Annotated in this window: 99 protein-coding genes, 1 tRNA gene and 5 pseudogenes; 52 read left to right on the plus strand and 53 right to left on the minus strand. The window is 69.4% G+C overall.

The annotated features are described in order from the left end of the window. The 16 genes and pseudogenes from JJ683_RS04375 to gcvP form a co-directional block, all read left to right on the plus strand. On the plus strand, positions 1-1,059 hold a 1,059-nt coding region (locus tag JJ683_RS04375), incomplete at its 5' end, for a pseudouridine synthase (protein WP_242474404.1). A gap of 35 nt (positions 1,060-1,094) precedes the next feature. Further along, positions 1,095-1,766 (plus strand): (d)CMP kinase, encoded by a 672-nt coding sequence (cmk, locus tag JJ683_RS04380; RefSeq protein WP_200171764.1) that lies wholly within the window; start codon positions 1,095-1,097, stop codon positions 1,764-1,766. Positions 1,767-1,861: 95 nt separating this feature from the next. Beyond that, positions 1,862-3,265 (plus strand): ribosome biogenesis GTPase Der, encoded by a 1,404-nt coding sequence (der, locus tag JJ683_RS04385; RefSeq protein WP_200171766.1) that lies wholly within the window; start codon positions 1,862-1,864, stop codon positions 3,263-3,265. A gap of 110 nt (positions 3,266-3,375) precedes the next feature. Continuing rightward, a tRNA-Pro gene (locus JJ683_RS04390) sits at positions 3,376-3,449 on the plus strand. A gap of 258 nt (positions 3,450-3,707) precedes the next feature. Continuing rightward, positions 3,708-4,400 (plus strand): NUDIX hydrolase, encoded by a 693-nt coding sequence (locus JJ683_RS04395; RefSeq protein ID WP_200171769.1) that lies wholly within the window; start codon positions 3,708-3,710, stop codon positions 4,398-4,400. A gap of 140 nt (positions 4,401-4,540) precedes the next feature. After that, a complete protein-coding gene (gdhA, locus tag JJ683_RS04400; RefSeq protein ID WP_200171596.1) occupies positions 4,541-5,884 on the plus strand; it encodes an NADP-specific glutamate dehydrogenase in 1,344 nt (447 codons plus the stop codon). A 44-nt stretch (positions 5,885-5,928) separates the two neighbouring features. After that, entirely contained in the window at positions 5,929-6,549 is a 621-nt protein-coding gene (locus JJ683_RS04405; RefSeq protein ID WP_200171770.1) for a CDP-alcohol phosphatidyltransferase family protein, read from the plus strand. Between the two features lie 6 nt (positions 6,550-6,555). After that, positions 6,556-7,398: a DUF881 domain-containing protein gene (locus tag JJ683_RS04410; RefSeq protein WP_242474405.1), complete on the plus strand. Its 843-nt coding sequence runs from the start codon at positions 6,556-6,558 to the stop codon at positions 7,396-7,398. Further along, complete coding sequence (locus JJ683_RS04415; protein ID WP_200171599.1) at positions 7,395-7,727, plus strand: small basic family protein; 333 nt, start codon at positions 7,395-7,397, stop codon at positions 7,725-7,727. Before JJ683_RS04410 ends, JJ683_RS04415 begins: the two co-directional genes overlap by 4 nt. Continuing rightward, entirely contained in the window at positions 7,720-8,589 is an 870-nt protein-coding gene (locus JJ683_RS04420; RefSeq protein WP_372435236.1) for a DUF881 domain-containing protein, read from the plus strand. Before JJ683_RS04415 ends, JJ683_RS04420 begins: the two co-directional genes overlap by 8 nt. A gap of 210 nt (positions 8,590-8,799) precedes the next feature. Continuing rightward, the gene (gene gcvH, locus JJ683_RS04425) at positions 8,800-9,177 is read left to right on the plus strand and encodes a glycine cleavage system protein GcvH (protein WP_200171776.1); all 378 of its coding nucleotides are present in this window, start codon (positions 8,800-8,802) and stop codon (positions 9,175-9,177) included. A 133-nt stretch (positions 9,178-9,310) separates the two neighbouring features. Continuing rightward, positions 9,311-9,793: an oxoglutarate dehydrogenase inhibitor Odhl gene (gene odhI / locus JJ683_RS04430; RefSeq protein ID WP_200171601.1), complete on the plus strand. Its 483-nt coding sequence runs from the start codon at positions 9,311-9,313 to the stop codon at positions 9,791-9,793. Positions 9,794-9,825: 32 nt separating this feature from the next. Then, the gene (gene ftsR / locus JJ683_RS04435) at positions 9,826-10,518 is read left to right on the plus strand and encodes a transcriptional regulator FtsR (protein ID WP_200171778.1); all 693 of its coding nucleotides are present in this window, start codon (positions 9,826-9,828) and stop codon (positions 10,516-10,518) included. 195 nt (positions 10,519-10,713) lie between these two features. After that, positions 10,714-11,202 (plus strand): bifunctional nuclease family protein, encoded by a 489-nt coding sequence (locus tag JJ683_RS04440; protein WP_200171603.1) that lies wholly within the window; start codon positions 10,714-10,716, stop codon positions 11,200-11,202. 318 nt (positions 11,203-11,520) lie between these two features. Then, positions 11,521-12,069: pseudogene (locus tag JJ683_RS04445) on the plus strand (MerR family transcriptional regulator); the annotation flags it as partial. 24 nt (positions 12,070-12,093) lie between these two features. Then, a complete protein-coding gene (gcvP, locus tag JJ683_RS04450; protein WP_200171606.1) occupies positions 12,094-15,015 on the plus strand; it encodes an aminomethyl-transferring glycine dehydrogenase in 2,922 nt (973 codons plus the stop codon). Positions 15,016-15,059: 44 nt separating this feature from the next. Here gcvP and JJ683_RS19405 read toward each other — a convergent pair whose 3' ends face one another. The 7 genes from JJ683_RS19405 to JJ683_RS04485 form a co-directional block, all read right to left on the minus strand. After that, on the minus strand, positions 15,060-16,871 hold the full coding sequence (locus JJ683_RS19405; protein WP_200171608.1) for a substrate-binding domain-containing protein: 1,812 nt from the start codon (positions 16,869-16,871) through the stop codon (positions 15,060-15,062). A 146-nt stretch (positions 16,872-17,017) separates the two neighbouring features. Then, positions 17,018-18,118, minus strand: a complete 1,101-nt coding sequence (locus JJ683_RS04460; protein WP_200171610.1) for a hemolysin family protein — start codon at positions 18,116-18,118, stop codon at positions 17,018-17,020. Next, positions 18,115-19,608: a hemolysin family protein gene (locus tag JJ683_RS04465; protein ID WP_200171612.1), complete on the minus strand. Its 1,494-nt coding sequence runs from the start codon at positions 19,606-19,608 to the stop codon at positions 18,115-18,117. Before JJ683_RS04465 ends, JJ683_RS04460 begins: the two co-directional genes overlap by 4 nt. 355 nt (positions 19,609-19,963) lie before the next feature. Further along, positions 19,964-21,379, minus strand: a complete 1,416-nt coding sequence (locus JJ683_RS04470) for a GuaB1 family IMP dehydrogenase-related protein (protein WP_372435239.1) — start codon at positions 21,377-21,379, stop codon at positions 19,964-19,966. Between the two features lie 104 nt (positions 21,380-21,483). Then, positions 21,484-22,986, minus strand: coding sequence for an NADP-dependent phosphogluconate dehydrogenase (gene gnd, locus JJ683_RS04475; RefSeq protein WP_200171616.1), 1,503 nt, complete (start codon positions 22,984-22,986; stop codon positions 21,484-21,486). A gap of 182 nt (positions 22,987-23,168) precedes the next feature. Further along, positions 23,169-24,131 (minus strand): M56 family metallopeptidase, encoded by a 963-nt coding sequence (locus JJ683_RS04480; protein WP_200171618.1) that lies wholly within the window; start codon positions 24,129-24,131, stop codon positions 23,169-23,171. A 23-nt stretch (positions 24,132-24,154) separates the two neighbouring features. Beyond that, positions 24,155-24,547 carry a BlaI/MecI/CopY family transcriptional regulator gene (locus JJ683_RS04485; protein WP_200171620.1) on the minus strand — a complete coding sequence of 131 codons (393 nt, stop codon included), beginning with the start codon at positions 24,545-24,547 and terminating at the stop codon, positions 24,155-24,157. Positions 24,548-24,820: 273 nt separating this feature from the next. Here JJ683_RS04485 and JJ683_RS04490 point away from each other — a divergent pair, with 273 nt between their 5' ends. Next, the gene (locus tag JJ683_RS04490) at positions 24,821-25,213 is read left to right on the plus strand and encodes a PaaI family thioesterase (RefSeq protein WP_200171782.1); all 393 of its coding nucleotides are present in this window, start codon (positions 24,821-24,823) and stop codon (positions 25,211-25,213) included. Positions 25,214-25,252: 39 nt separating this feature from the next. On the opposite strand, the gene JJ683_RS04495 is transcribed toward JJ683_RS04490, so the two are convergent. The 7 genes from JJ683_RS04495 to JJ683_RS04525 form a co-directional block, all read right to left on the minus strand. Continuing rightward, positions 25,253-26,758 carry an NAD(P)/FAD-dependent oxidoreductase gene (locus JJ683_RS04495; protein ID WP_200171622.1) on the minus strand — a complete coding sequence of 502 codons (1,506 nt, stop codon included), beginning with the start codon at positions 26,756-26,758 and terminating at the stop codon, positions 25,253-25,255. A gap of 181 nt (positions 26,759-26,939) precedes the next feature. Further along, entirely contained in the window at positions 26,940-27,491 is a 552-nt protein-coding gene (locus JJ683_RS04500) for a Clp protease N-terminal domain-containing protein (protein WP_200171624.1), read from the minus strand. Between the two features lie 62 nt (positions 27,492-27,553). After that, complete coding sequence (locus JJ683_RS04505) at positions 27,554-29,089, minus strand: polyamine aminopropyltransferase (protein WP_200171784.1); 1,536 nt, start codon at positions 29,087-29,089, stop codon at positions 27,554-27,556. Positions 29,090-29,192: 103 nt separating this feature from the next. Beyond that, positions 29,193-29,648, minus strand: a complete 456-nt coding sequence (locus tag JJ683_RS04510; RefSeq protein WP_200171626.1) for a DUF350 domain-containing protein — start codon at positions 29,646-29,648, stop codon at positions 29,193-29,195. Positions 29,649-29,718: 70 nt separating this feature from the next. Next, on the minus strand, positions 29,719-30,147 hold the full coding sequence (locus tag JJ683_RS04515) for a DUF4247 domain-containing protein (RefSeq protein WP_200171628.1): 429 nt from the start codon (positions 30,145-30,147) through the stop codon (positions 29,719-29,721). Beyond that, the gene (locus tag JJ683_RS04520) at positions 30,144-30,647 is read right to left on the minus strand and encodes a DUF2617 family protein (RefSeq protein ID WP_200171630.1); all 504 of its coding nucleotides are present in this window, start codon (positions 30,645-30,647) and stop codon (positions 30,144-30,146) included. The genes JJ683_RS04515 and JJ683_RS04520 overlap by 4 nt, the downstream gene beginning before the upstream one ends. A 9-nt stretch (positions 30,648-30,656) precedes the next feature. Beyond that, the gene (locus JJ683_RS04525; protein ID WP_200171632.1) at positions 30,657-31,283 is read right to left on the minus strand and encodes a DUF4178 domain-containing protein; all 627 of its coding nucleotides are present in this window, start codon (positions 31,281-31,283) and stop codon (positions 30,657-30,659) included. 1,094 nt (positions 31,284-32,377) lie between these two features. Here JJ683_RS04525 and JJ683_RS04530 point away from each other — a divergent pair. Together JJ683_RS04530 and JJ683_RS04535 are read left to right on the plus strand one after the other, a co-directional pair. Then, on the plus strand, positions 32,378-33,433 hold the full coding sequence (locus JJ683_RS04530) for an STAS domain-containing protein (RefSeq protein WP_200171634.1): 1,056 nt from the start codon (positions 32,378-32,380) through the stop codon (positions 33,431-33,433). A 49-nt stretch (positions 33,434-33,482) separates the two neighbouring features. Then, positions 33,483-33,710 (plus strand): DUF2795 domain-containing protein, encoded by a 228-nt coding sequence (locus JJ683_RS04535; protein ID WP_200171636.1) that lies wholly within the window; start codon positions 33,483-33,485, stop codon positions 33,708-33,710. Positions 33,711-33,768: 58 nt separating this feature from the next. Here the strand turns inward: JJ683_RS04535 and JJ683_RS04540 are convergent, their stop codons facing one another. After that, positions 33,769-34,764, minus strand: a complete 996-nt coding sequence (locus tag JJ683_RS04540; protein WP_200171639.1) for an alpha/beta hydrolase — start codon at positions 34,762-34,764, stop codon at positions 33,769-33,771. A gap of 112 nt (positions 34,765-34,876) precedes the next feature. Between JJ683_RS04540 and JJ683_RS04545 the strand changes: the two genes are divergently transcribed. The 4 genes and pseudogenes from JJ683_RS04545 to JJ683_RS04560 form a co-directional block, all read left to right on the plus strand. Then, positions 34,877-36,016, plus strand: coding sequence for an enolase C-terminal domain-like protein (locus tag JJ683_RS04545; RefSeq protein ID WP_200171641.1), 1,140 nt, complete (start codon positions 34,877-34,879; stop codon positions 36,014-36,016). 148 nt (positions 36,017-36,164) lie between these two features. Further along, the gene (locus JJ683_RS04550; protein ID WP_200171643.1) at positions 36,165-36,749 is read left to right on the plus strand and encodes a phage holin family protein; all 585 of its coding nucleotides are present in this window, start codon (positions 36,165-36,167) and stop codon (positions 36,747-36,749) included. Next, complete coding sequence (locus tag JJ683_RS04555; protein ID WP_200171645.1) at positions 36,746-37,099, plus strand: DUF3618 domain-containing protein; 354 nt, start codon at positions 36,746-36,748, stop codon at positions 37,097-37,099. Before JJ683_RS04550 ends, JJ683_RS04555 begins: the two co-directional genes overlap by 4 nt. 184 nt (positions 37,100-37,283) lie before the next feature. Next, positions 37,284-37,448 (plus strand): annotated as a pseudogene (locus tag JJ683_RS04560) (DUF1360 domain-containing protein); the annotation flags it as partial. Here the strand turns inward: JJ683_RS04560 and JJ683_RS04565 are convergent. Next, positions 37,427-39,250 carry an alpha/beta fold hydrolase gene (locus JJ683_RS04565; RefSeq protein WP_200171647.1) on the minus strand — a complete coding sequence of 608 codons (1,824 nt, stop codon included), beginning with the start codon at positions 39,248-39,250 and terminating at the stop codon, positions 37,427-37,429. The pseudogene JJ683_RS04560 and the gene JJ683_RS04565 sit on opposite strands and share 22 nt — an antisense overlap. A 270-nt stretch (positions 39,251-39,520) precedes the next feature. Here JJ683_RS04565 and JJ683_RS04570 point away from each other — a divergent pair, with 270 nt between their 5' ends. After that, the gene (locus JJ683_RS04570) at positions 39,521-40,603 is read left to right on the plus strand and encodes a YncE family protein (RefSeq protein ID WP_200171649.1); all 1,083 of its coding nucleotides are present in this window, start codon (positions 39,521-39,523) and stop codon (positions 40,601-40,603) included. Between the two features lie 16 nt (positions 40,604-40,619). Continuing rightward, complete coding sequence (locus JJ683_RS04575) at positions 40,620-40,940, plus strand: hypothetical protein (protein WP_200171651.1); 321 nt, start codon at positions 40,620-40,622, stop codon at positions 40,938-40,940. Between the two features lie 71 nt (positions 40,941-41,011). On the opposite strand, the gene JJ683_RS04580 is transcribed toward JJ683_RS04575, so the two are convergent. The 3 genes from JJ683_RS04580 to JJ683_RS18900 form a co-directional block, all read right to left on the minus strand. Then, positions 41,012-41,329 carry a hypothetical protein gene (locus JJ683_RS04580; protein ID WP_242474406.1) on the minus strand — a complete coding sequence of 106 codons (318 nt, stop codon included), beginning with the start codon at positions 41,327-41,329 and terminating at the stop codon, positions 41,012-41,014. A 91-nt stretch (positions 41,330-41,420) separates the two neighbouring features. Next, complete coding sequence (locus tag JJ683_RS04585) at positions 41,421-42,911, minus strand: molybdopterin-dependent oxidoreductase (protein WP_200171654.1); 1,491 nt, start codon at positions 42,909-42,911, stop codon at positions 41,421-41,423. A 92-nt stretch (positions 42,912-43,003) separates the two neighbouring features. Beyond that, a complete protein-coding gene (locus JJ683_RS18900) occupies positions 43,004-43,480 on the minus strand; it encodes an oxidoreductase (protein ID WP_200171656.1) in 477 nt (158 codons plus the stop codon). Between the two features lie 286 nt (positions 43,481-43,766). Here JJ683_RS18900 and JJ683_RS04595 point away from each other — a divergent pair, with 286 nt between their 5' ends. Beyond that, positions 43,767-45,596: a thiamine pyrophosphate-requiring protein gene (locus JJ683_RS04595; RefSeq protein WP_200171789.1), complete on the plus strand. Its 1,830-nt coding sequence runs from the start codon at positions 43,767-43,769 to the stop codon at positions 45,594-45,596. Continuing rightward, positions 45,593-48,748 carry an FAD-binding and (Fe-S)-binding domain-containing protein gene (locus JJ683_RS04600; RefSeq protein WP_200171658.1) on the plus strand — a complete coding sequence of 1,052 codons (3,156 nt, stop codon included), beginning with the start codon at positions 45,593-45,595 and terminating at the stop codon, positions 48,746-48,748. The genes JJ683_RS04595 and JJ683_RS04600 overlap by 4 nt, the downstream gene beginning before the upstream one ends. 50 nt (positions 48,749-48,798) lie before the next feature. Here JJ683_RS04600 and JJ683_RS04605 read toward each other — a convergent pair whose 3' ends face one another. Continuing rightward, on the minus strand, positions 48,799-49,098 hold the full coding sequence (locus tag JJ683_RS04605) for a hypothetical protein (protein ID WP_242474407.1): 300 nt from the start codon (positions 49,096-49,098) through the stop codon (positions 48,799-48,801). Between the two features lie 30 nt (positions 49,099-49,128). On the opposite strand from JJ683_RS04605, the pseudogene JJ683_RS04610 reads away from it, so the two are divergent. Both JJ683_RS04610 and JJ683_RS04615 read left to right on the plus strand, forming a co-directional pair. Beyond that, positions 49,129-50,607: pseudogene (locus JJ683_RS04610) on the plus strand (MFS transporter); the annotation flags it as partial. A 476-nt stretch (positions 50,608-51,083) separates the two neighbouring features. Beyond that, positions 51,084-52,865: a glycoside hydrolase family 15 protein gene (locus JJ683_RS04615; RefSeq protein ID WP_200171662.1), complete on the plus strand. Its 1,782-nt coding sequence runs from the start codon at positions 51,084-51,086 to the stop codon at positions 52,863-52,865. Positions 52,866-52,925: 60 nt separating this feature from the next. Here the strand turns inward: JJ683_RS04615 and JJ683_RS04620 are convergent, their stop codons facing one another. Next, positions 52,926-53,975, minus strand: coding sequence for an SDR family oxidoreductase (locus tag JJ683_RS04620; RefSeq protein WP_200171664.1), 1,050 nt, complete (start codon positions 53,973-53,975; stop codon positions 52,926-52,928). Between the two features lie 6 nt (positions 53,976-53,981). Next, positions 53,982-54,263, minus strand: a complete 282-nt coding sequence (locus JJ683_RS04625; protein WP_200171666.1) for a DUF7218 family protein — start codon at positions 54,261-54,263, stop codon at positions 53,982-53,984. 181 nt (positions 54,264-54,444) lie between these two features. On the opposite strand from JJ683_RS04625, the pseudogene JJ683_RS04630 reads away from it, so the two are divergent. Then, positions 54,445-55,366: pseudogene (locus tag JJ683_RS04630) on the plus strand (alcohol dehydrogenase catalytic domain-containing protein). On the opposite strand, the gene JJ683_RS04635 reads toward JJ683_RS04630, so the two are convergent. Further along, positions 55,356-56,537, minus strand: coding sequence for an FUSC family protein (locus JJ683_RS04635; protein ID WP_200171668.1), 1,182 nt, complete (start codon positions 56,535-56,537; stop codon positions 55,356-55,358). The pseudogene JJ683_RS04630 and the gene JJ683_RS04635 overlap by 11 nt on opposite strands. Before the next feature lie 181 nt (positions 56,538-56,718). On the opposite strand from JJ683_RS04635, the gene JJ683_RS04640 reads away from it, so the two are divergent. Next, positions 56,719-57,003 (plus strand): hypothetical protein, encoded by a 285-nt coding sequence (locus JJ683_RS04640; protein WP_200171670.1) that lies wholly within the window; start codon positions 56,719-56,721, stop codon positions 57,001-57,003. A gap of 63 nt (positions 57,004-57,066) precedes the next feature. Here the strand turns inward: JJ683_RS04640 and mbp1 are convergent, their stop codons facing one another. Beyond that, positions 57,067-57,303, minus strand: a complete 237-nt coding sequence (gene mbp1, locus JJ683_RS04645; protein ID WP_200171672.1) for a microaggregate-binding protein 1 — start codon at positions 57,301-57,303, stop codon at positions 57,067-57,069. Positions 57,304-57,354: 51 nt separating this feature from the next. On the opposite strand from mbp1, the gene JJ683_RS04650 reads away from it, so the two are divergent. From JJ683_RS04650 to JJ683_RS19410, 3 genes are read left to right on the plus strand one after another with little or no spacing between them, the layout of a single operon-like run. Next, the gene (locus JJ683_RS04650; protein WP_200171674.1) at positions 57,355-57,603 is read left to right on the plus strand and encodes a hypothetical protein; all 249 of its coding nucleotides are present in this window, start codon (positions 57,355-57,357) and stop codon (positions 57,601-57,603) included. Then, positions 57,564-57,953: a DJ-1/PfpI family protein gene (locus tag JJ683_RS04655; RefSeq protein WP_200171676.1), complete on the plus strand. Its 390-nt coding sequence runs from the start codon at positions 57,564-57,566 to the stop codon at positions 57,951-57,953. The genes JJ683_RS04650 and JJ683_RS04655 overlap by 40 nt, the downstream gene beginning before the upstream one ends. Further along, a complete protein-coding gene (locus tag JJ683_RS19410) occupies positions 57,919-58,050 on the plus strand; it encodes a hypothetical protein (protein ID WP_277952073.1) in 132 nt (43 codons plus the stop codon). The genes JJ683_RS04655 and JJ683_RS19410 overlap by 35 nt, the downstream gene beginning before the upstream one ends. A 144-nt stretch (positions 58,051-58,194) precedes the next feature. Here JJ683_RS19410 and JJ683_RS04660 read toward each other — a convergent pair whose 3' ends face one another. Further along, positions 58,195-58,728 (minus strand): ferritin-like fold-containing protein, encoded by a 534-nt coding sequence (locus tag JJ683_RS04660; protein ID WP_200171678.1) that lies wholly within the window; start codon positions 58,726-58,728, stop codon positions 58,195-58,197. A gap of 336 nt (positions 58,729-59,064) precedes the next feature. On the opposite strand from JJ683_RS04660, the gene JJ683_RS04665 reads away from it, so the two are divergent. The 3 genes from JJ683_RS04665 to thpD all read left to right on the plus strand — a co-directional run bounded on the left by JJ683_RS04665 (position 59,065) and on the right by thpD (position 61,536). Then, positions 59,065-59,526, plus strand: a complete 462-nt coding sequence (locus JJ683_RS04665; RefSeq protein WP_200171680.1) for a hemerythrin domain-containing protein — start codon at positions 59,065-59,067, stop codon at positions 59,524-59,526. Positions 59,527-59,623: 97 nt separating this feature from the next. Further along, the gene (locus JJ683_RS04670; RefSeq protein ID WP_372435237.1) at positions 59,624-60,475 is read left to right on the plus strand and encodes an SDR family oxidoreductase; all 852 of its coding nucleotides are present in this window, start codon (positions 59,624-59,626) and stop codon (positions 60,473-60,475) included. Positions 60,476-60,561: 86 nt separating this feature from the next. After that, complete coding sequence (thpD, locus tag JJ683_RS04675) at positions 60,562-61,536, plus strand: ectoine hydroxylase (protein ID WP_307810681.1); 975 nt, start codon at positions 60,562-60,564, stop codon at positions 61,534-61,536. A 203-nt stretch (positions 61,537-61,739) separates the two neighbouring features. Here the strand turns inward: thpD and JJ683_RS04680 are convergent, their stop codons facing one another. Beyond that, complete coding sequence (locus tag JJ683_RS04680) at positions 61,740-62,096, minus strand: hypothetical protein (protein WP_200171687.1); 357 nt, start codon at positions 62,094-62,096, stop codon at positions 61,740-61,742. A 217-nt stretch (positions 62,097-62,313) separates the two neighbouring features. Here JJ683_RS04680 and JJ683_RS04685 point away from each other — a divergent pair, with 217 nt between their 5' ends. Continuing rightward, positions 62,314-62,568, plus strand: a complete 255-nt coding sequence (locus JJ683_RS04685; protein WP_242474408.1) for a hypothetical protein — start codon at positions 62,314-62,316, stop codon at positions 62,566-62,568. Positions 62,569-63,249: 681 nt separating this feature from the next. Further along, complete coding sequence (locus JJ683_RS18905) at positions 63,250-63,699, plus strand: STAS domain-containing protein (RefSeq protein WP_242474415.1); 450 nt, start codon at positions 63,250-63,252, stop codon at positions 63,697-63,699. Positions 63,700-63,740: 41 nt separating this feature from the next. Here JJ683_RS18905 and JJ683_RS04695 read toward each other — a convergent pair whose 3' ends face one another. Both JJ683_RS04695 and JJ683_RS04700 read right to left on the minus strand, forming a co-directional pair. Next, entirely contained in the window at positions 63,741-64,523 is a 783-nt protein-coding gene (locus JJ683_RS04695) for a SigB/SigF/SigG family RNA polymerase sigma factor (protein WP_372435238.1), read from the minus strand. Further along, entirely contained in the window at positions 64,520-64,948 is a 429-nt protein-coding gene (locus JJ683_RS04700) for an ATP-binding protein (protein WP_200171691.1), read from the minus strand. Before JJ683_RS04700 ends, JJ683_RS04695 begins: the two co-directional genes overlap by 4 nt. A 294-nt stretch (positions 64,949-65,242) precedes the next feature. Here JJ683_RS04700 and JJ683_RS04705 point away from each other — a divergent pair, with 294 nt between their 5' ends. Beyond that, positions 65,243-65,509, plus strand: coding sequence for a hypothetical protein (locus tag JJ683_RS04705; protein ID WP_200171693.1), 267 nt, complete (start codon positions 65,243-65,245; stop codon positions 65,507-65,509). Between the two features lie 74 nt (positions 65,510-65,583). Here JJ683_RS04705 and JJ683_RS04710 read toward each other — a convergent pair whose 3' ends face one another. The 5 genes from JJ683_RS04710 to JJ683_RS18910 all read right to left on the minus strand — a co-directional run bounded on the left by JJ683_RS04710 (position 65,584) and on the right by JJ683_RS18910 (position 71,244). Then, positions 65,584-67,002, minus strand: a complete 1,419-nt coding sequence (locus tag JJ683_RS04710; protein ID WP_200171695.1) for an NAD-dependent succinate-semialdehyde dehydrogenase — start codon at positions 67,000-67,002, stop codon at positions 65,584-65,586. 170 nt (positions 67,003-67,172) lie between these two features. Continuing rightward, complete coding sequence (locus JJ683_RS04715) at positions 67,173-67,673, minus strand: flavin reductase family protein (RefSeq protein WP_200171697.1); 501 nt, start codon at positions 67,671-67,673, stop codon at positions 67,173-67,175. 26 nt (positions 67,674-67,699) lie between these two features. After that, positions 67,700-70,105 carry a phosphoketolase family protein gene (locus tag JJ683_RS04720; RefSeq protein ID WP_200171699.1) on the minus strand — a complete coding sequence of 802 codons (2,406 nt, stop codon included), beginning with the start codon at positions 70,103-70,105 and terminating at the stop codon, positions 67,700-67,702. A gap of 3 nt (positions 70,106-70,108) precedes the next feature. Next, a complete protein-coding gene (locus JJ683_RS04725; protein ID WP_200171701.1) occupies positions 70,109-70,690 on the minus strand; it encodes a type 1 glutamine amidotransferase domain-containing protein in 582 nt (193 codons plus the stop codon). Then, complete coding sequence (locus tag JJ683_RS18910) at positions 70,687-71,244, minus strand: hypothetical protein (RefSeq protein WP_242474409.1); 558 nt, start codon at positions 71,242-71,244, stop codon at positions 70,687-70,689. The genes JJ683_RS04725 and JJ683_RS18910 overlap by 4 nt, the downstream gene beginning before the upstream one ends. 250 nt (positions 71,245-71,494) lie before the next feature. Here JJ683_RS18910 and JJ683_RS04735 point away from each other — a divergent pair, with 250 nt between their 5' ends. Further along, a complete protein-coding gene (locus JJ683_RS04735; protein WP_200171703.1) occupies positions 71,495-71,803 on the plus strand; it encodes a hypothetical protein in 309 nt (102 codons plus the stop codon). Positions 71,804-71,822: 19 nt separating this feature from the next. On the opposite strand, the gene JJ683_RS04740 is transcribed toward JJ683_RS04735, so the two are convergent. Further along, a complete protein-coding gene (locus tag JJ683_RS04740; RefSeq protein WP_200171706.1) occupies positions 71,823-72,146 on the minus strand; it encodes a hypothetical protein in 324 nt (107 codons plus the stop codon). A 209-nt stretch (positions 72,147-72,355) separates the two neighbouring features. Between JJ683_RS04740 and JJ683_RS04745 the strand changes: the two genes are divergently transcribed. Both JJ683_RS04745 and JJ683_RS04750 read left to right on the plus strand, forming a co-directional pair. Continuing rightward, positions 72,356-72,700, plus strand: a complete 345-nt coding sequence (locus JJ683_RS04745; protein WP_200171707.1) for an RNA polymerase-binding protein RbpA — start codon at positions 72,356-72,358, stop codon at positions 72,698-72,700. Between the two features lie 207 nt (positions 72,701-72,907). After that, positions 72,908-73,978 (plus strand): iron-containing redox enzyme family protein, encoded by a 1,071-nt coding sequence (locus JJ683_RS04750; RefSeq protein ID WP_242474410.1) that lies wholly within the window; start codon positions 72,908-72,910, stop codon positions 73,976-73,978. Positions 73,979-74,169: 191 nt separating this feature from the next. On the opposite strand, the gene JJ683_RS04755 is transcribed toward JJ683_RS04750, so the two are convergent. Continuing rightward, positions 74,170-74,433, minus strand: a complete 264-nt coding sequence (locus tag JJ683_RS04755) for a CDGSH iron-sulfur domain-containing protein (protein ID WP_200171709.1) — start codon at positions 74,431-74,433, stop codon at positions 74,170-74,172. A gap of 157 nt (positions 74,434-74,590) precedes the next feature. On the opposite strand from JJ683_RS04755, the gene JJ683_RS04760 reads away from it, so the two are divergent. Next, positions 74,591-75,385, plus strand: coding sequence for a HemK2/MTQ2 family protein methyltransferase (locus JJ683_RS04760; protein ID WP_200171711.1), 795 nt, complete (start codon positions 74,591-74,593; stop codon positions 75,383-75,385). 96 nt (positions 75,386-75,481) lie between these two features. Here the strand turns inward: JJ683_RS04760 and JJ683_RS04765 are convergent, their stop codons facing one another. The 3 genes and pseudogenes from JJ683_RS04765 to JJ683_RS04775 form a co-directional block, all read right to left on the minus strand. Next, positions 75,482-75,667, minus strand: a complete 186-nt coding sequence (locus tag JJ683_RS04765; RefSeq protein WP_200171714.1) for a hypothetical protein — start codon at positions 75,665-75,667, stop codon at positions 75,482-75,484. 75 nt (positions 75,668-75,742) lie between these two features. Continuing rightward, positions 75,743-76,597, minus strand: a complete 855-nt coding sequence (locus JJ683_RS04770; protein WP_200171716.1) for a Rieske (2Fe-2S) protein — start codon at positions 76,595-76,597, stop codon at positions 75,743-75,745. 77 nt (positions 76,598-76,674) lie between these two features. Further along, positions 76,675-76,830 (minus strand): annotated as a pseudogene (locus JJ683_RS04775) (LLM class flavin-dependent oxidoreductase); the annotation flags it as partial. Between the two features lie 314 nt (positions 76,831-77,144). Between JJ683_RS04775 and mdlC the strand changes: the two are divergent. From mdlC to JJ683_RS04790, 3 genes are all read left to right on the plus strand, one after another. Next, on the plus strand, positions 77,145-78,767 hold the full coding sequence (gene mdlC / locus JJ683_RS04780) for a benzoylformate decarboxylase (protein WP_200171718.1): 1,623 nt from the start codon (positions 77,145-77,147) through the stop codon (positions 78,765-78,767). 87 nt (positions 78,768-78,854) lie between these two features. Then, entirely contained in the window at positions 78,855-80,507 is a 1,653-nt protein-coding gene (locus tag JJ683_RS04785; protein WP_200171720.1) for an FMN-binding glutamate synthase family protein, read from the plus strand. A gap of 121 nt (positions 80,508-80,628) precedes the next feature. Beyond that, positions 80,629-82,437: a molybdopterin-dependent oxidoreductase gene (locus JJ683_RS04790; RefSeq protein ID WP_200171722.1), complete on the plus strand. Its 1,809-nt coding sequence runs from the start codon at positions 80,629-80,631 to the stop codon at positions 82,435-82,437. Positions 82,438-82,495: 58 nt separating this feature from the next. Here the strand turns inward: JJ683_RS04790 and JJ683_RS04795 are convergent, their stop codons facing one another. The 5 genes from JJ683_RS04795 to mgtE all read right to left on the minus strand — a co-directional run bounded on the left by JJ683_RS04795 (position 82,496) and on the right by mgtE (position 88,299). After that, positions 82,496-82,693, minus strand: coding sequence for a hypothetical protein (locus JJ683_RS04795; protein WP_200171724.1), 198 nt, complete (start codon positions 82,691-82,693; stop codon positions 82,496-82,498). Positions 82,694-82,829: 136 nt separating this feature from the next. Continuing rightward, a complete protein-coding gene (gene lnt / locus JJ683_RS04800) occupies positions 82,830-84,488 on the minus strand; it encodes an apolipoprotein N-acyltransferase (RefSeq protein ID WP_200171726.1) in 1,659 nt (552 codons plus the stop codon). Between the two features lie 3 nt (positions 84,489-84,491). Further along, entirely contained in the window at positions 84,492-86,099 is a 1,608-nt protein-coding gene (locus JJ683_RS04805) for an amidohydrolase (protein ID WP_307810682.1), read from the minus strand. A 75-nt stretch (positions 86,100-86,174) separates the two neighbouring features. After that, on the minus strand, positions 86,175-86,774 hold the full coding sequence (locus JJ683_RS04810) for an FxsA family protein (RefSeq protein ID WP_200171728.1): 600 nt from the start codon (positions 86,772-86,774) through the stop codon (positions 86,175-86,177). Positions 86,775-86,940: 166 nt separating this feature from the next. Further along, complete coding sequence (mgtE, locus tag JJ683_RS04815) at positions 86,941-88,299, minus strand: magnesium transporter (RefSeq protein WP_307810683.1); 1,359 nt, start codon at positions 88,297-88,299, stop codon at positions 86,941-86,943. Positions 88,300-88,400: 101 nt separating this feature from the next. Between mgtE and JJ683_RS04820 the strand changes: the two genes are divergently transcribed. Next, positions 88,401-89,435: a hypothetical protein gene (locus JJ683_RS04820; RefSeq protein ID WP_200171730.1), complete on the plus strand. Its 1,035-nt coding sequence runs from the start codon at positions 88,401-88,403 to the stop codon at positions 89,433-89,435. On the opposite strand, the gene JJ683_RS04825 is transcribed toward JJ683_RS04820, so the two are convergent. From JJ683_RS04825 to JJ683_RS04835, 3 genes are all read right to left on the minus strand, one after another. Then, positions 89,386-90,264 (minus strand): universal stress protein, encoded by an 879-nt coding sequence (locus tag JJ683_RS04825; RefSeq protein WP_200171732.1) that lies wholly within the window; start codon positions 90,262-90,264, stop codon positions 89,386-89,388. The genes JJ683_RS04820 and JJ683_RS04825 overlap by 50 nt on opposite strands. Positions 90,265-90,483: 219 nt before the next feature. Then, positions 90,484-91,506: an LLM class flavin-dependent oxidoreductase gene (locus JJ683_RS04830; RefSeq protein WP_200171734.1), complete on the minus strand. Its 1,023-nt coding sequence runs from the start codon at positions 91,504-91,506 to the stop codon at positions 90,484-90,486. Between the two features lie 136 nt (positions 91,507-91,642). After that, positions 91,643-92,431, minus strand: a complete 789-nt coding sequence (locus JJ683_RS04835) for an SDR family NAD(P)-dependent oxidoreductase (RefSeq protein WP_307810685.1) — start codon at positions 92,429-92,431, stop codon at positions 91,643-91,645. A 450-nt stretch (positions 92,432-92,881) separates the two neighbouring features. Here JJ683_RS04835 and JJ683_RS04840 point away from each other — a divergent pair, with 450 nt between their 5' ends. Both JJ683_RS04840 and JJ683_RS04845 read left to right on the plus strand, forming a co-directional pair. Beyond that, positions 92,882-93,028: a hypothetical protein gene (locus JJ683_RS04840; RefSeq protein ID WP_200171738.1), complete on the plus strand. Its 147-nt coding sequence runs from the start codon at positions 92,882-92,884 to the stop codon at positions 93,026-93,028. A gap of 37 nt (positions 93,029-93,065) precedes the next feature. Next, positions 93,066-93,473 (plus strand): TIGR03618 family F420-dependent PPOX class oxidoreductase, encoded by a 408-nt coding sequence (locus JJ683_RS04845; protein WP_200171740.1) that lies wholly within the window; start codon positions 93,066-93,068, stop codon positions 93,471-93,473. A gap of 18 nt (positions 93,474-93,491) precedes the next feature. Here JJ683_RS04845 and JJ683_RS04850 read toward each other — a convergent pair whose 3' ends face one another. Next, positions 93,492-94,670 (minus strand): M24 family metallopeptidase, encoded by a 1,179-nt coding sequence (locus JJ683_RS04850; protein WP_200171743.1) that lies wholly within the window; start codon positions 94,668-94,670, stop codon positions 93,492-93,494. 42 nt (positions 94,671-94,712) lie between these two features. On the opposite strand from JJ683_RS04850, the gene JJ683_RS04855 reads away from it, so the two are divergent. After that, on the plus strand, positions 94,713-95,654 hold the full coding sequence (locus tag JJ683_RS04855; RefSeq protein WP_200171745.1) for a 5'-3' exonuclease: 942 nt from the start codon (positions 94,713-94,715) through the stop codon (positions 95,652-95,654). A gap of 33 nt (positions 95,655-95,687) precedes the next feature. On the opposite strand, the gene JJ683_RS04860 is transcribed toward JJ683_RS04855, so the two are convergent. From JJ683_RS04860 to JJ683_RS04885, 6 genes are all read right to left on the minus strand, one after another. Next, positions 95,688-96,389: a DUF4333 domain-containing protein gene (locus tag JJ683_RS04860; protein WP_200171747.1), complete on the minus strand. Its 702-nt coding sequence runs from the start codon at positions 96,387-96,389 to the stop codon at positions 95,688-95,690. A gap of 299 nt (positions 96,390-96,688) precedes the next feature. Then, entirely contained in the window at positions 96,689-99,490 is a 2,802-nt protein-coding gene (locus tag JJ683_RS04865; protein ID WP_200171749.1) for a DEAD/DEAH box helicase, read from the minus strand. A gap of 5 nt (positions 99,491-99,495) precedes the next feature. Beyond that, on the minus strand, positions 99,496-100,479 hold the full coding sequence (gene tatC, locus JJ683_RS04870) for a twin-arginine translocase subunit TatC (RefSeq protein WP_200171752.1): 984 nt from the start codon (positions 100,477-100,479) through the stop codon (positions 99,496-99,498). Between the two features lie 70 nt (positions 100,480-100,549). Then, a complete protein-coding gene (gene tatA, locus JJ683_RS04875) occupies positions 100,550-100,879 on the minus strand; it encodes a Sec-independent protein translocase subunit TatA (protein WP_200171754.1) in 330 nt (109 codons plus the stop codon). A 93-nt stretch (positions 100,880-100,972) separates the two neighbouring features. Beyond that, complete coding sequence (locus JJ683_RS04880) at positions 100,973-101,992, minus strand: helix-turn-helix transcriptional regulator (protein ID WP_200171756.1); 1,020 nt, start codon at positions 101,990-101,992, stop codon at positions 100,973-100,975. Next, positions 101,989-103,014, minus strand: a complete 1,026-nt coding sequence (locus tag JJ683_RS04885; protein ID WP_200171758.1) for a helix-turn-helix transcriptional regulator — start codon at positions 103,012-103,014, stop codon at positions 101,989-101,991. The genes JJ683_RS04880 and JJ683_RS04885 overlap by 4 nt, the downstream gene beginning before the upstream one ends. Positions 103,015-103,220: 206 nt before the next feature. Between JJ683_RS04885 and JJ683_RS04890 the strand changes: the two genes are divergently transcribed. Continuing rightward, on the plus strand, positions 103,221-103,730 hold a 510-nt coding region (locus JJ683_RS04890), incomplete at its 3' end, for a helix-turn-helix domain-containing protein (RefSeq protein ID WP_200171760.1).

A 103,730-nucleotide genomic window follows, 5' to 3' on the forward strand; every position in this document is an offset into this window, starting at 1 on the left:
GGCGAGGGCGGCCGGCCCGGCAGGGCGGCCGACGCCCCGCAACACGGCGGGCGCCCCGCGCGGAAAGCTGCGCGCCCCGGCAAGCCCGGGGCGGCGGGCAAGGGCGCCGCGCACAAGGGGAGCGCGGGCAGGAACAGCGCAGCCAAGAACAACACGGCCCGGGGCGCGGCGGCCAAGGGTGGGGCATCCAAGGGTGGGGCGCCGCGCAAGCCGAAGCCCACGCGGGCCAAGCGCGAACCGGCGATGCTGAGCTTCGCGCGCCCGGCGCGCAACCAGTCCGACGGGCCCGCCGCCACCTCGTTCGACGGAAGCTCCGGCAGCTCCAACGAAGGCGTGCGGCTGCAGAAGGTGCTGGCGCAGGCCGGCGTGGCGTCGCGCAGGGCGGCGGAGATCCTCATCGACCGCGGGCGCGTGGAGGTCGACGGCCAGATCGTCACCCGGCAGGGGATGCGCATCGACCCCTCCGAGTCGGTCGTGCGTGTCGACGGGGTCCGGATCGTGATCGACCAGGACATGGTGTACCTGGCGCTGAACAAGCCGCGCGGCTGGCAGTCGACGATGTCCGACGACCTGGGTCGGCCGTGCATCGGCGACATCGTCGCCGAGCGGGTCATGGCGGGCCAGCGGATCTTCCACGTCGGCCGGCTCGACGCGGAGACCGAGGGGCTCATCCTGCTCACCAACGACGGCGAGCTGGCCCACCGACTCATGCATCCGTCGTACGAGATCCTCAAGACCTACCTGGCCACCCTCGACGGCCGGATCCCCCGCAACCTGGGCCGGATCCTGGCGGAAGGCGTGGAGCTGGAAGACGGGCCGGTGCACGTCGACAAGTTCTCCATGGTGGACCTCGGCGAGACGCGCACCATGGTGCGCGTGGTGCTGCACGAGGGGCGCAAGCACATCGTGCGCCGGCTGTTCGCGGAGGTCGGCCACCCCGTGCTGGAGTTGGTGCGCACCGACGTGGGCCCCGTCTCCCTCGGCGACCAGCGCCCGGGCACGCTGCGCGTTCTGCGTGGCGCCGAGGTGGCCGAGCTCTACGCCAAGGTGGGGATGTGAGCGCGACGGCGCCGTCGGCGGCGCACCCGTTCGTGATGGCCATCGACGGTCCTTCGGGCACCGGCAAGTCGAGTGTGTCCCGCCAGGTGGCGCACCGGATCGGCGCCGGATACCTCGACACCGGCGCGATGTACCGCGTGGCGACGCTGCGCGTGCTCCGCGGCGCGGTGGACATCACCGACCCGGTGGCCGTCGCCGACTCCGTGCGCGGGCTGCCTGTGTCGGTCGGATCCGACGCGCTCGTCGAGGAGATCCTGCTGAGCGGGGAGGACGTCTCCGCGGAGATCCGAGGCGATGCCGTGACGGCGGCCGTGTCGGCAGTGTCGGCGGTGCCGGACGTGCGTTCGGCGCTGGTCGAGGTGCAGCGCGCCCTCGGTACGGCGCGGGAACGAATGGTGGTCGAGGGGCGCGATATCGGCTCAGTCGTGCTGCCCGACGCCGACGTGAAGGTCTTCCTCACCGCCACGGCCGAGGCCCGCGCGCACCGGCGCAACCGGCAGAACATCGCAGCGGCCGGCGGCGCGGACGACTACGCCGCGGTGCTGGAATCGGTCCGCCGGCGCGACCACCTGGACTCGACGCGTGCCGTATCGCCGCTACGACCGGCCGACGACGCGCGCGTGGTGGACACCAGCGACATGGGATTCGATGATGTCGTGCAACTCCTCACCGAGCTTGCGCGCGAGAACATGGGAGCAGCCCTATGAGCGACGATGCGGGCCGCGGCGGCGGCACCACCAGTACCGGCGACATCTACGCGCAGGGCACCGGCCGTCCGGGTTCCGTGGACGGCGGGGTGGCCATGGACGGCATTTGGAGCGACGAATCCGATTGGACGGCGCTCGACGCCGAGCTGGCCGAGGAGGCGGAGGACGACACCGTTCCGCTCCCGGTGCTGGCGATCGTGGGCCGGCCGAACGTGGGCAAGTCCACACTGGTCAACCGGCTGATCGGTCGGCGCGAGGCCGTCGTGGAGGACGTGCCCGGTGTGACGCGCGACAGGGTGGCCTACGCCGCGGAATGGTCGGGTCGCGGGTTCATGGTGCAGGACACCGGCGGTTGGGAGCCTGACGCGGTGGGGCTGCAGAAGGCCGTGGCACGGCAGGCCGAGACTGCCATGGCCGAGGCCGACGCGATCCTGCTCGTCGTGGACGCGACCGTGGGCGCCACCGCCACCGACGAGGCCTTCGCCCGGATCCTGCGGCGTTCCAAAACCCCGGTGCTGTTGGTGGCGAACAAGGTGGACTCGAGCCGCGTCGAGGCGGACGCGGCCGCCCTGTGGTCGCTGGGACTGGGCGAGCCGCACACGGTCAGCGCCATCCACGGTCGGCGCACGGGCGACCTGCTCGACCTGATCCTCGACACGCTGCCGGAGACGCCGCGCGACACGGCTGCCCCCGTCGGCGGGCCGCGGCGCGTTGCGCTCGTCGGCAAGCCCAACGTCGGCAAGTCGAGCCTGCTCAACAAGCTCTCCGGCGGCGAGATCTCTGTGGTGCACGACGTCGCGGGCACCACCGTGGATCCCGTCGACACGCTCGTGGAGCTCGGCGGCAGCGTCTGGCGGTTCGTCGACACGGCGGGGCTGCGGCGCAAGGTGCGGCAGGCCAGCGGCACCGAGTTCTACGCGTCGCTGCGGACTCGGTCCGCCATCGACGCGGCCGAGCTGGCGATCCTGCTCATCGACGCCTCGCAGCCGATCACCGAGCAGGACCTGCGCGTGCTGTCGATGGTGGCGGACGCGGGCCGCGCGCTCGTCGTCGTCTACAACAAGTGGGACCTGGTGGACGAGGACCGGCGCTATGAGCTCGACCGCGAGATCGACCGCGAGATGCACCGGGTGCCGTGGGCGCAGCGGGTGAACGTCTCGGCGCTCACCGGGCGGGCCGTGCAGAAGCTGGTGCCCGCCATGGAGACCGCGCTGGAGTCCTGGGACACGCGCGTGCCGACGGGCCGGCTGAACAACTGGCTCAAGGAGGTCGTCGCCGCTACTCCGCCTCCGATGCGCGGGGGAAGGCTGCCCCGCATCATGTTCGCCACCCAGGCGGGCACGCGGCCGCCGACGTTCGTGCTGTTCACGACGGGCTTCCTCGAGGCCGGGTACCGGCGGTTCCTGGAGCGGCGGCTTCGCGAGGAGTTCGGCTTCGCCGGCAGCCCCGTGCGGATCTCCGTGCGCATGCGGGAGAAGCGCGACCGGCGCAAGAAGTAGCGGAATCGCCGATCGGGAACGCCGCAGGTCGGGGGCCGATTAGCGGGTTGGGCCCCGCCTGCGGTACTGTTCTTCCTGGTGCTGCGGAGGGCTCGTTCCCCGCGGCGTCACGGGCTGTGGCGCAGCTTGGTAGCGCACCTGACTGGGGGTCAGGGGGTCGTGGGTTCGAATCCCGCCAGCCCGACGTTGTGCAGTGCCGGGACATCGCAGACGCGGTGTCCCGGCACTTTTCTGCATGCGATCCCGGGTGCATGTCCGGCCGCGCCGTTTCGCGCACCGGGTGCGCTGACCGAGCCGCGATCCCCCTGAAGCCTGTGCAAACTGCGCTGGGACCGGTCGAGGGTACGCAGGCCGTCCGCGGAGATCGGGCTACGCTCGGGCCATGGACCAGCGCGACACTGACAGCGGGGCATCAGGCCGCGGTGCGGCAGACCGGGATGACATGGACGGGCACGATTTCATCCCCGCGTCGCCGCGGCCCGCCGCCGGTGCCGGCAACGATGGTGCCGGTGTCCAGTTCGGCCCCGGCTCGGTCACCGAGGACGACGTCCGGCGCGCGGTATCCGCATTCGCGCGTCAAGAAGCGCGCCGCCCTGGCGAGCAGAGCTCCGTCGGATCGGCTGTTGCGCTGGCGGTGTCGACGCGCGACGGGGTGCCGGGCATCTGGTTGACGCGCCGCTCGCCGGCGCTGCGCAAGCACCCCGGCCAGTTCGCGCTGCCCGGCGGACGGATGGATCCTGGGGAGGATGCGCCCACTGCCGCGCGTCGCGAGCTCACCGAGGAGCTCGGTGTGGCGTTGCCCGACTGTGCCGTGCTGGGGCTGCTCGACGACTACCCGACCCGATCGGGCTACACGATGACCCCCGTGGTGTTGTGGGCTGGGGCGGACCGGGTCACCACCGCGAACCCGGGCGAGGTGGCGGAGGTGTTCTTCGTCCCGTTCGACGAGCTCGATGTGGAACCCCTGTTCGATCGGATTCCGGAGTCGCAGCGCCCGGTGATAAAGTTGCCGTGGCGCGGTGGATATCTTCATGCACCCACCGCGGCCGTGATCTACCAGTTCCGCGAGGTCGTACTGCACGGTGAGCACACCCGTGTGGCGGACTTCGAGCAGCCGGTCTTCGCCTGGCGCTGAAGGTCCGCGCGGCCTCGGCCAGGCCGGCGGCGCTCGGCGCCGGTTTCCGGCGACGGCCTCGTCCAGGATAGATTGATCGCTTGGTGCTTTTCGGAGCAATTCGAGTACAGATCGATAAGTGTGCTGAAAGAAGGTGACGTGTGACCGGTAATGGTCAGGTGAGCAGGATCTATGACGAGGTGGTCAAGCGGAACGCGGGCGAGCCGTTGTTCCACCAGGCCGTAGCGGAGGTCTTCGAATCACTGTCGGTGGTCCTCGAGCGCTACCCGCACTATGCGGACGCGGGCCTGATCGAGCGGCTGTGCGAACCGGAGCGTCAGATCATCTTCCGGGTGCCATGGCAGGACGATGAGGGCAACGTCATCGTCAATCGCGGTTTCCGCGTCCAGTACAACAGCGTCCTCGGGCCCTACAAGGGCGGCCTGCGCTTCCACCCCAGCGTGAACCTGGGCATGGTCAAGTTCCTCGGCTTCGAGCAGATCTTCAAGAACTCCCTGAGCGGCCTGCCCATCGGCGGCGGCAAGGGCGGCTCCGACTTCGACCCCAAGGGCCGTAGCAACTCGGAGATCATGCGCTTCTGCCAGTCGTTCATGACCGAGCTGCACCGGCACCTGGGCGAGTACACCGACGTCCCGGCAGGCGACATCGGCGTGGGCGGCCGCGAGATCGGCTACCTGTTCGGCCAGTACAAGCGGATGACCAACTCGTACGAGTCCGGCGTGCTCACCGGCAAGGGCCTGACGTGGGGCGGATCGCAGGTGCGCAGGGAGGCGACCGGGTACGGCGCCACTTACTTCGTCGCCAGCATGCTCGAGGCCAAGGGCACCGACCTCGCGGGCAAGAAGGTCGTCATCTCCGGCTCCGGCAACGTGGCCATCTACGCCATCGAGAAGGTGCACCAGCTCGGTGGCACGGCGATCGCCTGCTCGGACTCCTCGGGGTACATAGTGGACGAGCAGGGCGTCGACCTGGAACTGCTCAAGGAGATCAAGGAGATCAAGCGCGGGCGCATCAGCGAGTATGCGGAGCAGCGTTCCACCGCGCACTTCGTCGAGGGCGGATCCATCTGGGACGTCCCCTGCGATGTGGCGCTGCCGTGCGCCACGCAGAACGAGCTCAGCGGCGACGACGCCGCCACGCTGATCAAGAACGGCGTCCTGGCCGTCGCCGAGGGCGCCAACATGCCTACCACTCCGGAAGCTCTCAAGGCCTTCCGGGAGGCCGGTGTGGCGTTCGCCCCCGGCAAGGCCGCGAACGCGGGAGGCGTGGCCACCTCGGCGTTGGAGATGCAGCAGAACGCCTCGCGCGATTCCTGGCATTTCGAGTACACCGACGAGCGGCTCGCGGCGATCATGCGCGACGTGCACGAGCGATGCAGCGAGACCGCGCGCGAGTACGGTAAGCCCGGCGACTACGTGCTGGGCGCCAACATCGCCGGCTTCGTCAAGGTGGCCGACGCGATGTTCGCACTCGGCGTCATCTGACCGGTACGGTGACACCGCCCGGAGACGAGGCGGTGGGGGTGGAAATGTCGACGACGCAGGACGGTCGGAGGGCGGACAGTGGCCCTCTGACCGTCCCGAACCTCATCAGCGGGCTCCGCATCCTGGGAGTGCCGCTGTTCCTGTATCTGGTAGTGGGCGCGCACGCCGACGGGTGGGCCTTGGCGGTGCTGCTGGTCAGCGGCGCCTCGGACTGGGTGGACGGCAAGCTGGCGCGGCTGCTGGACCAGTACAGCCGGCTCGGCGAGCTCCTGGACCCGGTGGCCGACCGCCTGTACATGGCGGCCGTGCCCATCGCGTTCGCCGTGCGCGGCATCCTCCCATGGTGGGTGGTCGGCGTGCTCATCGCACGCGAACTCGTGCTTGCGGCCACGCTCCCGCTGTACCGCAGCCGCGGTCTGGGCCCGCCGGAGGTGCACTATCTCGGCAAGGCCGCCACCTTCACGCTCATGATCGCCATGCCTGTGCTGCTGGCGGGGTTCGGCGATTCGGCGGTGGCGACGACTCTGCACCCGTGGGGCTGGGCGCTGCTGATCTGGGGCCTCGGGCTCTACGTGTGGACGGGGCTGATGTACGTGGCGCAAGCGTGGTTGACAGCGCGCACGCTGCCGCGCGTGCACCGCGCGGCCGGCAGCGGGGCGCAGTGATCCGCGATGACCCTGCGCCGCAATCCGGAGCCGTCGCTACTGCGTTCGCTGCTGCATGACCACCTGGACCCCGGCTACGCCGAATCGGCGGCCGCGGGGCGCAACCGTCGTCGTGCCGGCGGGGTCTGGCTTGCGGGCGGCTGCCTTGTAATGGGCCTCGTGCTGGGTACCGCCGGCGCCCAGCAGCTGGACGAAGGCCGCGGCGCATCATCCGACGGACAGGCGGCGATCGTGGACCAAGTGCGGGAACAACAGTCCGCGGTGGACCGGCTGGTCCGCGAGCGCGACGCGGCGTCCGACAGCGCGGATGCAGAGCGGCAACGGGTGCTCGCAGGCGACTCGGCAGGCAAGGAGGTGCTCGACTCCCTCGCGCGTCTCAGCGCCGGTGCGGCGACCGTCGCGGTGCACGGCCCCGGGCTGGCGGTGCGCATCACCGAACCGGACGCGGGGGGCGACCTCAGCGACTCCGAGCGTCCGCGGCCCCGGCACGGACAGGTGGTGTTCGACCGTGATCTGCGCGCCGTCGTCAACGCGTTGTGGGCTGCGGGTGCGGAAGCGATGGGCATCGACGGGGTGCGCATCGGGCCGGGCACGGCGATACGGCAGGCCGGGGGCGCGATCCTGGTCGACAACCAGCCGGTGTCGCCGCCGTATGAGATCGACGCGATCGGGGCGCCGGACGCGCTCAGCGTGGACTTCGTGGACTCGGCCGCGTATCTGCGCATGCAGTCGCTGACCCAGCTCTACGGTGTGGAAGTCGCGTTCGAGGCCCGGTCGGACCTGCGTCTGCCGCGTGCTCCGGCGGTGGAACTACGGTATGCACGAGGCGACGAGGAAGGACCCCGATGATCGGCTTCATCGCACTGGTCGTGGGCATCGTGCTGGGCATAGTTTTCAGCCCGCAGGTGCCCGAGGCGTTGCAGCCCTACCTTCCCATCGCCATCGTCGCCGCCATGGACGCCGTGTTCGGGGGGCTGCGGGCCTATCTGGACAGGATCTTCGACCCCAAGGTCTTCGTCGTCTCTTTCGTGTTCAACGTACTGGTGGCGGCGTTGTTGGTGCTGTTGGGCGACCATCTCGGCGTGGGCACGCAGTTGTCGACGGCGGTGATCGTGGTCCTCGGCATCCGGATCTTCGGAAACGCCGCAGCACTGCGCAGGAGGCTTTTCGGTGCCTGAGAGATCCGACCGGCACGCGGAGCCGCAGGGCCCGGCGGAACACGCGGGGGACGGGGCCGTCCCGGACGGGCCGGAGGGGCGCCACGAGTCGGAGGGTCGTCACGAGTCGGAAGGTCGCCACGAGGCGCCCGCGCCGCGGGCGCGGGGCATGCTCGGGTGGCCGGGCCGGTCATCGCGTGTGTCCGCCGTGCTCGTCGCCTTGCTGTGCATGCTGCTCGGCGTGGCCATCGCCACCCAGGTGCGCGATACGGGTTCGGGTGACTGGCTCGATTCGGCGCGCCCCGCCGATCTGCTCGTGGTGCTCGACAACCTGCACGGCAAGGAGGCGTCGCTGCGTCAGGAGATCTCGACGCTGGAACAGTCGATGCAGTCGATGCAGTCGGTGGGCACGGACTCCCGCGAGGCGCTGGCGCAGTCCCGGCAGCAGCTCGACGCGCTCCGGATACTCGTCGGCGTCGCCCCCGCGGAAGGGCCGGGGGTGGTCGTCGCGGTGACGGATCCGCGCGGGGGCGTCGACCCGTCGGTGCTGCTGGACCTGCTCCAGGAGCTGCGCGCCGCGGGCGCGGAGGTCATCGCATTCTCCGGGGCCGACGAGGGCGACGACGTGCGGGTGGGCGTCGATACGGCGGTGACGGGCACGGCGGGGAGGATCGCGGTGGACGGCGTGCCGCTGACGGCCCCGTACACGGTGACGGCCATCGGCGACGGGCCGACGATGGCAGCGGCGCTCAACATCCCGGGCGGGGTGCAGGACACCGTCCGGCGGGCGTCGGGGGAGGTCACGGTGACCACCGAGGATCTCGTACGGGTCACCGCGGTCCGGAAGCCCGAACAGCCGCAGTACGCGCAGCCTGACGATTAGGGTCGAGGTGACGCGGGGCCCCGGCCCGTTGCGGATCGATGTGGAAGGGGAAGGCGCATGGTTTCGGGCGACAAAGACGGTGTACCGGGGGACGGTGTACCGGGGGACGGTGTACCGGGGGTCGGTGTACCGGGGGTCGGTGTACCGGGGGTCGGTACTTCCGGGGACGGCGCAGGAGGCGGGGCGGGCGGCGACGCGGGCGCGCCGGCCCTGCGGTATACCGCTGACCACGAGTGGGTGCGTCCGCTGGGGGAGGATCTCGTCCGGGTGGGGGTCACCGGTTACGCCGCCGGGCAGCTGGGCGACGTCGTCTTCGCCGACCTGCCCGCGGAGGGGGCCGAGGTCACTGCGGGCCGGGCTATGGCGGAGGTGGAGTCCACCAAGAGCGTGTCGGAGGTTTTCGCCCCGGTGTCGGGCCGGATCGCGGCGGTGAACGGCGCGTTGGACGCGGAACCGCAGCGCGTGAACTCCGACCCGTACGGCGAGGGTTGGCTGGTGGAGATCCGCGTGGCCGATTCGTCGGTTCTCCGCGCGGCGTTGGCGGGCATGATGGAGGTCGCCGCCTACGAGGCGTCGACGGGGACGTGAGTGTGATTGTTTCGTTTCGCCTGCGGCGCACCGGTCCGCGCGTCCACGATGTACCGTCGACACAGACGAGACCGATCGTGCGAGAGCGACTGCCGAGCAGGTGCGAGGTCCGGAGACGGACGAAGGAGATGCGGTGAGCGAGAACGACAAGAACGCGGCCTATGAGGCTCCGGCCGAGACCACTTCGGTGTTCCGTTCGGACTTCCTCAGCGAGGTCGACGGGTCGGGGCAGGCCACGGAGGCCCCGGTCAGCGGCGTCGAGGGTTTGCCGCAGGGGGCGGCGCTGCTGGTCGTCAAGCGCGGCCCCAACGCCGGCTCGCGGTTTCTGCTGGACCAGGACGCCACCTCGGCGGGCAGGCACCCGTCGAGCGACATCTTCCTCGACGACGTCACGGTGAGCCGCCGGCACGCGGAGTTCCGCAAGCACGGCGACGGGTACCAGGTAGTGGACGTGGGCAGCCTCAACGGCACGTACGTCAACCGCGAACCTGTGGACAGCGCCGCCCTGGCCAACGGCGATGAGGTGCAGATCGGCAAGTTCCGCCTGGTGTACCTGACCGGGCCGCGGGGCGGCGACGCGCAGGTCGAGGGTGCCGCGGGCGCGGAGGGCCGGTGACGGCAGCCGGCCGATCCACGGCACCGTCCGGGATGTCGATCGGCGCCGTGCTCGAGCAATTGCGCGGTGATTTCCCCGATGTGACCATCTCGAAGATCCGGTTCCTCGAATCGGAGGGGTTGGTCACCCCGGCGCGAACTGCGTCGGGGTACCGGCGTTTCTCGGTGGCGGACTGCGAGCGGTTGCGCTTCGTGCTCACCGCGCAACGCGACCACTACCTGCCGCTCAAGGTGATCAAGGAGCAGCTGGAAAGCATCGATGCGGGAGGCTCGGCGGTGGCGACGTTGCACCCGCCGCGCGCGTTGTCCATCGCGCCCGGGCTGGTGTCGCCGGAGGCGTTCCGGACGGGCCGGGAGGTCAGGGTCACGCGCGCGGATCTGTGCGAGCGCGTCGGCGTGGAGGACGCCTTCGTCACCCAACTGATCCGCGCAGGTCTCATCGTGCCCGGCTCGTCCGGGTTTTTCGACGAGGACGCGGTCACCGTCGCCACAACGGTGCGTGATATGGCCGGATTCGGCTTGGAGGTGCGCCACCTGCGCGCGTTCAGGGCGGCGGCCGACCGTGAGGCCGGGTTGGTGGCGCAGATCGCTTCGCCGGTGGCCCGTGGACGCGACGCCGGCGCACGGGATCGCGCCGAGGAGATCGTCCGCGAGCTCGCGGCGCTGTCGGTGACCCTGCACAGCTGCCTCGTCAAGGGCGCAGTCCGCGACAGCCTCGACGGCTGAGCCCGTGCGGCGCGGGTGCTGCTGACCGGCCTCCGGGTGGCCTAGACTTCAACTGCGGGCGCCGGTCGCAGAAGCCTCCCGCGGACGGCCATCACCCGAGTGTCGCGAGTACCGGCGGCGTCCTCGACCGGGGGCCGAGCACCTCGGGCGTCAGTGGCCTCGGACCGGTTTCGAGCAGCGAGAAAGGCGGGCGCAATGAGCGAGATGCAGCTTGTGGGCATTCGTGTGGAACAGCCCCAGAACCAGCCCGTGCTCCTGCTGCGAGAGTCGGAGGGGGAACGGTTCCTGCCTATCTGGATCGGCCAGAACGAGGCGGCGGCGATCGCGCTGGAGCAGCAGGGGATCGCGCCCGCGCGGCCGCTCACACACGATCTGATCAAGGACGTCATCGACGCGCTCGGCCGCACGCTGCTGGAGGTGCGCATCGTAGACCTGCGTGAGGGTACGTTCTACGCGGAGCTCGTCTTCGACGGTGACGTTTCGGTGTCGGCGCGGCCGTCGGACGCTGTGGCGTTGGCGATCCGGGTGGGAGTGCCGATCCTCTCGGACGAGGCGGTCCTCGAGGAGGCGGGTCTGGTGATCCCCGATGAGCGCGAGGACGAAGTCGAGAAGTTCAAGGAGTTCCTCGACTCCGTGTCGCCCGAGGATTTCAACCCCGGTGAGTCCGGCGGCCAGGAGGGCTGAGTGCGCAGAATGGCGGTCCGAACATCACGATTCGGCAACAGGTTCAATCTCAAGTAGAGGTTTAGGGTGTGTCGCGTTGAATCGGCCCTGCGATCCCCATAGCGTTCACTACGTCGATCCACAGCGAAGTGGTTCCGGTCAGGCGTAAGCTGTATGCGCTTGAGGTATCGGCGCGAGTGCGTTGCCGCAGGCGGTGGCGAGAGGGAGTGTCCAGTGGGCCAGAATCCTGAGAACCCTGCAGAGCAGAACCCCCATCGGGGCCTCCCCGGTGCGGATGTCGTCCCGCAGCAGACTGCTTCGCAGGATGCGGCGCCAACGGTGTCGCCGGGTGCGGAAGCGGCCCTGCCCCAATCCGAGATCGCGGACGAATTGGTCGGCTACCGCGGTCCCACTGCATGCCAGATCGCCGGCATAACCTACCGGCAACTCGACTACTGGGCGCGCACCTCACTCGTCGTCCCCTCGATCCGCAGTGCGGCAGGGTCCGGCAGTCAGCGCCTGTACTCGTTCAAAGACATCCTCGTTCTCAAGATCGTGAAGCGGCTGCTCGACACCGGGATTTCACTGCAGAACATCCGCGTGGCCGTCGACCACCTGCGCGGCCGCGGCGTCGATGACCTCGCGGAGATCACGCTGTTCTCGGACGGCGTGTCGGTGTATGAATGCACGTCCGCGGAGGAGGTCGTCGACTTGCTCCAGGGCGGTCAGGGCGTTTTCGGCATCGCGGTCAGCGGCGCGATGAAGGAGCTGTCCGGTTCCATCGCGGACTTCCCCGCGGAGACGGCTGTCGACGGCCACGCGATCGACACCCCGGAGGACGAATTGGCGGGACGCCGGAAGGCCCGGGCGAAACGGCGCATCGGCTAGCCTGCCCGCCCTACGATGCGGGGTATGGAGCAGGAGTTCATCGGACAGAATGCAGCCGTCGGCTCCGCGGACCTTCCGTGGGACTTCGCGCGGCGGCACATCGGCGCCGATGCCGGGGAGACTGCGCACATGCTCACCCGCCTCGGATTCGACGACGCCGATGCGCTGATCGCGAAGGCACTGCCACGCCCGGTGCGGGAGGCTCCGGGGGACGCCGGGGAGCAGCAGTTGCCTGCGGGCTGCGGCGAGGGCGAGATGCTCGACGAGTTGCGGGATATCGCCGCGCTGAACACGTCGCACGTTTCTATGATCGGCCTCGGCTACTACGGCACTGTCACCCCGGCGGTGCTGCGTCGCGGGATCCTGGAGAACCCGGCCTGGTACACCGCGTACACCCCCTACCAGCCGGAGATCAGCCAGGGGCGTCTCGAGGCGCTGCTGAATTTCCAGACGATGGTCGCGGAGCTGACCGGCATGGACATCGCGGGGGCGTCCATGCTCGACGAGGCGACGGCCGCCGCCGAGGCGATGACGCTCATGGTCCGCGCGCGCCGCGGGGGACACGGCACGGTGATCGTCGCCGACACGGACCTGTTCCCCCAGACTGCTGCGGTGCTCGTCACGCGCGCCGCGCCGCTGGGCATCGACATCGTGCGCGCGGACCTGCGCCGCGACGGCGTCCCCGACTGCGCACCGGCGGGCGTCATAGTGCAGACCCCGGGCGCCTCCGGGGTGCTCACGGACCTGGCGCCGCTCGTCGACGCGGCGCACGCGCGCGGCGCGCTGGTGGCGGTGGGGGCGGATCTGCTGGCCATGACGATGGTGCGGCCGCCGGGCGAGGATGGTGTGGACGTGTGCTTCGGCACCACTCAGCGCTTCGGCGTGCCGATGGGTTTCGGCGGCCCGCACGCCGGCTACATCGCCGTGCGCAAGGAGCACGTGCGCCGGCTGCCCGGCCGCCTGGTGGGCGTCTCGCACGACGTGGACGGGACGCCTGCGTACCGGCTGGCGCTGCAGACGCGCGAGCAGCACATCCGCCGCGAGAAGGCCACGAGCAACATCTGCACGGCCCAGGTGCTGCCGGCGGTGCTGGCGTCGATGTTCGCCTGCTATCACGGGGCCGAGGGACTCACAGCGATCGCGGAGCGGATCGCGGAGCGTGCCGAGGCGCTCGCGGCCGGTCTACGGCGACTGGGGGTGGAGGTGGTGCACAGGCACTTCTTCGACACCGTGCTCGCCCGCGTGCCCGGCGAAGCGCAACGCATCGTGGACCGGGCGCGCGACGGGGCAGGCCTCAACCTGTGCCTCGTCGACGCCGACCACGTCGCTGTCAGTTGCGACGAGACCACTACCGAAGGGCAGGTGGGCGCCGTCCTCGCATCGTTCGCGGGCGGTGACGCGCACCTGTACTTCAGTCTCAACGGTGCGCCGCTGGCCGGGGTGCCGTCGCGGACAAGTCGATTCCTGCAACACGAGGCGTTCACCCGGTACCGCACGGAGACCGCGATGATGCGGTACCTGCGGCAGCTCGCGGACAAGGACATCGCGCTGGACCGGAGCATGATCCCGCTGGGGTCGTGCACGATGAAGCTCAACGCCGCGGCGGAGATGGAGCCGATCACCTGGCCGCAGTTTTCCGGCACGCACCCGTTCGCACCGCAGGATCAGGCTCGCGGCACCCTCCGGCTGATCGCCGACCTCGAGCGATGGCTCGCTGCGATCACGGGGTATGCCGCGGTGAGCGTGCAACCCAACGCCGGCAGCCAGGGAGAGCTTGCAGGTCTGCTCGCCATCGCCGCCTACCACCGCGACAACGGGCAGGCGCAGAGGACGGTCTGCCTCATCCCGTCCAGCGCACACGGCACCAACGCGGCATCCGCGGTGCTGGCCGGACTGCGGGTGATCGTGGTGGCATGCGACGAGGCCGGCAACATCGACCTGGCGGACTTGAAGAGCCTGCTCGCCGAACACGGCGAGACCGTGGCGGCGCTCATGCTCACCTATCCGTCCACCCACGGCGTCTACGAGCAGTCGGTGGGCGAGGTGTGCGCCGCGGTGCACGACGCCGGCGGGCAGGTGTACATCGACGGGGCCAACCTCAACGCGCTGGTGGGGTTGGCCCGGCCGGGCCGTTTCGGCGGCGACGTCGGCCACGTCAACCTGCACAAGACGTTCTGCATCCCGCACGGCGGGGGCGGCCCGGGGGTGGGGCCGATCGGCGTGCGTGAGCACCTGGCGGAGCACCTGCCAGGACATCCGGTGGCGCCGCGGGCGCCGGGACTGCGCGGCGGCCCGGCGGTGTCCGCCGCGCCGTACGGGTCCGCGTCGATCCTGCCGATCAGCTGGGCTTACATCCGGATGCTCGGCGCAGAGGGCCTCCGGCGGGCCACGATGGCGGCGGTGGTCGCCGCCAACTACGTCGCCGCGCGGCTGCGCGAGCACTACCCGGTGCTGTACACGGGGGCGGGCGGGCTCGTCGCCCACGAGTGCGTGCTGGACCTGCGCGCGATCACCCGGGAGTCGGGCGTGACCGTGGAGGACGTGGCCAAACGGCTGGCCGACTACGGGCTGCACGCGCCCACCATGAGTTTTCCGGTGCCCGGCACGCTCATGGTGGAGCCCACGGAGAGTGAGAACCTCGAGGCGCTCGACGAGTTCTGCGACGCGATGATCGGGATCCGGCGCGAGGTGGACCGCGTCTCGGCGGGGGAGTGGCCGGCGGACGACAACCCGCTACGCGGCGCCCCGCACACGGCCGAATGCCTGGTGCGCGAGTGGACGCACCCGTACACCCGGGCCGAGGCGGTGTTCCCGTGGGGGACGGCGTCGCGGCGGCCCAAAATCTGGCCCGCGGTCCGCCGCATCGACTCCGCCTACGGCGACCGCAACCTCGCCTGCGCATGCCCACCTATGGAGGACATCGCGGAGTCACGCGACGGTGCGTGAACTGATCGATCCGGTCACGGCCGGGCGTCAGCGCTGCAGGGCAATCATCGCAGCAGGGTGTCGACGGCGCCGCCGAAAGCGGGCCCGGCGGACGACTGCACCTCGGTGACGGTGCCACCGGTGGCCGTCGCCACCGACCGCAGCGAGTCGATGTCCTCGTTGGGGCCGATGACGATGACGTCGATGCGCACCGGCCGAGCCGGGTCGCTTGCCTGGGCGACCGCGTCGAGCAGTGCCTGCGTGCTCTTGAACGACTGGTCGTCGTTGGGGCCGTCAGTGATGAGCAGCACCGAGTTGACCGCGCCGTCGACGTAGCCTTGCACGGCCGACGAATAGGCCGCCTGCAGGGATCGGTAGGTGTGCGTCGCGGCGCGCGGCCTGGCGGCGTCGAACCCGGTGATGAGCGCCTGGCGTCGCGGCGCGCCGCCGACCTCGTCGCTCAGCGTTCCCGTGGGCACGATCACTTGGTAGGGGCCGGATTCGCCGAGATCCGAACTATAGGCCCACAGGCCCACGCGGTCGGAGTCCGGAAGCGCGCCCAGCCGCTCGTCGAGGGCGCCGGTGACGTTGGACAGGCGGGATGCGCCGCCCTCGGCCACCCCCATGGACCCGGAGACATCCAACAGGATGGTGGTTGCACCGCCCGACGAGGCTGCGGCGGCGGCGGGTTCGGCGGGGGCGCCGACCGCGGCGCGGAGCGCCGCCAACGCCTCGTCCGCGGGCCCCGGGAGCACCTGCGCCGGGGGGACGCCGGTGAGGACGCCGTCGCTGTCGGCGGGGGCGTCGGCATCCGGGGCGCCGGGGACGAGGAAACCGTTCTGAACGAAGCGCGAGGCCTGCTCAGGCCGGGCGAGGAAATTGAGGAAGTCCGATGCCGCGGCGGCGACGGCCCGCTCGTCGACGACCTGTTCGCCGTCAGCCTGGCCGGTTCCTCCGGAGGGTGCCGCATCGGTGCCGGGGGCGGGGCGCAGCAGCACCGCGGGGTAGTCGACGACGGGGGTGGGGCCGACGGGTCGTACCGCGCTCAGTGGCGCCCCGGCCGAGCCCGAGTTGAACCGGTAGAGCTGCTCGGCGGTGGTGGGCACCGCCCGCACGCCCTGCGGCGCGTCGCCCTGCTGGAGCCCCTCGAGCACGTCGGCCGCGGTGGCGGCACGGTCGCCCGGGGCGCCGCCGACGAGCGCCGCGACCGCGGCCTGCCCTTGCGGCCCGGTGACCGCCTGTCCGGTGAGCGCGGTGCCGGTGGCATCGGGGCCCGCGTCGGCGATGGCCGCGGCGAGGGCCAGCTCGGTAGTGGCCGCGGCATCGGAGCCGGTGGGCATCGCGAGGCCGAGCGTCCCCGCGGACTGGCGGGCAGGCAGATCCTTCCAGGAGAGCCCCTGCAGCGTCGCCGCGGTGGCCTGCGGGGCCGCGAGCACGACGGGCGAGGCGGCCAGCGAGACCGGGCTGCCGTCGATCCGTTCCGGCGACGCGGAGCGCAGTGCGGCGACGTCGGCCGCGGACTGCGGCACCCACAGCGCCGGACCATCGCCGGGGGCGGCGATGGCCCGGCGTGCCGCGGATCCGTCCGCCTCGTGGATCCGCACCGACACGCAGTGGTCGCGGACGACGGGGTGCGCCGCGGAGTACGACTGCGCGAGGTCCGTGAGTACGGGGATGATCGACGGGGCCGCCGCGACCGGCACCGTGACGTCGCCGTTGACGCACGAGGCGGCGGCACGGTCGTCCGCGTCGCCGGCGTGGTCGCGCAGCGCCAGCCATCCGATCACCACCGCGACGACGACGATGACCGCGACGACGGCGAAGATCAGTCCTCGGCTGACACTGCGGTGGCCGGAAGCGCTGCGATGTCGACCCACGTGACTCCTGATCGTTCCTTGTGCCCCCGTCGGTTCTCCCCGCATGCCGAGTCTAAGGCGCGGGCCCCGGCGGGGCGTGGCGGCGCACCGGTACGGGCCCGGACCGGTGCGCCGCCGGCGCCGACACCCGCGGCGGCGTGGGGCGGTTACGCCGGATTCTCTGGCAGCGGCGGCTCGTACCGGTGCGTGGCGTCGCGGACGGTGCCGACGAACTCCTCGGCGAGGTCCTCCATCGCCACGATCCCCACCATCCGCGCCGGGCCCGTGTCGCCTACCCGGCGTGTGACCGCACCCAGGTGGCTGTGCGTGCGCCGCAGCAGGGTCAGCGCCTGATCGAGCGGCAGGTCATGCGGAACCCGCGGGAGCGGGCGCACCTCGGAGACCGGAATATGCGTGGACGGCGTCGTCGTCGGATCCAGCATCAGGTCAAGGATGTCCTTGACGTGCAGGTATCCGGCCAGCCTGCCGCCGGCGGCCCGCACGGGATAGCGCGAGAACCCCGTTGCGGTGACCGCGTCCTCCACCGATCCGAGCGTGGGTCCGCCCGGCGCCATCGGCACCGTGCGCACCTGTGCGGCGGGGATCATCACCTGGCCGACGGTCTTGTCGATGGTCGTCAGCGCGCGGGTCAGTCGACGGTGCTCCTCGGCGTCGAGGAGGCCCTCCATGCGGGATTCGCCGATGATCTCCGAGAGCTCCATCATCGACACGGTCGCGTCGAGCTCGTCCTTGGGATGCACCCCGAACACGCGCAGCACCAGGTTCGCCGAGAGGTTGTAGAACCTGATAAGCGGGCTCATCACCTTCATGAACGCGAGGTGCGCGGGCACGAGGATCATGGCCATCCGCTCGGGTCCCGCGATGGCGATGTTCTTGGGGACCATCTCGCCGAACAGGATGTGCAGGAACGCGACGATGAGCAGGGCGATCACGAACGCGATCGGATGCTGGACGTCGGCAGGGACCCCCATCGAATCCATGGGGCGTTCGAGGATGTGCGCCACGGCGGGCTCGGCGATCCGGCCGAGCAGGATCGAGCAGATCGTGATGCCCAGCTGCGCGCCGGCCAACATCATCGACAGGTGCTCGCTTGCGTGGATGACGGTCTTCGCACGCCGACGTCCCTGGGAGGCCAGGGACTCGAGCCGGTCGCGCCGGGCAGAGATGATGGAGAACTCGGCGCCGACGAAGAACGCGTTGCCGGCGAGCAGCACGAGCATCAAAAGAAGAGACCACAGATCGGTCATCGGTCGTCCTTCCCGCCGCGTGCCGCCCCGCCCGCGGTGCCGCCGGAATCGCGACCGGTGCCGCCCGTGGCAGCATCGCGGGTGCCGGCCATGTGATCGGCGTCATCCGTGCCGTCGGACTCGTCGGCCGGCAGCTCAGTGCTCAGCGCGACCCTGTCGATGCGGCGTCCGTCCATGCGTACCACCCGTGCGCGCCACACCTCGTGGTGCGCGCCCAGCTGGTCGCCCAGCGTCGGCTGCTCGTCGTCGAGCGTGGCGGCGATGGGCACGGTGATCTCCTCGCCCTCGGCCGGGATATGCCCGAACTCCGTGAGTAGCAGCCCCGCCAGAGTTTCGTAGTCTCCTTCCGGCAGGGGGAGCCCGATGGCCGCGGACACCTCGTCGATGCGCAGCAGCCCGGAGCACAGCCAGCCGTCCGCCGTGGGCTGCACGTCGGCGAGCGTCGCGTCATGCTCGTCGCGGACGTCGCCGAGGATCTCCTCGACGAGGTCCTCCATCGAGATCATCCCGGCGGTGCCGCCGTACTCGTCCACCACCAATGCGACCTGCATCCCGTGGGCGCGGACCCGCTCCATGACGGCGTCGCCGTCCAGACTGGCGGGCACGCTCGGCACAGTGCGCGCGATATCGCCCACGCTGGTGGTCGCGCGCGCATTCGCCGTCAAACCGAAGGCCTGCTTGATGTGGACGACGCCGATGGTCGCGTCCAGGTCGCCGTCCGTCACCGGAAAGCGCGAGTAGCCTGTCCGAGCGGCGAGTTCGACCAGGTCGGTGACGGTGTCGGTACGGTCGAGCGACTCGATCCGCACGCGCGGTGTCATGAGCTCGTCCGCGGTGCGTTCACCGAAGTTCAGAGACCTGTCGACGAGCAACGCCGTGCCCGGTGTGAGGGAGCCCTGCTTGGCGGAGTTGCGCACCAGCGAGCCGAGCTCGTCGGGGGAGCGGGCCGACCGGAGCTCGTCGGCGGGTTCGATCCCCAACCGCCGCACCATGGCGTTGGCCGTTCCGTTGAGGGCGTTGAGCGCCCACTTTCCGGTCAGGGAGAACCCCGCCTGCAGCGGCGCCGCGGCACGCGCGACCGCCAGCGGATGCGCGATCGCGAGGTTCTTCGGCACCAGCTCGCCGAGGATCATCGACAGGGACGTGGCGATGATCAGCGCCAGTGCGAGCGCGATCCAGTCGGCCGTCGAAGTGGACAGGCCCGCGGACACGAGGGGGCCGTGGAACAACGACGAGAACACCGGCTCGGCGATGAAGCCGGTGAGCAGGGTGGTGACGGTGATGCCCAGCTGGGCCCCGGACAACTGGAACGAGAGTGTGCGGTGGGCGTGCTGGACGATCCGTGCGCGACGGTCGCCGTCGCGGGCCTGGGAATCGACGGTGCTCTTCTCGAGCGCCGTCAAAGAGAATTCGGCGGCGACGAAGACCGCGGTGCCGAGCGTCAGCGCGAAGAAGCCGACGAGGCTGAGGACGGTGATGGCGATGTTCATCAGGCAAGCCGCCCCGGCATCTCACCCGTTGCGGGCCGGTGCCGTCCCGCAACGCGCTGTGTCGCGGCGACGGTGGTCCTGTCCCGTAGGCGATGGTGGCGACGAGGCGGCCACGGAGAAGGCGGATGTTCGTAGGGTCTGTGCGGGGGTGCCGTGGGCACCGTTACCTCGCTTTCGGCAGGGAGCCGGGGACCGCGTGGCCGGTCCGGACGGTTCCATGATGGCGGGCGCCGTCGGCAACTGTGCTGCTCGACGGCGGCGGACGGGCGTCCGGCCCGTTCCGTGCTTTGCAGTTTACCGGCTGGAGGCGGCGTCGGTCGTGAGTGGCGTCACCGGTCCGCCGCGTCGGCGTGTCTCACCAGCCGGAGTCGAGCGGCCGGCCCTCGGCGAATCCGGCCGCGGACTGGATGCCGAGCACGGCCTTGTCGTGCAACTCGGCCGGCGACCGGGCACCGGAATAGGTGCAGGTGCTCCGCACGCCGGCGCAGATGTGGTCGACCAGGTCCTCCACGCCGGGCCGCTGCGGGTCCAGCCGCATGTGCGAGGTGGAGATGCCCTCCTCGAACTGCGCCTTGAGCGCACGGTCGAATGCGTCGCGGCTGCGCGTGCGGGCCTCGACGGCCCTCTTGGAAGCCATGCCGAAGCTCTCCTTGTACGGCGTGCCGTCGGCCTCGTAGCGCAGGTCGCCCGGCGACTCGTGGGTGCCCGCGAACCACGAGCCGATCATCACGTTCGACGCGCCCGCCGCGAGCGCCAGCGCCACGTCGCGGGGATGGCGGATGCCACCGTCCGCCCACACGTGCCCACCCGCGTTGCGCGCGGCCGCCGCGCATTCGAGCACAGCCGAGAACTGCGGCCGGCCAACGCCGGTCATCATCCGCGTCGTGCACATCGCACCCGGGCCGACGCCCACCTTGACGATGTCGGCCCCCGCGGCGAGCAGGTCGCGGGTGGCCGCGGCGGTCACCACGTTGCCGGCCACCACCGGCACGCCCGGGGCGGCGGCACGGACCGCGCGGACGGCGTCGATCATCTTGTCCTGGTGCCCGTGCGCGGTATCGACCACGAGGACGTCCACCTCCGCGTCTGCTAGTGCCCGTGCCGTGGCGGACGCGTCGCCGTTGACGCCGATCGCCGCGGCGACGCGCAGGCGCCCGCGCCCGTCGAGCGCGGGCGTGTAGAGCTCGGATCGCACGGCGCCGGAGCGCGTCAGCACCCCGGCGAGCAGCCCCTCGCCGTCGACGAGCACGGCGAGCTCCTCGCGGGCGGCGGTGAGCCTGTCGAAGACGTCCCTCGGCGGCGTTCCCGCGGGCGCGGTGACGAAGTCCGCGGACGTCACGGCGCCGACCCGGCTGAAGCGGTCGACGTCCACGCAGTCGGCGGCGGTGACGGTGCCGACAGGCCGGCCCTGTTCGATCACGACCGCAGCACCGTGCGCGCGCTTGGGGATGAGCACGACCGCGTCGGCGACCGAGTCATCCGGTGAAAGGGTCACCGGCGTCTCGTGTACGGGGTGGCGGGACTTGACATCCCGCACGGTGGCGCGGAGGGCGTCGACCGGCAGGTCCTGTGGCAGCACGACCAGCCCGCCGCGGCGCGCGAGCGTCTCCGCCATCCGCCGGCCGGACACGGCCGTCATGTTCGCGGCGACGAGCGGGATGGTCGTGCCGGACCCGTCCTCGCAGGCCAGGTCCACGTCGAAACGCGAGGTCACGCCGGACCGCGCGGGAACCAGGAACACGTCGTCGTAGGTCAGTTCATACGGCGGCATCACGTCGGGGAAGCGCACGTGGCTCACCTTACGCACGGCGGCGGCCCCGCGCCGAGGCATAGTCCTCGGCGGCGGGGCCGCCGGAGAGGTCCGAGCCGGTGCCGTCAGGCTTCCACCTCGGCGCCGCCCTCGCTCCACAGGATGTGAAACTTCTTGCCTTCCGACGCGTCGACGCGCTCGTAGGTGTGGGCTCCGAAGTAGTCGCGCTGCCCCTGGGTGAGGGCGGCGGGAAGACGCTCGGCGCGCAGCCCGTCGTAGTACGCGAGCGAAGAGGAGAACCCCGGAGCGGGCACCCCCAGCCGCACTGCGGTCGCGACGACGCGCCGCCAGCTGTCGAGACCCTCCTCGATGGCGCTGCGGAAGAACGGGTCCAGGACCAGGCTGGGCAGGTCGGGATCGGAGGTGTAGGCCTCGCGGATGCGATCCAGGAACCGGGCGCGGATGATGCACCCGCCGCGCCAGATCGTGGCCAGATCGACGGGCTTGACACCCCAGCCGTGTTCGTCGCTGCCGGCCTTGATCTCGTCGAAGCCCTGCGCGTAGGCGATCACCTTGGAGGCGTACAGCGCGCGGCGGATGTCCTCGATGAACTCCGCCTCGCCGCGACCGGCCAGGGCCTCCGCCACGGTGGGCAGGGTGCCGCCGGCGAGACCCTTGGTCGCTGCGCGCTGGGCGCGGGCGCCGGAAAGTGCGCGGGCGAACACCGCCTCGGCGATGCCCGTGACCGGCACACCCAGGTCGAGCGCGGCCTTGACCGTCCAGCGGCCGGTGCCCTTCTGCTCGGCCGCGTCGACGATGACGTCCACCAGCGGTGCGCCCGTCTGCGGGTCGGCCTTGTCGAGCACCTCGGCGGTGATCTCCACCAGGTAGCTTTCCAGTTCGGTGTCGTTCCAGTCGCGGAACACCTGCGCTATACGGCCGGCGTCGAACCCGAGCACCCGGCGCATGAGATCGTAGGCCTCGCCGATGAGTTGCATGTCCGAGTACTCGATGCCGTTGTGCACCATCTTGACGAAGTGGCCCGAGCCGTCGGGGCCGATATGGGTGCAGCACGGGGTCCCGTCGACCTGCGCCGCGATCGACTCGAGCAGCGGGCCCAGCGACTTGTACGACTCGACCGAGCCGCCGGGCATGATCGACGGGCCCTCGAGTGCGCCCACCTCGCCGCCGGACACGCCCGCCCCGACGAAGTGCAGTCCGCGTTCGCGCAGCGCGTGCTCGCGGCGGATCGTATCGGTGAACAGCGCGTTGCCGCCGTCGATGATGATGTCGCCCGGCTCCATCGCCGCGGCCAGCTGCTCGATCACCTGGTCGGTGGGCTCACCGGCCTTCACCATGATCAGCGCGCGGCGCGGCTTCTGCAGGGCGGCGACGAACTCTTCGATCGACTCGGTGCGGACGAAGTCGCCCTCGGCGCCGTGCTCGGCGATCAGGCGGTCGGTCTTGTCCGCGTGCCGGTTGTGCAGTGCGACGGTGTGGCCGTGCCGCGCGAGGTTGCGGGCCAGGTTGGAGCCCATCACCGCGAGGCCGGTCACGCCGATCTGGGCGCGGCCGACGCCGGCCTGGTTTGTGGAGTCTGCCGGAGAATTCGCCGTAGAAGAGGTCATGGATGCCAGTTTTCCTTGTCACCGTCGGGAGTCCAAGCACGATCCCGAAGATTCGACGCGGGCGCGGCGGCGAATGCACTAGACAGGGAACGTGACGCGGGGCCAACGCTACTCCGCCGGGACCCGGTCAGGTGGTCTCGGCGTAAGGGAGTGACGGGAAGAGGTCCTTGTTGCAGGGGTTCTCAATTCAAGGGCGAAAGCGGGCCCATGAGCTTGTGCAGCTCGGTGAGCCAGGGGATCGCCACAGCCAGGGTGGGCACAACCAGCACCGCTGCGGCGGTGAAATACACGAGCGCGGCGAGGCGACGATCGTTCCCGCGGTGCAGCCGGGTGACCCGGACCAGCGTGCCGGGCCCGCCGAGCGCCAATGCGCCGGCGGGTGCCTCCGCTCCTGCGCAGGCGACCAAGGCGCGTGCGAGAGGCGTGGGGCCGGCGGTGCGGCGCGCCGAATCGTCGGCGAGCATCTCGACGAGCAGCTGGACCGAATCGAGTGCGGAGCCGCTGCGCACGAAGCGGGGGAACGCCGCGTAGACGGCGGTGAACGCCTCCAGCACCAGGTCGTGCCGGGCGCGCAGGTGCGCGCGCTCGTGGGTGAGGACCGCGCGGATTTCGGCGTCGTCCAAGGTGTCCAGCACGCCTTCCGACATGACGATGCGCCGCCGGAGACCGGGAAGGCAGTACGCCAAAGGCCGGGGACTGCTGAGCACGCGCAGCGCCGCGGAGGATGGCCGGTGCGCCAGGTCCGGCGAGCAGTCGAGCAGGTCGACGAGCATCCGGTGGCGCGCGCGTCGTCGCCGGGTGTGGAAGCCCACGCGGGTGACGGCGAAGATCAGCCGGGCACCGATGATGAGCGTCGCGGCGAGCACGCCGACGTACAACGCCCACAGTGGCCAGCCGAGGACGTCGATCTCGTCGAGAGGTGCCGTGGTGGGGCGGCCGTCGGGTCCCGGCACCAGCAGGCGGCTGGCGATGGCGATGCCCGCGCTGAACGCGGACAGCACGGCGGCGAGTGCCACCGCCTGCCAGAGCACCAGCGCGGCGCGCGGCGCGCGGTGCGTCCATGTGGCCCTGCTCAGCAGGGCGGGAATCGGGCCGGCCAGGGCGAGGGCCAGGATCCCGAAAATCAGCGCGGACACGGGGTTCATAGTGCCTCAGCAGGCAGCCGGGCTCAAGGGCGCGTCCGGTTGCGGTCCTCGGCGTTCTCGAGCGCGTCGAGGGCTTCACGCAGCGCGTGCGCCTCGTCGGGCGTCACCTGCTGGACGAAATGCACGAGCGCGCCCACCCGCTCGCCGGACTCTGTGCCGTTGGACAGCGCGTCGACCATGAGCCCGGCGACCAGTTCGTCACGGCTGTGCACCGGCGCGTACCGATGCGCGCGGTCGCTACGGTGCTGGGTGACGAGGCCCTTCTTGGCCAGGCGCTGCAGCACGGTCATCACCGTGGTGTACGCGAGGTCGCGGCGGGATGCGAGGGCCGCGTGCACCTGGCGGACGGTCTGCGGTGCGTCCGTGGCCCACAGGTGATCCATCACTGCCTTTTCAAGCTCTCCGAGTCCGGCCATGGTGAGAGTCTAGCCGGGTGTCCGACGTGGTGTGGTACTACCCGGCGTCGTTTGGGGGTGGGGCTCGCGCGCTGCGGGGAGTCGGCGGTTTCGCGCGAGGCCGTGTGGAAGGATTGGGCGCGGCCGGAATCCCGGCCGCGCCGGGGCGCGGGCACATGACCGCGCAATCGATCACGAGCGGATGGAGCGGCTGTGTCCTACGGAACCTCGACGGAAGCGGAGTCGGCCGCAGCGGCGGAACACCGCGGGCCGCCCCTCGAAGAAGTGCAGGCCATGGCGGGCGTCGGGTTCCACAAGGCGTTCGGTCTGCGCTTCCTGGAGGCCTCGGGCGACCGTATCCGCGTGGAGTGGGACGCCGCACCGGAACTGCACCAGCCGTACGGAATCGTCCACGGAGGCGTCTATTGCTCCGTGATCGAATCGGTCGCCAGCCTCGGCGCTGCGCTGTGGCTGGGTGAGCGCGGCAACGTGGTCGGTGTGAACAACAACACGAATTTTCTGCGCGCGGTGCGCACCGGTCGGCTCGAGGCGGTGGCCGAACCGCAGCACCGGGGGCGGCTGCAGCAGCTCTGGCGGGTGGCGATCACCGACGAGGACGGCCGGTTGGTGGCCGAGGGCCAGGTTCGGCTGCAGAACGTCGAGAACGCCGAGCGCCTGGCCAACTGAGCGCCATCCGGACGGCGCTGTCGTCTGAGGCCGGCCCGCTCAGCCGGCGGCCTCGGCGGGGCCCTCCTCGGCGTCGGCGCCAGAGCCTTCGTCCGTAAAGCCCCCGTCGGCGTGGTGACGGGTCCCGTTGTGGGAGCGTTCGAGCGCGAGCACCCGCTCCGCTTCCTCCTGTGCGAGCTTCTTCGCCGCGTCCACGTCGAGGACCGCATACTTGCCGTTGCCCAGTTGTCCCAGGGCGGAGCGCGCGAGCACCTGTTGCACGGTGATGGTCATCTGGCCTCGGCCGCGGCCGAAGAACGTGGTCGCCCACGACATCAGCGTCGTCAACCGGCTCTTGAAGCCAACCAGATACATCAGGTGGATGACGAGCCAGATGATCCACGCGATGAACCCGGTGAGCTCGAGCCGGCCCACCTTGGCGACGGCGCTGAACCGCGAGATCGTCGCCATGCTTCCCTTGTCCCAGTATTTGAACGGCTTGCGCTCGTGGTGCGGGCGGCCGCCGGCCTCCTCCGCGATGTTCTTGGCCACGTAGGTGCCGCCCTGCATGGCCACCTGCGCGAGGCCGGGCAGGTTGTCGAGCGCCATCATGTCACCGACGACAAAGACGTTCGGGTGCCCTGGAAGGCTCAGATCCGGGTTGACGTGTACACGGCCCGCCCGGTCGAGCTCGGCATGCGATTGCTCGGCGAGGATCCCGCCGAGCTTGCTCGCCTGCACGCCCGCCGACCACACCTTGCACTGGCAGCGGATGAGCTTCTCGCTTCCGTCCTTCTTCTTGATGGTGATGCCGTCGCGGTCGACGTCGGTGACCATGGCGCCGGTGTGGATCTCGACGCCCATCTTGGTCAGCCGCTTGGCCGCGCTGGCGCTGAGTTTGCCGCCGTACACAGGAAGAACGTCGTCCGCCCCGTCGAGGAGGATGATGCGGGCGTTGCGCGAATCGATGTTGCGGAAGCTGCCGTGGAGCGTGCGGTGGGCGAGCTCGGCGATCTGGCCGACCAGCTCGACACCTGTGGGGCCCGCGCCGACGACGACGAACGTCATCAGCCGTTCGCGCTCGTAATCGTCTGTGCAGATTTCCGCCTGTTCGAAGGAGCCGAGGATCCTGCCGCGCAGCTCCAGGGCGTCGTCGATGGTCTTCATACCCGGCGCGTATTCGGCGAAGTGGTCGTTGCCGAAGTACGACTGCTTGGCGCCTGCGGCGACGATGAGGCTGTCGAACGGCGTGACCCGCGTGATGGCCATGGCCTCCGAGGTGACCGTCCTGGCGTCGAGGTCGATGTCCGTCACGGAGCCCAGCAGGATCTCGGCGTTGTGCTGCTTGCGCAGCACCAGGCGGGTGGACGGGGCGATCTCGCCCTCGGAGAGGATCCCGGTGGCCACCTGGTATAGCAGCGGCTGGAACAGGTGGTGGGTGGTCTTGGCGATCAAGGTGACGTCGACGTCGGCACGTTTGAGAGCCTGCGTGCTGAACAGTCCGCCGAAGCCGGATCCGATGACCACCACCCGGTGGCGCTGTGGTGTTCCGGTCTCGCTGGTCATGACGCACTCCTCATGCGGATCCGCAGATCCGTGGACGGCAGGACACCGTCAACCCTAGTGATCCGGCGGGGCGCCCGTCGCGACGAGCCTGGAATCCGGCCGGAAACCGGGCGTCGCCGACCCTGGCCGTGGCCCGCGCGACGCGGGAGGACGGTTCCACTGCGGGGAGAAGATCGGCGGCTCATGCGAACTCGGGTCCGGTGTCGCGCTGCCGCGGAGGCGTGGCGGCGTAGGTTGCGCATACGAACCGGACTGCAGCGGGCAGGTCCATTCCGAGGCCGGTGAGGTCGTCCGCCAGGGCGCGCGGTGCGGTCAGCGCGATGAGCAGGTGGCCGGTGCCCACTGCAGGGTGCCGGCGGCGCGCGGCGTCGGAGCGGGCCTCTGCGAGGATCACGTCGATGGCGGGCATGGCCACTCTCGCGTGCTCGGTGTCGTCCGGGGGCGGCAGTGTGAGCGCGGCGACGCGCACGCGGGCACGGCCGAGCCGGATCCCCTGGTCGGTGAAGGCCCGGGTGGCTGTGGAGCCGGTCTCCGCGAGGATGGCGAGCAGCAGGTGCGCCGCGGTGACGGACGCATGGCGATCGACGTCCGCGTGGCCGTGCTGCACAGAGGGGCGGGACACTGCTTGAGCGGCGACGAGGGCGTCGTGGGTGCCCTGGGTGTACGGCATCGCGGGACCCGGGCCCGCCGGGCGGGCGGACCGGTCGATGAGCGGCGGCCGGTTGTCGGTCACGACCTCAGCCTATCCGCGTCGCCGCGCTCATGCGCATCTGAGTGCGGCGACGTGTCACCGGTTCAGCGGTAGCCATGGCGCATGTCCTCGACGACGCGGGGATGGGCCAGCGTGGACGGCTCCAGATTGCGAGGCCCCATGTCGTCGGGGAAGACCACCGCGGCGTCGAGCACCTGCTGGTCGAGGAACCGGAGGTCGGGAAGCCGCGGGGGCAGCGTCGCGGCGGGCGGAGTGTCGCCGTGGGAGGCGAGGGTGAACCCCCAGCCGCCGAAGGTGGGGACGTAGACGTGGTAGGGAGTGACCGCGAGTCCGGCCGCACTGACCGACGAAACCGTACGCCAGTAGGCGTCGGTGGTGAAGTACGGGCTTCCGGATTGGACCACCATGCGGCCGTCCGGGGCCAGCACGCGGGCGGCAAGGCCGTAGAACTCCGTCGAATAGAGCCGTCCCAGCTGTGGGGTGTCGGGGTCGGGCAGGTCGATGAGCACCGCGTCGAAGCCGTCGTCTGGGATCGCCGGATGGTCCTGGCGCAGCCACGACATCGCGTCGTCCACGATCACCTGCACGCGCGGATCCGCAAGGGAGTCGTCGTTGATGCCGCTGAGCGTCGTGCGCGCGAGTTCGAGCACCTCCGGGTCCAGCTCCACCTGGACGATGTGCTCCACGGAGGGCACCCGCAGAAGCTCGCGCGCCGCCAGGCCGTCGCCGCCGCCTAGTATCAGCACGGAGCGGGTGTCCGCCTGCAGCGCCGGGTACACCAGACTCTCTGTGTAGCGGTACTCGTCACGGGTGGAGAATTGCAGCCCGCCGTCCAGGTATAGGCGGGTGTCGTTCCCGCGCTGCGTCACCACGATCTCCTGGTAGTCGGAGCGCTCATAGGCGATGATCGGGTCGGCGTAGAGCGCTTGGCGCGCGGTGGTCTCGATGTGGCGGGAGCCCACCAGCAGAGTGATGAGCACGGCGGCGGCCGCGGCGAGCAGCAGCAACGACAGCATCAACGCGCGCCGGGAAAGCAGGTGCCGCAGCAGGAAAAGCGCGAGCACGGCCGCGGCGACGAGGTTGACCATTCCTGTGACCGCTGCGCCGCGGATCATGCCGAGCGCCGGCAGGAGGATGAACGGCCAGGCGAGCCCGCCGAGCAGTGCGCCAAGATAGTCCGCGGCGTTGAGGTTGGCCAGGATTCGGCCGGAGTCGGTCGCCTCCGCGGTACGTCCCTGCTGGAGCAGGGTCATCAGCAGGGGGACCTCGGCGCCGACGAGCGACCCGATGAGCGCTGTCGCGAACACCAGCACCCACAGCGACGAGTCGAAGTAGGCGAACGTCAGGTACAGGGCGGTGGCGGAGAGTCCGCCGACGAGCGCCAGCAGGGTCTCGACGGTGACGAAGGTGATGGCTGCACGGTGCAGGAGCGGCTTGACCAGCAGCGCCCCGGCGCCGAGCGCGGCGACGTAGCCGGCGACGATCAGCGAGGTGGCGACGATGCCGCCGCCCGCGAGACTGGTCGACAGCGTGAGCAGGGCGAGCTCGTAGATCAGCCCGCAGGCCGCGCACGCCGCCACCGAGGCGAGCAGCAGGGCCCGCCACCGGCGCTGGAGCACGAACGGTGGTCCGGCGCCCTCGTCGTCGTCGGCAGGGTGCCCCGGAGCGGGGGAGTCGCCGTTGGCGGCGTCGGTGGTCGTGCTCACTCGGTGTGGGCCCGGATCACGAGATGGCGGCGGCGTTGACGATGCCCACCGCGAACAGGGTTACCGCGACGGCCACGGCCGACGGGTGGAGGGTCGGTGACTTGATGAGGTCACGGGAACGGCCCGGGGCGGCGACCTCCAGTACGATCAGCGTCGCCACCTGCAGCAGGACCCCGATCACGCCGTAGACGATGGTGTCCACGAGTCCCTGGGCGAGCCCCAGTGAGCTGGCGAAGATGCTGGAGGCGACGACGATGGCCAGCGCGAGGTGCATGCCCACGGCGACCGCGACGGCATTGGGCCTGTGCTCCTGGAACACCTGTTTGCGCAGGTTGCCGGGAGTCAGCACGTCGACCAGGACGAAGCCGAGTCCCATGATCGCGACGCCGACGGCGAAGTACAGCACGATCGCCACGGCGTTCTGCGCGAGGCTGCTGCCGTGGAGCGTTCCGAATTCGACGGCCAGATTCATGAGGTGCTCCTCGCGGTGGTCGTGACGATGGTCTTGGGCGTCCTGCGCGGCGATGTGCGCGGCGATCGTGTCATTTGGTCCCCCCCGGTCCGCCGCCGCTCCCTCCGGCTCCGCCGGCCGGTGCGCCGGGGTAGAAGCCGGGGCCGAGGAAGATGAACGCGCCGCCACGGTAACCCGCATTGAGGCCTTCGAGGTGGACCACGCAGGGCTCCCCGCCGAGCGGGCCGACGGTCACGATGTCGTCGTCGTATCGCAGGTATTCGGTGCCGCGGTCCGCCTGGCGTGCCTGCGGGGCCTTGTATGCCGCCAGGTCGTCGGCGACCTGTGCGGGGTCGCCGGCGCAGCGGTAATTCTTGCCGCCCGTGGCGAGCTGCACCCGCTGATAGGTCTCGTCGATGTGCGATTCGATGTTCTTGGCGACGGCGACCGCCAGCAGCAGGCACACGACAGCGCCGAATGCGAGCAGGCCTGCGATGAGGTAGTGGCGCCGGGTACTCATGGCGTCCACCGGCTTTCGGTGCGGACCACGGTGCCGCGGCGGGCGCCGGGGTAGAGGTGCCATGTGCGCCAGCTCCAGCCGTGGCGCTCCGGCTGTGCTGCGAGGCTGGTCAGAGCGGAGTCGTCACCGGGGAAGCGTCCGGTGATCCAGCGGGAGTCGCCCTCCGAGCGTGCCTGCAGCAGGCTTGCGAGCCGCGCGATGCCGGCGTGGCTCACTTCCCGGGTGAGAACCTCGAGTCGATAGCCCCGGTCCTCGAAGCTGCGGGGGAGGGGAGTGCGGTGCGGGGCCGTGTTGCATGAGATCTCTTCGGTGAACGGCTGTGCACCCGAGTCGATCGTGACGACGTGCGAGGCGCCGAGCACGCCGAGGGTCAGAGTGCCTCCGCACGGGTGTGCTATTCCGAGTTCGGCGAGAGCAGGGGGCGCGGGGCGGCCCAGGATCAGATTCAGCTCACCTGCGTCCACATCGGTGGCCGGAACAGTGAGAACGTGGAACGTCACCGGCTGGGCTCAGGATCCCGCGGGCGGAGCAGGATACACCGTGAGTTCGCCGGGTAGAAGGGTCCTGCCGACGGATACCTCCCACACCTGGCCGGGCGCCCAGCGCTCGAAGCCCAGGAGGCTGTTGCCGTCGGCGGAAACGAAGTCGACGTAGTCCATCTCGCCGCCGGAGGGGAGCCCGGTGTTGCCCTCGGTGGTGTAGGAGGCGCGCCCGCGTTCATCCTCGGTGTAGTCGATGCCCTCGACCTGGACAGTGCCCTGCGGTGCGGACGACGGACCGGGCCGCTTGTGCCAGAGGGCCAATTCCAGTGTGCCGTCGTCCTCTTCGACGCTGAGCCATTTCGGCTCGCCTTCGCTGGCGAGCAGGTGTTCCCACCAGACGAAGGGCCCCTCGCGCAGGGTGAGCGTGCCACGGACGACATAGTCGACGCCGAAGTAGGAGACGATGGCGCCTGGGCCGAGGGAACGCGGGCCGAAGGACGACGTGGAGGACGTCGCCGAACCGAGGGGATCAGTGCGCTGCGCCGGGGGGCGGTTCGCCGCCTCGGCCTGGCGCTTGGCGCGGAATCCCAGGTACGCGATCACGCCCGCTGCGATGATCAGGATGATCGCGATGAAGATGAGGAATGAGGACAAGTGGTGCCTCTCGTCGCCAGGACAGGGAGCCGTTGCGACGACTGTAGCAAGGCGGGCTGGCGTGCCGCAGTGCTGGTGCGGTCGTTCGCGAGGAGATGGGTGTCGTCCGGCGGCCTCGTCAGAAGCACTGGCGGACGAAATGACATAATGTAGATTATCGGCGTTACCGCGATCCGGTTGGATGCGCGGGATGGGGTCGCGCTGAAGGCTGTGACGAGACACGGTTCGATGACCTGCCTGCATTCCACGTGCGGCGCAGCCGCATCCCGATACGCGCCGTGTCGCGGCGTGACGCCGCCCGTGCATGTGCAACCCGGCTATCCGGGCGCGCAGCGTGCCCGGCGCCGACTCGCCGGCATCGGCGGGTGCTCACAAGCCGGCGATGTGCGCATGGCGAGCTCCGTGTCGTTCGCGGCCGTTCGTATGCGCCCGCCCCCCCCGTGGAACCTCATTCCGTCACTGTGACGGAATGAGGTGTATATCCTTGAGAACGCGCATGGAGATCTGCGCAAGTATGCGATCGCGTCGCGTCCGATCCGATTCCGAGTACATCTGAGACCGAAGCAGCTCCTTCTGGACCCGGAACTCGTTATGTTGCGCCGGCGCGGCATAGCAGGCACGGGGCTCGACCGCGCACAGCATGACTGCCCAACGCGGGGGGCCTCGAAGCCCGGCACGTATCGCCGGCGGGTGCCACGTGACGTCGATGAGAAGCGGCCCGGCCCCGCCGGCGCCGCTGCGCAGCTCGGCGCCCATCGCTGTGCGCACCCACGCCACTCCCGCGTCATCGCCGTCCGCGCTTGACGACGTCACCATGAGCGCTCCCGTCCTGTCCCGTCCCGGGGCTACACCACCGACAGCGTCCAACCCCGGCGCCAGCAGCATGCCGGGCGGTCGCAGCTGCTCTAATCGACTGCCGTCATCCCAGGTCGGGCGTCGTGCCAGGGCATATGCGTCCCGCCCGATTACGGTTGCCGCACAACCGGATACATATACCGCATGACACTGCATGCTCAAGCGGGCATACTGGTGAGCAGCTACCCCAGAACCCCGGTGGTCGGCCTGTTCGGCACTCTCGACCGGGAAGGCACATCATGCCATCACTTACCCAAATTCATCCTCCCCACGCGCCCGCCGGAGGCGACAATCTCGACGCCGCGTTGGAGCAGAGCACCCATGCCGCTGTCGCGGCGATTCCCGCCGCGGCCCAGGCGGGAATCACCTGCCCTGCCTGCTCCGGCTCCGTCAGCAGCTACGGGGCGACCGACCCCGCGGTCGACACGCTCGCCCGGTCGCAGAATGCGCGTCGCCGCGGCCCGTGGCTGCCCACCGCGCGCGGCCTGCGCACCGTGTCCATCGTCGATACCGCCGCGGACCGGCGCTGGCCCGAGTTCGCCTTCGCCGCACGTCAGTGCGGGTTCGGCTCCATCCTCGCAGTCGGACTGTCCGCCGACGACCCCACCCTCGGAACGCTGACCCTGTATGCCACCGACGTGGACGCATTCAGCGGCGATGACGAGACGATCGCCGCCGTGTTCGCCGGCCACGCAGCCACACAACTGCGCAAGCACACCGGCCACACCAGCGAAGGAGATGCGGGGCCAGCGGCAGGTGATCACGCGATCATCGGGCACGCCGAAGGCGTTCTGATGGAAACGCACCACGTCAACGCCCATGAGGCCCGTGCCATGCTCCGCCGCACCGCAGACCAGGCCAACCTCACAACGACCGGCGCCGCATACTGGCTGATCACCGACGCCACCGGTCGCGGCCGGACCGGCCGTCCGGCCACAAGTGGCAACGAGCCGGTAACTTTCGAGATCGGCGGCGACATCGACGCCGCCAACGCCGCCACGCTGGCACGGCGACTCGCGCACCTTCCCCGCCGCGACACCACTATCGACCTGACCAGGCTGGGCTTCTGCAGCGCACGCGGCCTCGAACTGCTGTTCGAGCACAGCAGGCGGCTCGCCGATAACGGCGCCGTCCTGCGCCTTGGCGGCTGCCCGCCGCCGCTGCGCGCCGTGATCGACCGCCTCGGACTCGACGACGCCCTCCCGGCCGCGAACACGATCACAAACAGCACCGGCGTCGGCGCCGTGTCCGATACGGCCCCGGCTGCGGCCGGTGCTGCGGGAGGACCACTCTGACGGCATCTGCGCCGGCGGTGTCGCCGCGACGGGTAGGTAAGGAGGACCGATGACCACACGCGATGACCTGCGCGCGGCAAAGGCGCTGCAGGGTTTGAGCTATCCCGCCGATCGTGCGCGTGCACTGGACTACGCGCGCACCCGCGGCGCCGACCGCAAGACCCTCGAGGCGTTGGAAGCGCTGCCCGATCGTACATTCACTACGCACGACGACCTCGTGGACGCCGTACCGCAACAGCCTGAAGGCACCGACCAGCCCGGCGGCAGCGCACGCTGACCCCTCGCCTGGCGACCACGGTTCCGGCGTGGCAGCCGGTGGGTGCCAGGGCGCTCCGTCATGCCGCAGCGCTCCCGGCAGTGTGCCTCGATACGAACCGGGAGATCTCTTCGAGCGCGGCGTCCCCCTCCGGGGTGAGAGTCGTCGTCAGCGGGAAATCGTGCATCTGGCCTTCCCATACGTGCAATTCGCACGGTCGGCCGGCCTCGCCGACGAGGTCGGCCATCATCTCGCCCTCGGTGCGCAACAGATCACGCCCGCCCACGTGGATGCTGACCGGCGGCAGCGTGCTGAGGTCCTCGCGCAGCGGGGAGACGAGGTCGACGGGCTTACCGTCGATGGCGATGCGCCGGTGGCAACGGCGCAGATAGCGCACCATTGCCCGCAGTGCCGAACGAGGAAGCATCGGGCAGCCGTCCCAGTCCGGTCGGTGCAGAGTGGTGGACGCATCGGTCAACGGCGACACCGTGGCGATAGCCGCCGGGGTCGGGAGGCCGGCCGCGGTCAGGGAGAGCACGGACGTGAAAGCGAGGTACCCGCCGGCCGAGTCGCCGACCACGGCGATCTCGTCGGGCTCGTAGCCGCACTCCAGTAGCCAGCGGTAGCCGTCCACGGCATCCTCCACTGCGTCCGGAACGGCATTGTGCGGCAGCATGCGGTAGTCCACGTTGAGTACGGCCGCGTCCGAGCGGCTCGACAACACGGACGCCATGGCGCGGTGGGTGTTGAGCCCGCACATCACGAATCCCCCGCCGTGCAGGTACAGCACTGCACGCTTGGCCCGCCGCGTCTTGGTGCGGAGCCACTCGGCACTGCAGTGCGGCAGCCGCACGGGCTGGGCGGCGGTATTCGATGGCGACGGCAGCAGTCCCGCGGCCTTGTCGACGAGCCCGGTGGGCCACCCCAATGCTGGGTCGAGCGCCCATCCGCGCATCACCTGCTTGACCGTCAGCCTCACCGTGTCCGCCACCAGGCGTGACCGGACGCTGGGGCCGGAATGCCGGTACCGGGCGACAGGCCGACGCGGGACGCCCGAACTCGCAATCGATGTCATCGCCGTCACCTCCCGACGCTGCGCGGAGCGCCGCAGTGTCGGGATACCCGATGCGGCGCAGAAAAAACCGCGCCGCTCCTTTGCCGCAGCGGTGAAGCGGGTAGTCGGCAGCATGGACACTTCGCAATTCGGCACGATCGCCGCCCACCGTCCTGCCCCCGACTACTCCGTCGAGGGCATCGAGGCGTCGGCGTTCACGATTCCGACCGACGCCCCCGAGTCCGACGGCACCCTCGCGTGGGACTCGACCACCGTCGTCATCGTCTCCGCGCGCTGCGGACCGTACATCGGCACCGGCTACACCTATGCGGGTCCGGCCGCCGCGACGGTGATCACGGGCACCCTCGCAGGCGTCGTCGAGGGCGCCGACGCGATGACGCCGCAGCGATCGTGGATGCAGATGCAGCATGCGGTGCGCAACCTGGGTAAACCTGGTCTGGCGGCCGAGGCGATCTCGGCCGTCGACATCGCGCTGTGGGACTTGTTCGCCACACTGCTGGGGCAGCCGCTTTCGGTGGCGCTGGGTGCCGTGCACGAGGCCACTCCGGTGTACGGAAGCGGCGGATTCACCTCCTACGACGAAGCGCAACTCGTCGATCAGCTCACCGGCTGGGCGTGCATGGGCATGCGGCGGTTCAAGATCAAGGTGGGACGCGATCCCGAACGTGACGAGCACCGGCTGAAGGTGGCGCGTGGGGCTGTGGGCCCGGACGCCGAACTGTTCGTCGACGCGAACGGCGCATACCAGCGCAAAGAAGCGCTGCTGTGGGCCGCCAGGTTCGCGGTACACGAGGTGCGCTGGTTCGAGGAGCCCGTCAGCTCGGACGACCTCGACGGGCTGCGTCTGGTCCGCGACCGTGCCCCCGTCGGCATGGACATCGCAGCGGGCGAGTACGGCTACCACCTCCCCTACTTCCACCACATGCTCGACGCAGGCGCGGTGGACTGCCTGCAGGCCGACGTGACGCGCGCGCTGGGCGTCAGCGGCACGTTACGCGTGTCCGCATTGTGCGACGCCCGCAGCATGGAACTGTCTTTGCATTGCGCCCCGCAGATCAGTGCGCACGTGGGCACCGCGGTGTGGCATCTGCGTCATCTCGAGTACTTCCACGATCACATCCGGATCGAAGCAATGGCGTTCGACGGGGTGCTCACACCCCAGCCGCCGGGCGAGCTGAGGCCGGACAGGTCCCGCCCGGGCTTGGGCGTAGAAGTGCGTTGGACGGACATAGAGCAGTACCGGGTGCAATGAGCAATAGAGCCGTGGGCGATCCCCCGGCTCCGACGCGATTACCTCCGGACGCTTACGGGTACCCGAACCGCGAGGACGACGGAAGCTCCGAACTCCCACGGAAACAGCGAGCACCGCCGAACGTCGACCACACAGCAGGAGGCACCCGATGGAGCCGTCCGGAAGTCGGGAAACGCAAGTGCCCCAGCCGGACACGAGCCCGAACGCACAGGACGACGGTGCGGCAGACGAACTCCGGCATAGAGATAAGACCCGAAGCCTCGCGGAGCAGGCGCGTGGGGACGCCGCCGACGATGGCAACGCTGCATCCCAGGACGAGACGGCATCCGGCGGTGTCGCGGCCCACGAACCGAACCGGCCAACCTCGGAGGTGCTCGGCGACCTGTCGCACCAGATCACGCACTTGGTGCGCGATGAGGTCCGGCTGGCGTTAGCCGAATCCCGTACCAAAGGCAAGCGTTTGGGACTCGTTGCGGGCATGGGCGGAGTCGCAGCCGTGCTGGGGCTCCTGGGCGCGATGGCGTTGACCGCGACGGTGATCGCCGCGATCGCCATGGTGCTGGCGACGTGGCTTTCAGCGCTGATCGTCGGAACCGCTCTCGTCCTGGCGGCGCTCGCTGCGCTGGGAGGGGTGGCGCTGGAGGTCCGTCGTGCGCGTCCGACCATGCCGGAGGAGACCATCGGCTGTGTGCGGGAAGACATCGAAACCGTGAAAGGACACACGAGCTCATGAGCGCGTCCAAACACAGCGCATCGCAGAAGGACCTGAGCGCCGCAACGCCCGACGCGCGTGACGAGATTGAGGCGGACATCCGCAAGACGCGCGCGGAACTGGGATCCACCGTCGATGAGCTCGCCCGAAAGCTCGATGTGAGAGCACAGGCGGAGCACGCCGCCGTTGCCGCACGCATGAGAGCCGTGCAGACCGCGCGGTTGGCCACCGCCAAGCTTGAGGAGCCGGCGATGCGTAGGTTGGGCCCTCCCACAGCGGGTGTCGCGCTGCTCATCGGTTTCTTGCTCACCGTGCGCCGTCGGCGCGCGCGTCGACGTGCACATAGGCGATCAGGGGTCGGCTTCAGCTGATCACGAGCTCACCGCATCGCTGTCCGGAACCGAGGGTCTGGAGGGTCGACCACGGCAGTCACGGCAGCCACCGAGGCCGCGGATGCTGCGCGGCGGCAGGCCGACGAATACAAGGGCGAGGCGGCAAGGGCGCTGGGAGGACACCTGACGGTGATGGCGGAGCAGGGCACCTCCGCAGGTCAACGAGACACCGCGGAAGCCCTCGGGCATACGGCACAGCATCGGCGAGCCCATCACCTGCCCGTTTTGCTTGGACAAGTGGGTTGTCACAGGATTCGTCATCGATTTGGTCGACGCGCCGCGGGGCACTATGCGCGGGCCGGGCGCTTACTGGCCGGGCAGCCTGTAGGCGTCCAGGGGCACTGCGCAGATGTCGCCGTCGTGGGCGAATGACGCGTCCGGAAGATCGTCGCCGACAGGCCAGGCATTGTTGACGGAGACGGCGAGTGCAGGCGCTTCCCATGCGGCCGCCGCGCGCTGCGTCAGCCGGAATGCCGTGTCTGGCGGTGAGCCCACGTCTTCGCCGCGCAGGAATGCCGCGATGCGGGTATCGATGCCCTTCTCCCCAAGCAGCGTGGCGTGCAGTCCCGGCATCACCCGGATGGGGATGCGCGACGCGGTGTCGGGCGGCACCACCGCCCCCGCCACGTTGGGCATGAAGACTATCGAACGGACGCCTGGCGACGGGCACAGCATTGTATTCCGGAAGAACGGCCCGTGGTCGACGATCGAACGCACGAACGGCTCGTCGGCATGGCTGATGATGTCGCTTCCCGCCCAACGTGCCACGGTGAGCATCCCGCGCAGCACCCACCCTGCCGCGATCCCCCAGCCGGACTCGGCCCCGGCCGGTGGAAAGTACACGCGGCCGGGCCGGACCAGCGGGCTGAGCAGCACCACGTCGGACACGTGCAGGTGCGGGTACAGGGCCAGATAGGTATGCACGATTAATGTGCCCTCACTCTGCGCTACAACCGCTACCGGTCTGCCTGTGCGGCGGGCGGCGTCCTGTACTTGAAGGTGGAGCAATGCGGCAGCGGTCGCGATCGACTGATGCGTCGCGCCGCGGTTGTACCCCAACGGCTCCCCGTCCGGCGCAAGACCACGGTACGAGTACCGCACAGGAACCGAGAGTCTCGCGCCGGGAGCCCAGCTCTCCGCCGTGACCGCTGTTGAAGGGCTAGGGTCCGGCGTGTCCGGTGGGCGGTAGGTGGAACCGTATCCGGCGACGAACATGACTGTCTTTCCCGGCACTGCAGCTTGCACGCGCGCGATGGCTTGCTGTTGTCCGCCGCCGAGCCGGAAGCCGCCGCCGGTGCTTGCGGCATGGGTCAAATACAGCAGCGCAACTGCGCCCACCAAGAACGCGGCCGGCACCGACGGGAACCACCGCCACCGGACCGGGGCGGATACCACGCTGCGCACCAGTCCCTTCCACAGCCACGCGTTCACGGCGCCGGCGACTCCGGCGATCAGGATCGTCCAGAGTCCGGGCGCAGACGTGATCGCCAGCGCACTTGCGGTCATCGCAAGGAACCCGAGGAACGACCACAGCAACGCCCCGGGAGTGGGCAGTCCCCGCCACCACTGCCGCACGATGCCGCCGCGGCAGAGAACCAGAACGAGGAACAGCACCGGCACTACTTCGCCGAGGACGAACCACGACAGCGAAGTCGCCGATGCCGCCATCGCAACGATCGCCCACGGGGTCAACACGACCATCGTGGCCATTGTGAAGGTGGCCATGTACCGGAAAGTGTCTCGCAGCGGGGGCCGCCCTGTACCGTCGGGCCACATCACACGCGCCACCGCCACGACGAACGCGGAACGCAGCAGTACCGCAGCCAGTGCCTCGGCTACGAATGTCGGCCAGGAGTCGTGGTAAACGAACAGCCAGCGCAGATCGTGGAACACGCCCAGCACTGGCGTGGCGCTCGCCGCCGGGGCAAGGCCCGCGGCCGACGTGAAGCCGAACGCCTGGACTATCGACTCCTCAACCACCGGCGGCGCCACGCACAACAGCACCAGCAGCATTCCGCCGTCCGGGCGACGCGGCAGCCCCGCGGCGATCGACGGCAGTACGGCGAGCATCTTTCCAGAGCGGTGGAACACAGCCTGAAGGCGTGATGACGCCATGGATGGCTGCATCACGCGCGCTTCCCTTCGCCGTGCCGGTCAGGCTCCTGCACTGCGGAGGTTCCCAGCGCTCCCTCGGCGCAAACCGCCGGAAGGCCAAGCGCGCCCAGTTCCGGCATCCACGTGCCGAGTCCAGCGCCTGTCCACGCCGCACGATGGCGACCGGCCGCTGCAGTCGTGATTGAACTGCACTATCCGGGGTATCGCGCCGAGAGTGGCCCGACCGACCCTGCATTCCGAAGGATGCACCGGGACGGAACGCGCCCGGTGAGGAAGGTGCCCGTGATGCGACATGGTCCACGTCGTCGGTGGTCGGCGGTGCCGACCGCGGCGGCTGCGGCATTGGTGGTCGCGGCGTCCGGCCTGCTGGGCGGGTGCTCCGGATCCGGGAGGGCACCGATGTCCGGGCGGGTGACGTTGGTGCACACCGCTATGCCGCTGCGCGAGCCGATCTGGTCGACCCACGTCGGCAGGCTTCTGGGAGTGACTTCGGACGGGAGGATCGCCTCAGTCGCGGTCAACGGCGACAGACCGGGGAACACGGTTCTTTCCGCTCCGTTGGGCGATGGCGGCGAGCAGGCCGTCGGCGAGAACCTCGCGATCAATCCGCTCGACGACAGCACAGTGTTCATCGCACAGCCACGGCAGGACCGCATAGCAGAACTGCGCATCGACGGGCTCCGGCCGATCGGGTCGCTGCCCGGCGGTCCGGCCCCCGACAGACTCGGCCTCGAGGCGGGTGCCGGGATCCTGCTCGCCATGCCGGATAACGGTGCAAGCGTGGCCGTGATCGACTTGCATCGTCGTCGACTCCTGGGGGTGCAGCCCGTCGAGGCCGGACCTGATGGCGGGTTGGAGGGTGCCGGCCGCGGGCACACCATCGACTTCCACGTCGTCGGCGCGGGTCACGTCGCCCACTACAAAGGCCACACGATGCCTGCTGACGAGACGGGCGCGGTGCCTGTTGCGGCGCAGGCGATCGCCGGGGACAGGGCGAAGTCCAGCAAGGTCTATGTGGCCACGCGGGACTCGGACCGATTGCTTGCCCTCGATACGAAGCGGGCCCTCAAGGGGATGGAGGTCGTCGGCCGTGCCGAACTCGGCGCGCCGGCCCGGTACATCGGCACTGACAACACGCGTGTGTATGCCGCCACGGAGGATTCGCTGGTGGTGTTGCAGGCCAACTCCTTCGAGGGGTACCCGCCGGACGGCGCCATTCCTGTTGTGCGCACTATTGATTTCCGACGAAAACTCGAGCGCGCGGCCCGACAAGCTCCGCTCAGTGGTCTCGCAGTGGGGCCTGAGAAAATCTTCCTGACCCTCAAGGGGGTGCCCGGTGTCGTCTCGATCACCAAGCCGAACATATGAGGAGCCGCCCGAGGGAGTGCCGGGCATCGACGTCGACCTCGACATGCTCGAGACGGCGGTGGACGGCCTCCGGAGGTTGGCCGGCTCCCACGGCTCGGACGAAGAGCGCGGCGGTCGGGGGGACGAGGCCGCGATCTATTCGTTCTCCATCCGCTGGGGCACGCTGATCTTCGGCCGGCTCGAAAGGCTTGAGCACTACAACAGAGCAGGCCGGCTCGGGGCGGCCGGGCTACAGCGCTACTTCGCGCTCCGATGCGCTCTGCGCGAGCTGGAGCCGTCGATGCGGGCTCTCGGCATCGCCGTGCCCGCGATTGCGACGACCGACGCCGCGACCTGAGTCCCCGCTCCTCCCCCCGTATATAGCAGCCGGGCTCACCGGTGAACGTCAACGTCACGCAGCGGTGAAGGTCACGCAGCGAGGAACTCACCGCCACGCAATGCGATGCCGGTGCGGGGGCGCGGACACCGCGGGTCGGCGCACGTCAATCCCACCATGTAGTCGTCCTGCTCGGAATGCAAGAACAGAAACCCCAAATACAGCGCGTCCCCGACCGTGAAGGCATGGCCCCCGCACGCGTCGCATCGCGCTTCACGCAAGCGCAATTGTTCGAGCACGCGATGTCGTTCCGCCTGCCCCAGTGGCGTCAGTTCGGGCCGAACGTCCGGGGTCTGCGCCCGTGATCGCTTTCCCGTCAGCGCGTCCGAGGCGGGTGCGACTTCCGCCATGGCATTAGTCCCTTCTCTCTGAGCCCGTTCGCGGCTCCCAGCCCTGGGCCGGTCGATAGTGCCCGTGCCTCGGTTCTCCACCCGCCGCCGCCTATACCTCGACGTCCTTGTCGAAGTACACGTTGTCCTCGCGCCAGCCGCCCATCCCCTCCCCTATCCGATCGTAGGCGGAGACGAACTCGATGTGCTCGATCCACTTGGCCATCTTGAATCCCACTTGCGTTTCCACTCGCAGGCGAAGAGGAGCGCCGTGTTTGATGGGCAGCGGGCCGCCGTTCATCCCGTACGCCAATAGCGTCTGGGGGTCCGTCGCCAGTTCCAGGTCGATGATCTCGTAGAACTGGCCGCCTCCTTCCGCGCTCGGTTCGTCGCGCCCGGAATCCTGGGCGGTGAGAAAGCAGATGAATCTGGCCTCCGGCAGCGGCCGGACGGCCGCCACAAGATCACGCAAGGGCAGGCCACTCCACTCGGCGATCCCCGACCAGCCTTGGACGCAGTTGTGCAATGTCCGCTGGTCTTGTGTGTCGGCCATCCCTCGGATGGCAGCCATGTCCAGAGTCATCGGGTTCTCAACGAGTCCTCCGACATGCACCTTCCAGTCCACGAATCCGTGCACGGCCAACACCTGATACGCGCGGCTGTTCGGCGGCTTCCCGTTGACCCGGTGCTCCGTGGACAGCTCGCGTGTCGAGTAGTCCTGACGTGAGCGCATCGGCCGCAGCACACCGAGACGCGCATGCAGGATGATCCAACCGAGCACCTTCTGCACTGATCGCGGACTGTTGAGACTCCACACGGTCGCCGCCCAGTGCAGTACGAGGATCGCCACAATGATCCCCATGGAGGCGCCGATGGCCCAGGAGACGTCACGGACATCGCCGAATATCATCAGTGCATTCAGCTGGCCCCAGCCCCACAACGAAACCATCAGCAGGTGCACCACGATGAACGCTGCGAACGCGGCCAGCCCCAGCAGGTGCAGCGAGCGCGCGGACTGGCGCCCGCCCCATAGCCGCACGTACCAGGGAAAGCGGGCCTCGACGGCGGGCGATTGCGCGGCGCCGGTGAGGATCTGGAACGGGGCGAGAAGGAAAATCACCCCGAAGTAGCTGAGCTTTTGCACCGCATCCAGCGGCTGGCCTGGCAGCGGTGGTGGCAATCGGAAGCTCATGTAGGTGACGATGTCGTCCCACGCGTGCGGGAAGATCTCCCACGAATAGGGCACATACCGGTGGTATTGGCCGGTGGCGAAAAGAAGCGCCCAGTAGCTGGCGCCCAGGAGAATCCAACCGATCACGGTCACGAAGTGCCAATGCCGGCCCATGCCGAGGTTCCTGTGGCCCGGCAGCGCGATCAGCGAAGAGTAGGAGACTTCGTCGTCGAGCGTGTCGTGCAGCTTGTCGGGCGGGTGCTTCCGCCGAGTGAAGCGGGCCCATTCCGTGCCGGGCAGCGAGTGGTTGCGCCAGTACATCTTGGGGAACCCGGCGAGGATCTCGATTCCGCTGCGGATGAGGAAGGTCAGGAACAGCACGTTGAGCCAGTGCTCGATGCGCAGCCACGCCGGGTAGTCCAGTTGTGTCACGTTGCGTCTCCTTTGTTCCGCACTGTGACGGTGCCACCACGACCGCGGCAGGTGGCCGCTACGGCCGCTGCCATGGACGGCGAACCGCGGGTTCAGTCGCGCCACGTCCGCTGCTGTGGTCGTGCGATGAGGACGCCGAGGGCGATAAGCGTGTGCACGCCCAGGAATCCGACGGTGAACGCCATCGCGAAAGTTCCGGCGGTGAAGTCCCACCAACCCGCCACGTAGGACAGGCCCGGAAGCCCCATCGACCTGCCGACCAGATAAACGATCAGGAACAGTACGCAGAAGGCGTCGCCTAGGATCCACGCCGTCTGCGTGCTGGCCACGCGTTTGCCGGCGAACATCCCGAAACAGGCGATCGTCCACCCCGCGCACAGCACCGCGTAGTAGGCGAGCCAGCCCGCGGGCCACGAATACTCGCCGAACAGCAGATAGAGGTGCATCGCGATCGCCCCGGTGAGCAGGCCGATGCCGATCCCCGTGGTGGTGCGCGGCAGGTTGAACTGCACCCATCTCGCGGCGCGCAGCACCCGTGCCGCGCCCGTGTCCGCGAGAACGACGCTCATTGTTCACTCCCATGCGACCGCGATCCGCTTCCGTGCTCCGGCTACCCCGACGGCCCCGTGGCAAACGCCGCTCGCGCAGTCGAGTGCGTTCCGCTGCCGCGCGGTGCAGCCCGTAATCCCGATACAGCGGCGTCGGCCCTCAGTTCGAGAGGACGCCGGGACGCGGCCCGCCGTGTTCGTACTCCGCGATTTCCATGCCGCGATTTCCATGCCACGCGTTTCGCGTGAGCGATTCCGGGCTACGCCGTAGTCGGTGACCGACTCTCGCAACCGGATGGGGGCTGCCATGCAGACGACCGCGCAATTCATCCTCGGACGACTCCGCCAGTGGGGAATCCACCGGATATTCGGCTACCCGGGCGACGGTATCCTGGCGATGCTCGATGCGCTCAACCAGGCAGACGGGGACCCGGAGTTGATCCAGACCCGCCACGAGGAGATGGCCGCGTTCATGGCGACCGGGCATGCCAAATTCACCGGCACAATCGGGTGCTGCCTGGCGACATCCGGAGGCGGGGCGATACATCTGCTCAACGGGCTTTATGACGCCAAGCTCGACCACCAGCCCGTGGTCGCGCTGATCGGCCAGCAGAAGCGGATGTCGCTTGGCGCGGCCTTCCAGCAGGAGATAGACCCCAACACGCTGTACAAGGATGTGTCGTCCGACTTCGTGCAGACGTGCATGGAGCCTACGCAGGCCCGCCACCTCGTGGACCGTGCGTGCAAGGTGGCGCTGACCAACCGCACGGTCGCGACGATCATCCTGCCTGAGGACGTGGGCGAGTCGGAAGCGGTGCCGTCGCCGCCGCGCGTGCACGGCGCCGTGTTCAGCGGTGTCGGGTGGACGCGGCCCCGCATGATCCCGCCGGTTTCGGAACTGGACAAGGCCGCCGAGATTCTCAACTCCGGCAGCAAGGTCGCCATGCTCGTCGGCCACGGGGCGGCCGAGGCTGCGGGCCAGGTGGTGGAGGCGGCAGAGCTTTTGGGCGCCGGCGTGGCGAAGACGTCGCTCGGCCGGGCCACGCTTCCGGACGACCTGCCGTACGTGACCGGCCCTATCGGGCTGCTCGGATCCACCGCCAGCGATGCCATGATGCGCGGCGCGGACACACTGTTCTTCATCGGTACCGCGTTTCCCTACGCCGAGTGGCTGCCCAAAGAAGATCAGTGCCGCGGCGTGGAGATCAATGCCGACGGGCGCATGATCGGTACGCGTTATCCGATGGAGGCGAACCTCGTCGGTGATTCCGTGAGCACGCTGGACGAGTTGCTGCCGAAGCTCAGGCGCAAGCAGGACCGCTCCTGGCGCGAGCACATCGAGGCGCAGGTGGACGAATGGTGGAAGGTCCTCGACGACCGCGCCCATGACAAGGCCGATCCGCTCAACCCGGAGCTGGTCGCCCATGAGCTGTCCAAGCGCCTGCCGGACGAGTCCGTCATCACCGCCGATGCGGGTTCGGTGGCCAACTGGTGGGCCCGGCATCTGCGCATGCGCCCGGGAATGGGCGCCTCGCTGGCCGGCAACCTCGCGACAATGGGGCCGGGCACGCCGTACGCCATCGCCACCAAGCTCGCCTATCCGACGCGCCCCGTGATCGCGATGGTCGGCGACGGCGTCTTCCAGATGAACGGCATGGCCGAAATGATCACGATCAAGCGCTATATGGACCGGTTCACCCGGGGCGGCCCCCTGGTGTTCTGCGTGTTCAACAACCAGGACCTCAACCAGGTGACGTTCGAGCAGCGCGCGCAGGGCGCCGACCCGAAGTTCGAGGGCTCCCAGCACATCCCGGATGTCCCCTACGCGGAGTTCGCGGAGATGCTGGGTCTGACCGGCATTCGCTGCGACAGCCCGGACGATATCGGCGCCGCGTGGGACCGTGCGCTGGCCACGGATGGCCCGGTGGTCCTCGAGGTGATCGTGGATCCGGAGATCCCGCCGGTGCCGCCGCACATGAAGACGGAGATGGCAAAGAAGACCGCCAAGGCCATGGTGAGCGACCCCGAGCGGGTGGGAATCGCGACCAAGGGCACGAAGCAGAAGCTGCACGAGTTCACCGAATCGGCCAAGCAGTATCTCCCCGGCGATTCGGGCGACCGGGGGGAGGGCCGGTGAACATCGCGCACGGAACGAGGACCATCCCCGCCCACGCGGACACGCGCTTCGCGTCCGGTATGAGTTCTGCCGAGACCATCAACGTGATCGGGCTCGAGCGGCACCTGCAGCGGCACGTCGACGGCGAGGTGCGGTTCGACGACGGCAGTCTTGCCATGTATGCCAACGACGCGTCGAACTATCGCCAGGTGCCCATCGGCGTGGTGATCCCCAAGACGCTCGACGCCGTCGTGGAAACCATGCGCGCGTGCCACGCCTACCATACGCCGGTGGTGTGCCGGGGCGGCGGTACGAGCCTGTCCGGGGAGACGGTCAACGTGGCCGTCGTGATCGACTTCTCCAAATATCTCACCGACGTGGGGCCAGTGGATCTTGACCGCCATACGGTTGTCGCCGAAACCGGCGTGATCAACGAGGAGCTCAACAAGGCCATCGGCCATACCGGATACATCTTCGGCCCCGATCCGTCCTCGCACTCGCGGTGCACGATCGGCGGGAACATCGGCAACAACTCGTGCGGTGTCCATTCGGTGCAGTCGCACCTGTACGGCCCCGGACCGCGCACCTCCGACAACACCGAGAGTTTGGAGGTGGTCACCTATGACGGCGACCGGTTCTGGGTGGGGGTGAACGAGGAGGAGCAGCTGGATCGGATCATCGCGGCCGGCGGCCGTAAGGGCCAGATCTATACCCAACTGCGTGACCTGCGCGACCGGTACGCAGAGGACATCCGCGCAGGGTTCCCCAGCGTTGAACACATGCCGAGGCGCGTCTCCGGATACAACCTGGACGAGCTGTTGCCGGAGAACGGGTTCAACGTGGCCCGCGCGCTGGTGGGCACGGAGAGCACGTGCGCGGTGGCGTTGCACGCCGAGCTCGGTCTCACTCCGGCCCTGCTGCACCGCACGCTCGTCGTCGTCCAATATCCGTCGATTTCCGCCGCGGGCGAGCATGTTCTCGAGATTCTGGACTGGAAACCCATCGGGCTCGAATCCGTCGACGACCTGCTGGTGCACGACCAGCAGGTGGTGGGCAAGAACGTCGAGGGCCTCCGCGCACTGCCGCGTCGCGACGACGGCGGGGCATGGCTTTTCGTGCAGTTCGGCGCCGACGACGCCGCGGAGTCCTATGACACCGCACGCCGGTTCATCGTATGGCTGAAGGAGGACAAGCACTACGACGCCGACCGCATGGTGCTCTCCCGCAGCGTCCAGGACGGCGGCGACAGCGAGACACTCTGGGCGATTCGAGAGGCGGGCCTGGGCTCCACCGCCTTCCCTCCGGATGGCAGCGACCACTGGCCCGGCTGGGAAGACTCCGCGGTTCCACCGTCGCGCGTCGGAGATTACGTCCGCGACCTGCAGGACCTCTATGCGAAGCACGGACTGCGGGGCGCGATGTACGGGCACTTCGCGGAGGGATGCATCCACTCGCGGATAGGCTTCGATCTTCGGCATGCGGACGGCCTGCGGAACTATCGCGCATTCATAGAGGAGGCCGGCAACCTCGTGACCTCGTACGGCGGATCGATATCCGGCGAGCACGGTGACGGCCAGCAGCGTGCCGAGCTTCTTGACAAGCAGTACGGTCCGCGGCTGATGCAGGCGATGCGCGAATTCAAGGCAATATGGGATCCCGACTGGAAGCTCAACCCCGGCAAGGTGATCGACCCATATCGGATCGACGAGAACCTCAAGCTGGGCACCGACTACAACCCGCCGCGTCCCGACGTGGTCTTCGCATACCCGGACGACGACGGCGACTTCGCGCACGCCAACCTCCGATGCGTCGGGATCGGGGAATGCCGTGTGCCCGAGGCGAGTTCCACGATGTGCCCCAGCTATCAGGTGACCAGGGAGGAGAAGCATTCGACCCGCGGGCGCGCGCGCCTGCTGTTCGAGATGCTGCGGGGCGAGACCATCACGGACGGTTGGCAATCGCGCGAGGTGGCCGAAGCGCTGGACCTGTGCCTTTCGTGCAAGGGCTGCACCAGCGACTGCCCCGTTTCCGTGGACATGCCCACCTACAAGGCCGAGTTCCGCTACCACCATTTCAAATCGATGCGGCGGTGGCGGCCGCGGTCCGCCTACGCGTTCGGCTTCATCGATCAGGCTGCGCGCCTGGCGGTGCGGGTTCCCGAACTGGCGAACTTCGTCACCCAGACGCCCGGCCTGAGCCGGCTGACCAAATGGATGGGCGGCATCGACCAGCACCGCGACCTGCCGACCTTTGCGCCGATGACGTTGCAGCAATGGTTCTCCCGCCGCGGCGGCACCGCGAATCCCAACGGCACCCGTGTGCTGCTTTTCCCCGACACGTTCACGAACCACCTGCACACCGACGTCGGCAGAGCCTGTGTAGAGGCCATCGAGGCGGCCGGCTACCAGGTGGTGATGCCAGACGGGCACCTGTGCTGCGGGCGCCCGCTGTACGACTTCGGCTTCCTTGACGCGGCGAAGAAGTATCTGCATCACGTGCTCGACGAGATCCGCGACGACGTGCGCGCGGGAACTCCGATCATCGGGATGGAGCCCAGCTGCGTCGCGGTGTTCAAGGAGGAGCTGCCCAACATCCTGCCGCACGACGACGACGCGGAAAGGCTGCGCCGCAGCGTCTACCACTTCCCCGAGTTCTTCGCCGAGTTCGATGTGGACCCGCCGCGGATGGACGGCGCCGTGCAGCTGTGGACGCACTGCCATCAGCGTGCCACCGGCGGGCAGACCCCAGAACAGAAGGTGCTCGAGAGGATGGGTGCGCAGGTGGAGCCGCTGGCCGGCGGCTGCTGCGGGTTGGCCGGTTCCTGGGGATTCGAAGACGGCAAGTACGGAATCTCGATGGAGTGCGGCGAACAGGCCCTGCTGCCCGCGCTGCGCGGCGCCGAGGAGGGCACCCGGTTGGTGGCCGACGGGTTCTCGTGCCGCACTCAGGTGGGCCAGGCCGGGGTCGGCAGGGACCCACTGCACCTCGCGCAACTGATGGCGGTCGCACGCGGGCGGGCCGACGGGACCGGTGGATCGCCGGTGCCGGCGCCGCCGGAAAGGCCCGCGCCCCCGGCGGCGGTCCGCGCGACGCGCACGGCCGGACCCGTCGCCGTCGCAGGCGCGATCGCGGCAGTACTCGGACGGGCCGCCTGGGTGAAGCTCGGCCGGTGAGCGCGGCAACCAACGCCCACGGGGGCAGTCCCGGCTCCCGGCCCCGATTCTCAGCCCCGAGAACGACGGCGCACAGCGTGGGCGATGCGCAGGGGGAACATCCCGAGCAGCGGGGCGCGCCGGCCGAGATCGGCCGAGTCCTCCCGGTCGAACGCGGTGGCGTAGGCCAGTGCGTGCTCTTCCGTGTCGTACATCTTCGACCCGCCCGGCCGTCCGCATCGCCCGCAGTCCCATGCCATGACCCGGCCCTGCACGGAGAACCGGTAACGGTGGCCGAAGACGTGGCAGGCGATCATGCGCGTAGTCTTCCCGTTCCGGCCGCCGTCCAACCGCATCATGGGCAATCGCATTAACGGCATTGAATCGGGTATCCGCGACTCATGAGCTCCACCATTCAGACCGGAACCATCGAAACCGCCGTGCCCGGCCGACTCGACCGGCTTCCCTGGTCCCGCTTCCACTACCGGGTGCTGCTCGGTCTGGGAACTGTGTGGATCCTCGACGGGCTCGAGGTGACGATGGTCGGTTCGGTGGCGTCGAGGCTGACCGAATCGGGCAGTGGGCTCCACCTGAATGCCGGTCAGATCGGTCTCGCCGCGGCGATCTATGTGGTCGGCGCGTGCGTGGGCGCGTTATTCTTCGGTCATCTCACCGACCGGTTCGGCCGCAAAAAACTGTTCATGATCACTTTGGCCGTCTACATCGTCGCCACAGTGCTCACCGCGATCTCCTTCGCGCCGTGGTGGTTCTACCTTGCCCGTTTCTTCACCGGCTCGGGGATCGGCGGCGAGTACGCGGCCATCAACTCCGCCATCGACGAGCTCATCCCGGCGCGCGTGCGCGGACGGGTGGACCTGCTCATCAACGGAACATACTGGCTGGGGGCCGCGGGCGGGGCGGCGCTGGCGATCGTGTTCCTCAACAAGGACCTGTTGCCGGCGGATGTCGGTTGGCGTCTGGCATTCGCGGTGGGCGCGGTGCTGGGGTTGACGATCATGCTGGTGCGACGGCATGTGCCGGAGAGTCCGCGTTGGCTGTTCATCCACGGCGACCAGGACGAGGCCGAACGGATAGTCGGCGACATCGAGAGCGACATCATCGAGCAGACCGGCGAGCAACTCGACGAGGTGCACGAGTCGATCACCGTGCGTCAGCGCAAGGCGATACCGTTCCGCACGATCGCGCACACCGCGTTCTCGCTCTACCCGCGTCGCGCGGTGCTGGGCACCGCGCTGTTCGTGGGGCAGGCGTTCATCTACAACGGCATCACGTTCAATCTCGGCACGCTGTTCACGACGTTCTTCGATGTCACGTCCAGCTTCGTGCCGGTGTTCATCATCATTTATGCGGTGGGCAACTTCCTGGGGCCGGTCCTGCTGGGGCGGCTGTTCGACACCATCGGCCGAAAGCAGATGATCACGGCTACCTATCTGGGCTCGGCACTGATGACGGTGCCGCTGGCCGTCCTCTTCCTTACAGACGCCGTCGGCCCGTGGGGATTCCTCGCCCTGGTCGTCGCCACTTTCTTCCTCGCCTCGGCGGGAGCGAGTGCGGCATACCTGACGGTGAGTGAGGTGTTCCCGATGGAGACGCGCGCGATGGCGATCGCGTTCTTCTATGCGCTCGGCACCGCAATCGGCGGTGTTACGGGTCCGTTGCTGTTCGGCTCCCTGATAGGTACCGGCGAGCGCAGTATGGTGACCGTCGCATTTCTGATAGGCGCCGGAGTGATGGCGATCGGGGGAATAGCGGAGATCTTCCTCGGCGTGCGCGCGGAGCAGGCGTCGCTGGAGAACATCGCCCGCCCGCTGACCGCGCAGGAGACCGGCGGCGAAGCGGAGGCGGGAGGCGAAGACGCGGGCGCGGCCGGGCCGGAGGCAAGGCGCCGACCGGAGGCAGGCGGCGGAGAGCGCGACGCGCAAGGACACGGCCGCCCGCAACGCATCGGTCAACGACTCCGTCTCGGTCCCGGCACACTGCTGTCGCAGGCCAGGATGTCCGGCCTCGACGTCTCCGAGCTGTCCACCGACGACGATCTGCTCGATAAGGAGGTCGCCGCCATCGCGGCGGCCCTGACAGACCACGGCCCCCTGACCCGCGATGAACTCGCACGCCGGATCAACGCGCGCTATTGGGGTCCGGGAAGGTTCGCTGCCGCCCTGCGGACCGCGATGCAGCGCGGCGCGGCCCGCAGGGCGGGCCCCCGCCGGTATGCCGCACCGTAGACTCCCCCTCCCGCCGGGCGGCGCGCGTTTCACCGTCCGCCTCACGGGTAGCCGTGTGTTGTGGCAGCTCCCTGCCCCGCCCGGCCTCAGCAGAATCAGGAATGCATCGGATGCACCGAACGGACCGCCCTCACTCGCCTCCCCCGCAGCACGTCCTGCGGGACTACGCGCTGCTGGCGGACGGCGAACGCGGGCTCCTGGTGGGCCCGCACGGGGACGTCGCGTGGATGTGCTTTCCCTCGTGGCACAGCGATGCGGTCTTCGCGTCGCTGATCGGCGGCGACAGCCATTACACGGTGCAGCCGTCCGGCCGGTACGTGTGGGGCGGGTACTACGAGGACGTGGGGCTGATCTGGCGGGCGCGCTGGATCACGGACGAGGGCATCACCGAATGCCGTGAGGCGCTGGCGTTCCCGGGAGGTCGGCGCCACGCTGTGCTGCTGCGGCGGGTGATCGCGGTCGAGGGGACCTCACATGTCGACGTCACACTCTCGCCGGGCGCCCGGTTCGACCGTGACCGGATGACCGAACCGCGTCGGCACGCGGCGTCCGGAGACTGGCACGCCCGGGCGGGCGACATCCTGCTGCGATTCCGGGGCGCGCCGGAGGCCGTGGTGGCGCAGGGCGGTACGGGCACCGAACTGCACATGGCGTTGACCGTGCCGCCGGGCTTCTACCACGACCTCGTGTTCGAGCTTTCAGAGGCGCCTCTGGACCCTCCGCCGGCGGCGGATCTGCCCGGCGAGGCCGACGCGATGTGGGAAGCCACCGAAAGCGCTTGGCTATCCGCGGTGCCGCGGTTCGAATCGACGCTCGCCCCCCGCGACAGCAGGCAAGCATATGCGGTGTTGCGCGGCGTGACCTCGTCGAGCGGTGGGATGGTGGCCGCCTCCACCACCGGGCTGCCCGAGCGAGCGGACAAGGGGCGCAACTTCGACTACCGCTACGTGTGGGTGCGTGACCAGTGCTACGCCGGCCAGGCGGTGGCGGTCGCGGGCGCGTACCCGCTGCTCGACGACGCCGCGGACTTCATCTCCGCGCGGCTGCTGGAGGACGGGCGGAACCTCATGCCCGCGTACACGGTCGGCGGAGGGCCGGTGCCGCCCGAGCAGACCCTCAGTCTCCCCGGGTATCCCGGCGGCAACGGCATCGTCGGCAACCACGTGCGGTCGCAGTTCCAGCTGGATGCGTTCGGCGAGTCGCTGTTGCTGCTGGCGGCGGCGGCGCGTCATGGTCATATCGACAAGGACCGGTACCGCGCCGCCGCAATCGCCGCCGACGCGATCGCGCAATGCTGGCAGAAGCCCGACGCCGGCGTGTGGGAACTCGGCGACAGCCGGTGGACGCAATCGAGACTGGTGTGCGCCGCCGGGCTGCGGGCCATGGCCGGCACCGCCGCGAGTACGGGCGACGCCGCCGAGTGGAGCGCGTTGGCCGATGCGATCGTCGCGAATGCGGCACGGGACAGCCTGCATCCCACGGGGCGCTGGCAGCGAGCGCCCGAGGACGACCGGGTGGATGCGGCGCTGTTGCTCGCGTCTCTGCGTGGCGCGGTCCCCGCATACGACCCGAGAAGCCGGGCCACGGTGGACTCCGTGCGGGACGAGCTGACGCAGGAGGGCTTCGTCTACCGCTTCCGCCACGACGAGCGTCCGCTCGGTACCACCGAAGGGGCGTTCCTGCTGTGCGGGTTCTGGATGGCTTTGGCCGAGCATCAGCAAGGACACGAAGCGGCTGCGTTGCGCTGGTTCGAGCGCAATCGGGCGGCCGCCGGCACCACCGGGCTGTTCTCCGAAGAGTACGACGTGGACCAGCACCAACTCCGTGGCAACCTGCCGCAGGCGTTCGTGCATGCACTGCTTCTCGAGACGTCGTCCACCCTCAGCGGGTGAACGCTCCCATGCTCGGCGCGTAGCGGATCCTTTGCAGTTCAGGCTGGGGCGGGCAGCCGGTCACGGAAGAGCCGTGGTCTTCTTGCACGCGATGCCGGTTGCGGCCAGAGTGCCGGCGGCTGCGGCCAGAGTGCCGGCAGCGCTGACGATTGTGCGACGGTGCATGGACAGCCATAGTTGCGGATCGCGCGCGTGCGCCGTGGAATCGAACGGCCCATGTGCGCCGCGGTCGTGTTCCTCGTCGCGGGCGACGGAGGTGTTGGCGCCCCATCGGGGCAGTCGCTCGTCGGTCTGCTGGCCGGACACTCCCGTTCTGGCCAGATAGCGGTCCACGAGTGCGGGGGCGAACCGCTCGCCCAGAATCGTGTAGACGGTCGAGAGTCCCACCCACATGTTGCGGCGTGGATGTTCGGCGAGGAACACGATGGCGCGGGCCGGCAACTCCGGCTGGAATACGGGCGCCACCGGCTGCGGATGCCCCGGCATAGCCGACGCGTTCCAATTGAACTGCGGGGTGTTCAGCCCCGGCAACTGCACCATCCGGACCGCTACCCTGCTGCCGGTGGCGAGCAGTTCCGTGCGGACAGACTCGCTGAAGCCCTTGATCGCGTGCTTGGCGCCGCAATAGGCGGACTGCAAAGGAATCGAACGGTACGCCATGGCCGAGCCGACATTGACGATGACGCCTTCATCGCGCGGGCGCATCACGGACAACGCGGCCAGGGTTCCATAGACCTGTCCGTAGTAGGTGACCTCGGTGATGCGCCGGAACAGGTCGGTGGCTGTGTCCCAGCTGAAAGCGAGCGATCCGGTGAAGGCGGCGTTCACCCAGACGTCGATGTCACCCAGCTGCTCCTCCACGCGCGCCACCGCGCCGTGCACTTGCGTCTCTTCCGCCACGTCCACCTGCAGCGGCAGGGCGACGCGCCCGTGCTCGCGGACGTCCGCGGCGGCGCCGTCCAGCCCTGCTCTGCCGCGGGCGAGGATCGCCACGTCGTAGCCGTGCTGCGCGAAGCGGCGGACCGTCGCCCTGCCGACTCCCGCGCTGCCTCCGGTGACCACGGCGACGCCGCGACGACGGCCGGCTGAGTTCTCCACGTTGACAGCCATCAGATGTCAGTGGTTGCGCAGCATGTCGATCAGCTCGGACTTGCGCTTGTCGGAGTAGCCGCTGATCCCGAGCTCCTTGGCGCGTTTCTGCAGTTCGTCGACCGTCCAGTCGTCGTACGACGGTGATTTCCCGCCGCGCTCCCCCACCTTGGACCGTCCGCTGTGCGCTGCGGCGTTCGAGATGCGGGCGGCCTTCTCCTTCGACTGGCCCTTGTCGCGCAGGTCCTCGTACAGATGGGGGTCCTTGAGTCCTCGCGACTGCGCCTGCGACTTGCCCTTCGACGGCATGACGGTTCCCTTCGCGTCGATGACCGGGTTGTCATCGGGGCGTACCCGTCGCCGCTTGAGTCAAACCGCGTGCGGCCGGTTCCGGTTGAGGGCCGCCGCGCCGGGTAATCGCTACCCGACCGGACATCGAAGCGGCCGAGGAGGCGTGATGAAGGCGGTGACCTGGTAAGGCCGGCGCAAGGTGAGCGTGGAGGAGGTGCCCGACCCGGTGCTCCGGCACCCCACCGACGCGGTGATCGAGGTCAGCACCACGAACATCTGCGGTTCGGACCTGCATCTGTGCGAGGTGCTCGGAGCGTTCATGGACGCCGGGGACGTGCTGGGACATGAGCCGATGGGCCGCGTCGTCGAGGTCGGCGACCGGGTGGTGATCCCGTTCCAGATCTCCTGCGGCCACTGCTACATGTGCGGGCAGGGCCTGCAAACCCAGTGCGAGACCACTCAGGTGCGCGAGCAGGGCATGGGCGCGGCGCTGTGTACCTCTCCGACGTGCTGCCCACCGCCTGGCAGGCGGTGGAGTACTCGGGGGTCCCGGACGCCGGCAGCGTCGTGGTACTGGGGCTCGGGCCTATCGGCGACATGTGCGCGGTATCGACACGATCGATCTGCGGGCGGGCACCGACGTCGGTGAGGTCGTCCGCGACCTCACGAACGGGCGCGGAGCGGATTCGGTGATCGACGCGGTGGGAATGGAGGCGCACGGGTCCCCCGTCGCCCGGCTCGGCCAGAAGGCGGTGTCTTATCTGCCGGATGCGGTGGCGGGGCCGGTGATGAGCAAGTTCGGCACCGACCGGCTGGCCGCGTTCTACATGGCGATCGACGTCGTGCGTCGCGGCGGCACCATCTCGTTGATCGGCGTTTACGGCGGTGCCGCGGATCCGCTGCCTATTCTCACCCTGTTCGACAAGCAGATTCAGGTGCGAATGGGACAGGCCAACGTCAAGCATTGGGTCGACGCGATCATGCCGTTGCCCACCGACGAGGACCCGCTCGGTGTCGATGGCTTCGCCACGCACAGGTTGCCGCGGGCCGAGGCGCCGCACGCCTACGAAGTCTTCCAACGCAAGGAGGACGGCGCGGTCAAGGTGCTGCTCACGCCGTAGAGTCCGACCGGTGCGTGAGAGCCGTGCACACGCGCACTGCTTGCCGTACCGCGGGAAGCGCGGACATCGACATTTCCGGCGTACTCCCGGCCTCGTGTTCGCTGTCGACGGAAGCCCCGCCGCGGTCGACGCCGGAGCCGTCGCCGCGCAGCCTTTCGACAGCGTCGACGCATTCGTCGAGGACGTGCGCGATCTGCTCCCGGTCATGCTCTCCGAGACCGTCGGTGCGCGACACGGCCAGCAACGGCTCGTCGCCATCGGAGTTCTCCGGCAGCGACTCGATCAGTTCACGTAGCCGGGGCAGCGCGCGATACAAGGACCCTGAGACGTTGCGGGCTTCGACGATCACCTTGGAGGAACGGCTCACAGAGGGCCGCAGGTTGAGCCAGACGCTTTCGCCGGCGGCGTCGGTCTGCCCCCGCAGTTCGGCGAGATCGTCGAGCAGGCGATCGAGTTGCGCCTCCCAAGACCCTTCGGACGCCTCACCCCCGGGATCGCGGACATGCCGAGCCATGTCCGCGAGCAGCTCGCGAAGGCGCGCGAGGATGCTCTGCGTCTGCTGTCTCGAGGCGGCGACGTAGGTCGGCGGGAGCAGCAACGCGTTCACAGCCAGACCCACACCCGCGCCGAGAAGAATAAGCAGAACCCGGGACAGCAACGCTCCGGGATCGTGGGCGGTGCCGTAGGTCACCATCAGCAGCGCGGTGACTCCCACCCAGAAGCCGCTGGCACCGAACGCGCGGTGCCTGCCGATGGCGAACCCCACCAGCACCACCACGCCGACGGCGGCGGTCATGGCGCCCATCAAGGCCGAGCCCGCCATCGCCAGGAGGACGCCGACGGTCACCGCCAGAATCTGCTGGAGTGCGTCGCGCAACGACCGGAGAACAGTCGTGTCGACCATGAACACCGCGGTGTACGGGGCCAGGAACGCGGAATTGAACTGCAGGAGCCGATCAGCGATCAGCCATGCGATCATCGCGGCGATCGCAGTCTTCACCAGCTGGAACGCCACGGTGCGCTCGCTTCCGCGCACGCGGAAAAGACGCTGGACCCACCATGCGGTCTCTTTGCCCCGGAGCATGCCCCATTGCCGGACGGCTGCGGGAGCCTCCCGGAGAACGCGGGCCACGTCGGAGCTCAGCGGCGTGCGTGGACGGTTTGTCGGCATCGCTCACGTGAATACCCAGCAGTGACCGGATCACACGGGCCGTCGGCGGCATTACCCGCGCTTCTGCCGCCGGGTTTGCCCGCGTGCCTGCCCGGCAATTCAGGCACGGACAGGCCAACGCAGGCAGGGACGGGGCGCCGCTCCTGCAGACGGCAGAGCACTGGCGGTGAGGAGTACGACGATGGCATCAGAATCGAAGACGACGACGGACCATGAGGAGATCCGGCGCTGGGTGGAATCCCATGAAGGACGTCCGGCGATTGCCCGCGGCACAGGCGGCGACAACGCCGGCGTTCTCAGCATCGAATTCTCCGGCGTGACGGCAGGCGCCCGGCCGAGCGGACTGGAAATCATCGAGTGGAACGAGTGGTTCGACAAGTTCGACGAGGCTGACCTGGCGTTTCTTTACCAGGAGCATCAGTCTGACGGAAGTGACAGCCGGTTCTGCCGGATCATCCGGCGCTGACAGCCGAAAGCGGCCCCGACGATCGTCGAGGCCGCCCCGCAGGTGGAGTCCGGCGCGGGTGGGCTACTGGTTCCGCCGCTGCCGTTGCTCATCGGCTTCGGCCTCCGCCCGCGCCTCTTCGGCCTTGGCCTCCTTCTCGGCGACGTCGCGCTGGTCCTCCGCCTTCTCCTGCTGAGCGCGGCCCTCGCGAGTCATCCTGTCCTGGCCGGTGAGTGCGCCGGTCGCTTCCTTGACCTTGCCCTTGATCCCCTCGACGGCGCCCTTGACGCCTTCACTGGGGCCGGTCGAACCGTCTGCCATGAGTCCTCCTCGTCGGATCGTCGTGCACGCAGCGGTTACCACCGTGGCCGCGTGCAAAACGTTCCCGCCGTCCGCGTGCAGGCGGTCGACCATGTGGTGCGCATCGACCCGCAGCTGGCGGCGCGTGTGGGCGCCGGGCTCGGGATCGAGGTGGACGGTGGTCAGGGACGTGCTCCGGCGACGGCGGAGACCTCTCCCGCTCTTTCGCGCAGGCGGGTACGGGCAACGGCCGGCTCGATGGCCGGAAGGTGGCGTTTCTGGTGGCGGACGGGACCGACGCCGGTCCCCTCGAGCAGCTGAAGGACGCATTGCGGGAGCGCGGCGCCGTTCCCGAGGTCCTCGCGTTCGCCGATTCGCCCGTACGGACGGCCGGCGGGGGCTCGATGGACGTCGATCGCGCGGTCAGCACGATGGCCTCGGTGCTGTACGACGCGGTGGTCGTACCCGGAGGCACGGATGCGGCCGGAGCGTTCTCGCAGGACGGCTACGTGATGCATTTCATCGCCGAGGCGTACAAGCACCTCAAGCCCATCGCGGCCTTGGACACGGGGATCGGACTGCTGAACACCGCCTGTCGGCGTCGATGTCGCCGGCAGCACGGACAGCGGGGATGCGGTGACGGTGGACGGAATCGTCACGCACAGCGCTGACGGCGAGGAGCTGCCGGTCGGATTCATCGCGGCATTCACCGATGCGCTGGCCAGGCACCGCGGGTGGACCCGCTCGGTCGATTCCATCCCGGCCTGACCGGCCGGAACCGTCGCCCGGTCGATGAGAACCCGGTCGACGAATAAGGGGCCTGCGCGTGCCGGCGCGCAGGCCCCTTCTTCGTGTTCGCGGTTCCGCGAGGTTGTCCTGTCCCAGGCCGCTGCCGGGGCGTGACGATCCGGTTCACATGCCCAGCAGGTCGCTGAGATCGTCGGCGTGCTCCTCCTCTTCCTCGAGGATGGACTCCATGACGCGGCGCGTCGTGGGGTCCGCGTCGCCGATCCATCGCGCTATCTCCTGATACGTGGTGATCACGATGCGTTCGGCGACGAGATTCTCCCGCAGCATGCGCTCCAGGTCCGTCGGGTCGGTCGCCACATAGTCGGTGTGGCTCCGCTCGGTGAGCGTGGCGGGGTTCATGTCAGGCGTACCGCCGAGCTGGTTGATCCTCTCGGCTGCGCGCTGGCCGTGCTGCAACTCTTCGGCGGCATGTTCGGCGAACTCCGCCGCGACCTGCGCACGGTCGATCCCGGAGGCCACGATCGCGTTCTGGCTGTAGCGCAGGTGGCAGACGATCTCCGTCGCGACCACCTGGTTGAGGATGTCGATGAGGCGCTCGAGGTCCAAGGCGTTGCCCGAGGTGACAGCACCTTCATCGATCTTCTGGCGGGCCTCGTCGCGGATGCGGGAAATATCGAGCTCGAACGTGTCGGTCATTGCGGTTCCTCCCAAGGTCGGGGATTCGGCGGCCGTGTACCCCGCCAAGCGTGGCGGAAACGGACAGCGTCAGGTGCGTCCGTGCAGAGCCCGTGGCACACCCGCTGCCCAGGGCTTGGTCGTGGCCGCGTCACGTGTGTATGCCGACCACATCAGCGCGTTCTTCGCGTCGTGGCCGTTTGCCCGCACTGCGCCCGGGTAACCGTAGGTCTGCGTTCCGACGACCACGAGGAGGAAGCCGATGAACGCATTGGAGATGCTGCGGAAAGACCATGCGGCCGTGCTCGACAGGTTGTGGGAGAGCGCCGCCGACGACCACGATTCCAAAAAGAGCGCATGAGGCTCGCCACCACGAGGGTGATCGCGGAGTCGCAACACGAGACCGCGGAGGAGCGGGTGTTCTGGCCGGCGGTGCGCCGAATGGTCGACGGCGGTGACGAGCTGGCGGTCACCGCCCTCGGACCGGAAGCGGACGGCACGGGGTTGCTGCAGAAGATCGGGAAGGGCGACGCCGGCACCGAGGAGTTCGAGCAGGCCATGTCCGAGTTCGACACGGCGGCGCGCGAACACATCGAATTCGAAGAGAGCCGGGTGTGGCCGCCGCTGCGCGGAGCGGCGAACGGACAGCAACTAGCGGCCATCGGCGAGCACCTGAACATGGCGAAGCGGACTGCGCCGACGCGGCCGCACCCGCACACGCCCTCGACCACGGGCGTCCAGGAGACCCTCGGCGCCGCCGTGTCCGCCGTCGACCGCGCTCGCGACGTTGTCACCGGGCGCAAGAAGGACGCACCGTGAGCGCGGCGTCCGCTGCCGGCTGCAGAGCCCGTGCGGTGGACCGCCGCGAGGCGTGGGCGCTTCTGAGACTTCGGAGAACGCGCGAAGGAGGATGGAGATGACACAGAAGCATGCGCCGCACACGATCCCCTACCCGGGGCACACGTCCGAGATGGCGGAGGATCCCGCGGACGAGATGCGCGGCTACGAGGGCCGCGGCCTGCTGGAGGGGCGTCGCGCACTCATCACGGGCGGCGACTCGGGCATCGGCCGCGCGGTAGCGGTGGCCTTCGCGAAGGAAGGCGCCGACGTCGCCATCGCCTACCTGGAGGAGACCGACGACGCGCGCAGAACCTGCCGGTTGGTCGAGGAACAGGGGCGCCGGTGCGCCCCGCTCGAGGGGAACCTGGCCGACCCCGCGCACTGCCGGTCCGTCGTCGGCCGCACCGTGGAGGCGTTCGGCGGGGTGAACATCGTCGTCAACAACGCTGCCTACCAGTTCCCCGCCGATGACCTGTCGGAGATCGGCGACGACCAGTGGCGGCACACGTTCGCCGTGAACATCGACAGCTTCTTCCATGTGACCAAGGCGGCGCTCGTGCACATGCAGTCCGGGGACGCGGTGATCAACACCGGATCCATCAACGGCCTGCGGGGCAACAAGACGCTGATCGACTACTCGGCGACCAAGGGCGCGGTCCTGGCGTGGACCTACTCGATGGCGCAGTCGTTGACACCGCGGGGGATCCGGGTGAACTGCGTGGCGCCGGGGCCGGTGTGGACACCGCTGATTCCCGCGACCCTGCCGGCCGGAAAAGTAGACGCCTTCGGCACGGATGTCCCGATGGGCCGCGCGGCGCAGCCCGACGAGATCGCGCCGTCATACGTGTTTTTCGCGGCGCCGAGGCTCTCCTCCTACTACACGGGCGAGGTGCTTGTGCCCATCGGCGGGGAGACGCTGCCAGGCTGAGGGGATCGCAGGCGCGTTTCGCGGCGCTGGGACGGCGCGGCGGCCACGACGAGACCAGTACAGGGATCGAATGACAGGAGATGCAGGTGACCGGTAAGTCTGACGCCGCACACGAGCATGAGGATGTGGACAAGGATCTCTACCCCACGCGGACCGGCGAGGGCGAAGCCGAACCGTTCGTACGTCGGGACCCCGTGGTGCACTCGCCCAACCAGGAGCGCTGGGACGGCCCGCTCGGCGAGGACATGCTGTCGCGCTACGAGCGGGACGGCTTCCTCTGGTTCGAGGGGTTCTACTCCCAGGAGCGTGTGCATCCGTTTTTCGACGAGCTCCGGGAGATGGCCGCGGACACAGAATTCATGGACTCCGAGGGCCTCATCACCGACCCGGACTCGGGCGAGATCAGGTCGGTGTTCGGCATGCACCGGATCTCCGAGTACTTCAGCGAGCTGACGCGGGACCCGCGCATCCTCGGGATGGTGCGGCAGCTGCTGGGCGGCGACGTGTATATCCACCAGTCGAGGATCAACGACAAATACGGCTTCAAGGGCAGCGGGTTCGAGTGGCACTCCGATTTCGAAACCTGGCATTCGGAGGACGGCATGCCCAGGATGCGTGCGTTGTCGGCCTCCCTGCTCCTCACTGACAACAACGAGTTCAACGGGCCGCTCATGCTGATCCCCGGTTCGCACCAGTACTTCGTCCCGTCTGCGGGCGAGACTCCTGAAGGCAACTGGAAGGACTCGCTCAAAGACCAGCGGCTGGGGGTGCCGGACAAGGCGACCCTGCGGAAGCTGGCGGCCAAAGACGGGATACAAGCGCCGAAAGGCGGGCCGGGGTCGCTGCTTCTGTTCGAGTGCAACACTCTGCACGCATCGAACAAGAACATGTCGCCGTGGCCGCGGTCGAACCTGTTCTTCGTCTACAACAGCGTCGACAACACGCCGGTCGATCCCTACTGCGGGAACCGGCCACGTCCGGGGTTCCTGGCCGAGCGTGAGGAATTCGATCCGCTGACGATGGCTCCGAACGGCCACCTGCCCTGGACGGCGAAGCTCTGACGAAGTGACGGAGCCGCGACCGCCGGCGCGAGGCATCCGGTGCCACCCGGTGCGCCGCTGTCCGTCGATTCCCGTACGTGCATAGACGAGCCCCGCGCCGGCCGGGAGCGTGGATGAAGTCGGCCCGGATTGCCAACAGAATGCGGACGCTCGTGTATTACACGGTCCGCGCCGCCCCAAGCTGCAGGCGGTCGTGAGAGGACTCAACCCATGAGTGCACCACCCGCGGAGGCGACGAAAACCAGCATGACGGCGAACAAGAACCACCCGACTCCCAGCCAGACCATCCACGGACCGCGGCGGCGCCACACCAGCAGGGTGCGGATGAACGCGGTGATCCCGCCCAGAGCGATTATCGCCGGCGGAACATAGATCATCACGTACTGGGCGGCGGACAAGCAGCCCGCAGTACCGTCGTCGCAGTGCACCGGTCTCCCCCACGACATCGCGGCGGTCACGGCGAGGACGATCAACGCGCCGATCACGACCGTGGCCCCGTAGATCACCGCGCCGCGCAATACGCGCGAGGACACCGGTGTCCGCTCGATACCCCAGCCCATGGCCGCATCACCTTCGCTTCCCTCGAGGGTGCTTGCACCCGTATACCCACATCAGTACCACCTACCGGGCCCATCCCGGTCCCCCCTCGGCATTCCGCCCGGAGTGACCCGTCATCGGAACTCATGACGGTGATGCCGGCCGCGTGATCGGTTTGCGGGACCTCCGTGCGGGTAGTAGTCAAGAGTCATTCGAATCGACTACCCGGGAGGTGTGGTGATGACCGAGGAGCCGCGCAGCGACGACGCTCGCGACCGCGAACGGGACAACGAAGACAGGAGCCCGCTGGACAGCGGAGACACCCCGACGAATCCTGAGAAGGACACCCGGCACCGTGACGAGCGGCTGCGCGACCTCGTCGACCGCATGGAGGAGGACGTCGAAGCGGAGCGCCGCCATGACGATGTACGCGGAAACGTCGGTGAGCGAGAGGAGACGACCCTCGTCGAACCGGACGACCAGGCGCCCGACTGACGAACCGCTTGCGCTTGCATCCGGTGCGGCGTCCGTCGACCGGATGCGGGCGGTCAGGTCCAGGCGTTGCGTGCAGACCACGCCGTCCCAGTCGAAGCGCAGCTCGGGCATTGCACCGAATCGCCCACGGACCAGCCGTTGAGACGACCCGCCTCACGGGCGGCGTCCATGCCGTCCGCGTGGGTTTCGAAGGCGCGTTCGCACTTCTCGCACCGCAATTGCATTTGGTGACCCTCCTCGCCTCCTGCGCCCGTACGGCCGGTACTGGCAACCTCGGATACCCGCGTGACCCGGTGGCCAAACCGGGCGTGGACGCGGGCCGCGCCGGCCGGTCGGAGGGACTCGCGGGGACCGTCAGCCGACAGATTGAAGTCGACGACCGTGGAAGGTAGCGTAGTCGATGCGTGGTGGAGGACACATCCGCCACTGCGAGGATAAGTTACCGCACAGGAAGCGACTGCAAACGGACTTGCAGGGTCGGAAGTCGCGACGCATTGTTCCCGCGCGACGTTCTGCGTGTCCGACGTTTTCGAACATCGAAACCAATAAAATCACCCGTTGCCCATCGTTGTTCGCCTGGACGTCGTCATCAGGGCGCGATCGGCGGGAAGCTCCGCACCTCGGCCTCCCCGGCGGCACCGTCCAGTCGCATTGGATCGGGGTTCCATGCCACACACGAAGATGCCGTCGAATTCGCCTATCCGGCGATATGAAATCGACCTCAATATCGTCCGCATCGTCCGCGCAGCGTCCCGGTTCTCATCTGCGCCAGGTTTGCAGATCGTCGCGGGCGGGGCTCCATCGCGCCCCGAGATTCCTGTCGTCGCTGTATCCGGCGAGGTGGACGCGAGGTCTTCGGCGGCTTTCGCCGCAGCGCTGCAGGCGCTGGCGGATGCTCGCGAAGGGGGCGTCGTGATGGACCTGTCCGGCGTCGAATTCATCGACAGCAGCGGCCTCGCCGCGCTGATCGACTTCGGCACGGTGATGCGCGACCGGAATCTCACGTGGTCGCTGTGCGCGTTGCGCTCGGTCGCACGTCCACTGCGGATACTGGACGAACACATGGGGCGACTCATCGTGGACGACATCGGAGACGCGGTCGCATCGGTCCGCGGGAACGACGGACGGTAGCTGCCAGGTCTAGCAGCGGGCGCCAGTGGCCTCGCGCATCGTTACTGCTCGCGGAGTTCCTCCCGCAATTGGCTTAGCGTGCGCGCCAGAATCCGTGAGACGTGCATCTGCGACAAGCCTACGCGCCCCGCGATCTGGCTCTGCGTCATCTCGCCGAAGAACCGGAGCATGAGAATCCGGCGTTCGCGCGGGGGCAGGACGTCGAGGTACGGCTTGACCGCCACGTACCCTTCGACGTTGTCGAGTTCGGGATCCTCATCCCCCACCACGTCACTCAGACTGATTCCATCGGTTCCGGCCGACGGCGGCGCATCCATCGAATCGGGCTGGTAGGCGCTGCGGGCGATGAGTCCCTCGGTCACCTCGCGCATGGAAAGTCCGAGCTCCTCGGCTATCTCGCTCGCAGACGGCGAGCGCCCCAGCGACTGGGCGAGCCGCTCGGAAGCGCTCGAAATCGCGAGATGCAGCTCCTTGGCCCGCCGGGGCACGTGCATCGCCCAGCCCGTGTCCCGGAAATGTCGCCGTACCTCGCCCATGATCGTCGGGACGGCGAACGCGACGAAGTTGTCGCCCTTCTCCGCGTCGAACCTGTCGATCGCGTTGACCAGGCCCAGCCTTGCGACCTGCAGCAGATCGTCGAACGGCTCGCCGCGGCCGTGGAATCGGCGTGCGATGTGCTCGGCCAGCGGGAGGCACCGCGTGATCACGCCGTCACGCCGGGCGTCGTAGTCGTGTCCCGGACCGAGCGCTCGCAGTGCACGCAGCGAAACCGGCACGTCGGCGTAGTCATCGCCGGCCCGACCCTGATGGCGATGCAGTGTCACTCGGGAAGACCCGAATTCTTGGTGAACACGATCGACCACCGGCGTCCCGTGCTACCGGACTCGGCGTCGTCGACAGCGGCGTGCGCGTCGTCGGTGAGCGTATGCAGCACATGCCATCCGAAGCCGGACTCGCGCACAGCGGACTCGGCCGGCAGCTCTGCGGAGACGGACACGGACATGACCCGTCGGCGCACCTCCATCGTCATCGTGATCGCGGGATGGTCCGCAACAGGCCGTTCCAACTGGGCGCACGCCTCGTCCACCGCCAGCTTGATATCGGCGACCTCGTCCAGACCGAAGCCGTAGAGGATCGCCAGGGTCTCCGCCACCGACCGTGCTAGCGGTGCCTGTGACGAGGCGGCGTCGAGAGTCAGCACAACTGGGCGCCGGTCGTCGAGCACGTCCGGCTCTGTGGCCAAATACATCCGGAATCCTCACTGAAGTGGTCGCAGGCGCACACTGAGAGTACCCGGGCTTGCGACTGCGAAACTGGCACTGCACGGACGATTCCGGGAGTAATCCGCAAACGCTGGCGTTCCCCGGCGGGGCGGGCCAGAATGAAGGTGGACCTGGGCGGACCGGTCTTCATCGGACGTCCACACGATGACGGCGATGAGGTTGCGATCGCATCACCGCCGCGATCGGATGGACGCCGGGAGAACCGTCCCCCGGACCGGCTGTTCGCACTGTGCTCAAGCCGAGTGGAAAGGGGCGCGATCATGGGCAGCAACTACGAGGGGCTCCTCGGATACTTCTTCTTCCTCGCCGGTCTCGCGGTCGGCGGCCTCGCTATTGTGGCGCTGGCCATGGAGAGTTTCCCGTACTTCATCGGAGCGGCCGTGATCGGTGTGGTGTGTCTGGCCGGGGGGATGGCACTGTGGCTCAACGTGTCGCATCGCGAGCATCATGACCCGCTTGAGCCGGGGATGACCCGTGCCGGGATCCGTCGGTACGAGATGCGCCGCAAAACCGGCACCTGCATGTGACCATGCTCCTGCAATGTGCGGTGGTATTGCCGCCGCACATTGCAGTCGCATGTCGTGGACGGTGCGGAATCCTTTCAGGCCGGTACTGTGCGTACCAGTTTGCGATTGACGAATTCGTACATTCCCAGCCGGGACAGTTCCCGTCCGAAGCCGGAGCGCTTGACACCACCGAACGGCAGGTCGGCCTGCGTGAGCGTAGGAGTGTTGATCCAGACCATGCCGGATTCGATGCGCCGCGCGACCTGCTGCGCCGCTTCGATGTCGGTACTGACGATCGTCGCGCCGAGGCCGTACGGCGAGTCGTTGGCCATCCGGACGGCCTCGTCGGCGTCGCCGACCTGATGGACGACCGCCACCGGCCCGAAGAGCTCTTCGGAGAACGCGCGCATGTCCGGAGTGACCCCGGTGAGCACTGTCGGCTGGACGAACGCTCTCGATCCGCCGGGCCCGCGTTCCGACTCGGGCGGGCGGCCGCCGCCGACGACGGCCCGGGCGCCCTTGTCCAGCGCATCCTGCATCTGCTCGAGCAAGTCGTCCGCAGCCTCGTCGGAGGAAAGCGGGCCGAGCGTGGTCTCCGGATCCGTCGGGTCCCCGGGCGTGTAGTCGCTGAAACGTGCCGCCAGGGCTTCGACGAAACGGTCGTGCATGGCCTCGGGGACGAAGAACCGCTTCGAGGCCACGCAGCTTTGCCCGGTGTTGAACATGCGGCCCTGCACCGCCATGTCGACTGTCGATTCCAGATCCGCGCTGTCGAGCACGATGAACGGGTCGTTGCCGCCGAGCTCGAGCATGCACTTTGTGACATGGCGGCCGGCCTGCTCGGCCACGGCCGCGCCCGCGGCGTCGCTTCCCGTCAAGGCGACCCCCTGCACGGACGGGTGTGCGATGACCCGTTCGACATCGCGCGTGCGCAGGAAAATGTTGGTGTAGACGCCCTCACCCGCGCCGGCGTCGGCGAAGATCCACTCGATCTTGAGCGCGGTCACCGGGCAGGTCGAGGTGTGCTTGAGCAGGATCGTGTTGCCGGCGACGAGGTTCGGTGCAGCCAGCCGCACCACCTGATAGAGCGGGAAGTTCCACGGTTCGATCCCGAGGAGGACGCCGAGCGGCTCGTACACCACCCGGGCGTCGCCGCCCTCCGCTATGTCGAGTTGCTCGGGTTCGAGGAATCGGGGGCCGTTGTCGCCGTAGTAGCGCAGGATGTCGGCGGATACCTGGATCTCCCAGCGGGCCTCGCCGACGAGCTTGCCCATCTCGGCGCTGATGGTGTGGGCGAGGTCGTCCGCCCGCTCACGGACCAGTTCCGCGGCGCGGGATACGACGCCGGCGCGTTCCTGTGCGCTGCGTTCCCGCCACTGTTCGAATCCGGCGTGTGCGCGGTCGATGACCGCGTCGAGCTGTTCGATCTCCAAGTACGGGAACTCGCCGAGCGTCTCGCCGGAATACGGATTGATCGAGTGGAACGGTTCCGCATCCGGTCCGGTTGCGCTCATCGGCTGGATACTCGTCGAAGTCACGATGTCTCCTCCTCACTGCGGCCGGTTCGTCACTGGGACGGCGGCTTGTCGCTGCAGGGGTGTTTTTCGACGCAGCGATCACGTCGCGAAGCGGATACCCGTGCCAGCACGCGCGCAAACGGGCAGTCGCGGAGGCCCCTGGGGCTCTACGCGGGGTGCCCGGGATCGATGCCGAGGGCGCTGTGCATCGTCAACAGCGGGGCGATGCGCTCCGCCCCTGTGGCCGAATCGGGGGTGATGACGAATCCGGTGTGGTCGCCGAACTCGGTGGCGGCGGTGATCGGGCCCGCGAACCATGCCGGGACGCCGTCGAGGATCGGCACGCCGTGGACGTCGGGCTTCCAGGCGCATCCGCGGAACTTGTCGATCTCGTCCCCGGTGTACGAGCCGAAGAGGCGCGCGAGCCGATCTTGGTCGGAACCGAGAAGGTGCACCGCGAGCCGCGAGGCGTGGCGGGCGAGCCGGTAGGTGCGATTCTTAACTGACAGGCACACCAAGAACCGTGCCGGCGCGATGGAGACCTGACATCCGAAGCCGACGAGACATCCGGCACGGTCCCCGTCGTGGCATGTCGTGACTATGAACATCGGCGAGTCCGACGCTGCGGCGATGCGCGCGAACTCGTCCGTCGGCGCGTCGGGATCCATGGGGCCTCCCGGGATCGGACAGGGCGTCAGCTGTGCGGAGGCATGCGCGTCAGCCGGGGATCGTCGACGCCGTGCCTGCGCGTGTAGGCCTTGGCGTCGGCGCGGGCGCGTGTGAACTCCTCGGCGGCCGCCGTGCCCGCATCGCCCGCGGCCGGCCCCGCGCGGTCCAGGGCGTCGAGAGCCAGGCTGTAGCGGTCCATGCCGTTGAGCATGAGCATATCGAACGGCGTGGTCGTCGTGCCTTCTTCGTGGTAGCCGTGCACGTGCAGCTGCGGGTGGCAGGAACGGCGGTAGGTGAGCCGGTGGACTGCGCCGGGATAGCCGTGGAAGGCGAAGATCACGGGGCGGTCCGGGGTGAAGGCCGCGTCGAACTGTGCATCGTCGAGGCCCCGCGGGTTCTGCCCGTGGTCCTGCAGCCGCAGCAGGTCGACGACGTTGACCACGCGCACATGCAGATGCGGCGCACGCGATGCGAGCAACCGCGCCGCTGCCACGGTCTCTTGCGTGGGGGTCTCCCCGGCGCACGCCAACACCACGTCGGGTTGCCGGCGCTGCCCGGAGCTTTCGGCCTGCCACACGCTCATGCCGCGTGCGCAGTGCTCCCTCGCGGCGTCGAGAGTGAGATAGCTCGGTGAGGGGTGCTTGCCCGCGATGATCACATTGATGCGTCCCGTGCTCGTGAGGGCGTCGTCCGCCGCCGCGAGCAGCGTGTTGGCGTCCGGCGGAAACAGCACCCGGACCAAGTCGTTCTTCTTGTTCATCACCATGTCGATGAAGCCCGGGTCCTGGTGCGAGAATCCGTTGTGGTCCTGGCGCCAGGCGTGCGAGGTGAGAAGTAGGTTGAGCGACGCCGGCGGCCGGCGCCAGGGCACGACGCGGGCGCTCTCCAGCCACTTGGCGTACTGGCCGACCATGCTGCCGGCCACCTGCGCGAAGGCCTCGTACGTGGCCAGCATGCCGTGGCGGCCGGTGAGCAGATAGCCCTCCAGCCAGCCCTCGCACATGTGCTCGGAGAGCACCTCCATCACGCGTCCATGCGGGCCCAGATTCGCGTCCCGCATCCGGGGCTCGAGCTGGTCCTGGCTGCCGGAGCGCCACACCCGGTCGGTGGTCTCGAATACCGCCGAGAGCTTGTTGGAGTCGGCTTCGTCGGGCGAGAAGAGCCGGAAATCGTGCGGGTTGCGGGCGATCACGTCCCGCAGGTGCCGGCCCAGCGCCTCGGTCGGTGAATGTTCCGGGTACGTCGGGTGCGCCGCACTCCCCTGCCGCGGCGCGTCGACCGCCGCGGCCTGCGGGCCCGGCAGGTCGAGGTCGCGGCGCACAAGTCCGGCGTTGGCCCGGGGGTTCGCGCCCATCCGCCGGTCGCCGTCCGGCACATACCGGAGAACCGCGGGCGTGGGACGGCCCGCCGCGTCGAACAGCTCCTGCAGCCGATAGCTGCGCAGCCAGTCCTCCAGATCCGGCAGACGGTCCGGCTCTTCGCGGGAGACCGCGAGCGGCACCTGGTGCGCCCGGAAGGTCCCCTCGACCGGCGTGCCGTCGACGACGGAAGGACCGGTCCACCCCTTGGGGGTACGGAGGACGATCATCGGCCACCGGATCCGGCCGTCCGACGCTGCGCCCGCGCGTGCGGAGCCCTGGATCGCGTCGATCCTGTCGACGCACCCGTCGAGTGCGGCGGCCAGGTCGGCGTGCACCTCCTCGGGCCGGTCGCCCGCGACCTCCACCGGCTCGTACCCGTACCCGCGCAACAATGCGTGCAGATCTCCCGGAGTCATCCGGGACAGGACTGTGGGTCCGGCGATCTTGTACCCGTTCAGGTGCAGGACGGGCAGCACCGCGCCGTCCGCCACGGGGTCGAGGAAGGAGGTGCCGTGCCACGACGCCGCCAGCGGCCCGGTCTCCGCCTCGCCGTCCCCCACCACGCACACCGCCAGTGCGTCGGGCGCGTCGAATACCGCTCCGAACGCATGCGTCAGGCTGTAGCCCAGCTCGCCGCCCTCGTTGACCGAGCCCGGCACGTTCGGCGCCGCGTGGCTCGGGATGCCGCCGGGCGTGGAGAACGCGCGGAAAAGATTCAGCATGCCGGCCTCGTCGCGCGGCATCGAGGCGGCGCGCTCGCTCAGCGACCCCTCGAGGAACGTGTGGGCCAGCAGGGCCGGGCCGCCGTGGCCCGGGCCGGCTACGAAGACCACATCACGATCGCGCTCGCAGATGACGCGGTTGACGTGGCTGTAGACCAGGGTCAGCCCCGGCACGGTCCCCCAGTGGCCCACGACCCGCGGCTTGAGGTCTTCAGGCTGCAGCGGCCGCCGCAGTAGCGGATCGTCGTCCAGGTACAACTGGCCCGCGGCGAGGTAGTTCGCGGCGCGCCACTGGGCGTCGACGGCGGAGAGGTCGATCCGGCTGCCGGGCGAGTGCTCGTCCAGCATCGTTCAGCCCGTGGCCGTGGCTGCGAACGTCTGCACCATCGCGGAGCAGAATGCGGGCAGATCGTCGGGCTTGCGGCTGGAGACGAGGATGTTGGGTCCGTGATCGCAGACCACGACCTCCTGATCCGCCCACTCCGCCCCGGCATTGCGCAGGTCCGTGCGCAAGCTGGGCCAGGAGGTGATCACCCTGCCGCGCACGGCATCGGCCTCGATCAGAGTCCACGACCCGTGACAGATCACTGCCACAGGCTTGCCCGCGTCGAAGAACGCGCGGACGAATGCGACCGCGTCGGCATCGGTGCGCAGCATGTCCGGGTTCGCTACGCCGCCGGGCAGCACGAGGGCGTCGTAGTCCTCCGCGGCTGCTGCGTTCGCGACGACTTCGGCTTCGAAGGTCCCGCCTCGGTCGAGGTGATTGAACGCTTGCACCGTGCCCCTGCGGGTCGACGCGAGCGTCGGCCTGCCGCCCGTCTGTTGCACTGCACGCCAGGGGTCCGTCAGTTCGATCTGCTCGACGCCCTCCGGCGCCACCAGCATCGCGATGTTCCGTCCGTCCAGTCCGGTTGCGTCGCCGGTCACGTTCATCGGTACTCCTCACCAGGGTCGTCACGGTCCTCGATGCGCACAGACGCGGTGGGCACGTCCTCCTGTGCCGGGCGCGCGTCCAGGCCGGCAGGCTCGCTCGGCGTGGCGTACGTCTCCGCCGGCGCGGCTTTTCGGTCGTCCCTGCCCGGCTCGCCGGTCGATGCCCCCGTGCCCACTGGCGCGGGCGCATCCGCTTCCGCGATCGGGCCGTCTGCGATCTCGGGCCCGGTCGGCTCCTCGCGCTCGCGCTCGGTGGACGCCTGCTCGTCGGCGTCGGGCCGCTCGGACCACAGTCGATGCTCGAGGGTCTCGCCCTCGGCCTGTTCGCGGGCCGTCACGCCTTCGCGGTCCGCCGCGGACCAGTCTTCGGGAGGCTCGACGCCCTTCTCGAGGGGGTCAACTCCGAGACGGTCCTCATCGACGTCTTCGGCGCCGACCGCCGAGGTGAGATCGGTGTTGACCGCCGACTCCGGATCGACCTGCGTTGCGGGGCCGCCGGGAGCGCTGCCGACATCACGTCCGGCGTCGGCGTTGTCCGTTGCGTCGTCCTGCACGTCCTGCTCCTTTCACTTTCGCTCCGGCCGCACCGGGAGCGGCCGGTACTTTCAGTCAGCCCGATGCATTGCGCTGACACCCGATGCATTGCGCTGACAGAGTTCCCGCAGGCGCGCCGATCAATCATGTGTGAGTCGCATCACTGCTTCCGGTGCCGATGTGTGACGGAGACCGAACGCGGGTAGTCCCACATCCACACAAGGTCCTCTGGAAGCCGATATCGGCTTCCACGGGAAGGAGGCGGAGACGATGCGACAGAATTTTCCCGGCCTCATCGCCTGGACGTTGTTCCTCGTGGGGCTCGGCGCCGCCGGGGTGTGGCTGGTGATCCTCGGCAAGGGCGGCGGCGACGGCGTCGTCATCTCCGGTGTCATCGCGTTGGTGTGCCTGGTCGCGGCAGGCGTGACGTGGTTTGCGATCCGTCTGCTGCTGCACAACGACCCGATGAATCCCGAAGTGCTCCAGGACGAGGAGGAGGTCTATCTCAAACGGCGCCGTGACAAGCGCCGGCGCAGGGCTCAGGGCAAGGAGGGCGCGGCCGACGGCGAACCGGTTTGACGGCGCCTGCCCGCCGCCGTCAACGCAGGCGCTCCCCCTGGCGGGCAAGCGCGACGAGGTCTGCGCACATCTGTGCCAGCTCGTCACGTGGAGCGTCCTCATCGACGGCCGTTGCGACATCCTCGCAGGCGCACCGGAGCTGAAACATCCTGTCCGCTAGGGCAGCGGCGTCGGTGGCGCTAAGGATTACGGCGTCGTCGGGGACGGAGGTGCCCGCCAACGTCTGCCGCTGCTCGTACGCGCGCTGGCGGCACGATTGCCGGCAGTAACGGCGGCGTCGGCCGGTGGAGACCTCCGCGACCGGCCTGCCGCACCAGGCGCATGGCGACGGCTTGTTCTGCACGCACGGGAGCCTACCGCGCACCGATGGCGATCCCGACGGTAGTCTTGGCAGGCGAACCGTCGCCGGCGGAGTGGGCGCGCGGCGGGAACGTTTGTATGTCGTCATGCGTTGTGCATGGTGAGTGGCGGCCGCACGAGGGGGCGTTGCAGCCGCACATCGCCGCCCGTGGGCGGTATCGACCGGACTATCGACTGAATTGAGGAGCGATCATGGCAGATCGAGTTCTGCGGGGAAGCCGACTCGGCTCCGTCAGCTACGAGACGGATCGCGACCACGACCTGGCACCCCGCCGCACCGCACGGTACCGCTGCGAGAACGGCGAGGAGTTCGAGGTGCCGTTCTCGGACGACGCCGAGTTCCCCGCCACCTGGGTGGGGCGCAATGGGCTCGAGGGCAAACTGGTCGAGGGCACCACCCAGGAGGAGAAGAAGGCGAAGCCGCCGCGCACGCATTGGGACATGCTGCGCGAGCGCCGGTCGCTCGAAGAACTCGAGGTGCTGCTCAAGGAGCGCCTGGATCTGCACAAGACCCGTCGTCGGAGTTCCGTCGGTTGATTCCCGTTCGTTCCGGCTGATTACCTGTTCCAGCGGATTCGGAGCGCAGTCCGCGTGTGGCGACGCGACGATCAGGCCCTGCACCGGGCAACCCACCGGTGCAGGGCCTGTTTGGTGGCGGGGCGGATCGGGTAGCCGCCATGGGACGCGGCGGACCTGACGCTCCGGCGTTGCAATTGCGTGTCGCCGCGAGAACGGAGCCTCTGAATGCACGCCAGTATGCTGCTGCCGGACGATCCGGCGACCTCTCCCCCGCTCCCACAGGCACGCGGCGAGCTGTCCGAGTGGGCGATCGGGACGCTCCAAGGACGTTCCGCCGCCCGCGGCATGCCTGATGCGTCTGTGGCGGAGCCGCTGGAAGATGACCTTCAGACGGCTTTGCTCGTCTGTTACGAGCTGCACTACCACGGGTTCGCGGATGTCGACGCGGAGTGGGAGTGGGATCCGTCGCTGTTGGAGTTCCGAGGCCGGCTCGAACAGGCCTTCCTCGAACGGCTGCGTGCGCGCACATCGAGTGGCGTCGCTACGGGGTTCGGCAACGCCGAGCCCGCCGATGAGGGGTCTGGGTTCGCCGAAGCGGTACTGGACGACATCATCGCCGGGCAGCCCGGCGATCGCGGTCCTTCCGACCATCTCAATGCCGGTGGATCATGGGAACATATGCGCGAGTATTTCGTGCATCGTTCCATCTATCAGCTCAAAGAGGCGGACCCCTACGTGTGGGCCATCCCACGTCTACGGGGCCAGGCCAAATCGTCGCTCGCGGCGGTCGAATTCGACGAATTCGGTGCGGGCCACGGCGCCGCAGTGCATTCCAGTCTGTTCGCCGACCTGCTCGACGCCGCGGGCTTGGACCCGCGGTACCTCGCCTACGTCGGGAGTGTCCCCGCGCAGACCTTGGCAGTAGCGAATCTGGCGACGATGTTCGGCCTGCACCGTGCACTGCGTGGCGCACTTATCGGACACTTCGTCGTCACCGAAAGCTCCACGGGGCCCGGGGCGCGGAAACTGGAACAGGCGTTGACGGGGATGGCGGCGCCCGCAGCCTGCGTGCATTTCTACACGGAGCATGTCGAGGCGGACGCCGTCCATGAGCAGGTGGTGCGGCATGACATCCTGCGGCCCCTGCTGGACGCTGAGCCCGGACTGGCGGCAGACGCCGTGTTCGGGATGCGCGCGTTGGACGTGCTCGAAGCTGATTTGAGCGAGTGGCTCCTGGACCATTGGGAGAACGGCCGTAGCTCGCTGCCGGTCGGCGATCCGGTGCGCGGCACATAGGGGCCCGCACGCCCGACGCGCTGACCCGAAGCGACCCGGTGGCCAGAACGGGCAGAGCGGGCCGGATGACGCGAGCAGCGCGATGCGTGGGCCTGGCCTTGGGCGCCGATTGTGTGCGTGGCCGATGCCGCACACGACGGGACACGGTACGGGCCGGAGATGCCGCAGGACAGGCGCTCCACCTGGCCGCCCTACTTCCCCGCCCGCGGAAAGCCGCCGTTCCGTGCGACGCGGGGACGCCGAGTCCGGTGACTGGTGTCGCACAGCGGATACGTGGCGCTGCGGCGGCACATGCACACCGCGACCATGAAGCGGTCGGACCGCACCATTTCGCCCGACGGCATCGTGATCTCGAGCGGGCCTTCCACCAATAGCGGGCCGCCGGGAACCATGCGCGCGCGCCGCACTGCGGAACATTCGTGCAAGGACGTGGCCTGTGGGGATGAATCCGTCATGGGGAGCTCCTCCTCTTGCGGGCCCGTGTGCGATACCCCGGCCGGACGCAGCGTAAACCGGGTTTGGCCGGCAGCGGCGGTGGTAACCCCTGATCGCGCGTGCCCGGGACAACGCCGAACCGGGCACCGACTGACGGACACACGATCGGAGCACCGGATGGGCGGCAGGGAGATCGGCGCGGCAGCGATACCGAGGACGATGCGGATTCCGGGCGTATACCGGCCGCAAGCCGACACGGGTCTGCTGATCGAAGCTCTCGGCCGACTTCCGATTGAGCCCGGCACCAGGGTTCTCGATGTGTGCACCGGCAGCGGCGCCGTGGCATTGGCGGCGGTCGCTGCAGGATCCCGGAATGTCACGGCCGTCGACCTCTGCCGCCGGGCCGTCTGGACCGCACGATGGAATGCGCGGATCCGCGGATTCCGGTGTGTCGCCGTCCACCGGGCCGACGTCACCGATTTCCGACCCGAAGGCTGTTTCGACGTGATCGTCTGCAACCCGCCGTACGTGCCCACTCCGCCGTCCGCCCGTACCTGCGGAGCGGAGCGGGCGTGGAATGCCGGTGCGGAGGGGCGCGCGCTTCTCGATCCGCTGTGCACACGACTTCCCTCGTTGCTCACTGAGAGGGGGCGTCTGCTGATCGTGCAGTCCGAATATGCGGATATCGACAAGACCATCCGGCTGCTGGGACGGCAGCGCGCCGAGGCGCGAGTCGTGGCACGACGACGGATCCCCTTCGGCCCGATCATGTCGCTGCGCACCGGCCACCTCGACCGGATGGGGCTGCTTCCGGTGGGAGCGGACGATCGCGGGCATTACAGCGAGGAGATAGCCGTGATCGAAGCGGCGGCCCCGTTCGTCCCGGCGCCGCGTCCCGGACGAGACGCGCGGGGTGCAGGACTGGAACGACTGTCCACCGGTCGACGGGCTCCTACCTCCGGGCTCCGCTGAGACGGACGCGGGCGCGGCCGGATGCGCAGCCCGGCCGCGCCCGTGACGGACCGATGCAAGCGGGATTCCTTGCGGGGCAACGATATCCGCGTCGCATTACTGCGCGTCGTCGTCACTGTTGCCCGGGTGGAACGGACGCACATCGGGATCGTCATCCGCGGGCGGTTCGGGCTGTCGCCACTCCTCGGCATGCGCCGGTCGCGACGACCTGATCATCGGCTCCACCTCCTGCTGGAGTTCGTCATCGGCTCGTGCTCCGTGCTTGTCGCTTCCGCGTTCCATCGTCTTGTTGTCCTTCCTGTGTCCACTACCCGTGTGCGGCGGTGTCAGGTGCGTCGGTGGCGGATGCGCAGCTCCTCACCGCAAAGACCGGATCTCGACTGCGCCGTCGACGATCCGGGCGTCGAATGCCGGCTGCGGGGAGCTCGCAGGGCCGCGCACCACGGTGCCGTCGTCGAGGTGGAACACGCTCCCATGCCACGGGCAGGTGATGCATCCGGCCGTGCTCTCCCCTTCCCCCAGCGGCCCACCCATGTGGCTGCAGGTGGCGGCGATCGCGCTGACCCGGCCGCCGCGGGCCCGTGACAGAAGGATCGCCTGACCGTCGCAGTCGGCCGTCACCATTCCGTCATCCGGCAACCGGGCTTCTTCCGCCACACGTGTCCACTCGGACGGGATGTCCAGCCACGCCGTGTGATTCACGTTCATCGCCCGTGCGTAAGTGAGATGCCCGCCGAGATATCCGCCGCCGCCGACCAGGGCGAGCCCCGTCCAAGACAGGGCCTTGCCCAGTACGGTCCGGCCCCGTAAGCGCATGGCGAGCGACGAGACGAACAATATCGACGCGCTCGAATTGGCGGCGGCGTGCACGGCGCCGACGCGCGACTCCGGAATCTTGGTGTCCGCCCAGTCATTGAGCCCTGTCGCCGCGGTGGGCGCGGCCGCCACCAGTCCGGCGGCGATGAGGGTGCTGGCCGCCCGGTTGCCCTGCTTGCCCCCGACTATGTCGAACAGCATTGACATGCCCCATGCGCCGATGGGCATCGCGACCAGCATCGGATGGACGGGATGCCCCAGCCAGGTGCCGCTGAGCGCGTTTCGCACCGTCGTCGGTTGCACCGCGCGGTGCACGGCATCGGATACGGGTCTGACGAATCGATCGAGCGCGGCGAGACTCTCGATCCGTTGCATAGCATCGTGCAGTGCTGTCATCGGTGCATCCCTTCTGGTGTAGGCCTTCGATTGCATCTGCGGGACGGACATGCCGGGCGGTCAGTCGGCGTTGGTGGCCGGATGATCTCCACCGACTCGCGCACCATCTCGTGCCGCACCGATACCGAGGGCCAGCCTGCTCCCACTACGTGCTCGTTGAGGTTCTCCCCCGCTCCTATGCCCAGGGTGAAGCGGCCTTCCGAGAGAGACGCCTTCGTCGCGGCCGCCTGAGCCTCGCGCACGATCTCCGGCGGCGCAAAAGTTTCCGCCATCAGCTTGTAGCCGATCTCGATCATCGCGCCTCGCTTCTTGGACAGATGGCATTCCGGCGTGTGCACCCGGCCGCACGTCGTGGGCGGTACTGCGACGGGATTGCCCGCCCGGACGGCGGCTAAACGCCGAACGGGACGGTGCGCCATGGCACCCGGATCCGACTACGGGCTTGGGGATATCCGGTGAGTTGCAAAATTTGCTGCGCAAATCCGACCCGCTGGATACGGTCGTGCCAGATCGGGACGACGATCACATTCCAGGGGAGGATCGGAACATGGGCCAGACCATCCGTGACGTCACGTTTCAGCTGATGCGAGAACTGAACTTGACGACCATCTTCGGGAATCCGGGTTCAACGGAGGAGACCTTCCTCAAAAACTATCCTGCGGACTTCCGTTACATTCAGGCGCTGCAGGAGGCATCGGCGGTGGGGATCGCCGACGGCTACGCACAGGCGACGCGCCGGCCAGCGCTGGTCAACGTCCACACGGCCGCCGGCGTGGCGAACGCGATGAGCAACATCATGACCGCGTCGATGAACCAGACGCCGTTGATCATCACGGCGGGCAACCAGACCCGCGCAATGCTGCTCATGGAGCCCTGGCTGATGAACGTCCGGCCGGAAGAACTGCCGAGGCCCTGGGTCAAGTGGAGCTACGAGCCGGTGCGCGCCGCGGACGTCCCGGCCGCGTTCATGCGTGCATACGCCGCCGCACTGCAACCACCGGCGGGGCCGGTGTTCCTGTCGATCCCCCTGGACGACTGGGATCAGCCTGCCGCCGGATCGAATCCGATCGCCCGCACGGTCGCCACCCGCGTGGGGCCGGATCCTGTGCGCATCGCCGAGTTCGCACGGGCGCTCTCGGACGCGAAGGACCCGGCATTGATCTTCGGCGCTTCGATCGCGAGGGGCGATGGCTGGGACCAGGCGATCGCTCTTGCGGAGAAGCTCGGCGTGCACGTCTACGCGGCGCCGGCCTCGGAGCGCCCGCCGTTCCCCGAGGACCATCCGCTGTACGTCGGGGGGCTGCCGTTCGCGATCGGCCCGCTGTCGAAGAAGCTCGCCGGCCACGACGTCGCCATCGTCATCGGGGCGCCGGTGTTCCGCTATTACCCCTACGTGGCGGGCGATTACCTGCCGGACGGGCTCCGGCTGCTGCACGTCACCGAGGACCCGGCGCAGGCGGCGCGGGCCCCCGTCGGCGACAGCCTCGTCAGCGATGCGGTGCTGGCGACGGAAGCGCTCACGGAACTGATCCCGGGCCGCCCGCACCGGACGGTGGTCAAGCAGCCGCACCGCATGGCGCCGCACGGTGGGGGCGTATCCGTCCGCGAGGATTCCCGCATGGGCGCCGACGAGTTGTTCGTCACGCTATACGACGCGATGCCCGAGGACACGGTGGTGGTCGAGGAATCGCCGTCGAACCTGGGAGATTTCCACGCAGCATGGCCCATCGTCAAGCCCGATTCCTTCTACACTTTCGCCTCGGGGAGCTTGGGGTGGAACCTGCCCGCCGCGGTAGGGCTGGCGCTTGCGGAACGGGATTCGGGCCGGAACCGCCCCGTCATCGCGATTATCGGCGACGGTTCAATGCAGTACGCGGTGCAGGGCCTCCACTCCGCGGCGCAGGAGCAGCTTCCCATCATCTACGTGATCCCGCGCAACGGCGAGTACGCCATCCTCAAGTCTTTCGCGGACCTCGAGGACTCCCCCGGTGTCCCCGGCCTCGACATTCCGGGGCTGGACGTCGTAGCGCTCGCACAGGGCTACGGCTGCACGGGTGAACGTGCAGATACCGCCGAGGAGGTGCGCGCGGCCGTCGCTCGGGCACTCGACAGGCCCGGCCCCACCGTGCTGGAAGTGCCTATCGAGGCCAAAGTTCCACCGCTGCTGTGATTCCGCGACCTGCACCGCTATCGCGTGTGGTGTACCCAGGGTGCAGAGGCGATGACGGATACATATTTCACGGAATAGGAGTAGACAATGTTTCGATGGTTGGCGGTCGTAGCGCTGTGGGTGATAGGCGGTCTATCGTTCATTCTGGTGTTCCTGGTTTCACTGTGGTGGCTGTTCCTCACGGTGCCGTTCGTGCTGCTCGCGCTGGTGGGCGCGTGGGACCTGCTGCAGGCCCGCCATAGCGTGTTGCGCAACTACCCGGTCCTGGGGCACGCGAGGTTCCTGCTCGAATCCATCCGCCCGGAAATTCAGCAGTACTTCATCGAGCGCAACACCGACGGAACCCCGTACGACAGAGACACCCGGTCCACGATCTACCAGCGGGCCAAGGACATCAAGGATGTCGAGCCCTTCGGTACCGAACGCAACGTGAACGAGATCGGCTACGAGTTCGTCCGTCACTCGATCACCGCGCAGCCGGCTCCCTCGGAGACGCCGCGCGTGCGCATCGGCGGCCCTGATTGCACACAGCCCTATGACATGGCGCTCTACAACGTCTCCGCGATGAGCTTCGGCGCGTTGTCCGCCAATGCGATCATGGCCCTCAACGGCGGTGCGGCGAAAGGCGGCTTCGCTCACGACACCGGCGAGGGCGGGTTGAGCCCGTACCACCTCAAGCCGGGGGGCGACCTCATCTGGGAGCTCGGCACCGCCTACTTCGGCACTCGCACCAAGGACGGGCATTTCGACCCGGACGTCTTCCGCGAGAAGTCGCAGCATTCGCAGATCAAGTGCATCTCGATCAAGCTGTCGCAGGGAGCGAAGCCCGGGCTCGGGGGCGTGCTGCCGGGGCCGAAGGTCACGCAGGAGATCGCCGATACCCGTGGCGTTCTCGTGGGCAAGACCGTAGTCTCCCCTCCGTCGCACAACGCCTTCCACACGCCGACCGAACTGTGCCAGTTCATCGGCAGGCTGCGCGAGTTGTCCGGCGGCAAGCCGATCGGCTTCAAGCTGTGCGTCGGATCGCGCAGCGAGTTCCTCGGCATCTGCAAGGCGATCCGTGCGACCGGCATCGCACCCGATTTCATCATCGTCGACGGGTCCGAAGGCGGTACCGGCGCCGCGCCGCTCGAGTTCGAAGACCACGTGGGCATGCCGCTCACCAATGGCCTGATGACGGTGCACAACGCCCTGGTGGGTACCGGGTTGCGTGACCAGATCCGGGTCGGGGCCTCCGGGAAGGTGGCCAACGGCATCGACATCGTCAAGCGGGTCATCCAGGGCGCCGATTTCACGCTCGCCGCGCGGGCGATGATGTTCGCCGTCGGCTGCATCCAGGCGCAGAAGTGCCACACGAACACCTGCCCCGTGGGCGTCACCACGCAGGACCCCAAGCGGTTCCGGGCGCTCGACGTGCCGGACAAGACCACCCGCGTCTACAACCTGCAGCGCAACGTGGTCGACAACGCCAAGCAGGTGGTCGCCTCGATGGGGCTGACGAGCTTCGACGATCTGCATCCGTCGATGCTCATGCGCACGGTGAACTTCAACGATCAGCGCACCTATGCGGAGCTGTTCGAGTGGCTGCGGCCAGGGCAGCTGCTGGAGGACCCGCCCCTGTCGTGGATGGAGGACTGGGAGTGCGCCAGCGCGGATTCGTTCGTTCTCACGTCCGCGCAGCTCCCCGACCCATCCCGCCGAGCGCCGGTGTACACCGAAGAAGTCCCGTTGGCGGTCTGAGCCGCGCCCGCCGACCGCCACTCCGGCGGCTTCGGCGGGGAGGCCCGCCGAAGCCGCCGAAGCGTGCTCCGACGGCAACCTGTGAGACGACCCATCACTGCACGGACCGGTAGGCGGGGACATGACACAAGGCCGTGAGGGCAGAGGCAACAGCGCCGGCGGCGGCGCTCCTGGCGGAGGGAAGGACTCTGCGGAGCTCGAGGACGAGTTCCACAATGTGGCCCTGTTGCGCGAGGAGGGCGTGCATCCGCGTATGTCCCTCACCCGCATCCACGTGCGGATCGGTCGGCGTTTCGTCTCGGTGTGGTGGGCGCTGCCGGCGGTGCTGATCGGCGGTATCGCAGTGGTGATCGTCGCCAAGGTGCTCATGGGCATCGGCGCAGTCGGCGGCGCCGGCGGGTTCACCTCGGCCCACCCCTGCGAGCCGTCGATGGCGGAGCTGCAGTCCGAGGGGCGCCGGTTCGGCATCCCGGCGTGGAGCATCGCCACCCACGCGTTGAACTTCTTCATCATGGTCATGGTGGTACGGGCCGGTTGGCAGATCCTCGCCGATCATCCACGGCTGTACCTCAAGATCCACTGCACGCCGGACAAAGAATGGCTGCGTTTCCGCGGTGCGATGCCGAAGAACCGCGTGTGGACGGCCAAGGACGACGCGATCACGTTGAGCCCGATGGTGGGGATGCCCGGCGGGCGGCACACGATCGGCGTGGCTCGTCACTGGCATTTCCTCTTCGACATCCTGTTCGTGCTCAACGGGATAGTCTTCATCATCCTCACCTTCGCGTCCGGGCACTGGCGCAAGCTGGTGCCCACGGAATGGTCGATCTTCCCGAACGCGGTGTCCTGCCTCGTGCAGTACTCGTCGCTGAGCCTGCCGCACGAGCTCGGCGGCTATTACACCTACGACGCGCTCCAGCAGCTCAGCTACTTCGCGATCGTGTTCATCGTGGCTCCGCTGGCGATCCTCACCGGCATCGCGATGTCGCCGGCGATGGACAACCACTTCACCTGGTACCAGAAGATCTTCGGCAACAGGCAGATCGCCCGCTCGCTGCACTTTCTGGTGATGGTCGTGTTCGTCGTGTTCTACGGCGTGCACATGCTCATGGTGGCCGCCACCGGATTCGCGGAAAACCTCAACGCGATCACGCTCGACGTCGCCCCCGCCGACGGGTTCAACCTCAACGGCATCGCCCTGTGGGGGCTGGCGATACTCTTCGTGATCCTGTTCAACGTGTGGGCGGTCCGCTTCTCGTGGACTCACACACGGGTGCTCCAGCGCATCTCCAACGCCACCGTCGGCAAGGTGATGGACCTGCTGTTCGACAAGTACGCGCCCAAGGCCGAATACACCGAAGAGGACATCAGCCCGTTCTTCTGGCCCAACGGCCTTGTGCCGGTATCCGAAGAATGGCACGACCTGCACGGTGGCGGCTTCGAGGACTACCGGCTGACGGTGACCGGGCTGGTGGACAATCCGGTGGAACTCTCGCTCGACGACATCAAGGCGCTCGCCCACCGCGACCAGATCACGATGCACAACTGCATCCAGGGCTGGTCGGCGATCGGCAAGTGGTCCGGGCTGCCCTTCAGCGCGCTCATCGACCTGGTCCGGCCCACCTCGGAGGCCCGCTGGGCGATCTTCCGCTCGTTCGGCGAAGGCGGCGAAGGCGGTCAGTACTACGATTCGCACTCGATGGTCGACCTCAAGCACCCGCAGAGCCTGCTCGCCTACGAGATGAACAACGAACCTCTGCCGGTCGTGCACGGCGCGCCGCTACGCCTGCGGGTCGAGAATCAGCTCGGCTTCAAGCAGGTCAAGTGGATCAAAGAGATCGAGTTCGTCCACGACTTCCGCCAGTACGGCGCGGGGCTGGGCGGATACAACGAGGACCACGAGTTCTACGGCTACCGTGACGAGATCTGAGAGTGCGGTGGGGCGCGGCCTGCATGTCGCGTCCCACGCCGCGGTGTCGCGGCCGCCATCAGAGCCGGTGCTGTAAGGACTCGTCCGGCGGCGTCTGCTCGGCGCGGTCCGCGGCCTGTCCCAGAAGCCCCGCGACCTCGCGTGCATCCTCGGGGGTGAGCGTCACCGCGGCGCCGGAGACCTCCAGCACCGCCTTGTCCAGCCTGTTGTACACGGAGATCCTGCCGCGCTCCGAGCCGTGGTGCTTCAACGACATATCCGGTCCTCCCCTTGAGAATCGGGCCTGCGCGTGCGCGTCCCTGTGCGGGCCGCGCCGAGCGGCTCCTTTCCCGCAGCGTAGACGCCGTTCGGTGTGGGCGGCGCCGATTCCGACGGATTCTGCTGCGTTGAACTCAGCGTGCGAACCGTCGTCGAAGGCCCGCGCCGGCGGATGCGGCCACCGCGAAGGCGCCGAGCCCGGTCAGGACGTACTCGGGCCACGGACCGGCGACGGTCGCGGGGGTAAGGTCGGTGCGCAACGGGATGGAGGCGACCAGAGCGGCGGGAACGTCCACACCGGTCCGTTGGGTGACCGTGCCGTCAGGCGCGATGATAGCGCTGACTCCCGTCGTCGCCGCCACGACAGCCGCTCTGCCGTGCTCGGCTGCGCGCACCCGGGTCATCGCCAGCTGCTGGTAGGTCATCTCGCTGGGACTGAACGTGGCGTTGTTGGTGGGGGCCGCAAGGAACTGTCCGCCCGCGCGCACGGCCGTGGTGTAGGCGCGGTCGAAGGCGATCTCATAGCACGTGGCCACGGCGATGGGCACGCCGTCGGCGGTGACGACGCCGTCGCCGTGGCCGGGGACGAAGTGCCCGGCCTGATCCACGTACGACGAGAAGTGCCGGAAGAAGTCGCGGAAGGGCATGTACTCGCCGAACGGCTGGAGGATGGCCTTGTCGTGCCGGTCCGCGGGGCCGGTATCCGGGTTCCAGACGATCACCGAGTTGGTGGTGGTGCCGTCCCCGTTGTTCAGCACCGCGCCGACGAGGATCGGTGCGCCGATCCGGTCGGCGGTGTAGGAGATCTCCCGCGCGGCATCCGGATTGCGCAGCGGGTCGATGTCGGAGGAGTTCTCCGGCCACAGGACGACGTCAGGCCGCGGCTCCCGGCCGGAGTCCACGTCGTCCGCCAGCTGCAGAGTGCGCCGCACGTGCATGTCCAACACGGCCCGGCGTTGCGCGTTGAAACCGAGCCCCAGCCGCGGCACGTTGCCCTGCACCGCGGCGACCGTGAGCTGCCGGTCGCCGGAGTCCATGCCGGGGAGGAACGGCGCGCGCGCGGCCCCGGCGATCAGCGGCAGGGCGACGGCCGTCAGTGCGCCCGCGGCGGCGACGACCCGGGTCGTGCGCCCCGGGCGCGCCCGGTCCTCGCCCGTCCGCTCCCTGCGGTCCGCCGCGATGCCCGCCGCGATGAGGACGGCGGCCGCGACGCCGGCGCCGACGAGTGCCACGGCGAAGCTGAGCAACGGCGCACCGCCCAGCGAGGCCAGCGGCAGCAGGATGCCGTCGGGCTGCCCGAACGCGAGCCGTCCCCACGGGAATCCCCCGAACGGCACCGACGACCGCAGCCATTCGGTGCCCGACCAGCACGCGGCCACGGCGAACGGCCGCAGCCACAGTGGCGTCGCCGGCCACCGGTGCAGCACCGCGACGGCGAGGCCGAACACGCCGATGAAAAGCGACTCGGCGGCGACGAGGGCCAGCCAGGGCACGGGGCCCACGTAGAGACCCACCCAGGGCAGTAGCGGAAGGAGGAAACCCGCCCCGGTGAGGAAGCCGTAGCCGAAGCCGCCCCACAGCGAGGGCCGGCCGCCGGCGTCGCGGAGCGGGGAGCGTCGCGGCCACGCGATCGCGATCACGGCCAGCGCTATGCCTATCGGGGCGAGGTACCACGCCGTGCGCGGCGGGTAGGACGCGAAGACCAGCAGTCCCCCGCCGGCCGCGAGAACCTGGCGGGGCAGGGCCCTGGACCAGGCGAGAACGAGATGCCGTAGGCGCGGGGGTGCCGACATCCGTCAGGCTGCCTCGTAGATGGTCCGCCCCGAGCGGACGGTCGCGAGGCAGCGGGGCGCGGGGGCACCGGCGGACATGTCCGGCAGCGCGGGCACCCGCGAGCGCGGATCCGTGGACCAGCGTGCGATCGACCTGGAGGACGCGGCCACCACGAGGTCCCCGGTCTCCCAGATCGCGTAGGAGGCGTCGGCCCCGGGCTGCAGCGTGCCCGCCATGCCGTCCCGGAGCCCGGCGCCCCGCCAGGCGCCGCGGGTGGCCGCGGTGAAGGCGGCGCGCGGAGACAGCGCATGATCGCCGACACTGTGATTCACGGCCGCGCGCACGGCCGCCCACGGGTCCATCGCGGTCACCGGCGAGTCCGAACCGATGGCCAGGGTGACGCCCTCTGCGGCGAGGACGGCGAACGGGTTGGTCTGCGCGGCCCGCGCCGCGCCGAGGCGTTCGGCATACATGCCGTCGGGGCCGCCCCACAGGGCATCGAACGAGGGCTGCACCGATGCCACCGCGCCGAGCCGGCCCAGGAGGGCGGCCTCCGCGCGGCTCACGAGTTCGGCGTGCTCGATGCGGTGGGCGCGCCCGGCGACCGCGGGCCCACCGAGCTCCGCGGCCGCGGCCGCGAAGGCTGCGGTGGCGGTGTGGACGGCCGCGTCGCCGATCGCGTGGAAACCGGCCTGGATGCCGGCCTCGGTGCAGGCGCGCAGGTGCGCCGCGGCGGCCGCGCCGTCGAGGTGCGCGGCGCCGCGGCCGGCATGGTCGGCGTACGGCTCGTGCAGCAGAGCGGTGCGGGAGCCCAGCGCACCGTCGAGGAACAGGTCTCCGCCCAGCGCGTGGGCGCCGTGCTCGGCGAGCAGGCTTCGGGCCTGATCCGCGGTGGAGGCGGCCTCGCCCCAGTAGCCGCGGACCGCCACGGAGCCCTCGTCCGCGCCGAGCGCCAGGACGGCGCGGAAGTCGTCGGCCCCGGCGATGTCCGGCCCGCCGCACTCGTGCACGGCGACGATGCCGTGGGCTGCGGCACTGCCGAGCGCGGCACGGCGGGCGCGGTCGAGTTGCGCCGGGTCGAGCAGCAACCGGGCGCGGGCGCGCACCGCGTGGTGCGCGTCGCCGTGCAGCGGCCGCGCCGGGGCGCCCTCTGCGGGCACGTCCGAACCCGCGGACGCGAGCAACCCCCGTGACGCGACGGCGGAGTGCTCGTCGATCCGGGACAGGTAGACGTCGCGGCCGGGGGCGGCGTGCTCGAGGTCGTCCGTCGACGGCGCGCGGCGCTCCGGCCAGACGGAATCGTCCCAGCCGTGGCCCCAGATGATCCGCGACTCCGGGTGCCGGCGCGCGTAGGCGCCGAGGACGTCGAGGCAATCGGCGAGGCTCGTCGCTCCGGAGAGATCCAGACCGGTCAACGCGAGGCCGGTATCGGTGACGTGCACGTGTGGGTCGACGAAGGCGGGCGCCACGAACGCCCCCCGCAGGTCGATCACCTCCGCGTGGGGGTGCAGGGTGCGCGCCGGGTCGTCATCGCCGAGCCAGGCCACCGTGCCGTCGACGACGGCCATCGCTGTCGCATACGGATGGGAGGGGCTGTGGATGCGTCCGCCGATCAACAGTGTGGTGCTCACAGCCCACCAGTGTGCCCTTCCGGGGCGGTGTGCGCCGCGGCGGCTCCGGCAGGCGGCCCCGGGGTGCTCGGCCTGCTACCGGGCCCGGCCGCCGGACGAGGGCGGTAGAACCGGAGGGAAGACGGTCTCGTAGCCCGACGCGCCGGAGCCGTGGTCGAATACTTGGCCGTCGGCCCCGTTGTCGACCACCTCGCCGTCGACCACCTCGCCGTCGACCACCTCGCCGCCGATCACGTCGCCGTCCGCACCCGCCGCGCCGCCTGAGCGGGCGGTCCGCGCGGCGACGACGCCGATCACGGGGAATCGCCGCAGACCCAGCGCCACGACGACGGGGCTGAGCAACCTGCGGGTCGGAGGGAAGAGCAGTAGCAACCCCGCCACGCTGGTCACCAGACCGGGGACCATCAACAGGCCGACGCCCGTGGCGGACAGGGAACCGTCGGCCATTGCCTGCATCGGCCCCCGGTTCCCCGTGGCACGGGGACGGCCCTGGGCGGTGCGCGCCTGCGAGACGGACTCGGCCCACCGACGGGTCTTGACGCCGAGGGCGATCACCCCCGCCGCCGTGCCCGCCATCACCAGCAGGATCGCCCAGCCGAAGCCGATCCACGCCGTCACCGCCCACACAGCGGCGATCTCGACAACGAGATACACGAGGAACAGCAGTCGGAACACGGGCAGCCCCTTTCATCCGGGCGGGCCGACCGCAGCAGCGCTGCCCGGCCCTCTACCCGTTCAACGCGCGGGGACGGCTGTGCGTTCCCGGATTCCGGGTGCGTGCCGACGGGCCGCGGGAGCCGGACGGGGTCGTAACAGGCCAGGACGGTCAGGGGCCCGGCGGTCAGAACATGATGAGCTTGGCGATCTCGAAGTAGATCACCAGGCCCGTGCCGTCGACGATGGTCGCGATCATCGGGGCGGAAACGACGGCGGGATCGAGCCCCACGCGCCGCAGCAGCAGCGGCAGGACGGAACCGATGAACGACGACCACAGCACGATCGCCGCCACCGTGAGTGTGACGGTGAGCGCCACTTCCACGCCCACCCCGAGGGTCCACGCGCGGATGATCGCGGCCACGGCCATGGTGATCGCGATGAACGACCCCGCACTGAGCTCCTTGACGATGACCCGGCCCATGTCCCGCAGCCGGACGTCGCCCAGTGCCATCGCGCGTACCAGCGTGGAGGTGATCTGGGTGCCGGTGTTGCCGCCTGTGCCGATGAGCAGCGGGATGAAGAATGACAGCGCCACCACCTCGTCCAGCTCGGCCTCGAAGTGGCGCAGGACGGTGCCGGTGTAGGCCTCGGCGATGAACAGTACGAGCAGCCAGATGATGCGCTTGCGCCACAACAGCAGCGGGGACGCGCGCAGGTAGGGCGTCTCCAGCGGGTTCGAGCCGCCCTGGCGTTCGGCGTCCTCGGTGAACTCCTCGTCGAGGATGTCGGCCACGTCGTCGGAGGTGATGATGCCGATGAGGCGCCCCCCGTCCACGACGGGAAGCGCGAACAGGTGGTTGCCGATGAGCATGCGCGCCGCCTGCTCCTGGTCGCAGTCGGCGTCCACCGACAGCAGGTCGGTGTCCATCACCTCGTGCACCAGTGCGTCGCCCGGTGCCAGCACCAGGTCACGGAAGGACATCACGCCCACGAGCGCGCCGTCCACGTCGACGACGTAGACGTAGGCGAGCGTCTCGGTGTCGGCGGCCTGGGCCCGCGCGGCCCTGTTGGCCTCCTTGATGGTGAGCCCCTCCGAGATGGCGGTGACGTGCGGCGTCATTCGGGCGCCCACCGAATTCTCGGGCCGGCTGAGCAGTCCTGCGACCACCCGCTGCTGGTCTTCGGGCAGCATGCGCTGCGCTCGGTCGCGGTCGTCGTCGGGAAGCAGCCGCAGGATCTCCGCGGTCACATCCGGCGCGGCGTTGGTGAGCGCGAGCGCACGGGTGGGTGCGTCCAGGTCTGCGAGCACGTCGGCGCCGTCGTGGGGGCTGGCGTGGTCGAGGAGCTCCGCCAGGTCGGCCCGCTCCAGGACCCGCAGCACACGTGCACGCTCCGGCGGGTCGAGTGACGCTATCTGCCGGGCGCGCCGGCCGGCATCGGGGACGGCGTCGAGCCACGACGGCAGGTGTTCCGAAAGCCGGTCCGCTTCCGGCCCGAACTCACCGGCCAGGGTGGCGAGATCGGAATAGTCGAACGTGGACACGTCGTACCTCCTCTGCACGCGCTCCTGCGCCCGGCGGTGGGATCGGTTCAACCGTTCCCCAACGGCGGTCGAACAGCAAACGGGGCCGCTATCCTTGCGGCGTGACTGTATCGTCCCCGTCCCACAGTGCAGCCCCCGGACGCCGCCGGATCCGGTTCCGGCCGTCCGGGGGGCGGATGACGCCGGGCGATGTCGCGGAGCTCGCCGCGTACGCCGAATCCGAACGGGCCGCGGTGCGGATCGACCCGCGGGCGTCGATCACGGTGATGCGCCCGTCCGGCGGCCCCGGCCGCTTCCTCGTTGCCGACGCCGCCCCGCCGCGGCTGTCCGTGCCGGAATGGGATGGCGGGCGCTGCTCCTGGCACGTGCTGTGCTCCGCGCTCACGGGGCGCACCGGCGGAATGCGCGACGTCCGCGCACCCGCAGAGAGGCTGGCACACCTTCTCGCGCAGCGGAATCCGCCCGCGTCAACGTATGAGCCGCTCGTGACCGTCGACGACGGCCGCGGCGACGTCGCGGGCGAGCGCGCGCCGCTCAGTCTGATCGCAGCGGAGACCGGCGGTTACATGCTTGAGTTGTTCGGTGCGCCTGTGGGGCTACGGATTCCGGATCCGGAGCTTGTGCGCGCCGTCGCCGCCGTGGCGGGGCTGCTGGAAACTACGCCACTGGTGACGGCGCCGCCGCCGGCGAAGTCTGCGGCTTCCGGGCCGGGATCTGCGGCAGGCGCCGGCGGGCACGTGCCCGCCGTACACCGGTTGCTCCGGGATGTTCCGGGGGTGGAGGGATTTCCGGCGCAGGCGGGGACCGCCCCGTCCGGAGCCGCCGGCGCGGCCGCCGCGGACATCGGCTGGTTCGACCACGACGCGGATGACGGCGTGACGCTGGGTGCCGCCATAGACGGGGCGGTGCTCGACGCGCGGCGGCTGCAGTACCTCGCCGCGATCGGCTGTGCCGTCATCGTCGGGCCCCGGCGGACCCTGCTGCTGTGCGACCTGGACGAAGGTGCGGCGGAACAGGTGGTGCGTGTGCTCGCGCCCATGGGTTTCGTCTTCGACGCCGCATCGCCCACGGTGCGCGAGCTTCACCTCAGCTGTGCACCACCATCACCGGGCAGCGAGCCGAGCGCAGCACCTTGATGCTCGTCGAGCCCAGCATGAGGCCCGCGAACCCGCCCCGCCCCCTGCTGCCCACGACGACGAGCTGCGCGCCCTCGGCGTGATCGAGGATGGCGGTGTCCGGCCGGTCGAGCACGACGACATGCTCGATGTTGAGGTCGGGATAGTCGTCGTTGTACCCGGCCAGCTGTTCGGAGAGGACGGCGTCCGCCACCGCGGCCTCGTCGAACAGGCCGCGCACCTGGGCGATGGGGTCCATGGTGCTCAGCGGCACGTCGCTCCACGCGTGCACGGCCACCAGCGTCGCGCCGCGCACCGACGCCTCACGCACCGCGACGGCGACGGCCTTCGCGGAGTTCTCCGAACCGTCCACGCCCACCACCACCGGACCGCTCATCGGCGGCGGCGATTTTTCGTCCGGGCTGCGCACCACCACGACCGGGCAGGCGGAGTGCCGGGCGACGAGCGAGCTGATCGACCCCATGAAGGCGCTCGCCAGCCCGCTGAGCCCCCGCGTGCCGACGACGATCATCCTCCCCCGCTCGGACAGGGCCAGCAGCGCCGGGCCCGTCGCCTCGAGCTTGACGACGGTCTCGATCTCCAGCGCGGAGGACACGTCGCGGGCCTGGGCGGTGGCCTCGCGGAGGATCCGCGCGCCGTCGTCCTCGAGCGCGGTGAAGAACTCCTGCGGCAGGTTGCCGCCCATCCCGTATGCGACCGGCGCGCTGACCGCGGTGACGATGAGCAGCGGCGAGTCGTTCAGGTGTGCGTGGTGGGCCGCCCACCGCACCGCGAGCCTGGCGTGGTCGGACCCGTCGGTGCCGACGATGACGGGCTTGGCTGCTGTCATGGATTCTCCTCAACGCGAGTCCGTGCGGCTGATCCGCACGGTGATGCCTCCTACCGGGCCGGCGGTGCCGAGAGTTCCCGCGGCGGCGTCGGCCTTCGCCCCGATTCAATCAGTCGCGGACGGCCTCGGCCACCGGGACTCCGAGAAAAGCTTGTGATGTCGCGGACCCGCTGCGGCGGTGACGATCCTGCAGGGCGCCGTCGAGACCGCGGGGTCGGGTCAGGCGGCCGCGGCGCGGCTGCGGCCGACTCCGCGTGCATTGAGCGGTGCGAGGAGCTCGAGTGTGCGCAGCCACGCCGTCCGGTCCGCGGCCTGCGAGACGACGATCAGCTCGTCGGCGTCCGCATCCACCGCGAACCGGTCGAGGTAGTCGGCCACCTGGTCCGCTGTGCCCACCGCCGAGTACTTCGTCATCCCCGCGACTTGCGCACCTGCCGGCGACTCGAGCAGGGCGTCGAGCTCCTCGTCGGTGAACCGTCGGCCCCGGGCACGGCCGCGCCCGACGAGCGCGGCGACACGGCGGCGTCGCGCATCGTGGAATATCCCCTCGGCCTGCTCGGTGGTGTCGGCGGCGACGACGTTGACTCCGGCTATCACACGGGGCTCGCGGAGCTGCGCGGACGGCGTGAACTCCTCCCGGTACACCCGCACAGCGTCGTGCAGGGCTGCGGGCGCGAAGTGCGAGGCGAACGAATACGGGAGTCCAAGCGCTGCGGCGAGGTGGGCGCCGAACAGCGAGGAGCCGAGGATGTACAACGGCACCTCGGTGCCCTTGCCGGGGGTGGCCTCCACACCGTCGACGCGGCTCTGGCCGGACAGGTAACCCTGCAGCTCGAGGACATCCTGCGGAAAGCGGTCGGCCGACGTGTGATCGCGCCGCATCGCCAGCATCGTCTGCTGATCGGTGCCGGGGGCGCGTCCAAGGCCGAGCTCGATGCGGCCGGAATGGAAGGAGGCGAGGGTGCCGAACTGCTCCGCGATGGTCAGGGGCGCGTGGTTCGGCAGCATGACGCCGCCCGAGCCCAGCCTGATCGTCGACGTGGCAGAGGCCACCTGCCCGATCAGCACGGCCGTTGCGGATGAGGCGATCGTCGGCATGTTGTGGTGCTCGGCATACCAGATCCGGCGATACCCCCACGCCTCCGCGCGCTGCGCCATGTCCACGCTGGCACGGAGGCTGTCTGCGGTGGTTTCGCCGCGCACGACCTGCGCGAGATCGAGGATGGACAGTGGATACGCCATGACCGGACCTTTCGACGAACATGCTCGGGCACCGACGGGGCAGGCCCGGGCGCGCTGGTCAGCGCGTCGGCCTGCCCTCCTCCGGGTCAACACGGGGGCCGGCGATCCTGTTCCCACGCAAGCCGCATGCCGTGCGTCACCGCGGCAGGCGGCGCCACACGAACCCGGGAACCAGCCTGGCGACGGCGAACACCGCGCGCAGTCGTCCCGGAATCCACACGACGCGGCGCCTGCGGACCAGAGCGTCGACGACGGCGTCGGCGACCTGGTCGGGGGTGCTGGACATCGGTGCCGGCTTGACGCCGTCCTCCATCAGTCCGGCGGTCATCGCGCCGACCACGAAGCCGGGGCGGGCCAGCAGCAAGTCGACTCCGCTGCCGCTGAGCGCGTCGGAGAGCCCGCAGGCATACCCGTCGAGCCCGGCCTTGGCAGACCCGTACACGTAGTTGGCGCGGCGCACCCGCACGCCGGCGACGGAGGAGAACACGACGATGCCGCCCCGGCGTCCCCCTCGCCGGGGCGCGGCGCGCAGCAGCGTGGTGAGCTCGGTGAGTACGGAGACCTGGGCGACGAAATCGGTGTGCAGGATTGCTGCGGCGTGCGCGGAGTCGGTCTCGGCGCGGGCCTGGTCGCCGAGGATCCCGAATGCCAGGACGGTGACCCCCGGCGCGCCGAACTCGCCTGTCACCGCCGCGAGGAAGCCGCGGTGGGACGGCAGGTCGTCCGCGTCGAACTCCCGGACGGCCACCGCGGCGGCGCCCGCCGTCCGGAGCTTCTCCGCGTGGGCGTCGAGGACCCGCCGGCGTTCCGGCTCGTGCGTGCGGCGGGCGGCGAGCACGACGGTGCGGGCGTCGTCCGCGGTGGCGGCGGCGATCCGGCGCGCCACCTGGATGCCGATGTCGCTGCACCCTCCCAGCAACAGCACCGGGCCCGGCGCGAACCCGCCGGGAACGGTACGGGGTGCTGCGGGGCCGGAACGGGGGGCTGCGGAGGCGGGTCTGGGCACGGAATCAGTGTGCACGATCGCGGCGGGCCTCGTACCGTACGGGGCGCGGCGATGAGTGCGGGTGCGGGCGGCGGTCGATACCGGAAACCAGTCGATACCGGAAACCATCGGACGACCACGACCGCACCATGGACAGAACAGTCCAGGAGTACCCATGCGCACACTCATCGCCACGGCATTCGTTTCCCTCGACGGCGTCGCCGAGGCCACCGGAGGAGAACCCGGATAGCGCAACTCCGGGTGGACGGTCCACGGCGTCGAGTTCGGCCCGGATGCCTACCGGATCAAGGGTGACGAGCAGGACGGGGCCGCCGCCATGCTCCTCGGGAGGGACAGCTGTCAGGCCTTCCCCCCGTATGGCCCCCGGGCATGGACGACGAGTTCGGCTTCTACAACGCCATGCCGAAGACCGTGGTCTCCGCGACCATGCGGCCCGAAGACCTGGCGCAGGACCGGGGTGCGACCACATCCTGCGCAGCGTCGACGACGTCGCTCGTCTATGCCTTCCGGCGCTGAACGAGGACCGGGCGGGCCGGTCGGCTACGGTCCTTGCATGCCCATAGGACCCGAGCATCTCCACAGGATCGCACTGGACTTCCTGGCCGACCGTCACCTCGCCACTCTGGCGACGCAGCGCTCCGACGGCAGCCCGCACGTGGTGGCGGTCGGCTTCACCTGGGATGCGCAGACGGGTCTGGCCCGGGTGATCACCAACGCCGGCTCGCAGAAGGCGCGAAATGCGCAGCGCGGCGGCCGGGCCGCGTTGACGCAGATCGACGGCGCGCGATGGATCACGCTCGAGGGGGCCGTGCGGCTCAGCGACGACCCCGGCGACGTGGCCCGGGCGGTCGAGCTCTACGCCTGCCGTTACCGGCAGCCCCGCCCCAATCCCACGCGGGTGGTCGTCGAGGTGGCCGTGGACCGGGTGCTCGGCATGCAGACCCTGCGGGCGCCCGCGTAGCGGCGGGCGCCCGGCCGGTCAGCCCGCGGGCAGGATGCCGAGCGCGCGGGGCCGGGTGTTGAGCGGCTCGCAGCCGCCGTCGGTGACCACCACGATGTCCTCGATGCGTGCACCCCACTCGCCCGGGAAGTAGATGCCCGGTTCGATGCTGAACGCCATCCCGGGGCGCAGCGGCTCGTCGTTGCCGGCGACGATGTAGGGCTCCTCGTGCACCGAGAGCCCGATTCCGTGCCCGGTGCGGTGCACGAACGCGTCGGCGAGCCCGTGCCGGGCGAGCGCGTCGCGGGCGGCGGCGTCGACGGATTCCGCGGTGACGCCGGGGCGTGCGTGCCGGCGGGCGGCTTCCTGCGCCGCCTCCAGAAGGGCGTAGCGGCGGGCGGTCTCGGGGTCCGGCTCTCCGATGCTGTAGGTGCGGGTGGAGTCCGAATTGTATCCGGGCTCGACGGGCCCGCCGATGTCGATCACCACCATGTCGCCCTCCGCCAGCACACGGTCCGACACCTCGTGGTGCGGGTCGGCGCCGTGCGGACCGGAGCCGACGATGATGAACTCCGGCGCAGTGTGCCCCTCCTCGACGATCGCCGCGGCGATGTCGTCGGCCGCCTGCCGTTCGGTGCGCCCCGCCTTGAGCCACTCCCCCATCCGCGCGTGGACGCGGTCGATGGCCGCGCCGGCCCGCCGCAGGGCATCGACCTCCTCCGCGTCCTTGATCATCCGCAGCTCGCGCAGGACCGGCGTGGCCAGCCGGGCGGGGGCCCCGGTGCGGTCGGCCAGCGGGACGACGTGCAGCGCGGGCAGCGCCGGGTCCACGGCGACGGCGGGCGCCGCTCCGCCCGCTGCCCGGCCGCCATTCGCGGCCCCGGAGATGACGTCCGCGACGAGCGCGTGCGGGTCCACCCCGTCGACCCAGTCGAGCACCTGCAGGCCCAGCTCGGCGATCGCCGAATCGCGCAACGATGCGAGCTCGAGCCGCGGCACCACCACGGTGGCCGGCGCGCCGGAGGCCGGGATGACGATGGCGGTGAGCCGCTCGAACGAGTGCGCCCGCGAGCCCGTGAGGTACTGCAGGTCGGGGCCGGTGCCGACCACGAGCGCGTCCAGGCCGGCGTCCGCGGTGAGGCGGGCGGCGCGGGCGAGCCGGTCCGCGTACGTGGCGGCGGCGAATCGGGTGGCGGGCTGGGGTGCGCTGTCGGTCATGGCGCCCAGCGTATCGCCGAGGTGCCTGGCAGGATCGCACCCATGACCGAGCCGCTGATGCTGATCGATGGCGCGAGCCTGTGGTACCGCGCCTTCCACGCCCTGCCGGAGAAGATCATCGCCCCGGACGGTTCCCCGGTGAACGCCGTGCGGGGATTCACCGACATGGTGTCGGCGCTGATCCGGCGGGAGCGTCCAGCCCGGCTGGTGGTGTGCCTGGACCGGGCGTGGCGGCCGCAGTTCCGTGTGGACGCCGTGCCCTCATACAAGGCGCACCGGGCCGTGGCGGGGGAACCCGACCGCGAGGACGCGCCGGAGGCGCTGCCCCCGCAGGTGCCGTCGATCCTCGCACTCCTGCGCGCGGCGGGGATCGCGATCGCGGGAGCCGACGGCTCAGAAGCCGACGACGTGATCGGCACGCTGGCGTACCGCGAGGCGACGGACCCCGTGGTGGTGGTCAGCGGTGATCGCGACCTGTTGCAGGTGGTCCGCGACGCGCCGACGCCGGTGCGGGTGCTGTACGTCGGCCGGGGCATCGCCAAGGCCGAGGACTTCGGCCCGCAGGAAGTGGCCGCAAAATACGGGGTGCCCGGCGTCCGCGCGGGCGCCGCCTACGCGGAGCTGGCGCTACTGCGGGGCGACCCGTCCGATGGGCTGCCCGGGGTGGCGGGCATCGGGGAGAAGACGGCGGGGCGGCTGCTCACCGAGTTCGGGGATATCGGGGCGTTGCGCGCCGCCGCTGCCGACCCCGGTTCGACGCTGACGCCGCGAATACGCCGCAGCCTGGCCGGGGCCGCCGAGTATCTCGATGCGGCGCTCCCCGTGGTGCGCGTGCTCACCGATGCTCCGGTGGAGTTCGATGGCGGCGCCGGCGATGCGCTCCCGCGCACGCCGACGGACGCGGCCGCACTGGAGGAGCTGGCCGTCCGCCTCGGCGTGGGCAGGGTCGTCGAGCGCCTGGTCTCGGCCCTGGCCGACCGCTGATCGCGGCCGGGCCATGCCGTGTCGCCGTGGTCGTCAGCGAGTCGGGGCGGAGACGACGTAGACGCCGTCGTCGCCTTGGAAAGTCGCGCTGACGGTGGTCACGCGCCCGTTCACCACGGCCTGGCAGGTGAAGGTTCCGCCGTCCGCGACCGCGATGTCCGACGGGCACTCGACGGCGTCCACCCCGCCGATACCGAGGTCGTCCCGGAGCACGTCCGCGATCGACGCCTCCGCCGCCTGCGTGTCCAGCACGGTGGTGACGAAGAACCCCGGCCACAGGAAGCCGAGGACGAGCACCGCCACGGCCGCCGCCGCGGCGAGGGCGGACAGCCCCGCGATCAGCCATTCCCGGCCGGTCGGCCTTCGCGCCTCTGCCACCGGTCCGGGCTCGGTCTGCATCGTGCCGGACTGCTGGTAGCCCACCTGCTGGTGGCCGGAACCGGCGTAGCCGGCGTACGGGTACCCGCCCTGAGACTCCCCCGGCGGCGCCCACGGCGATCCGGGTGGCTGCTGCTGTCCGTCGTAGTAGGGGTACGCGGCGTATCCGGCCTGCGAATATGCCTGCGGAGGATACCCGGCCTGCGGGTAGTCCGAGTACGCCTGACTCCCGGTGCCCCCGTCCATCGGCGGATACGGCCCGGCCGGTGGGTACTGCGGGAACTGCTGCGTGGGGTCGAAGGACGGGCGTTCATGCTCCTCGGGGCCTGGGTGCGGCTGGTGCTGCGGGTCCGTCATCGGCTGTCCTCGTGGTCTGCTGCGTCATCATGGGTCTGCTGCGTCGTTCTGGGGCTCCGGCGGCATTATGGGTCTGTCGGCGTCGTTCTGGGGCTCCGGCGTCATTATGGGTCTGCCAGCTGTCGTGACTCAGTCCTTCGCGGCCGGATCCGTCGCGTCCAATCTAAACGGTATGGACCGGATGGCCGGCGCACCCGGCGCGCGATTCGAGCTTCCTCTACGCGGTCCGAGCGCCGATTCGCCGCGTCTGCGGTGTAAACGGTGCTCGACGCGCGCCGGGTCCGCAAGCCCCCACGTGGTCAGGGCGCCTCGACCGCCACGACGCCGCGGCGGATCGACCCCACCGCCGAGCGGGCCGTGTGCACCAGCGCGGTGTCGTCGGATACCATGCCGATCTGGTCGAGCAGGTCCACCACCTGCCGGCACCACCGGACGAAGTCCCCGGCCGCCAGCGGGGCGCCGTTCGCATCACCGGCGGTGAACAGGACCTCGTCGAGCGGGGCGCCCTGCACCCAGCGGTGCACCGCCTGAGCGAACCCCGCGTCGGGGCGGCGAGTCTCCGGCAGGCGGTGCCGGGATTCGACATCCCTGACCTCCGCCCACAGCACGTCGGTGTCGTCGAGCGCGCGGCGCATGTTCTCGGGACCCGCCAGCACCACACCGCCCTCGCCGCGGCGCGACTCATACACGAGTGCCGACACCACGGCCGCGAGTTCTGCGGGGCCGAGGCCGGCCCACAGGCCCCGTCGCAGAGACTCGGTGACCAGCAGCGCGCTCTCCGCGTAGACGCCGGCCAGCAGCCGGCCCGCGTCGGTGACCGTCGTCTCCTGCGACTTCCCCCCGGCCAGGTACCCGAGTTCGGTAAGGAGCCGGACCATCCGGTCGAACTCGCGCGCCAGGGAATGCGCGGCCGCGTTGTGCCGCGCCACGAGCTTGTCGGTGGAACGTTCGAGCGCGAAGTACCGCTCGCCCCACCTGCTGTGCGCGTCGATCTCCGGGCAATCGTGGCAGGGGTGCGTACGCACCTGACGGCGCAACTCCGCCAGTTCGCGGTCGTCGGCGGCCGCCGATTTGCGTCCGTGCGGACGCTTGCGCGGCGGCGTGAACCCGGATTGGCGCAGCGTCGAGGACAGGTCCCTGCGCACTGGCGGAGACTGGTGGGAGACGTGCTTGGGCAGCCGCATCGTGCCGAGCGACTGCACACTCCCGCGGAAGTCCGGCGCGGACACCCGCCCGGCCCACCGGTCCTCGTTGAGGACCAACGGCCGCGGGTCCGTCGTCGAACGGTCCGGTTCGAGCACCACCGCGATGCCGGAACGTCGCCCGGAGGTGATCGCAATGACCTCGCCCCGCCGCAGCGACGCCAGCTGCGCGACCACGTCACTGCGCCGGGCCTCCCGGGTCTGTTTCTCGAGCTCCTTCTCCCGTCGGCCGATCCGCTCGCGCAGCCCCGCGTACTCGCGGAAGTCGCCCAGGTGGCACTGCAGGTGCTGAGAGTAGCCCTCCAGCGCTTCTCGGTTGCGGTCGATCGAACGGGCCAGGCCCACCACCGAACGGTCCGCCTGGAACTGCGCGAACGACCTCTCCACCAGGAGCCGCCCCTCCGGGCTGCCCAGGCGCTGCACGAGGTTGACGGTCATGTTGTATCCCGGCTGGAACGAGCTGGTGAGAGGGTAGGTGCGCGCCCCGGCCAGCCCGGCGACCGCGCCCAGGTCCATCCCCGGGCGCCAGACGATCACGGCGTGCCCTTCGACGTCGATGCCGCGGCGCCCCGCGCGCCCGGTGAGCTGCGTGTACTCCCCCGGCGTGAGATCGGCGTGCGTTTCACCGTTGTACTTGACCAGCCGCTCGAGCAGCACCGTGCGGGCGGGCATGTTGATGCCCAACGCCAGCGTTTCGGTGGCGAACACGATCCGGATCAGGCCGCGGGTGAACAGCTCCTCGACGGTGTGCCGGAACGCGGGCAGCATGCCTGCGTGATGGGCCGCGAACCCGCGGGTGAGGGCTTCCGCCCAGCCGTGGAACCCCAGGATGTCCAGGTCCTCGGGCGGGAGCCCCGCCGTGTGCCGGTCGATCACCGCACGGATCTCCCGTGCCTCGTCCTCGGTGGTGAGCCGCAGCGGTGAGCGCCGGCACTGGTCCACGGCGCCGTCGCATCCGGCGCGGCTGAAGATGAATCCGATCGCGGGAAGCAGCCCCTCGCGGTCGAGCCGGGCGACCACGTGCGGGCGCGGCGGCAACCGGAATCCACCGTTGTCCGCGGGCCGGCCACGGTCGCCCCGCCCCCGCGCATGCGGCGAACCGCCGCGGCCGCGCCGGTTCCCATGCGCCCCGCGGCCGCCGCCGCGGGGTCCGCCACGACCGCCGTCGGACCGACCCCCGAGCACGCGCTGCACGGTGCGCTTGAGGACGCTGCTGACCAGTACCCCGCGGCCGGAGCGGTCGGGGCCGTCCTCGAACAGCGGCAGAATGTCGCCGTCGACCAGGACGTGCTGCCACAGGGGCACGGGCCGGTGCTCGTCGACGATCACCGCCGTGTCTCCGCGGACCTCCTGCATCCACGCGCCGAATTCCTCGGCGTTGCTCACGGTGGCGGACAGGCTCACCACCCGGACCTCGGCCGGCAGGCCCAGGATCACCTCTTCCCATACCGCGCCGCGGAACCGGTCGGCGAGGAAGTGCACCTCGTCCATGACGACGTGCGAAAGCCCGTCGAGCGCGGGCGACTGCGCGTAGAGCATGTTGCGCAGCACTTCCGTGGTCATGACGACGATCGGTGCCCGCGCGTTGACGGACTGGTCGCCGGTGAGCAATCCGACGGCCTCGTGGCCGTGGCGCGCGCGCAGGTCCGCGAACTTCTGGTTGCTCAGCGCCTTGATCGGTGTGGTGTAGAAACACTTGCCGCCGGTGGCCAGTGCCAAATGCACGGCGAACTCGCCGACCACCGTCTTCCCTGCGCCCGTCGGCGCACAGACGAGCACGCCGCTGCCGTCCTCGAGCGCGCGGCAGGAGCGCTGCTGGAAGCCATCGAGGGCGAAGTCGAGTCCGCCGGCGAAATCACTGAAGTACGTCGACGGATCAGCCATGGACGAGTCGGACATCGACGTCAGAGCGTGTCGTCGTAGTCGGTGCCGCGGTCGTGGACCATCGTGGTCGACCCGCCGTCCGCGGCGGTCGCGGAGTGGGCCTCGTCGACCCCGGCGGGCGCCTCGACTCCGGTCGGGGTTCCGATCGGCGCGGCCGCATCGTCCGGGATCTCCTCGCGGGAATTGCGTGCCGCACGCTTGTCGTGCAGGCGGCACACCTGGATCGCCAGCTCGATGAGGACCGTCAGCGCCGCAGCGAGCGCGAGCATGGAGAAGGGATCCTGGCCCGGCGTGAAGACCGCAGCGAACACGAACATGCCGAAGATCAGCCCGCGCCGCCAGTGCTTGAGCTTCTCGTACGGCAGGACGCCGACGAGGTTCAGGGCGATCACGAGTAGCGGTATCTCGAAGCTGACGCCGAAGATGATGAGCAGGTGGATGATGAAGCCGAAATACTCGGAGCCGCTCAACGCCGTGACCTGCACGTTGTCGCCGACCGTCAGGAGGAAGTGCAGGGCCTTGGCCACCACCAGGTATGCCAGGAGCGCGCCGCCGAGGAACAGGACTGTGGCCGCGGTGACGAACGACAGCGCGAAACGCCGTTCGTTCTTGTGCAGCCCCGGCGTGATGAAACCCCACACCTGATACAGCCACACGGGCGAGGCGAGCACCACGCCCGCCGTCAGCGCCACCTTCAGCCGCAGCATGAACTGTTCGAACACGCCGGTGGCGAGGAGCCGGCACGCCTCGCTGTCGCCCGCGGACAAGTCCGCCCGGGCGCTGCTGGGCAGCGCGCAGTACGGGCCGCGGAGCAATTCCCCGAGGCTCTCGATCCCGAAGATGGAGTACGAATACCACAAGAACCCGAAAAGGGTGGTCACCAGTACGGCGGCGACGGCGATCAACAGGCGCCGCCGCAGCTCGTAGAGGTGTTCGACGAGCGACATGGTGCCGTCGGGGTTGATGCGGCTTCGGCGTTGCCGCGGATCCAGTGATATGCGCACAGTCAGTCTCTAGCTGAACACAGCGACGACTCCGGCCATGCGGAAGGCGTGGCCGGAGAGGGTCGCCTCGTCAGGCGCCGGTGCCTGGGGCGGGCGGCGTCTGCTGCGGGGCTCCCGCCGACTGCGGCGTGTCCGCCACGGACGGTGCAGGATCGGCCTGCGGCGTCGTGTTCGCGGACTGCGCGGGCAATGCCTGCGGGGTCGATGCCTGCGGGGTCGATGCCTGCGGGGCGGACTCCGCAGCCTCGGAGTCGTTACCGGTCATCTCCTTCATCTCGCTCTTGAAGATGCGAAGTGAACGGCCCAGCCCCCGCGCCGCGCCAGGCAGGCGCGTCGAACCGAAGAGCAGGACGAGAACGATCAGCACGATCGCCCAGTGCCACGGGCTCATTGCGCCCATACCAACCTCCAATGATCGAACGTGCTCGATGTTACCTGAACGGCCGACGTTCTCGGGTCCCGGCCGCGGAGCAATGCCGTCGCCCCGACTGTGTCATGGCAGCGCGCCGGCTATCGCGTGGACGGGGAAATCCGCGGACCGGGCGTAGGCGTCGAGTGCCTCCGCGGCGCTCGTGTGGACCAGCTGGGACTCCGCCGGCCGGTCGAGGATCCGGATCCGTCCGCCGAAGCCGAGCAGGAAACGACGCAGCCAGTCCTCCGAGGCGTACCGTAGCGACGCCTCCTTGCCGCCGTCGGGGTGGTCGGCAAGGTCGACCATCGGGAAGTAGTCGAGAGCCCACAAGCAGTCGGACGCCACGGCCAGACGTACCTGGGGCAGGCCGGTGGCGGAATCGTAGAAGTCCGCGAGCGCGTCCACCAGCTCCGCGGACGGGGGCTCCGACGGCGCGTCGAGCACCTCGGCGCTGTCGATCCGGTCGAGGCGGAACTTCCGCTCGTCCTCGGCCAGACGACACCACGCCAGCAGGTAGCTGTTGCCCGCGGCCAATTGGATGCGGACCGGGTCGACCACGCGGTGCGTCCACGTGTCGCGCGTGGCCGAGTAGTAGCGGATGCGCAGTGCGCGTCCGCGAGTCACCGCGTCGCGCACCGTGTCCGCTGCGGCCGGGTCCGCCGCAGACGGGACGGGCACGTCCGCAGCCTTGCCGTCCGGCACCGGCCCGGCGGCGTCCGCCGTCGACTCCCGCGCCGCATCCTCGATCTTGTCCATGGCGCTGCGGACGGCGGCCGGCATGACGCTCGACGGTTGTTCCGCCAGGAAGCCGAGCGCGAGGAGCAGCGTCGACGCCTCGGGCGTCGTCAGCCGCAACGGGCGGTCGATGCCCTGCGAATCGGTGACCTCGACCGTGTCACCGGTGAATGCGACGTCGATCAGGTCGCCGCCGCCGAGCCCGGGCCGCCCGCACATCCACAGGATGTTGAGGTCCTTCTCCAGCTCCTTGACGGAAACCCCCATGTCCTTGGCGATGTCGGACTTCAGACGCCCCTGGTTGGCGCGGATCAGCGGGACGAGCGCCAGCAGCCGGGCGACGCGGTCCACGTGGACTCCGCTCATCGGCGTTCCTCCTCGTCTTCGTGCGTGCCGGCGGTGCCGAGCGAATGCGCGGCCGCCGCCCCGCGCAGCGTGTCGATGACGGCCTCCCGGATGTCCTCCGGTTCCAGCGCCACGGCGTCCGCGCCGTGAGCCGCGATAGCGCGGATCGTGGACGTCCAGGAACCGACGGGCATGCTTACGAGCGTGCCGGGAACCCCGTTGAGGGTATGGGGCGCCACCTCAGTGCCGCTTCTGCGCAGATCATGGGCGTGACCGTCGCTCAGCCACACCGTCACCGAACCCTCCGAGACGGGTTCGGCGGCGGCCGAACGGATGATGGCAGCCGGATCGACCCCGTCGGGTATCCGCACCTGGCCGGGCAGCCCGACCGGCGTGATACCGCCGACGATCCGTGAGAGTCGGAACGTGCGCTGGTCCTGCCTGTCCCGATCGAATCCCACGACGTACCAGTTGCCCTTGGCGCTGGCGACACCCCACGGTTCGAGGGTGCGCGGGCTGGTCACGCCGCTGGCCGCGGCGAGATGTTCGAAGGCGACGGCCTGCCTGCCGTCCACGGCGGCGACGAGCCCGGCGAGCGCCGGTTCCGCCTCCAGCGCCGTGCCCATGCCGCCGACGACGGTGGCCATCTCCGCATCGTCGACGGCGATGCCCGCCGCCCGGAGCTTGACGATCGCGCTGGAGTACGTGGAGGCCATCTCCGGCGAATGCCACAGCTGGCCGGCCACCGCCACCGCGGCGCCCTCCTCCGGAGTGAGCGTGATCGGCGGCAGTTCGTACTCGGTGCGGGCGATGCGGTAGCCCTGCTCCTCCGCCGGGCCGGAAGGCCCGCCGTAGGTCAGCGGAATACCGAGGTCGCGCAGTGCGGCTTTGTCGCGTTCGAACATACGGCCGAAAGCTTCTTCGGAGGAGCATTCGTTGTAACCGGCGAAATCACGACGGATGCGCTCGATCGGGACGAACTGCGTGGTCGACAGGAGACCGATCACGAGATTCGTCAGTCTCTCGACCTTGGAAGTGCTCACTCCAGCACCCTAACGCCGTACTGTTCACCCGCGGAAGTCAGTTGGGGAATAGCGCGTCGCATGCGCTGTGCCATACCGGCTCTACGGAATGCAGAGTGCGTAGACGGGTGTCCAGCGAGGTGAGGGGGGACCACAACATGTAGGCGGGTCCTGCGGTGTGAAGATGAGAGTTGCGAAGCTCCCCATCGACCACCACAGGACCCGCCTTGCAGCCTACTGACACCGTCGCCGACACGATCTGCCGAACCGTCGAACTCGGCGTCACGATCACAGGAGCGGCCGCCGACAGCGAGGACCGCACCCACATCTGGTGCAGCGTCATCGACCCCGACCCGCGGTGTCCCGAGTGCCGAATCGCAGGTCAACTGCGTGATCGTGCCGAAAGGGTCCTCACTGACACCCCGGCTGCCGGGCATCCGGTCGAGCTGCACGTCGCCGTGCCGCGCTTCGTGTGCCTGACGTCGGGGTGTCCGCGGTCGATCTTCCGGGCGGACATCACCGGTATCGCCGCGCCACGGTCGGTGGTCACGACCCGGACCGAGCGGTGGATCCTGCAGCGGATCGCGATCGACAAGATGAGCGTCGCCGCGGTCGCCGCCAACCTGGGCATCGCCTGGAAGACCGTCAACCAGATCGCGGTCGGCGCCGCCCGGAACATGGTCTACGACGGCGGCCATCTCGACGGCGTACGGCACCTCGGGGTCGATGAGCACAAG

Source organism: Tomitella cavernea, from assembly GCF_016599145.1.
GTDB classification, from domain to species: Bacteria; Actinomycetota; Actinomycetes; order Mycobacteriales; family Mycobacteriaceae; genus Tomitella; species Tomitella cavernae.

What these genes read in the sequence shown, in the direction of transcription:
- cmk (WP_200171764.1), top strand. Translation starts at nt 1,095, where the DNA reads ATGGCCATCGACGGTCCTTCGGGCACCGGCAAGTCGAGTGTGTCCCGC.
- der (WP_200171766.1), top strand. Translation starts at nt 1,862, where the DNA reads ATGGACGGCATTTGGAGCGACGAATCCGATTGGACGGCGCTCGACGCC.
- JJ683_RS04395 (WP_200171769.1), top strand. Translation starts at nt 3,708, where the DNA reads ATGGACGGGCACGATTTCATCCCCGCGTCGCCGCGGCCCGCCGCCGGT.
- JJ683_RS04405 (WP_200171770.1), top strand. Translation starts at nt 5,929, where the DNA reads ATGTCGACGACGCAGGACGGTCGGAGGGCGGACAGTGGCCCTCTGACC.
- JJ683_RS04410 (WP_242474405.1), top strand. Translation starts at nt 6,556, where the DNA reads ATGACCCTGCGCCGCAATCCGGAGCCGTCGCTACTGCGTTCGCTGCTG.
- JJ683_RS04415 (WP_200171599.1), top strand. Translation starts at nt 7,395, where the DNA reads ATGATCGGCTTCATCGCACTGGTCGTGGGCATCGTGCTGGGCATAGTT.
- ftsR (WP_200171778.1), top strand. Translation starts at nt 9,826, where the DNA reads ATGTCGATCGGCGCCGTGCTCGAGCAATTGCGCGGTGATTTCCCCGAT.
- JJ683_RS04440 (WP_200171603.1), top strand. Translation starts at nt 10,714, where the DNA reads ATGAGCGAGATGCAGCTTGTGGGCATTCGTGTGGAACAGCCCCAGAAC.
- gcvP (WP_200171606.1), top strand. Translation starts at nt 12,094, where the DNA reads ATGGAGCAGGAGTTCATCGGACAGAATGCAGCCGTCGGCTCCGCGGAC.
- JJ683_RS04460 (WP_200171610.1), bottom strand. Translation starts at nt 18,118, where the DNA reads ATGACCGATCTGTGGTCTCTTCTTTTGATGCTCGTGCTGCTCGCCGGC.
- JJ683_RS04465 (WP_200171612.1), bottom strand. Translation starts at nt 19,608, where the DNA reads ATGAACATCGCCATCACCGTCCTCAGCCTCGTCGGCTTCTTCGCGCTG.
- JJ683_RS04470 (WP_372435239.1), bottom strand. Translation starts at nt 21,379, where the DNA reads ATGCCGCCGTATGAACTGACCTACGACGACGTGTTCCTGGTTCCCGCG.
- gnd (WP_200171616.1), bottom strand. Translation starts at nt 22,986, where the DNA reads ATGACCTCTTCTACGGCGAATTCTCCGGCAGACTCCACAAACCAGGCC.
- JJ683_RS04480 (WP_200171618.1), bottom strand. Translation starts at nt 24,131, where the DNA reads ATGAACCCCGTGTCCGCGCTGATTTTCGGGATCCTGGCCCTCGCCCTG.
- JJ683_RS04485 (WP_200171620.1), bottom strand. Translation starts at nt 24,547, where the DNA reads ATGGCCGGACTCGGAGAGCTTGAAAAGGCAGTGATGGATCACCTGTGG.
- JJ683_RS04490 (WP_200171782.1), top strand. Translation starts at nt 24,821, where the DNA reads ATGGCGGGCGTCGGGTTCCACAAGGCGTTCGGTCTGCGCTTCCTGGAG.
- JJ683_RS04495 (WP_200171622.1), bottom strand. Translation starts at nt 26,758, where the DNA reads ATGACCAGCGAGACCGGAACACCACAGCGCCACCGGGTGGTGGTCATC.
- JJ683_RS04510 (WP_200171626.1), bottom strand. Translation starts at nt 29,648, where the DNA reads ATGAATCTGGCCGTCGAATTCGGAACGCTCCACGGCAGCAGCCTCGCG.
- JJ683_RS04515 (WP_200171628.1), bottom strand. Translation starts at nt 30,147, where the DNA reads ATGAGTACCCGGCGCCACTACCTCATCGCAGGCCTGCTCGCATTCGGC.
- JJ683_RS04530 (WP_200171634.1), top strand. Translation starts at nt 32,378, where the DNA reads ATGCCATCACTTACCCAAATTCATCCTCCCCACGCGCCCGCCGGAGGC.
- JJ683_RS04535 (WP_200171636.1), top strand. Translation starts at nt 33,483, where the DNA reads ATGACCACACGCGATGACCTGCGCGCGGCAAAGGCGCTGCAGGGTTTG.
- JJ683_RS04540 (WP_200171639.1), bottom strand. Translation starts at nt 34,764, where the DNA reads ATGACATCGATTGCGAGTTCGGGCGTCCCGCGTCGGCCTGTCGCCCGG.
- JJ683_RS04545 (WP_200171641.1), top strand. Translation starts at nt 34,877, where the DNA reads ATGGACACTTCGCAATTCGGCACGATCGCCGCCCACCGTCCTGCCCCC.
- JJ683_RS04550 (WP_200171643.1), top strand. Translation starts at nt 36,165, where the DNA reads ATGGAGCCGTCCGGAAGTCGGGAAACGCAAGTGCCCCAGCCGGACACG.
- JJ683_RS04555 (WP_200171645.1), top strand. Translation starts at nt 36,746, where the DNA reads ATGAGCGCGTCCAAACACAGCGCATCGCAGAAGGACCTGAGCGCCGCA.
- JJ683_RS04570 (WP_200171649.1), top strand. Translation starts at nt 39,521, where the DNA reads ATGCGACATGGTCCACGTCGTCGGTGGTCGGCGGTGCCGACCGCGGCG.
- JJ683_RS04580 (WP_242474406.1), bottom strand. Translation starts at nt 41,329, where the DNA reads ATGGCGGAAGTCGCACCCGCCTCGGACGCGCTGACGGGAAAGCGATCA.
- JJ683_RS18900 (WP_200171656.1), bottom strand. Translation starts at nt 43,480, where the DNA reads ATGAGCGTCGTTCTCGCGGACACGGGCGCGGCACGGGTGCTGCGCGCC.
- JJ683_RS04595 (WP_200171789.1), top strand. Translation starts at nt 43,767, where the DNA reads ATGCAGACGACCGCGCAATTCATCCTCGGACGACTCCGCCAGTGGGGA.
- JJ683_RS04605 (WP_242474407.1), bottom strand. Translation starts at nt 49,098, where the DNA reads ATGCGATTGCCCATGATGCGGTTGGACGGCGGCCGGAACGGGAAGACT.
- JJ683_RS04615 (WP_200171662.1), top strand. Translation starts at nt 51,084, where the DNA reads ATGCACCGAACGGACCGCCCTCACTCGCCTCCCCCGCAGCACGTCCTG.
- JJ683_RS04620 (WP_200171664.1), bottom strand. Translation starts at nt 53,975, where the DNA reads ATGGCTGTCAACGTGGAGAACTCAGCCGGCCGTCGTCGCGGCGTCGCC.
- JJ683_RS04625 (WP_200171666.1), bottom strand. Translation starts at nt 54,263, where the DNA reads ATGCCGTCGAAGGGCAAGTCGCAGGCGCAGTCGCGAGGACTCAAGGAC.
- JJ683_RS04635 (WP_200171668.1), bottom strand. Translation starts at nt 56,537, where the DNA reads ATGCCGACAAACCGTCCACGCACGCCGCTGAGCTCCGACGTGGCCCGC.
- JJ683_RS04640 (WP_200171670.1), top strand. Translation starts at nt 56,719, where the DNA reads ATGGCATCAGAATCGAAGACGACGACGGACCATGAGGAGATCCGGCGC.
- mbp1 (WP_200171672.1), bottom strand. Translation starts at nt 57,303, where the DNA reads ATGGCAGACGGTTCGACCGGCCCCAGTGAAGGCGTCAAGGGCGCCGTC.
- JJ683_RS04660 (WP_200171678.1), bottom strand. Translation starts at nt 58,728, where the DNA reads ATGACCGACACGTTCGAGCTCGATATTTCCCGCATCCGCGACGAGGCC.
- JJ683_RS04665 (WP_200171680.1), top strand. Translation starts at nt 59,065, where the DNA reads ATGAGGCTCGCCACCACGAGGGTGATCGCGGAGTCGCAACACGAGACC.
- JJ683_RS04670 (WP_372435237.1), top strand. Translation starts at nt 59,624, where the DNA reads ATGACACAGAAGCATGCGCCGCACACGATCCCCTACCCGGGGCACACG.
- JJ683_RS04680 (WP_200171687.1), bottom strand. Translation starts at nt 62,096, where the DNA reads ATGGGCTGGGGTATCGAGCGGACACCGGTGTCCTCGCGCGTATTGCGC.
- JJ683_RS04685 (WP_242474408.1), top strand. Translation starts at nt 62,314, where the DNA reads ATGACCGAGGAGCCGCGCAGCGACGACGCTCGCGACCGCGAACGGGAC.
- JJ683_RS18905 (WP_242474415.1), top strand. Translation starts at nt 63,250, where the DNA reads ATGCCGTCGAATTCGCCTATCCGGCGATATGAAATCGACCTCAATATC.
- JJ683_RS04700 (WP_200171691.1), bottom strand. Translation starts at nt 64,948, where the DNA reads ATGTATTTGGCCACAGAGCCGGACGTGCTCGACGACCGGCGCCCAGTT.
- JJ683_RS04705 (WP_200171693.1), top strand. Translation starts at nt 65,243, where the DNA reads ATGGGCAGCAACTACGAGGGGCTCCTCGGATACTTCTTCTTCCTCGCC.
- JJ683_RS04710 (WP_200171695.1), bottom strand. Translation starts at nt 67,002, where the DNA reads ATGAGCGCAACCGGACCGGATGCGGAACCGTTCCACTCGATCAATCCG.
- JJ683_RS04715 (WP_200171697.1), bottom strand. Translation starts at nt 67,673, where the DNA reads ATGGATCCCGACGCGCCGACGGACGAGTTCGCGCGCATCGCCGCAGCG.
- JJ683_RS04720 (WP_200171699.1), bottom strand. Translation starts at nt 70,105, where the DNA reads ATGCTGGACGAGCACTCGCCCGGCAGCCGGATCGACCTCTCCGCCGTC.
- JJ683_RS04725 (WP_200171701.1), bottom strand. Translation starts at nt 70,690, where the DNA reads ATGAACGTGACCGGCGACGCAACCGGACTGGACGGACGGAACATCGCG.
- JJ683_RS04735 (WP_200171703.1), top strand. Translation starts at nt 71,495, where the DNA reads ATGCGACAGAATTTTCCCGGCCTCATCGCCTGGACGTTGTTCCTCGTG.
- JJ683_RS04745 (WP_200171707.1), top strand. Translation starts at nt 72,356, where the DNA reads ATGGCAGATCGAGTTCTGCGGGGAAGCCGACTCGGCTCCGTCAGCTAC.
- JJ683_RS04750 (WP_242474410.1), top strand. Translation starts at nt 72,908, where the DNA reads ATGCACGCCAGTATGCTGCTGCCGGACGATCCGGCGACCTCTCCCCCG.
- JJ683_RS04755 (WP_200171709.1), bottom strand. Translation starts at nt 74,433, where the DNA reads ATGACGGATTCATCCCCACAGGCCACGTCCTTGCACGAATGTTCCGCA.
- JJ683_RS04760 (WP_200171711.1), top strand. Translation starts at nt 74,591, where the DNA reads ATGGGCGGCAGGGAGATCGGCGCGGCAGCGATACCGAGGACGATGCGG.
- JJ683_RS04765 (WP_200171714.1), bottom strand. Translation starts at nt 75,667, where the DNA reads ATGGAACGCGGAAGCGACAAGCACGGAGCACGAGCCGATGACGAACTC.
- JJ683_RS04770 (WP_200171716.1), bottom strand. Translation starts at nt 76,597, where the DNA reads ATGACAGCACTGCACGATGCTATGCAACGGATCGAGAGTCTCGCCGCG.
- mdlC (WP_200171718.1), top strand. Translation starts at nt 77,145, where the DNA reads ATGGGCCAGACCATCCGTGACGTCACGTTTCAGCTGATGCGAGAACTG.
- JJ683_RS04785 (WP_200171720.1), top strand. Translation starts at nt 78,855, where the DNA reads ATGTTTCGATGGTTGGCGGTCGTAGCGCTGTGGGTGATAGGCGGTCTA.
- JJ683_RS04790 (WP_200171722.1), top strand. Translation starts at nt 80,629, where the DNA reads ATGACACAAGGCCGTGAGGGCAGAGGCAACAGCGCCGGCGGCGGCGCT.
- JJ683_RS04795 (WP_200171724.1), bottom strand. Translation starts at nt 82,693, where the DNA reads ATGTCGTTGAAGCACCACGGCTCGGAGCGCGGCAGGATCTCCGTGTAC.
- lnt (WP_200171726.1), bottom strand. Translation starts at nt 84,488, where the DNA reads ATGTCGGCACCCCCGCGCCTACGGCATCTCGTTCTCGCCTGGTCCAGG.
- JJ683_RS04825 (WP_200171732.1), bottom strand. Translation starts at nt 90,264, where the DNA reads ATGACAGCAGCCAAGCCCGTCATCGTCGGCACCGACGGGTCCGACCAC.
- JJ683_RS04830 (WP_200171734.1), bottom strand. Translation starts at nt 91,506, where the DNA reads ATGGCGTATCCACTGTCCATCCTCGATCTCGCGCAGGTCGTGCGCGGC.
- JJ683_RS04840 (WP_200171738.1), top strand. Translation starts at nt 92,882, where the DNA reads ATGGACGACGAGTTCGGCTTCTACAACGCCATGCCGAAGACCGTGGTC.
- JJ683_RS04845 (WP_200171740.1), top strand. Translation starts at nt 93,066, where the DNA reads ATGCCCATAGGACCCGAGCATCTCCACAGGATCGCACTGGACTTCCTG.
- JJ683_RS04850 (WP_200171743.1), bottom strand. Translation starts at nt 94,670, where the DNA reads ATGACCGACAGCGCACCCCAGCCCGCCACCCGATTCGCCGCCGCCACG.
- JJ683_RS04855 (WP_200171745.1), top strand. Translation starts at nt 94,713, where the DNA reads ATGACCGAGCCGCTGATGCTGATCGATGGCGCGAGCCTGTGGTACCGC.
- JJ683_RS04860 (WP_200171747.1), bottom strand. Translation starts at nt 96,389, where the DNA reads ATGACGGACCCGCAGCACCAGCCGCACCCAGGCCCCGAGGAGCATGAA.
- JJ683_RS04865 (WP_200171749.1), bottom strand. Translation starts at nt 99,490, where the DNA reads ATGTCCGACTCGTCCATGGCTGATCCGTCGACGTACTTCAGTGATTTC.
- tatA (WP_200171754.1), bottom strand. Translation starts at nt 100,879, where the DNA reads ATGGGCGCAATGAGCCCGTGGCACTGGGCGATCGTGCTGATCGTTCTC.
- JJ683_RS04880 (WP_200171756.1), bottom strand. Translation starts at nt 101,992, where the DNA reads ATGAGCGGAGTCCACGTGGACCGCGTCGCCCGGCTGCTGGCGCTCGTC.